At 59.6% G+C, this 115343-nt stretch carries 100 protein-coding genes and 3 tRNA genes (1 of these 103 running past the window's edge); 86 read left to right on the forward strand and 17 right to left on the reverse strand.

Annotated elements, in window-relative coordinates:
* The 3 genes from WC509_03605 to WC509_03615 form a co-directional block, all read right to left on the reverse strand.
* Positions 1-482, reverse strand: a 482-nt coding sequence (locus WC509_03605) for a glycosyltransferase family 2 protein (protein ID MFA5006537.1), incomplete at its 3' end; no start/stop codon positions are given.
* Positions 479-874, reverse strand: a complete 396-nt coding sequence (locus tag WC509_03610; GenBank protein ID MFA5006538.1) for a hypothetical protein — start codon at positions 872-874, stop codon at positions 479-481. The genes WC509_03610 and WC509_03605, both read right to left, overlap by 4 nt.
* Positions 855-1850 (reverse strand): phosphodiester glycosidase family protein, encoded by a 996-nt coding sequence (locus WC509_03615; GenBank protein MFA5006539.1) that lies wholly within the window; start codon positions 1848-1850, stop codon positions 855-857. The genes WC509_03610 and WC509_03615 overlap by 20 nt, the downstream gene beginning before the upstream one ends.
* A 260-nt stretch (positions 1851-2110) precedes the next feature.
* On the opposite strand from WC509_03615, the gene WC509_03620 reads away from it, so the two are divergent.
* The 6 genes from WC509_03620 (at position 2111) to WC509_03645 (ending at position 9619) form a co-directional block, all read left to right on the forward strand.
* On the forward strand, positions 2111-2359 hold the full coding sequence (locus tag WC509_03620; protein MFA5006540.1) for a type II toxin-antitoxin system Phd/YefM family antitoxin: 249 nt from the start codon (positions 2111-2113) through the stop codon (positions 2357-2359).
* A complete protein-coding gene (locus WC509_03625; GenBank protein ID MFA5006541.1) occupies positions 2356-2766 on the forward strand; it encodes a type II toxin-antitoxin system death-on-curing family toxin in 411 nt (136 codons plus the stop codon). Before WC509_03620 ends, WC509_03625 begins: the two co-directional genes overlap by 4 nt.
* Positions 2763-4211: a GH32 C-terminal domain-containing protein gene (locus WC509_03630; protein ID MFA5006542.1), complete on the forward strand. Its 1449-nt coding sequence runs from the start codon at positions 2763-2765 to the stop codon at positions 4209-4211. Before WC509_03625 ends, WC509_03630 begins: the two co-directional genes overlap by 4 nt.
* Before the next feature lie 1267 nt (positions 4212-5478).
* Positions 5479-6288 (forward strand): hypothetical protein, encoded by an 810-nt coding sequence (locus WC509_03635; GenBank protein ID MFA5006543.1) that lies wholly within the window; start codon positions 5479-5481, stop codon positions 6286-6288.
* 351 nt (positions 6289-6639) lie between these two features.
* Complete coding sequence (locus WC509_03640; GenBank protein MFA5006544.1) at positions 6640-8211, forward strand: restriction endonuclease; 1572 nt, start codon at positions 6640-6642, stop codon at positions 8209-8211.
* 1 nt (position 8212) lies between these two features.
* A complete protein-coding gene (locus WC509_03645) occupies positions 8213-9619 on the forward strand; it encodes a hypothetical protein (GenBank protein ID MFA5006545.1) in 1407 nt (468 codons plus the stop codon).
* Between the two features lie 109 nt (positions 9620-9728).
* Here the strand turns inward: WC509_03645 and WC509_03650 are convergent, their stop codons facing one another.
* Complete coding sequence (locus WC509_03650) at positions 9729-10787, reverse strand: LacI family DNA-binding transcriptional regulator (GenBank protein MFA5006546.1); 1059 nt, start codon at positions 10785-10787, stop codon at positions 9729-9731.
* A gap of 193 nt (positions 10788-10980) precedes the next feature.
* Here WC509_03650 and WC509_03655 point away from each other — a divergent pair, with 193 nt between their 5' ends.
* Genes WC509_03655 through WC509_03690 form a run of 8 tightly spaced genes read left to right on the forward strand, consistent with a single transcriptional unit; the run spans position 10981 to position 21426 of the window.
* Positions 10981-11916, forward strand: a complete 936-nt coding sequence (locus tag WC509_03655; protein MFA5006547.1) for an ABC transporter permease subunit — start codon at positions 10981-10983, stop codon at positions 11914-11916.
* Between the two features lie 5 nt (positions 11917-11921).
* Positions 11922-12854, forward strand: coding sequence for a carbohydrate ABC transporter permease (locus WC509_03660; GenBank protein MFA5006548.1), 933 nt, complete (start codon positions 11922-11924; stop codon positions 12852-12854).
* 14 nt (positions 12855-12868) lie between these two features.
* Complete coding sequence (locus WC509_03665; GenBank protein ID MFA5006549.1) at positions 12869-14539, forward strand: hypothetical protein; 1671 nt, start codon at positions 12869-12871, stop codon at positions 14537-14539.
* Positions 14536-15141 (forward strand): hypothetical protein, encoded by a 606-nt coding sequence (locus WC509_03670; protein MFA5006550.1) that lies wholly within the window; start codon positions 14536-14538, stop codon positions 15139-15141. The genes WC509_03665 and WC509_03670 overlap by 4 nt, the downstream gene beginning before the upstream one ends.
* Positions 15138-16892 (forward strand): hypothetical protein, encoded by a 1755-nt coding sequence (locus tag WC509_03675; protein MFA5006551.1) that lies wholly within the window; start codon positions 15138-15140, stop codon positions 16890-16892. The genes WC509_03670 and WC509_03675 overlap by 4 nt, the downstream gene beginning before the upstream one ends.
* Before the next feature lie 55 nt (positions 16893-16947).
* Positions 16948-18447 carry a hypothetical protein gene (locus WC509_03680; GenBank protein MFA5006552.1) on the forward strand — a complete coding sequence of 500 codons (1500 nt, stop codon included), beginning with the start codon at positions 16948-16950 and terminating at the stop codon, positions 18445-18447.
* Entirely contained in the window at positions 18440-19408 is a 969-nt protein-coding gene (locus WC509_03685; protein MFA5006553.1) for a carbohydrate kinase, read from the forward strand. Before WC509_03680 ends, WC509_03685 begins: the two co-directional genes overlap by 8 nt.
* Positions 19405-21426 carry a GH32 C-terminal domain-containing protein gene (locus WC509_03690; protein ID MFA5006554.1) on the forward strand — a complete coding sequence of 674 codons (2022 nt, stop codon included), beginning with the start codon at positions 19405-19407 and terminating at the stop codon, positions 21424-21426. The genes WC509_03685 and WC509_03690 overlap by 4 nt, the downstream gene beginning before the upstream one ends.
* A gap of 183 nt (positions 21427-21609) precedes the next feature.
* On the opposite strand, the gene WC509_03695 is transcribed toward WC509_03690, so the two are convergent.
* Positions 21610-22332, reverse strand: coding sequence for a 4Fe-4S binding protein (locus tag WC509_03695; protein ID MFA5006555.1), 723 nt, complete (start codon positions 22330-22332; stop codon positions 21610-21612).
* Positions 22333-22451: 119 nt separating this feature from the next.
* Here WC509_03695 and WC509_03700 point away from each other — a divergent pair, with 119 nt between their 5' ends.
* Positions 22452-23327 (forward strand): ABC transporter ATP-binding protein, encoded by an 876-nt coding sequence (locus WC509_03700; GenBank protein MFA5006556.1) that lies wholly within the window; start codon positions 22452-22454, stop codon positions 23325-23327.
* Positions 23324-24121, forward strand: a complete 798-nt coding sequence (locus WC509_03705) for an ABC transporter permease subunit (protein ID MFA5006557.1) — start codon at positions 23324-23326, stop codon at positions 24119-24121. The genes WC509_03700 and WC509_03705 overlap by 4 nt, the downstream gene beginning before the upstream one ends.
* A gap of 84 nt (positions 24122-24205) precedes the next feature.
* On the opposite strand, the gene WC509_03710 is transcribed toward WC509_03705, so the two are convergent.
* Entirely contained in the window at positions 24206-25315 is a 1110-nt protein-coding gene (locus tag WC509_03710) for a hypothetical protein (GenBank protein ID MFA5006558.1), read from the reverse strand.
* A 187-nt stretch (positions 25316-25502) separates the two neighbouring features.
* Here WC509_03710 and WC509_03715 point away from each other — a divergent pair, with 187 nt between their 5' ends.
* Positions 25503-25730, forward strand: a complete 228-nt coding sequence (locus WC509_03715) for a DUF1858 domain-containing protein (GenBank protein MFA5006559.1) — start codon at positions 25503-25505, stop codon at positions 25728-25730.
* 1 nt (position 25731) lies between these two features.
* Positions 25732-26940 (forward strand): DUF438 domain-containing protein, encoded by a 1209-nt coding sequence (locus tag WC509_03720; protein MFA5006560.1) that lies wholly within the window; start codon positions 25732-25734, stop codon positions 26938-26940.
* Between the two features lie 80 nt (positions 26941-27020).
* Here the strand turns inward: WC509_03720 and WC509_03725 are convergent, their stop codons facing one another.
* Positions 27021-28331: a hypothetical protein gene (locus WC509_03725; GenBank protein MFA5006561.1), complete on the reverse strand. Its 1311-nt coding sequence runs from the start codon at positions 28329-28331 to the stop codon at positions 27021-27023.
* Positions 28332-28641: 310 nt separating this feature from the next.
* Here WC509_03725 and WC509_03730 point away from each other — a divergent pair, with 310 nt between their 5' ends.
* From WC509_03730 to WC509_03745, 4 genes are all read left to right on the forward strand, one after another.
* Positions 28642-30645, forward strand: a complete 2004-nt coding sequence (locus WC509_03730) for an InlB B-repeat-containing protein (protein ID MFA5006562.1) — start codon at positions 28642-28644, stop codon at positions 30643-30645.
* A gap of 64 nt (positions 30646-30709) precedes the next feature.
* Positions 30710-31210 (forward strand): GNAT family N-acetyltransferase, encoded by a 501-nt coding sequence (locus tag WC509_03735; protein ID MFA5006563.1) that lies wholly within the window; start codon positions 30710-30712, stop codon positions 31208-31210.
* A gap of 145 nt (positions 31211-31355) precedes the next feature.
* Complete coding sequence (locus WC509_03740; GenBank protein ID MFA5006564.1) at positions 31356-34238, forward strand: PAS domain-containing protein; 2883 nt, start codon at positions 31356-31358, stop codon at positions 34236-34238.
* 8 nt (positions 34239-34246) lie between these two features.
* Complete coding sequence (locus tag WC509_03745; GenBank protein ID MFA5006565.1) at positions 34247-34954, forward strand: CBS domain-containing protein; 708 nt, start codon at positions 34247-34249, stop codon at positions 34952-34954.
* 85 nt (positions 34955-35039) lie between these two features.
* Here the strand turns inward: WC509_03745 and WC509_03750 are convergent, their stop codons facing one another.
* The 3 genes from WC509_03750 to WC509_03760 form a co-directional block, all read right to left on the reverse strand.
* Positions 35040-36182, reverse strand: coding sequence for a hypothetical protein (locus WC509_03750; GenBank protein ID MFA5006566.1), 1143 nt, complete (start codon positions 36180-36182; stop codon positions 35040-35042).
* Positions 36183-36450: 268 nt separating this feature from the next.
* Complete coding sequence (locus WC509_03755) at positions 36451-37638, reverse strand: DUF819 family protein (protein MFA5006567.1); 1188 nt, start codon at positions 37636-37638, stop codon at positions 36451-36453.
* Positions 37635-38732 carry a hypothetical protein gene (locus tag WC509_03760; protein MFA5006568.1) on the reverse strand — a complete coding sequence of 366 codons (1098 nt, stop codon included), beginning with the start codon at positions 38730-38732 and terminating at the stop codon, positions 37635-37637. Before WC509_03760 ends, WC509_03755 begins: the two co-directional genes overlap by 4 nt.
* A 195-nt stretch (positions 38733-38927) precedes the next feature.
* Here WC509_03760 and WC509_03765 point away from each other — a divergent pair, with 195 nt between their 5' ends.
* Complete coding sequence (locus WC509_03765; GenBank protein ID MFA5006569.1) at positions 38928-39731, forward strand: hypothetical protein; 804 nt, start codon at positions 38928-38930, stop codon at positions 39729-39731.
* On the opposite strand, the gene WC509_03770 is transcribed toward WC509_03765, so the two are convergent.
* The gene (locus WC509_03770) at positions 39717-40205 is read right to left on the reverse strand and encodes a DNA-deoxyinosine glycosylase (protein MFA5006570.1); all 489 of its coding nucleotides are present in this window, start codon (positions 40203-40205) and stop codon (positions 39717-39719) included. The two genes, WC509_03765 and WC509_03770, sit on opposite strands and share 15 nt — an antisense overlap.
* Positions 40206-40261: 56 nt before the next feature.
* On the opposite strand from WC509_03770, the gene WC509_03775 reads away from it, so the two are divergent.
* The 20 genes from WC509_03775 to WC509_03870 all read left to right on the forward strand — a co-directional run bounded on the left by WC509_03775 (position 40262) and on the right by WC509_03870 (position 60594).
* Complete coding sequence (locus tag WC509_03775; protein MFA5006571.1) at positions 40262-41086, forward strand: purine-nucleoside phosphorylase; 825 nt, start codon at positions 40262-40264, stop codon at positions 41084-41086.
* Positions 41087-41383: 297 nt separating this feature from the next.
* Entirely contained in the window at positions 41384-41836 is a 453-nt protein-coding gene (locus WC509_03780; GenBank protein MFA5006572.1) for an NAD(P)H-dependent oxidoreductase subunit E, read from the forward strand.
* Positions 41837-41840: 4 nt separating this feature from the next.
* Positions 41841-43097, forward strand: a complete 1257-nt coding sequence (locus WC509_03785; GenBank protein MFA5006573.1) for an NADH-ubiquinone oxidoreductase-F iron-sulfur binding region domain-containing protein — start codon at positions 41841-41843, stop codon at positions 43095-43097.
* A gap of 10 nt (positions 43098-43107) precedes the next feature.
* The gene (locus WC509_03790) at positions 43108-44841 is read left to right on the forward strand and encodes an NADH-dependent [FeFe] hydrogenase, group A6 (GenBank protein ID MFA5006574.1); all 1734 of its coding nucleotides are present in this window, start codon (positions 43108-43110) and stop codon (positions 44839-44841) included.
* A gap of 84 nt (positions 44842-44925) precedes the next feature.
* Positions 44926-45912, forward strand: a complete 987-nt coding sequence (locus WC509_03795) for a hypothetical protein (protein ID MFA5006575.1) — start codon at positions 44926-44928, stop codon at positions 45910-45912.
* A gap of 142 nt (positions 45913-46054) precedes the next feature.
* Entirely contained in the window at positions 46055-46522 is a 468-nt protein-coding gene (locus WC509_03800) for a GtrA family protein (protein MFA5006576.1), read from the forward strand.
* Entirely contained in the window at positions 46519-48075 is a 1557-nt protein-coding gene (locus WC509_03805) for an NAD(P)/FAD-dependent oxidoreductase (protein ID MFA5006577.1), read from the forward strand. Before WC509_03800 ends, WC509_03805 begins: the two co-directional genes overlap by 4 nt.
* Complete coding sequence (locus WC509_03810; GenBank protein MFA5006578.1) at positions 48065-49657, forward strand: hypothetical protein; 1593 nt, start codon at positions 48065-48067, stop codon at positions 49655-49657. Before WC509_03805 ends, WC509_03810 begins: the two co-directional genes overlap by 11 nt.
* Before the next feature lie 116 nt (positions 49658-49773).
* Positions 49774-49858: transfer RNA gene (locus WC509_03815), tRNA-Leu, on the forward strand.
* Positions 49859-50398: 540 nt separating this feature from the next.
* Positions 50399-51160 carry an AraC family transcriptional regulator gene (locus WC509_03820; GenBank protein ID MFA5006579.1) on the forward strand — a complete coding sequence of 254 codons (762 nt, stop codon included), beginning with the start codon at positions 50399-50401 and terminating at the stop codon, positions 51158-51160.
* Between the two features lies 1 nt (position 51161).
* Positions 51162-51578 carry a hypothetical protein gene (locus WC509_03825; protein MFA5006580.1) on the forward strand — a complete coding sequence of 139 codons (417 nt, stop codon included), beginning with the start codon at positions 51162-51164 and terminating at the stop codon, positions 51576-51578.
* Positions 51579-52017: 439 nt separating this feature from the next.
* Complete coding sequence (locus WC509_03830) at positions 52018-52548, forward strand: AraC family transcriptional regulator (GenBank protein MFA5006581.1); 531 nt, start codon at positions 52018-52020, stop codon at positions 52546-52548.
* A 442-nt stretch (positions 52549-52990) separates the two neighbouring features.
* Entirely contained in the window at positions 52991-53926 is a 936-nt protein-coding gene (locus tag WC509_03835; protein ID MFA5006582.1) for a BlaI/MecI/CopY family transcriptional regulator, read from the forward strand.
* Between the two features lie 61 nt (positions 53927-53987).
* Positions 53988-54230, forward strand: coding sequence for a hypothetical protein (locus tag WC509_03840; protein ID MFA5006583.1), 243 nt, complete (start codon positions 53988-53990; stop codon positions 54228-54230).
* 106 nt (positions 54231-54336) lie between these two features.
* Positions 54337-55422, forward strand: coding sequence for a S41 family peptidase (locus tag WC509_03845; protein ID MFA5006584.1), 1086 nt, complete (start codon positions 54337-54339; stop codon positions 55420-55422).
* A 38-nt stretch (positions 55423-55460) separates the two neighbouring features.
* Positions 55461-56228 (forward strand): GNAT family N-acetyltransferase, encoded by a 768-nt coding sequence (locus WC509_03850; GenBank protein ID MFA5006585.1) that lies wholly within the window; start codon positions 55461-55463, stop codon positions 56226-56228.
* A 50-nt stretch (positions 56229-56278) separates the two neighbouring features.
* Positions 56279-57217 carry a hypothetical protein gene (locus WC509_03855; GenBank protein ID MFA5006586.1) on the forward strand — a complete coding sequence of 313 codons (939 nt, stop codon included), beginning with the start codon at positions 56279-56281 and terminating at the stop codon, positions 57215-57217.
* A 319-nt stretch (positions 57218-57536) separates the two neighbouring features.
* Positions 57537-58841, forward strand: coding sequence for a helix-turn-helix transcriptional regulator (locus tag WC509_03860; GenBank protein ID MFA5006587.1), 1305 nt, complete (start codon positions 57537-57539; stop codon positions 58839-58841).
* A 79-nt stretch (positions 58842-58920) separates the two neighbouring features.
* Positions 58921-60216: a hypothetical protein gene (locus tag WC509_03865; protein MFA5006588.1), complete on the forward strand. Its 1296-nt coding sequence runs from the start codon at positions 58921-58923 to the stop codon at positions 60214-60216.
* Between the two features lie 228 nt (positions 60217-60444).
* A complete protein-coding gene (locus WC509_03870) occupies positions 60445-60594 on the forward strand; it encodes a hypothetical protein (protein MFA5006589.1) in 150 nt (49 codons plus the stop codon).
* 107 nt (positions 60595-60701) lie between these two features.
* Here the strand turns inward: WC509_03870 and WC509_03875 are convergent, their stop codons facing one another.
* Complete coding sequence (locus WC509_03875) at positions 60702-61574, reverse strand: sensor domain-containing diguanylate cyclase (protein ID MFA5006590.1); 873 nt, start codon at positions 61572-61574, stop codon at positions 60702-60704.
* A 283-nt stretch (positions 61575-61857) separates the two neighbouring features.
* On the opposite strand from WC509_03875, the gene WC509_03880 reads away from it, so the two are divergent.
* From WC509_03880 to WC509_03900, 5 genes are all read left to right on the forward strand, one after another.
* Positions 61858-63339 (forward strand): hypothetical protein, encoded by a 1482-nt coding sequence (locus WC509_03880; protein MFA5006591.1) that lies wholly within the window; start codon positions 61858-61860, stop codon positions 63337-63339.
* 134 nt (positions 63340-63473) lie between these two features.
* Positions 63474-63905 (forward strand): hypothetical protein, encoded by a 432-nt coding sequence (locus WC509_03885; protein ID MFA5006592.1) that lies wholly within the window; start codon positions 63474-63476, stop codon positions 63903-63905.
* A 1-nt stretch (position 63906) separates the two neighbouring features.
* Positions 63907-64671, forward strand: a complete 765-nt coding sequence (locus WC509_03890) for a hypothetical protein (protein MFA5006593.1) — start codon at positions 63907-63909, stop codon at positions 64669-64671.
* Positions 64672-64743: 72 nt separating this feature from the next.
* Complete coding sequence (locus tag WC509_03895) at positions 64744-65361, forward strand: hypothetical protein (protein MFA5006594.1); 618 nt, start codon at positions 64744-64746, stop codon at positions 65359-65361.
* A 54-nt stretch (positions 65362-65415) separates the two neighbouring features.
* Positions 65416-66816 carry an SPFH domain-containing protein gene (locus tag WC509_03900; GenBank protein ID MFA5006595.1) on the forward strand — a complete coding sequence of 467 codons (1401 nt, stop codon included), beginning with the start codon at positions 65416-65418 and terminating at the stop codon, positions 66814-66816.
* 56 nt (positions 66817-66872) lie between these two features.
* Here WC509_03900 and WC509_03905 read toward each other — a convergent pair whose 3' ends face one another.
* Both WC509_03905 and WC509_03910 read right to left on the reverse strand, forming a co-directional pair.
* Positions 66873-67709, reverse strand: a complete 837-nt coding sequence (locus tag WC509_03905) for an aldo/keto reductase (GenBank protein ID MFA5006596.1) — start codon at positions 67707-67709, stop codon at positions 66873-66875.
* 37 nt (positions 67710-67746) lie between these two features.
* Positions 67747-68349 carry an HD domain-containing protein gene (locus tag WC509_03910; protein MFA5006597.1) on the reverse strand — a complete coding sequence of 201 codons (603 nt, stop codon included), beginning with the start codon at positions 68347-68349 and terminating at the stop codon, positions 67747-67749.
* 177 nt (positions 68350-68526) lie between these two features.
* Here WC509_03910 and WC509_03915 point away from each other — a divergent pair.
* The 25 genes from WC509_03915 to WC509_04035 all read left to right on the forward strand — a co-directional run bounded on the left by WC509_03915 (position 68527) and on the right by WC509_04035 (position 95519).
* Positions 68527-68602: transfer RNA gene (locus WC509_03915), tRNA-Ala, on the forward strand.
* 124 nt (positions 68603-68726) lie between these two features.
* Complete coding sequence (locus WC509_03920) at positions 68727-69776, forward strand: ATP-binding protein (protein ID MFA5006598.1); 1050 nt, start codon at positions 68727-68729, stop codon at positions 69774-69776.
* The gene (locus WC509_03925) at positions 69769-72006 is read left to right on the forward strand and encodes a S8 family peptidase (GenBank protein ID MFA5006599.1); all 2238 of its coding nucleotides are present in this window, start codon (positions 69769-69771) and stop codon (positions 72004-72006) included. Before WC509_03920 ends, WC509_03925 begins: the two co-directional genes overlap by 8 nt.
* A 446-nt stretch (positions 72007-72452) precedes the next feature.
* Positions 72453-73856 (forward strand): MFS transporter, encoded by a 1404-nt coding sequence (locus WC509_03930; protein ID MFA5006600.1) that lies wholly within the window; start codon positions 72453-72455, stop codon positions 73854-73856.
* A gap of 2 nt (positions 73857-73858) precedes the next feature.
* Positions 73859-75019, forward strand: coding sequence for a 1-acyl-sn-glycerol-3-phosphate acyltransferase (locus tag WC509_03935; GenBank protein MFA5006601.1), 1161 nt, complete (start codon positions 73859-73861; stop codon positions 75017-75019).
* Positions 75020-75143: 124 nt separating this feature from the next.
* Positions 75144-75467: a DUF805 domain-containing protein gene (locus WC509_03940; protein MFA5006602.1), complete on the forward strand. Its 324-nt coding sequence runs from the start codon at positions 75144-75146 to the stop codon at positions 75465-75467.
* A 121-nt stretch (positions 75468-75588) separates the two neighbouring features.
* Positions 75589-76962 (forward strand): MATE family efflux transporter, encoded by a 1374-nt coding sequence (locus WC509_03945; protein ID MFA5006603.1) that lies wholly within the window; start codon positions 75589-75591, stop codon positions 76960-76962.
* A gap of 101 nt (positions 76963-77063) precedes the next feature.
* Complete coding sequence (locus tag WC509_03950; GenBank protein MFA5006604.1) at positions 77064-77924, forward strand: SDR family NAD(P)-dependent oxidoreductase; 861 nt, start codon at positions 77064-77066, stop codon at positions 77922-77924.
* Positions 77925-78046: 122 nt separating this feature from the next.
* Positions 78047-79003 (forward strand): DUF4234 domain-containing protein, encoded by a 957-nt coding sequence (locus tag WC509_03955; protein ID MFA5006605.1) that lies wholly within the window; start codon positions 78047-78049, stop codon positions 79001-79003.
* Between the two features lie 114 nt (positions 79004-79117).
* Positions 79118-81844, forward strand: a complete 2727-nt coding sequence (locus tag WC509_03960) for a chitobiase/beta-hexosaminidase C-terminal domain-containing protein (protein MFA5006606.1) — start codon at positions 79118-79120, stop codon at positions 81842-81844.
* Positions 81845-81849: 5 nt separating this feature from the next.
* Positions 81850-82383, forward strand: a complete 534-nt coding sequence (gene thpR / locus WC509_03965; protein MFA5006607.1) for an RNA 2',3'-cyclic phosphodiesterase — start codon at positions 81850-81852, stop codon at positions 82381-82383.
* A gap of 89 nt (positions 82384-82472) precedes the next feature.
* Positions 82473-82546, forward strand: a tRNA-Gln gene (locus tag WC509_03970).
* 91 nt (positions 82547-82637) lie between these two features.
* Positions 82638-83507: a radical SAM protein gene (locus WC509_03975; GenBank protein ID MFA5006608.1), complete on the forward strand. Its 870-nt coding sequence runs from the start codon at positions 82638-82640 to the stop codon at positions 83505-83507.
* Positions 83508-83550: 43 nt separating this feature from the next.
* On the forward strand, positions 83551-83895 hold the full coding sequence (locus tag WC509_03980) for a hypothetical protein (protein MFA5006609.1): 345 nt from the start codon (positions 83551-83553) through the stop codon (positions 83893-83895).
* A gap of 117 nt (positions 83896-84012) precedes the next feature.
* Entirely contained in the window at positions 84013-85401 is a 1389-nt protein-coding gene (locus tag WC509_03985) for a PLP-dependent aminotransferase family protein (GenBank protein MFA5006610.1), read from the forward strand.
* A gap of 96 nt (positions 85402-85497) precedes the next feature.
* Positions 85498-85806 carry a hypothetical protein gene (locus WC509_03990; protein ID MFA5006611.1) on the forward strand — a complete coding sequence of 103 codons (309 nt, stop codon included), beginning with the start codon at positions 85498-85500 and terminating at the stop codon, positions 85804-85806.
* Positions 85803-87713, forward strand: a complete 1911-nt coding sequence (locus WC509_03995) for a V-type ATP synthase subunit I (GenBank protein ID MFA5006612.1) — start codon at positions 85803-85805, stop codon at positions 87711-87713. The genes WC509_03990 and WC509_03995 overlap by 4 nt, the downstream gene beginning before the upstream one ends.
* Before the next feature lie 25 nt (positions 87714-87738).
* Positions 87739-88194, forward strand: a complete 456-nt coding sequence (locus WC509_04000) for a V-type ATP synthase subunit K (GenBank protein MFA5006613.1) — start codon at positions 87739-87741, stop codon at positions 88192-88194.
* Positions 88195-88224: 30 nt separating this feature from the next.
* Positions 88225-88851, forward strand: coding sequence for a V-type ATP synthase subunit E family protein (locus WC509_04005; GenBank protein MFA5006614.1), 627 nt, complete (start codon positions 88225-88227; stop codon positions 88849-88851).
* Between the two features lies 1 nt (position 88852).
* On the forward strand, positions 88853-89788 hold the full coding sequence (locus WC509_04010; protein MFA5006615.1) for a V-type ATPase subunit: 936 nt from the start codon (positions 88853-88855) through the stop codon (positions 89786-89788).
* Between the two features lie 14 nt (positions 89789-89802).
* Positions 89803-90123: a V-type ATP synthase subunit F gene (locus WC509_04015; GenBank protein ID MFA5006616.1), complete on the forward strand. Its 321-nt coding sequence runs from the start codon at positions 89803-89805 to the stop codon at positions 90121-90123.
* Between the two features lie 16 nt (positions 90124-90139).
* Positions 90140-91936, forward strand: a complete 1797-nt coding sequence (locus WC509_04020; GenBank protein ID MFA5006617.1) for a V-type ATP synthase subunit A — start codon at positions 90140-90142, stop codon at positions 91934-91936.
* Positions 91929-93305, forward strand: a complete 1377-nt coding sequence (locus WC509_04025) for a V-type ATP synthase subunit B (GenBank protein ID MFA5006618.1) — start codon at positions 91929-91931, stop codon at positions 93303-93305. Before WC509_04020 ends, WC509_04025 begins: the two co-directional genes overlap by 8 nt.
* An 8-nt stretch (positions 93306-93313) precedes the next feature.
* A complete protein-coding gene (locus tag WC509_04030) occupies positions 93314-93955 on the forward strand; it encodes a V-type ATP synthase subunit D (protein MFA5006619.1) in 642 nt (213 codons plus the stop codon).
* Positions 93956-94277: 322 nt separating this feature from the next.
* Positions 94278-95519, forward strand: coding sequence for a DUF4143 domain-containing protein (locus tag WC509_04035; GenBank protein MFA5006620.1), 1242 nt, complete (start codon positions 94278-94280; stop codon positions 95517-95519).
* A 53-nt stretch (positions 95520-95572) separates the two neighbouring features.
* On the opposite strand, the gene WC509_04040 is transcribed toward WC509_04035, so the two are convergent.
* From WC509_04040 to WC509_04050, 3 genes are read right to left on the reverse strand one after another with little or no spacing between them, the layout of a single operon-like run.
* Positions 95573-96406 (reverse strand): ABC-2 family transporter protein, encoded by an 834-nt coding sequence (locus WC509_04040; protein MFA5006621.1) that lies wholly within the window; start codon positions 96404-96406, stop codon positions 95573-95575.
* Position 96407: 1 nt separating this feature from the next.
* The gene (locus WC509_04045) at positions 96408-97268 is read right to left on the reverse strand and encodes an ABC-2 family transporter protein (protein MFA5006622.1); all 861 of its coding nucleotides are present in this window, start codon (positions 97266-97268) and stop codon (positions 96408-96410) included.
* Complete coding sequence (locus tag WC509_04050; protein MFA5006623.1) at positions 97265-98266, reverse strand: ATP-binding cassette domain-containing protein; 1002 nt, start codon at positions 98264-98266, stop codon at positions 97265-97267. The genes WC509_04045 and WC509_04050 overlap by 4 nt, the downstream gene beginning before the upstream one ends.
* Positions 98267-98669: 403 nt before the next feature.
* On the opposite strand from WC509_04050, the gene WC509_04055 reads away from it, so the two are divergent.
* The 13 genes from WC509_04055 to pruA form a co-directional block, all read left to right on the forward strand.
* Complete coding sequence (locus WC509_04055) at positions 98670-105599, forward strand: RHS repeat-associated core domain-containing protein (protein ID MFA5006624.1); 6930 nt, start codon at positions 98670-98672, stop codon at positions 105597-105599.
* 901 nt (positions 105600-106500) lie between these two features.
* On the forward strand, positions 106501-107727 hold the full coding sequence (locus WC509_04060) for a 6-phosphofructokinase (protein ID MFA5006625.1): 1227 nt from the start codon (positions 106501-106503) through the stop codon (positions 107725-107727).
* A 170-nt stretch (positions 107728-107897) separates the two neighbouring features.
* Complete coding sequence (locus tag WC509_04065; GenBank protein MFA5006626.1) at positions 107898-108281, forward strand: DUF134 domain-containing protein; 384 nt, start codon at positions 107898-107900, stop codon at positions 108279-108281.
* Between the two features lie 8 nt (positions 108282-108289).
* Positions 108290-109111, forward strand: coding sequence for an MBL fold metallo-hydrolase (locus WC509_04070; GenBank protein MFA5006627.1), 822 nt, complete (start codon positions 108290-108292; stop codon positions 109109-109111).
* 20 nt (positions 109112-109131) lie between these two features.
* A complete protein-coding gene (locus tag WC509_04075) occupies positions 109132-109965 on the forward strand; it encodes an Mrp/NBP35 family ATP-binding protein (GenBank protein MFA5006628.1) in 834 nt (277 codons plus the stop codon).
* 5 nt (positions 109966-109970) lie between these two features.
* The gene (locus tag WC509_04080) at positions 109971-110333 is read left to right on the forward strand and encodes a NifB/NifX family molybdenum-iron cluster-binding protein (protein MFA5006629.1); all 363 of its coding nucleotides are present in this window, start codon (positions 109971-109973) and stop codon (positions 110331-110333) included.
* 48 nt (positions 110334-110381) lie between these two features.
* Entirely contained in the window at positions 110382-111737 is a 1356-nt protein-coding gene (locus tag WC509_04085) for an FAD-dependent oxidoreductase (protein MFA5006630.1), read from the forward strand.
* A 139-nt stretch (positions 111738-111876) separates the two neighbouring features.
* Positions 111877-112182: a (2Fe-2S)-binding protein gene (locus tag WC509_04090; GenBank protein MFA5006631.1), complete on the forward strand. Its 306-nt coding sequence runs from the start codon at positions 111877-111879 to the stop codon at positions 112180-112182.
* A complete protein-coding gene (locus WC509_04095) occupies positions 112179-113273 on the forward strand; it encodes an NAD(P)/FAD-dependent oxidoreductase (GenBank protein ID MFA5006632.1) in 1095 nt (364 codons plus the stop codon). Before WC509_04090 ends, WC509_04095 begins: the two co-directional genes overlap by 4 nt.
* Complete coding sequence (locus WC509_04100) at positions 113266-113754, forward strand: 4Fe-4S dicluster domain-containing protein (protein ID MFA5006633.1); 489 nt, start codon at positions 113266-113268, stop codon at positions 113752-113754. The genes WC509_04095 and WC509_04100 overlap by 8 nt, the downstream gene beginning before the upstream one ends.
* Positions 113736-114017, forward strand: coding sequence for a (2Fe-2S)-binding protein (locus WC509_04105; GenBank protein ID MFA5006634.1), 282 nt, complete (start codon positions 113736-113738; stop codon positions 114015-114017). The genes WC509_04100 and WC509_04105 overlap by 19 nt, the downstream gene beginning before the upstream one ends.
* On the forward strand, positions 114007-115152 hold the full coding sequence (locus tag WC509_04110) for an FAD-binding oxidoreductase (GenBank protein ID MFA5006635.1): 1146 nt from the start codon (positions 114007-114009) through the stop codon (positions 115150-115152). The genes WC509_04105 and WC509_04110 overlap by 11 nt, the downstream gene beginning before the upstream one ends.
* A 14-nt stretch (positions 115153-115166) precedes the next feature.
* On the forward strand, positions 115167-115343 hold the beginning of the coding sequence (pruA, locus tag WC509_04115) for an L-glutamate gamma-semialdehyde dehydrogenase (GenBank protein ID MFA5006636.1). The gene runs 1380 nt beyond the window's last position; only the first 177 of its 1557 coding nucleotides appear in the window; its start codon is at positions 115167-115169; its stop codon lies beyond the right edge, outside the window.

Here is a 115343-nt window from a genome sequence, read left to right on the forward strand (position 1 = left end):
GCCTTCGGGATTCCCCGGAGGCCGGTCTGCGTGTCCTTGCAGGCGACGCCGGTGACGGCCTTGAAGTAGAAGCTCGAGAAGGCGTTGCCGAAGCGGCTCTGGCGGGGGACGTTCTCCGCCGTCAGGTCGCGCGACCCGAGGACGAGCGCCTCGGGATGCGCCGCGAGTTCCTCCGACACCTTCAGGATGTCCTTGGCGAGGTGCTGGCCGTCGGCGTCGCAGGTGACGTAGCCCGCGCACTCGGGCATCGTCTGCGAGGCGAAGGAGAGGGCGGTCTTGATCGCCGCGCCCTTGCCCTGGTTGACGGGATGGCGGACAAGTTTCGCACCTTCCTTCTCGACGGCTTCGAAGACGGGGGCGCAGGCGGCGCGCGACCCGTCGTCGACGACGACGATCCGGTCGAGGCCGAGGGCCTTCAGTTCCTTGACGAGGACGACGAGCTTGTCGTCCGGCTGGTAGGCCGGAATCAGGATCGCGTTCACGGACGGCGCCTCGATCTCACGAGCGTGATCGCGTAGAGCACGGAAGCGGCGAGGATCAGGAGCGCGCCCGCGGCGAAGAAGACGTTCACCAGGTCGGAGGATCCGCCGTAGATGTCGAAGACGCCGTGGAGGACGCTGCCCGTCGCGATCGTGGCGATTCCCATCGGCCAGACGGCGAGGCCGACCTCGCCCGGGGCGGGGAGGAAGAGGAAACCGAGTTCGACGGCGACGCCGCCTACAAGCGGGATCAGGAAGGCGAAGGTCATGTAGGGCGAATCGACGCCGTGGGCGAAGATCTGGTAGACGAGATGGAAGAGAAGCAGGAACGCGGACGCGAACCCGTAGTTCCGCGCCCGCTTCAGGAATCGGCGCTTAGCGTCGGATGTAGACACAGTCGCCCACCTTCCTTTCGGTGCCCTCGGAGGGATTGTTCACGACGGCGCCGTCGAACCACATCGTGGCCGAACCGCCGCCGTCGAAGTTGTACGCCTGCGTGCACCCGACGAGAAGCATGATGTCCGCGAACTCCTCGATGTCGGCGCCGTGCGAGGCGTCGGTGCGGCCGTCGACGGTGACGAACATGAAGTGGTTCGCAGACACCGCGCCGAAGCCGGAGCGGGGGTTGTTCACCGCGTCCCTGGCGAGGCCGTCGTTCACGCTCGCGACCGAGACGCCGTCTCTCACGATCACCGGACCGAAGGACCAGAGCTGCCAGGCGCCGTCGTCGACGATCGACTGGAGGGGGGTCTCCTCCTCCGTATGGAACGCGACCGTTCCGTCGGCGTTCAGGACGACGCAGTCGCGGTAGGAGGCGGAGGTGCGGAGGATCATGCCGTTCCTGATGACGTAGCCGTAGTCGTAGTGGGAGGCGTAGTCGGAGTTGATCGCGAAGATCGCGTCGTGGTCCTCCGCCATCGTCGAGACGGTCTGGACGATGTTGGTCCCGCCGAAGGTGTTGAAGGCGAGGGCGGCGAGGATCTGGGAACCGTCGGTCGTGACGACGTCGGCGACGTAGACGTCGGAGTTCGAGGCGCGGATCTGATACAGCGTGATGAGGACGTTTTCGTTTTCGTACGTCCCGAGGACGGTCCCCCCGAGGAGCGCGGCGGGGACCTCGCCGGGATAGACGAGCCCGGGATCGGTCGTCGTCACCACCGGTTCCGTCGTCGTTCCCGTTCCGATCGGGCCGGTGATCGGATCGGCCGTGGTGGTCGGGACGGTGATCGTGGTGGTGAAGACGGGATCGGTGATCACGATCCCGCCGTGCGGGATCACGAACTCGTAGAGGAGGGTGAAGGTGGTGAAGAGGAAGAGGAGGGCGTAGAAGCCCGCGATGTAGGGCAAGAGTCTTTTCGGTCCGACGGGCATGGCGCTTCGCCTCCTTCCATGGATATCATAACGCGCCATCATGAAGATACGATGAACGTCGCGTCGCGATTGCGTGAGGTCCGGTGTTCCGGACGCCCTTCCATTGTATCATAGATGGTCTATCTCGCGCCAACGAATGACATGCAACCAAATGAAGTCGCCCACGAACCTACGTTGGCTAGTTATTTGATGAGTATTGAAAAAATAAAATAGCTACAAAAATATCTATATATGATATGATAATCATAGAGGTGAATACGATGTTGATTGCGACCGAAAAAATCATCAGTGTCACGGAGGCGAACCAGAATTTCAGCAAACTCGCGAAGAAAGCCGATACCGACGGTTACGTCATGATCTTCAAGCGCAACAAACCGGCATATGTGATGTTCGATGTCGACAAGATGACTGCCGCGATGAAAGAGGAATTCGAAAAGATGCACATGCGTCTCATGTCCGAACAGCTGATCGCGGAATATGGCGAAGCCTACGGCAAACTGGCGAAATGATCTGGAGCAAAGAGTTCATCATCGAACTCCATGAACGGCTGATCGCCGCAACCGGTGGACGCCGCGGCATCCGCGAAATCGAACGTATCGACTCAGCACTTCAGTCGATCCAACAGACATTCGACGGCAACGATCTGCATCCTAGCCCCATCGAAAAGGCGGCGCGCCTGGCGTATGCGCTCTGTACGAGTCACCCTTTCATCGATGGCAACAAGAGGATCGCGATGCATGTGATGGCACTCATGCTACGATCGGAAGGACTCCCCTACGTACCTTCGAACAATGAGGTCGTCAGAATCGGATTCTCGCTGGCATCCGGCGGGTTGACGTATGAGGATCTCGTCCAATGGGTGAAGGACACGATCGCTGAAGCATCGAGAAGAGACCGGACGGGGAAAGCCGCATGAGCAATGCCGACCGCTTCATCGCGCGCCATGCGCGATCCATCCGGGAAGAAGACCGGTTCCGGTTCCACGTCGCCGCCCCCGTCGGTTGGATCAACGATCCGAACGGGTTCTCGTTCTTCGATGGGAAAATCCACCTGTTCTACCAGTCCAACCCCTACGCGACCCACTGGGGACCGATGCACTGGGGACACGTCGCAAGCGACGACTTCGTCAAGTGGACGAGGCTTCCCGTCGCGCTCACGCCCGGCGCCGGGAAGGGCGTCCTCGGATGCTTCTCGGGATCGGCGGTGACCCACGACGGAAAGCACGCACTCGTCTATACCCGCGCCGGCCTCTTCCGCCAGGTCCAGTGCCTCGCCACCTCGACGGACGGGATCGAGTATGTCGAATACGAACGCAATCCCGTCGTCGACGGGACGATGCTCCCGCGGGACTCCTCGAAGGCCGACTTCCGCGACCCGAAGGTCTGGTTCGAGGACGGAGCCTTCCACATGCTCGTCGCCAACCGGAACGCATCCGATCCCTACGCGAAGCTGCTCCTGTACCGCTCCTCCGACCTGATGAAGTGGACGTACGTCGGGATCGTCCTCAGGAACGGTGAAGCCCTGAGGCCGAAACTCGGGGTCATGCTCGAATGCCCGGACCTGGTCCGTTTCCCCGCAGGCGACGCGATCCTCGTCAGCCCGCAGGACATCCCCGGTCACCGGAACCGCCACGGCACCGCCTGCGTCGTCGGCCGGTTCGATCCGAAGACCGGCGTTTTTTCCGACTGGAATTTCGAAGCGATCGCCGAGATCGACCTCGGCCTCGACTTCTACGCGCCGCAGACGACGGTCATGCCCGACGGGCGCGTCGTCATGGTCGCATGGATGCAGAGCTGGAATCGCCGTCCGGCCTACGCCTCGACCGGATTCGCGGGAGCGCTCACGTTCCCGCGCGAACTCTCTCTGAAGGACGGAAGGCTTCATCAATGGCCCGTCCGCGAGCTCGAATGGTACCATCGCAACCCCCTCGACCTGACTGTCGACCTCCCCGCCGGGCGCGACTTCCAAGATCCGCGCCTCTCGGGCTTCGCCCAGGACATCGACATCTCGTTTACACCCGGCCCGGGCAGGACGGGGATTACCGTCTTCTGCGATGCGGAAGGAAACGGTCTGTCGATCGACTACGACGACGGAAGGGTCGTCCTCGACCGCCGCGCCGTCGCCGGACCGCTCCTGCCGACCGACGAAACCGCGAACTTCGTGACCGCCGACTGTCCGCTTTTGGATGGGAAGGTCCGGATCCGCCTGATCCTCGACCGTTACTCCTGCGAGGTCTTCCTCGCGGACGGCAGGACGACCCTGACGGCGACCGCGTTTCCGGCGCCGGAGCGCGAAAATGTTTGGTTTTCGTCCGACGTCCCGGTCGCGATCACAGTGCACAAGCGCGACGTCGTGCGATAATCGGATCCGTGGATGTTATCCATTATTTTCCCTCTCAAGTCTGCACTACCATCTATATGTTCAAAATGAGTCGGCATATTGAAAAACATCAACCAATCGCGATTGACGATTCATTCCTGTGATATAATGAATATGCTGCACTAGATGATTTTCATGATGGATGGTATGGCAGGCATAAAAAAAGAAGTTGAGTTATGATGAACAAATTGAACATATGAGAAGCAAAGGCGTTACGTTCAATCACGTCACGATGGATCAAGCGAAAACGTATCTGGAACGGAAGAATTCAGATTTCCGCATCAAGGCCTATTGCAAGAATTACGAGGTCAAGCCTTCGACAGGGGAGTATATCAACCTGGATTTTAATTATCTGACCGAAATGGCCGAGATTGATCACCAATTACGCCGTTTTATCACAAAGTTCATAGTCCACCTGGAACATATCCTCAAGCAGAACCTGCTTCGCGATTTGACTAACGAACCTACCGAAGACGGATTTACAATCATCTCCGATTTTCTTGTAGAAAATCCCGGGGTCCTTTCATCCATCGAGGAGAAACGCAGACAATCCGTGGTCGGGGAACTCATCGACAAATATCGTGACCGCTACTCCATGTGGAGCATACTCGAGGTTTTATCGTTCGGCGAATTCATTAAGTTGTACGGTTTCTATTATGAACGTCATCCTGCGAAAGGTAAACACGAGAACATCTTGCATCATATCAAGTTCCTCCGTAATGCTGTCGTTCATAACATTTGCCTACTCAATTCGCTGAAACGACCGTACCAGTTGTCATCATTTAGACGGTGCGAAGAAGTCGTATCATATCTATCCAGATCACCGATTTCATCGAAAGCAAGAAATAAGAATTTGGAGAATCCCGTCATCCATGATTTGATTACGGCGCTCTACGTATTTCAATCCGTATGTGCCGATCGAGACACAAAAAAGAAATATTGCGTCGAACTGAATCGTCTCTTCAAGGCGGACTTCGTGAAGAATGGCGCCTATTTCAATGGGAATTCCATAATACAATCGAGATATGAATTTTTCATCAAATTCATTGACTACTACTCGACAACATCGTATAATTAATGCGAAGATCAAAACCCGACAAGGGTTTATACGTCCCAGCGCGATCGCGCCGGGTCGTTTTTTGTTTAGCATGAGCCTCGCGTCGAACTTGTGAAATGACGATCGCCAGTTGCCAACTCGTCCGAAAAGGGTTACAATGGTGAAGATGACTTTTCACACGGGAGACATCCGATGTCCTCATCTCTCGACGGGCTCTTCTGGTCCGTGACCAACCTCAAGACGCTGATCCCCGCGACCATCCTGATGGCCGCGTTTGCCGTATTGCTCCGGAAGCTGATCGGCGCGAAGTCCGACCGCGTCAAAAACATCCCCTTCCAGGTCATGGCCGTCGCGCTCGTCGTCCTCGAAGCCGTCAAGCAATGGCGCGACCTCTCGCAGGGGGCCTACAGCCTCTGGTCGATCCCGCTCCACTTCTCGAGCGTCTACCTCTTCCTGTTCCCGCTCACCCACTTCTCCCGCGGCGCCTTCGCGATGGCGATGCGCCCGGCGACGGCGGTCGCCGCGGGGATGACGACGATCGGGATGCTGCTCTTCCCGATGACCGTCTTCGGGGACGCCGCGGGCGGGTACTTCAAGGACTTCGGGTCGTTCCACACGGTCACCTACCATTACGCCATCATACTCTATTTCTTCCTCTTCATCGCCCTCGGGATGCACGAACCGGACACGCGGAAGGACGCGGTCGCGACCTGGCGGCTCGTCACCGTCTACGCCCTCGTCGCCGCCCCGGTCGCGAACGCGATCGGCGTCAACTTCATGAGTTTCCTGTTCTCGAGCTTCCCGCCCCTCGAAGCGGCGCGGGTGATCCTCCGCGACGCGCTCGGGATCGTCCCCGGCCAACTGATCTACGTCGGGATCATGTACCTCGGGATGCTCGGGAGCGCGACGCTATCGACCATCCTCTACCGCGGCCTCAACCGTCTCGTCCGGCGGATCCCGCCGGGATCGGTCGCCGTTAGGGGCGCGCGCGTCGTCGCCTGACGACGTCGCTTCACGAAAGAGATCGGAGGCGGGCGCATGGCCGTCAGACGCTCCTCCGCGGACGGGCTTCCCGTCTACGGAGCGCATCGAAGAGACAACGAGGAACACGTCTTCCGTTACGTCCCGAACCCCTCGGGGCGGACCGCGGCGCCCGAGGATCCCCCCCGCGCCGGCGAAGCCCGATCCCGACCGCATCCTCGGCAGGGATATGAACGGCGACGAGGACGAATGACGAAACGGCACGGAAATTTCCGTGCCGTTTTCTTTTGAATGTCTGTCCATCCGCCCGCGGGCGTGATACAATGGGATGAGACGTCCGGAGGATCGCTTCGGACCATACGGGGGTGCACCATGGACGCGTTCAACCAGGAAACCAGGAAGAAGATCGAGGAAGCCGTGCTATCCTTCCTCCGCCGGAACGGACCCGCGGAGCGGAAGAAGCTGTTCTCCCCCGCCTACGTCGCCCTGCAGGTGACCGACGAGGACATCAAGGACAACGCCCCCTCGGGGAACTACTCGAAGGCGAAGAGCTACATCGGGATGATCGTGAGCGAACTCGTCGCCGAGGGAAAGGTCCTCGCTTCTCCCGAGGGCGCCCTCTCGGCGCCCGCGCCGAAGCCGGAGCCCGTCGTGGAGAAGAAACCGGTCAAGGTCGCCGAGAAGGCGATGCCGCTGTCGGATGCCGCCTACAAGGCGCTCGTGCTCCGCATCCTCGGGAAGTACCTCTCCGCCGAAGAGACCCTCGACAACGATCCCAACTCGCTCGCCGGCGTGCTCCGCTCCCAGACCGGGGCGATGCTCAGGAAGCATCCCGAACTCGCGGCTAAGGACGAGGAGACCATCTTCCGGACGGTCTCTTCCGAGATCGAGAAGACCAAGGGCTTCAGGGACCGCTTCCACAGGGAGAAGGAATCCGAACCCGAACCCGAGCCCGCCCCCAGGACGGAAGCGCCCAAGCCGGAACCGGCGAAATCCGCCAAGACCGTCAAGAAACCGACCTCCGAACCGGAGCCGACAAAGCCGAACGGCGCGAAGGCGCGCCAGACGCTCGTGCTCCGCATCCTCGACCATTACCTCTCGGGCGAGGAGACCCTCGACAACGACCCGAACTCGCTCGCGGGCGTCCTCAGGAGCCAGACGGGCGCGATCCTCAAGAACCACCCGGAACTCGCCGGCAAGGACGAGGACGAGGTCTTCGCGACCGTGACCGCCGAGATCGAGAAGACCAAGGGCTTCAAGGACCGCTTCGCCTCCCGGACGGCGCCCGAACCCGAGAAGGCTCCCGCCGTCAAGCCGGCGCGGAAGCGGGCGAAGAAAGCCGAGCCCGAACCCCAGGGCGAACCGGCCTTCCCGATCGAGTCGATCGACCGCCTGATCCGCGAGACGGCTGCGAAGCACGCCCTCTGCGTGTCCGGCAAGTTGTCGCGCGAAAGATACGAGAAGGTCCTCCTCCTCGCCGTCAGCCACCTTTTCGCCGATGCCGAGGAGTTCTTCGAGAACTTCTCGTTCCAGCTGATCAAGCGGCTCTACGGGACCGCCGTCATCGACCAGAAGTTCACCCCCGGTCCCGAGGACGAGGGCGTCGACGGCGAGATCGTCGTCGAGGATCCCGCCGGCTACCGCGAGACGATCATGATGCAGGCGAAGACGAAGAAGAACGACAAGGCCTCGATCTCGATGAAGGTCCTGCGCGAGTACGTCGGCGTGATGCACCTCCGCGGCGCCGACAAGGTACTCATCATCTCCAACTCGACGATCACGAAGGACGCCAAGGAGAAGTCGAAGCGGCTCAAGTACGTGAAGCTTGTCGACGTCAGGGAGCTCGTCGAGTGGATGAAGAAGACGAGGTTCGGCCTTGTCGTCGAGGACGGCGCCCCGAAGATCGACGCGGCCCTGCTCCGCGAGCTGATCGGGGTCAAGTGAGATGGATTCCGAACGCCTGTGCCTCGGAAGCCGCTGGAAGCGGGACGGATTTCGTCTCGTCTACTACGGCCTCCGAAACAAGCCCAACACGACCCGTAACGTCCTGAAGCTCACCCGCCGCGAAGCCATGGTCCTCGACGTCCTTCCGAAGGCATGCGGCGACGCCGAACGAAACGTCCTGAAGCGGCTGACGGCGGAAGGAGCCGTGGTCCGCGAACGCGACGTCAAGCCCCTGCCTTCCTCATATGAGGAGGCCCGCTTCTGCGTCTCCTGCGCCGCCAACGACTTCATGATCCCCGGCCTCGAGTTCGACGCCGAGGGCCGCTGCCCGATCTGCCAGAACGCCGACGTCCTGCCCTCGATCAAGAGCGTCCTCCCGCTCGTCGAGACCCTCCCGAAGGCGATGAAGGGACGCTTCGACGTCGCCCTCTTCTATACCGGCGGGAAGGATTCGAGCTACCTCCTCCACCATCTGGCGAACGACCTCAAGCTGCGCGTGCTCGCGCTCACCTGGGAGATCCCGTACATGTCGGATTCGGCCCGGGCTTCGATCGAAGCCGCCAAGAAGCGCGTGTCTTCCGCCGAATTCGTCGTCCGGAAGATCGCCGACGACGACCTCCGGCGCATGTACCGCGACCTCTACGATCGCGCCGGCAACACCTGCGCCTGCCCGTCGCTCGCGTACGTGACCTTCTATCCCGAACTCGTCGAGCTCGGCGTCCCCTTCCTCGTCCTCGGGAACGAGCCGGTCCAGATGAAGAACCTCTGGTTCCAGCACATCGCCCCGAAGTCGGCCTACGACCCGAAGATGCATGCGCTCCTTTCTTTCGCCCTGAACGCCCTGCGCGTCCTCACCTTCCGCCGGCCGCTCCGTCCGGGGCAGGCGGAGACGCTCCTGGCGATGCGGGCGCTCGCGTACGGCGAACCGAAGGTCAAACGGCTGTCCGGCTTCGTGAACCCTCTCCAGGACGACGTCCAGGAGGCGATGCGGAAGATCCCGGAATTGATGCGGCCGTTCAAACGGGCGATCCGCCGTTCCTCCTGGACCGGCCGGATCCCGGCGATGGTCCACATCGACATGGACGCCGCCGCCGGCGGCTACGACTGGGCGAAGATCAAGAAGCTCCTGACGGACAAGATCGGATGGGTCGGATCCGACAGCCTCGACAAGGGTCTCCACACCTCGTGCAGGATCGAGAAGTGCAAGGAATACACCCAGTTCGTCCGCTTCCGGGCGATGAAGTCGACGGTGATCCCGTTCTCCGCGATCGAACTCGCGATCGCCTCGCGCGAAGGCAACGTCGCGCGCGACGAGGCGATCCGGGAGATGAAGGGACAGCTCGGCTTCTCCCTGACGCAGCCGCCCGAGTGCGCGGTGATGGAAGCGTATCTGGAGCTCGGAAAATGAAAAGACAACGGCTAGCGCGTCACGACGACGGCGCCGGCCGTTGTTCTTTTCTATATAGATGACAACGCGAGTTCCAAGGGCGATGACGGACGGATCGGACGCGCTTTCGTCAATCGTTCCTGGAAGGCTGGCGGATCGGTTTCGTCGTATTGCGCCAGACGACGTTCGTCTGCGTATAGACGATCTTGTTCCGATCGTCCGGATGTTTGATCCGGTTGAGCAGGGTGATGAGGGCTTGACGGCCGAGATATTCCTTGTCCGTGTTCACCGTCGTGACCGACGGGACGGCGACGCGTCCTTCGGCGATGTTGTCGAAGCCGATCACGCCGATCTCCTCGGGGATCTTCTTCCCCATCTGCTTCAGCGCCTCGCAGGCGGAGATCGCGATCGAGTCGTTCGCGCAGACGAGGATTTCCGGCAGTTCCTTCATCGCGAGGAAGGTTTTCTTGAGTTCCTTCGGATTGCCGTAGGGAAAGGCGTCCGGTTCCAAGACGGAGAACGTCGGATCATACGGGATCTTCTGCTGGAACAGCGCCTCGCGCATCCCGAGGAACCGTTCGTAGAAACCGCGGCAGTGCATCGGATCGCCGACGAAGCCGAAACGTCTGGCGCGATGCTGGACGATGAGGTCGTTGCAGATGCGCGTGATCGGATCCGCATTCATCATGATCACGATGTCGTAGGCGCCGGGGATGTCGACCGAGAAGTGCGGGAAGTCGATGAACGTCGTCGGGATCTCGAGTCCGAGCAGCATCTTGATGAAGCGCTCCTCGAACGACTCGATGCAGATGATGCCGTCGACGTTGATCGCCTTCACGTAGTTGCCGAGGTCGCGGTAGGCGGAAGGGGTCTGGGCGTTGAAGGTGTACTGCAGGAGCTCGAAGTCGTACTTCTTGACGGTCGCCTCGATCCCGCGGACAATCGAAAGGAAGAAGTTCAGGTTCGAGAGCGTGCGCGACGTCAGAAGCATGATCTTCTGATTGCGAAGATACTCGCTTTTCCCCGAGGCGTAGTTGAGCCCCTTGTATCCGAGCTCGATCGCCTTGTCGAAGACGAGCTTCCGCGTCTTCTCGGGGACCGGACGATTGTTGAGGACCTTGGAGACGGTGTTGCGCGAAAGGCCGAGGTCGTCGGCGATGTCCTGGATGCTTACGGCGGTTTGCGGCATGGTTCCATCCCTCCTGAGAGCATCATAGCACACATTGCGAAGGAATCCAACGAATAATGTGCAAATAGATACAAATGACATAAATAATTGTGCAAATAGCTCAAATGTAAGGGTTTTTGCAAAATACTTTTGACATCGTTCGAGCCATCGGTGAAAATAGAATCAGCCGGTGATCGAGGAGGCGAAGCGATCCATGAATCCCACGACCACACCACGCAAGAGAAAGAGTCAGTCCAAGAAGGCGAGTCGGTTCACGCTCTTCCTTTTCGTCGTTCCCGCACTCTTGTTCGTCCTCGTCTTCAACTACCTGCCCATGTACGGCGTCGTTATCGCCTTCCAGGACTTCTCACCGGTCGACGACATCCTCTCGCCGAACGCCAACTGGATCGGTTTCGACAACTTCACACGCTTCTTCAACGACTTCAAGTTCTGGACCCTGATGGAAAACACCTTCCTGCTCTGCATCTACGGCTTCCTCATCGGCTTCCCGCTGCCGATCGTCGTCGCCCTCCTGCTGAACGCGCTCAAGGGGAAGAAGTTCTCGCGCCGGCTCCAGACGATCTTCTACGCGCCGCACTTCATCTCGGTCGTCGTCATGGTCGGCATGCTCTACCTGTTCTTCGGGGAGTACGGGCTTGTGAACAACATCGTCCGCTACCTCGGCGGAGATCCCTACAGTTACTTCCTCGAACATGAGGCGTTCCGTCCGCTCTACATCCTCTCCTCGAACTGGCAGGACTTCGGCTGGAGTTCGATCATCTACCTCGCCGCCCTGTCGGGCGTCGACCCGCAGCTGCACGAGGCGGCCGTCGTCGACGGCGCGTCGCGCTTCCAGCGGATCCTCCACATCGACTTCCCGGCGATCTTCCCGACCGTCTCGATGCTTCTAATCCTCTCGATCGGCAACCTCATGAGCGTCGGCTACGAGAAGGCGCTGCTCATGCAGACGGGAGCGAACCTCTCGACCTCGGAGATCATCGCCACCTACGTCTACCGCATCGGCTTCATCGGTTCCGGCGAATACGGCTATGCCACCGCCATCGGCCTCTTCAGCGCCGGCATCAACGTCGTTCTGCTCGTGATCGCGAACACCCTGTCGCGACGCTTCTCGCAGAACAGCCTGTGGTGATCGCGATGAGACTCCTATCGACGTCGCCGACCCTCCCCAAGAAGAAGAAATCCGGCCGCATGAAGGATCCGCTTTCCGACAAGATCTTCTATGCCTTCGACATCCTCCTCATGCTCCTGCTCGCCGCCATCATCGTCTATCCGCTCTATTTCATCGTCATCGCCTCGATCTCCGATCCCGACCAGGTGCTGAACGGCAACGTATACCTCTATCCGGTCCAGGTCACCCTTTCCGGATTCCGCCGTCTGCTCGATGAGGAACTGATCTGGACGGGCTATCGCAACACGATCATCTACACCGTCGTCGGCACCGCCCTCAACATCGCGATGACGATCCCGACCGGCTGGGCGCTCTCTCGGAAGAACCTGCCCGCCCGCAAGTTCGTCATGTGGTTCTTCATCATCACACTGTTCTTCGGAGGCGGGCTCGTCCCCTATTACCTCCTGATCTCGAAGCTCGGGATGGTCGAGAGTCCGCTCGTCCTCATCATCCCCTCGGCGATGTCGGTCTGGAACGTCTTCATGACGAAGGCCTATTACGAATCGAACATCCCCGAAGAACTGCTCGAGGCCGCCGAGATCGACGGCGCCGGCGAATTCCGCAAGTTCTTCTCGGTGGTCCTGCCGATCTCGAAGGCGATCATCGCCGTGATGGTGCTGTTCTACGCGGTCGGCCACTGGAACAGCTACTTCAACGCCCTGATCTTCATCTCCGACGAACGCTTCTATCCGCTCCAGCTCGTCCTCAAGGACATCCTCATCACCGCCGAGGTCACGAGCGGCGCCGGCGGCAGCGTCGATACGATCCTCGAACAGATGCGGATCGCCAACCAGATCAAGTACGCCTCCATCATCGTTTCCTCGCTTCCCATCATCCTGCTCTATCCCTTCATTCAGAAGTTCTTCGACAAGGGGTTCCTTGTCGGCACGTTCAAGTAAGCGGAGGTCCCCCCATGAAGAAAATCGCATGCTTTCTCACGATCCTGATCGCGTCCGCCCTCGCAGCCTGCTCGGCGGCGACCACGACGACCCGCGACGCCTCGGCGCTCGCCCTTCTCGGGTACCAGTACGAGGATCCCCAGGCGCCGATCGTCGCCGCCAAGGGAACCGTCCATTTCGACATCCTGTCCTCCAAGAACGCGCTCGCGGACGATTACAACGACATGGCCGTCTTCCAGGCGCTCTACGACATGACGAACGTGGACGTGAACTGGGTGAACCTTTCCGAGTCGTCCTACGTCGCGCGGAAGAACCTGATCATGGCGGACAAGGAGAACTATCCGGATGCGATCTACCATGCCGGCTTCTCCGACAAGGAGATCATCCAGTACTCGACCCGCGAGGTCATCCTGCCGATCGACGAATACCTCGACTACATGCCGAACTTCAAGTCGATCCTCGAAGCCCGGCCGGACATCCGCAGCATCCTCACCTCCCCCGACGGTCACATCTACTCGCTTCCGCGCGTCGAGGAGATGGGTCTGCTCGCGTATCCCAACCTGCTCTTCCTGAACAAGGTCTGGGTCGCGGAACTGATCGCTTCCGGCGACGTCGACTTCCTTTCCCAGGGCGACCTCGTCGACGGACTCGACCTGACGCTCGCGGAGTTCCAGGAGATCCTCACGCTGTTCAAGACGACCGACATGAACCACAACGCCAAGGCCGACGAGATCCCGCTCTCCTTCGTCTACCAGAACTGGCAGGGCAACCAGTCCGACCTGTTCGCCGCCTTCGGCGTCCCGGAGAACACCGACCACCGCACCGTCCTCGACGGCACCGTCACGATCACCGCGGTCATGGACCAGTTCTTCGAGGCGACCAACTTCCTCGCCGACTGGGTCACCGCCGGATTGATCGACAAGGAAGCCTTCAGCCAGTCGCAGGACGCGTTCCTCGCCAAGGGCAAGGCCGCGCAGCAGAAGCTCGGGGCGTTCTACTGGTGGGAATCCGAGACCGTCGTCACCAACCCCGGGGACTACATCTGCCTCGACCCGCTGATCGGGTCCGACGGGAACCAGTACGTCGGCGTCTCCAACAACCCCGAGATCTCGAAGGGGAACTTCGTGATCTTCTCGAAGTGCGCCTTCCCGGAGATCCTGCTCACCTACATGGACCGCTTCTACGACCCCGTCGTCTCCGCCCAGATCAACTACGGACCGATCGGCACCGTCTATGAGGAGGAACGCGACGAAAACGGCATGCTCGTGCAGAAGCCGATCCCCGAAGGAATGACCGCCGACGAGTTCCGCCTCAAGAACGCGCCGCTCGGATTGATCTACCTGTCCTACGAGCAGTGGGAGAACGTTGTGAACATGGAACCGCGCGCGAAACTCCGCCTCGAGCGCCTCGCCGCCCATGCGACGCCCTTCACCTATCCCGGCGCGACTCCCTTCCCGAACGTCTCCTACACGCTCGCCGAGATCAACAAGCTCGCGACGATCGAGATGAACCTCTACGACTACGTCTACCAGTCGCTCACCGACTGGCTCCTCAACGGCGGCGTCTCGCAGGCGCAGTGGGACGACTACAAGGCGATGCTTTCGAACATCGGCCTCGACGAAGCGCTCGACATCTACCAGGACGCCTACGACCGCTACCTCGCCACCCAGGCGACCTGGTCATGAAACGGCTTGACCGCATCGGCGCGGCGATCTTCGATTACCTCCTGGTCGCGGTCCTCATCGCCGTCTCGTTCTTCCTCGTCCTCCCCTTCCTCACGGTCCTTACGGGCGCCGTCGCCTGGTTCCAGGCATCCGGCGACGAGCGCGACCTCGCACTCCTGTTCCGCTCGATCCGCGCGCACTGGAAGAAGAGCCTGCCCTACGGCGTCGCGCTGTTCCTCATCACCGGCATCGCCGCCCTCGACATCGCCTTTTTCCGGCAGAACGCCTATCCCGGCTCCGACCTCGTCCTCGCACTCTCCTGGATCGCCGTCGTCCTCGCCTTCGTCACGATCGTCAACGGACCCACGATCCTGAACCGGATGGCGGTCACGCTTCCGCAGCTGGTCTACGACGCCTTCGTGCTCGCGATCGCATCCCCGCTCGATTTCCTCGCCGCCGCCGCCTTCCACGGCGTCATCGTCGCCGCGGCGATCCTCGCACCGGCACTGGCGATCCCGCTGTCGGCGCCGCTCCTCTGGATCGCCGCCCGCTTCTCGCTTCACGCCTTCCATCGACTGGAATCAAAGCAAAACCCACATAACTCAGGAGGAAAGAACGTATGAAAAAACTCTTCACGCTGCTGGTCTTCGGTTTCGTCGCGATCGCCATGATCGCCTGCGACGAGGCGACCACCACGGCCGCCGTCACCACCGCGAACACCGCCCCGACCATCGCCGGCGTCGCGTTCGACGCCACCATCGCCCGCGGCGAATCGTTCGACGCCCTCGAAGGCGTCAGCGCCGCCGACGCCCAGGACGGCGACCTCACAGCCGCCATCACCCTCACGAGCGTCCCCGCGCTCGTCTTCACGAACGGCGTCTGCGTTCCCGAGGAGCAGGGCGAATACTACATCACCTATTCCGTCATCGACGCCGGCGGACTCGAGACGAAGGAGTACACCACCCTCACCGTCACCCGTCCCGTCGCCACCGAGACGCTGTTCAAGGACTACGATTTCGCCGATGCGGACCCCGTCGACCTCGACGGCTGGACCGCCACCTTCTCCGACGGAGCGACCGGTCTCATGGAAGTCGCCGCCGGACGGCTCGTCTTCCAGGTCGTCGACCGCGGTACCGCCGACTATCATGCGAAACTGACGAAGGTCGGCGTCGAGGCCCTCGCCGCCGCCGAATACGAACTGAAGATCACGATGAGCGCCTCCGTCGCCGGCGCCAAACTGCACTGGATCGTCAACGACGCCTCCCAGGGCTGGTCGCCCGCCGGCGGCATCTGGAACCTCGAACTCACCACGACCCCGGCCGTCTACTCGATCAAGTACACCGTCGCCGCGGACACCACCCAGATCGAGTGGCTCCTGCAGATGGGCGGGGACCTCAACCCGGCCGGTTTCGACCTCTACGTCGACAAGGTCGAACTTCTGATCTCGACCGGCACCGAAACCGAATCGGTCCTGCTCGCGGACGACTTCGCGACGGACGCCCACGAGGCGGAATGGGGCATCACCCAGGACGCCGCCGCCTCCTCGACGCTCGACGTGACCGGCGGCGAGATGGTCTACACGATCGCCAACTACGCCCCCGAAGGCGCGCCGTGGAACATGAACCTGTGGCTCAATACCGGCATCGACCTCGTTTCCGGATCGAAGTACAAGCTTTCCTTCGACGTCACCGTCCAGAACGACCAGTTCTACGAACTCTGCTTCGAGGACCAGACCCTCGACTGGCAGGTCCGCGCCGGCTTCAAGAACGGAACCTTCTCGGGAACCCAGACCGTCGAACACACGTTCTACGCCGGCATGGCCATCACCGGCCTGTACATCAAGCTCGCGCTCGGCCAGGGAACCACCTCGAACGTCGTCGCGATCGACAACATCCGCTTCGTCGAACTCGTCGGCGACAAGACCACCGAGACCGTCACCAAGACCTTCTCGCCGATCACCGAGGATTCCGAGTGGGATACCTACAACGCCGCCGGCGGCGTCGGATCGCTCTATACCGAGAACGGCAACCTCGTCTACTCGATCCAGTCGTTCGGCGCGGTCGACTGGTACAACAAGATGTTCATCAAGGCCGTCACGCTCGAGGCCGGTGCGCTCTACAAGGTCTCCTTCACCGTCAAGGCCGACGTTCCCGTCAAGATGTTCTTCGCCCTCAACGTCCTCGGATCCTGGGATCCGCGCGTCACCGCCGAGGTGAACATCACGACCGAGTACCAGACCTTCACCTTCACGATGGATTCGGAGATCATCATCGACATGGACTTCGAAATGCTCTTCCAGTTCGGCGGTTACGCCGAGAACGTCGCGCCGGCGAAAGTCGAATTCTCCGCGATCGAAATCTACCAGCTGAAATAGTCCCCAAGCCCGGGGTCGGGTACGTCCCGACCCCCGTCTTCGGGCGGGAGGCATCATGAAAAAAGCGCTCGCACTCATCCTTTCCGTCCTCGCCCTCGGCGGTGTTCTTTCCTGCGGCCGGGTGACGACGCAGGGGACGCCGACGACGACCGCGGCGACCGACATCGACCAGGAGGGACTCGCCTTGTTTCCCATTCATTCCGACGGCTTCATCGGCGATCCGATTCCCTACTTCGACGGCGAGAAGCTCAACCTGTTCTATCTGCACGACGCGCGCGACGGCGCGCGCGGTTTCCATCCCTGGTATCTGATGCAGACGACCGATTTCGTCCATTGGACCGACCGCGGCGTCGCGATCCCCTACGTGAACGACTATGCCAGCCAGGACCTCGCCCTCGGCACCGGCTCCGTGATCCGCGACCCGAACGGGCTCTATCACGCGTTCTACACCGGGTTCAACGGCACCGGCAACGTCGACTACAAGGAAATGATCCAGCACGCCACCTCGACCGACCTCGTCCATTGGACGAAGATCCCCGAAGACGGCTTCTACGGCGGGATCGACGACTTCCGCGACCCTTACGTCCTGTACATGGAAAGCGAGAGCCGCTGGTGGATGCTCGTCACGACGCGGGTCAACAACTACGGCGTGATCAAGCTCTTCACCTCGACCGACCTGTCGTACTGGACCGACCGCGGCGTGTTCTTCCGCAACGACGCCGGTTCCTGGAACATGGAGTGCCCGAACCTCATCCGCTACGAGGGATACTGGTATTTGTCCTATTCCGAACAGGGCGTGAACCGGGTCGTGCACTACCGCTACAAGGCCGACCTCACCGATCCCTGGATCCGTCCGGACGTCGACACCTTCGACGGGATCGGCTTCTATGCCGGACGCATCGAAGCCGCATACGGACGGCTCTTCGCCTTCGGGTGGGTCGGAACCAAGACCTACGACTTCGACGGCGGCGAATTCGCCTGGGCTGGCAACCTCGTCACCCACGAGCTGATCCAGCGCGAAAACGGCGAACTCCGCCCCGCGCCGACGGCAGAAGCGATTTTGGCCCTTTCGCACGAGGTCGGCTATTCCGTCCTCCGCGCCAGCGCGGCCGGAACCGCGGACGCGATCGCCTTCGAGAGCGGCGCCGGGTATGACTACCTGATCTACCAGAGCCTGCGGGAACAGGCCACCCGCCTGACGTTCACCGCCACGATCGGGTCCGCATCCGGACGCTTCGGGCTCACGTTCGACGCCGAGGACGAAGCCTACGGTCCCGTCAACATCGTCTTCGACGTCGCCGGCGGCGCGATCGCCTTCTACAACGTCATCCCTTCGAAGATCGCCTCATCCACCCCTCAGATCTCGATCCCCTACGCGATGCGCGCCGGCCAGACGCTGTCGGTCACGGTCCTGATGCAGGATCAGTGCCTGACCCTCTACGTCGACGGAGAGCTTGCCCTCACCACCCGGATGTACTACCTCACCGGCAACCCCTTCGGATTCTTCGGAATGCGGAGCGACGCCGCGATCGCCGAGGTGCGTTTCCATGAATGAGCGTCGCGGACGCCGTCTTCTCGCGATCGGCGAACTCCTCATCGACTTCTCGGGAAACAGACCCGGCACGATCGAATCCGTCGACGCCTTCGTCCGCCACCCCGGCGGAGCTCCCGCCAACGTCGCGGTCCAGTACGCCCGCCTCGGCGGTCAGGCCAAGCTGATCACCAAACTCGGCGAGGACATGTTCGGCGACTTCCTCCGTTCGGTGATGGAGAAGAACGGGGTCGACTGCGGCGCGATCGTACGCACCGCCGAAGCGCACACCGGTCTCGCGTTCGTGACGCTCGCCGAAGACGGCGAGCGCGACTTCGTCTTCTACCGCCATCCCTCCGCGGACATGCTGCTCCGCCCGGAGGAGATCGACCCCGCCGATTTCCGCGAACGCGACATCCTCCATTTCTGTTCCGTCGACCTCGTCGACGCGCCGGTGCGCGCCGCCCACGACCGCGCGATCGGCCTCGCGATCCAACGAAGGATGCTGGTCTCGTTCGACCCGAACCTCCGTTTCGCGCTCTGGCCCGACCGTGAGGAACTGAAGCGGATCGTGTGGACGTACCTTCCTTACGCCGACGTCCTCAAGGTCGGCGCCGACGAGGCGACCTTCCTGACCGGCGGCGCAGACGAGTCGTCGTGGCAAACGCTGATCCGGGGAAACGTCCGCCTGCTCGTCGTCACGCGCGGTCCGGACGGCGCGACCCTCTTCACCCGGGCGTCGCGCTTCGACGTTCCCGGAATCCCGGTCGAGACGGTCGACACGACCGGTGCCGGCGATTCCTTCATCGCCGCCTTCCTGTATTCCCTCGTGCATAGCGACGTCGACCGCGATCGTCTGGAACGGGATCCGGAAGCCCTGCGGAAGGCGCTCCGCTTCGCCAACCGCGTCGCCAGCGTCGTCGTCACGCGCTACGGCGCGATTCCCGCCATGCCGTCGTTCTCCGAAGTCGGCGAACCGCGATGACTCGCCGACTGCTGTCCGTCGTCGCGATCCTGATCGCGGCGCTTCTGACCGGCTGTACCGTCGTCGAGACGATCGACGGCGGCTTCGAGACGGGCGCTTTTTCCGGCTGGACCGTCGTCGGCGACGCGTTCACCGTCGCCGACGAGGAACACTACGACGCGATCCGCTATTATCTCCCCGCTGGGACGTGGCACGTCCTCGGGTCCGATCCCGGGACGGGCTCGATCACGTCCACACCGTTCACCCTATCCGACCCATGGGTCTCCTTCCTGGTCTCCGGCGCCGCGGGAAGCGACGCCTACGTCGCGATCGTCGACGGCGAGTCCGGCGCGGAACTCCTCCGTACCGGCAACCCGTTCCACGACGAACCGGACGTGACCGAAACCTATCAGCGCATCAATCTCGACCTGTCCGAGCATCTCGGAAGGAAACTGGCGATCGTCGTTACCGACGCATCGCCGACGGATCACATCAATTTCGACGACTTCACGATCGACGATGAAGCCGCGCATCTGGAGCATGCGGTGGAAACCAACATCCGCATGGGATTGGACACATACGACGACATGATCAAAGCAGCCGACACCTACATCAAGCTGAATGCCTGGAAGACCCCTTCCTCGATCCGTTTCCGTTTCCACGTCACCGGCGAGACCGGCTGGATCAACGACCCGAACGGATTCACGTATTTCGGCGACAAGATCCACCTGTTCTACCAGCACAACCCCTACCAGACGGTCTGGGGTCCGATGCACTGGGGCCACGTGACGTCCGATGACTTCATCCGCTGGACATACCACGACGTCGCCCTCGCGCCGGAATACGACTACGAGACGGTCGGCGCCTTTTCGGGTTCGGCGATCACCTTCGGCGGCAAGCTGTACCTCGTCTACACCGGCGCTTCCGAAGGCCGTCAGGTCCAGGCGATCGCCTCGTCGACCGACGGCTATCGGTTCACGAAGTTTTCCGGCAACCCCGTCGTCGGCGAATCGCTTTTGCCGGCGAATGCGAACGTCGCCGACTTCCGCGACCCGAAGGTCTGGGAGAAGGACGGGACGGTCTACATGATCGTCTCCAACCGCAACGCGACCAACCAGTATTCGAAGCTGCTCTTGTACAAGACCACGAACATGACCGACTGGACCTACGCCGGACGGATCCTCGCCAACGGCGGCAACTACCAGTCGAAACTCGGGATCATGTTCGAATGCCCCGACCTCGTCACCCTCGGCGACAAGGACGTTATCATCGTCAGCCCGCAGGCCGTTCCGAACCATCGGAACGGCGACGGCAACGTCTACATCGTCGGAAACCTCAATTACGCGACCGGCGCCTTCGAGAACTGGAACTTCGAGGACGTCGCGACGATCGACCACGGGTTCGACTTCTATGCGCCGCAGACGATGAAGATGCCGGACGGCAGGACCGTTCTCGTCGCATGGATGCAGAGCTGGAACCGCCGGCCGATCTACGCCGGGACCGGCATCGCCGGCGCCCTGACGCTGCCGCGCGAGATCTGGCTTGAGGGCAACCGCCTCTACCAGGCGCCGATCCGCGAGATCGCGAACTACCATGCGAACGCCACGATCGACGCGTTTGCGATCCCCGCCGGCGCCAGCGTCCACGATGCACGGCTCGACGGCATCTTCCAGGATCTGACGATCTCCTTCACTCCGGGCGAAGGCAAGACCGGCGTGCGCGTCTTCGACGACGGCAACGGCAACGCGATGAAGATCTGGTACGAGGACGGGAAGGTCTGGCTCGATCGTCACGGCGTCACGGCATCCGCCTACGCCGCCACCGCGGTGAACAACCTGACGTCGGTCGACTGTCCGCTCGTCGACGGAAAGGTCGTCCTGCGTCTCATCCTCGACCGGTACTCCTGCGAACTCTTCGTCGCCGGCGGCGCCCATACGATCACCGCGACGGCGCTTCCGAACGCATTCCAGACGCAGGTCACGCTCTTCTCCGACGCCGCCGTTTCGATCGCCGTCGAGCAGTACGACATCGTCCTCTGAACCATCCCGATCCATCCGTTCCGCGGATGGATCTTTTCATCTCCTGCGCACGGTTTCCCGCGATGGAGTCGACGGGCCTCCCGTTCTCCGCGATCCGGGCGATGATGGCCGGCTGGGCTGCTCCCCGCCGCCCGAGTGCGCGGCCATGGAAGCCGATCTTGAACTCGATAGAAAAAACAACGGCTAGCGCGTCACGACGACGGCGCCGGCCGTTGTTCTGTTTTTGAGATAACTCTGAAGGATCGGCGAAAGTTTCATCTCGATCGCCCCGACGGGACAGACCTTCGCGCACAGACCGCAGCGGACGCATCCCTTCCCGATCGCGGGCTCGTCGGTCATCGCCCGGACCGGGCAGCGCTTCGCGCATTCGCCGCAACGGACGCACTGCTCGAGGTCGATTGCGATCTTCACGTTCGCCTTCGCGCGCCCCTCGGGGAAGAGGAAGGCGAACGGATTGAAGGGCAGACGCGGGATGGAACAGGGAGTCATGTCGCCGCCGTTCACCTTGGCGACGATCGGGTCGTATAGGGAGAAGTCGATCGGGACCTCGCCCTCGCAGTAGGCGTGCTTCACCGCGGTCACGCTCCAGGCGACGACCTTGTCGCGGCCGACGAGGTCGGCGGCGATCGCCGGCGCCCGTCCGTAGGCCTTTCCGCCGTAGGCGAGGTTGAGGACGTAGCGTTTCGCCTTGAAGCGCTTCAGCCACGGCTTCATCGCCGCCGGGACCGATTCCGACCAGACCGGCAGCGAGAGGACCATGAGCCCGTACTTGACGTCGACGTCGAACGCGTCGCGGACCGATGGATCCGTGAAGTCGTAGAAGATCCCGCCGCACTTTGCGTAGAAGTGCGCGGCGATCCTTTTCGTCTCGCCGCAGGGGGAGAAGCAGACGTGCGCGATCCACATCGGTACCACCGTCCTTCCTCCCCCCGATTATAGCAGAATCGCGGCGAAATCACAACCGGACCTCGCGTCCGCATCCGTTCCGTAGTACAATGTGATGTAGGCACAGTTCGGAGGTCACCATGGGCGACGTCATCATCGCGAGGAATCTGAAGAAGTACTACGGGACCGCGCGCGGTCTCGAGGACGCGACCCTCTCGGTCCGCGAAGGCGAGGTCTACGGCTTCGTCGGGCCGAACGGATCGGGCAAGACCACCTTCATCCGGATCCTCGCCGGGTTGATCCGGGCGACGTCCGGATCCGTCTCGGCGTTCGGTCTGACCCCCGGACCCGACTCGGAGAAGATCAACGCCGCCGTCGGCTACATGCCCGGCGAATCGTTCTACTATCCGGAGCGGAAGGTCCGCGAGGTCCTCGGCTTCTTCGCCAGGGAGCGGGGCGTCTCCGAGGTCCGCATGCGCGAGCTCGCGGAACGGCTCGACCTCGACCTCGGGAAGCGGATCGACGCCCTCTCCTTCGGGAACCGCAAGAAGGTCGGGATCGTCGCGGCCATGCTCCATCAGCCGAAGCTTTTGATCCTCGACGAGCCGACGACCGGCCTCGACCCGCTCGTCCAGAGGACCTTCCTCGACCTGCTCCGCGAGGAACAGGCCCGCGGCACCACCGTCTTCCTCTCCTCGCACAACCTCACCGAGGTCGAGAAGGCGTGCGACCGCGTCGCCCTCGTGAAGGAGGGCGGGATCCTCTTCACGACGACGATCGCCGACCTCGTCAAGCGCAAGCACAAGCGCCTCGTCGTCGCCCCCGCCGTCGAGCTGTCCATCGCCGGACTCGAGCGCACGGGCGGAAACGAGCGCGAGTCCTACTACGAGTACCGCGGCGAGACCGCGCCGCTCCTTTCCCTGCTCGCGGACGCGGGGCTCACCGACGTCGTGATCCGCGACGCGACCCTCGAGGAGATCGTGATCGGCCACTACGAGAGGGGGAACGGACGATGAGGATCTTCGATTCCACGCTGTTCACGATGGAACTGAAGCGCGGCTTCAGGGGCGTCCTGATCTGGACCTTCGCGCTCTCCGCGAGCATGGTCCTCGTGATCGCCCTCTATCCGATGGTGATCGACATGTACGCCGCGATCCCGCCGGAGTTCGCGGACCTGATGGAGGCGTTCGGCGGGATCCCCGACTCGATCGTCGAATACTACGCGACCGAGGGGGCGATGATGCTCCAGCTGTTCGGGTCGATCTTCGCCGCCCTGCAGGGCTTCGGCGCCATCAACCGGGACGAACGCGAGAAGACCGCCGAGTCGCTCTACGTCCTGCCGATCGCGCGGCGGACCTTCTTCGCGACGAAGCTCCTGCGCGCGAGCCTCGAGGTCCTGATCCTCTCGGCCGTCGCCGCAGCGTCGAGCTACGTAGCCTTCCTCGCCGTCGGCGAGCCGATCGACATGGCGCCCTTCCTCCGGTTCACGGCGCTGAACGCGCTCGTGTTCCTCGTCTTCGTCTGGCTCGCCTTCGCGATGGCGGCGCTGTTGAAACCCAACCAGAAGCCGTTTGTGGCGATCGCCGTGCCCTTCGTCCTGTACGTCCTCTACACCGTCTCGCTGATGGCCGACGACGCCGTCCTCGAGTTCCTCCGGAACCTGACGCCCTTCACCTTCGCCGATCCGCTCGAGATCCTGAAGGCCGACTTCGAGGTCGCCTGGATCCCGATGACCGTCTTCCTCGGCCTTTCGGCCGCCGGACTCCTCGCCGGCTGGCGCGCGTTCCGCGTCCGCGAGATCATCGTCTGAAACGAGGAGCATCGCCCCGATCGGGACGATGCTCCTATGGATTCCTCATGTGTTTTCGATGCCTTCTACACCGTCGACCACGAATCAGGAGAACTGGTCGTCCGGAGCCCATGCGATCCGGATCGTGAGGTTCGGATCCTCGCAACTGACGATCCGGAACACGTGCAGGCCTTCGTGGACGACCGTGAAGGCGCCGTCCGTGACCGGGATCACCGTTCCCTCCGCGTCGGTGAACTCGCCGACGAAGGCGGGAGCTCCCGCTTTCACGGTGGCGTAATGGGTTGTGCCGGCGGAGAAATAGAAGAGGATGTGGTTGGCGGACAGGACGGAGGCGTCGAGTTCGATGCGGGCGCCTTCCTCCGTCCGCCAAAGCAGATAGGCCGGGTCGGAAGCGACGAGCGGGTGGTACGCCATACGGCCGCGGAGGTACTCGAGAGGGTCGCAGTCGAGGACGAAGTCGGATCGGAAGGAGGCTCTGAGGCGGGTCGTCTCGCCGTCATAGGAGGGATCGAGGTCGAACAGGAAATCGATGTCGATCCGAATGACGTCGGGTCCTTGCCACTCCTCCCGGTAGAAGGAGAAGTCGAGGTCGATCCCGGACGAACCGGAAGCCGACAGATGCGCGAGTTCGTCGGCGAAGGCCGCCGCGTAGCCGGCGAACGCGGATTCGTCCGAAAGCGCCTCGATCGGCAGCGACGAGGTCATGGCGGTCGTCCCGGAGCCGATGAACGCGACGTCGCCGTAGTCGTGCCAGGCGGCGGGCGGAAGGAAGTTCCAGGCGTCTTCCGCGAGCGCCTCCTGCGGCGTGGTCTCGGAAGCGTCCGCATAGACGGTCGACCCGACCAAACGGTAGAACACCGGCACGCCTTCGTGCAGGCGCCACATCGAAAACGTCTCCGCCGTCACCGCATCGCCTCGCGTCATGCGCACGAATGCGGAGGCCGCCTGTCCCGCGCCCTCGGACCGAAGACCGAATTCCGTCGATTCGACGGGAAGTTCTCCGTCCGCGGTGAAGCGTTCGATCGTGCGGGTCACGACGACGTCGTAGCCGTCCGTCGCTCCAATGGCGAAATCCGCCATCCGCGCCGCGAGCGCTTCGCCGGGCAGCATGTGCGCATAGGGGTCGGTCGTCAGCCGGCAACCGATGAAGGCGATCGAAAGGACCAGGAGGAGACAGGAAAGTACGCGCCGCATGGCGAACCTCCGGAACGCGGCGTCCGCTTGCTCGTCGCGTTCACATCTGCATCATAACACTAAGCTAGAACGAATGCAAGACGACACCGAAAAAGAACAGCGATTCGACGCGTGCATACGTTTCGGTGATATCGTTAGGCGCGGGGGTGCGGTCTTGGTATAATGGAAGGTGGAAGGGAGGCGTCCCATGAAGACCATTGACCTGTCCCAAAGCGTCCAATCGCTCGTCAAGAACGATCCGGCGGTCGCCGAGATCCTCGCCGGACTCGGGTTTACAGAGATCCTGAAGCCGGGCATGCTCCAGACGGTCGGCCGGATCATGACCGTGAAGAAAGGCGCCGCCCTCCGCGGCATCGACTATCAGAAGGTCGTCGCCGCGTTTTCCGAACGCGGCTACGACGTGAAGGAGGAATAGCGTGTCCGAATACATCGACAACGCCGCCAGGCGCCAGGAACTGCTCAAGAAGATCATCAGGGGCCTGCACGAGGGAAAGAGCCTCGAGGAGGCCAAGGCCGAGTTCAAGGCCCATTTCGAGGACGTCTCCACCCAGGAGATCACGCAGATGGAGAACGCCCTGATCAAGGAGGGGATGGCGATCGAGGAGGTCCAGCGCCTCTGCGACGTCCACGCCGCCGTCTTCGACGGGTCGATCTCCGACATCCACCGCACCCTCGACCGCACCGCGATCCCGGGCCATCCGGTCCAGGTCTTCCGGGAGGAGAACGAACGCATCGAGCGCCTCATCCGAGAGGAGATCGAGCCGTTCGTCGAGCGCCGGGACGCGAACGAGCTCCTCAAGCTCCGGATCGGCTTCGACCGCCTCGCCGAGATCCACAGGCACTACGCCCGGAAGGAGTACCTCTTCTTCCCCGACCTCGAGAAGAAGGGGATCACCGCCCCGCCCAAGGTGATGTGGGCGAAGGACGACGAGATCCGCGGAATGATCAAAAAGGTCCAGGAGATCCTCGCCGACCCGAAGGCGCCCTACGGCGCCGCGGAGGAGGCGATCCCGCCGGCCATCGCCGCCGTCCGCGACATGATCAAGAAGGAAAACGACATCCTGTTGCCGCTGCTTGTCGAGACGCTCTCGTTCTTCGACTGGATCCTGATCGACGGCGCCTCGCCGGAGATCGGCTGGTTCCTCGAGAAGCCGGCGCAGAGCTGGAAGAAGGAGGCTCCCGAGGCCGGCACCGCCCCACAAGCCGCGCCCGCCATCGCCGGTTCGATCCCGTTCGACGCCGGCAGCCTCACCGCCGAGGAGGCGAACGCCGTGTTCAACGCGCTCCCGTTCGACCTCACCTTCGTCGACGCCGACGACCGCGTCAAGTATTTCACGCAGGGCGCCGACCGCGTCTTCGAACGCCCGAAGACGATCGTCGGCCGCGCCGTCTCGATGTGCCATCCGCCGCAGTCGGTGCACGTCGTGATGGGCATCATCGAGAGCTTCCGCAGGGGCGAGAAGGACCACGAAGACTTCTGGATCCGGATGAAGGAGCGCTTCGTCCACATCCGCTACTACGCCGTGCGGAACAAGGAAGGCAAGTACCTCGGCACCCTCGAGGTCACCCAGGACATCCAGCCGATCGTCGAACTCCAGGGCGAGAAGCGGCTCGTGTCGAAATGAGACGATGAAGAAAGCGGAGATCCGCCGCCCGATGGCGAGGATCTCCGCTATTCTTGTCATTGGAGCGCTTGCTTAGGCGGTCACTTCGGAAACACGCTGGTCATCAGCTTGTTTTGAAACCGCGCGTAGTTCTCTTCGTACGCCACGTCGAACCCAAGTACCGTGAAGGCCTGCGCGTACAGTTCTGCCCCGGCGGCGAAACGTTCGTCGAAGTAAGCCCGGGAATACGGAGAGGACAGGCCGATGACGCCGAGAGTGGGGATGTCGTCGGGAATCGAGGTCGCGTGATCGAAGTGAACGTATTCGAAATAGGGATATTCGCCGACCAGGTATTCGAGTCGGATCCGTTCGTCGCCGGAGAGCAGGACGTCGCCGTCGTAAAGGCGATAGGACCCGATCTCGTCCTCGACCTTCCGGATGTTGTCCCAGCCGGGGACCTCCGCGAGGTTGACCTGGAAACCACTGTGTTCAGTGTAACTGACCACATTCGTGTTCCGGATGTATCGCTCGTACGTCCATGGCTCTAGTCCCGTTTCGGTTCCTCGGAAGCGGTAGTATTCGCCGGTATCGTCGTCGTAGATCCTGCCGTTCATGAAATCGGGTCCGATCGCGATCTCGAGATAGCGGCCGATCGTGCCGTCGTCGAAGTCGCGCTCATCGAGGTCGTTGAACTCGCTTCTGAAATATTGGAGATATCCCTCCTCGGGATCGTCGGGATCGCAGGAAACGCATTGATAGGACTCCTCGCTTTCGCCCCGGATGAGTTTGGTGTACGACATCGTCTCGTAGCCGGGGGCGCCGACCTTGGAGACCAGGATCGTCATCTCCATGACGTTGGGAATCGACGACGGAAACAGCGCGTAGAACGAAAAGATCGTCCGATTCCGCCAGATCCCGTTGACCGTACGGAGAGTATCGACAAAGAGCGAATCGCCGTCCATGTAGAACAGGAGGCCGCTGTACGCACCCTCGACGTTATCCAGATATCGGTAGCACGGGACGCCCTCTTCGGGATCCTCGCAATCCCCGCCCTCGACCCAGCCCAGCTGGAACTCATACATGCCGAGCGCCGTGGTGAGGAAGTCGCGGTCGTCGGTCAGATGGTAGTTGTAGAACTCGTGGCGCCAGACGACGTCGCGGTCCCAGATCTGCGCGTGAATGTAGGAATCGTCGTCGTAAATCCAATTGTATCGATCGACGAAGTCGAGCGGAAAGTACGTCTTCAGGTGATCCTTGACCCATCTGATGTTGTCACTGAACGCAACGCGCGCGTCTTCCCAGGAGTCCTCCGTGGGGTTGGGAAAATAATCGTTCGAAAGTTGCGTCTTCGCGCACGCGTTCGATGCCAGGAGCATAAGTATGAGCATCGCGATCGTCAGAAGTCTTCTCATCGGTTCCTCCTGGGGGGGGGGATGCCCTCCGTAACGTTCATCTGTCTTGAACCCATTCACCGTTGCATTCATCATATCACCATCCCATCAGGATGGGAAGAGGTTTCCTCGAATCTTTGTCGGAACGTTTGCTTATTTTCAATGGAAAAGGCGGCTTCCGGCGCGAAAGTCGGGTTCCCCCCGTTGACGGAGAAGGAGTTTCCGCATATAATCGAATCATCATCCGATTCACGGATCGATAGCCGTCGCAACGCGACGCGACGGCCGGCTTTTTTTTACTGCGCGCGACTGAACTTGGAGGACTCCACGAATGCCCAGACGCTTCCCCCCGATGATCCTGATCCTGCTTTCCGCCCTGGTCCTGACCGCCTGCGGCGGAACCACCACCCTGCCCGACCTGACGAACCTCTCGATCGAGGCAATCGACGAAGCCGACATCCCGGCCGGCGTCTACGAGATCCCCTTCAACCGCGCCGAGATCGAGGCCTACGCCGCCTATTACGAAGTATCGATCGAACTGACCGCGATCGATTCCGACGGGACGCCCGTCGACCTCGACGGCGACTCGATCACGATCGTCGAAGGGGAAGTCTACACCGTCACGATCCGCGCGACCGTCGGTTCGGCCTTCGACGAAAGCCGAACCATCACCCTGACCGCGGTCGGCGCGTCCGTCTCCCATACCGTCACCTTCGATCTGAACGGCGCGCCGATGACGGCCCCGATCACCCGTTCCGTCGCCCACGGCGAACCGATCGCCGACTTCCCGGCGGAACCGCTCCTCGACGACTACGCGTTCGGCGGCTGGTGCCGCGACGCCGCCTGCACGACCCCCTGGAGCGAAGAGGACGACGTCGTCACGGCCGACCTCACGCTCTATGTGAAGTGGAATCCGGTCGTCGTCGAACACGACGGCTCCGACCTGTTCATCAACTGCGCCCCGGGTGACGCGTCGCGGATCGAAGGAGACCTTCCCGTCCAGATCTACTCGCTCTGGATGGGGTTCGCGTATTCCCTGACGGACGAGGAGTCGCGGCCGCTCGAGTTCGGCCTCGTCTACTCGACGACCGACGGGACGCCCGGCTATTTCGAGGATGGGGTGATCGTCCATCCGATCGCGGAGTTCGACGAGAACGACCTCGCGATCATCTGGTTCGCCGCCGACACGCTGCCGCTGGCGGACGAGACGCATTACACGATGCGCGCCTACGCCCTTTACGAGCATGACCTCTATTACGGCGAGATCGTCTCCTACGACACGGCCCGGCTCGTCGGTTCGGCGCAGTCGGTCGGACTGCAAGGGATCGTCTCAGGCGGCCGCTACTACATCGACAACGGCACCGCCGCCTACCGCCCGGCGATGTTCGACGTCGCCGTCGCCGAGGGCTACGAAGCCTTCCTCGGGACCAATCCCTACCACAGCTACGAACAGATCCGGCAGAGCGGCATGCGGTCGATGTTCGTCGTCGACACCGCGACCGGCGTCCGGTATCTGCACGTCTTCGAGCTGACCCTCCGCAACAGCCCCGCCGTCGTCGCCTACGAAGGCTTCGCAACCTCGGTGCAGCTCGGGGAATGGCACGTCACCGCGAGTTACGGGATCACCCTGCCGTTCGCCGAGGAGTACGACTATCACATCGAGGAGTACGGCGTGCTGTTCTCGACCGCGACGCCGTACCTCGAGCTCGGACGCGAGGGTGTCCATCGCCGCGCGGGCGGCGACCTCGATGAGACGAACGGCTTTGCGAACGAGGACGATTACACCCTCCCCACCGTCGAACGGACCCTCTACGTCCGCGGCTACGCGATCGTCGACGGCCGGACCTGCTACTCCGCGACGATCTCCTCGATCCTCTTCGAAGAGGACCTCTCCGGCGCATCCTACGAGACCGGACCGTCCTACACCGAATACGAGGACTTCACGTCGAGCCGATCCGGCTATTCCGTCTACACGAGTCCGAACGTCGTGCACGTCGTGACGACCTTCGGTGAGACGCCGTCGGCGGTCGAGTACGTCGGCAACTTCAGTCTGACCGCCCCCGGCGTCTACTACGTCCGGCAGGCGGGCATCGCCTTCTGGCAGAAGGTCGTCATCCTCGAACCGCAGGGCGTGATCGAGGGCGTCGCCGACGGCGCGACCTATCAGGACAAGGCCGTCGTCGTCTCGACGACGTGGAACGCGACCCTCTGGCTCTCCAAGGACGGCGGCCCCGAGGTCGCGATCGGAAGCGGCGTCACCCTGACCGAACCGGGCGTCTACGTCGTCTCGATCTACCTCTACGGCACGACGACGTCGACCTTCACGATCGAATGATCCCATGGCCGGGCGGCGCGAAACCGCCCGGCCGTGCTATAATGGTCGTGAACGGAGGGATCCCATGGACTTCGAGACGAAACGACTGACCCTGCATCCGATGACGGTCGAGGAACTGAGATGGTACGCCGACGACCCGGAGCGCCTCGCGGCGCGCTTTTCCAGCCCGACGTGGGAGGAACAGCCCGACTTCTTCAAAGCCATCGTCCGCAAGCAGGCGGAGCGCGTTCTGGCCGATCCGGAGAACGCCGCATGGCACACGTTCTACCTGATCGTCGAGAAGGCGACCGGATGCCTCGCCGGCTCGATCGACTTCAAGCGGCCGCCGGCGGACCGGACGGTCGAGATCGGCTACGGGATCGACGAACGCTTCCGCGGCCGCGGCTACGCGACCGAGGCGGCCGACGGGATGTGCCGGCGGGCCTTTTCAAGCGGCCTCGTCGACAAGATCGTCGCCGCGACCGAGGAGGACAATCCCGCCTCCGACCGCGTCCTCGCGAAGGCCGGATTCCGGTTCGTCCGTAAGGACGGCATCTCCAACTGGTACGAACGCCTGAAACCGTGATTCCGGGCGAAACCCTCCTGAACAAGGGGGGTTTCTTCGTTTTTCGGCGAATATTCGGGAAACGGTATCGCAAGCGCCGCGTCTTTGATATAATGATGGAAAAGGCGGTCCTTCCGCCGCGTCCGAAAGGAGTCGTGCTCGGAGCATGCTGAAACGGTACTGGAAGCCGGCGCTCGTCGTCCTGTTCCTCGGGGCCATGACGGCGGTGCTCTATTTCGAGGACTACTACCACGACTACCACACCGTCGTGATGCAGGCGTTCACCTTCATCCTGATCGTCGTCGCGTTCTGGCTCAGGCGTTACCTGATCCCGGTCGCGGTCTATTTCGCGTTCGTCCACGTGCTCTTCGACGGTCTCCTGATCGGCGAGTTCCCGGCGGCGGCGGTGCGCGAGTCGCTCCTCCAGTTCGTCTTCGTCGGCGTCCTCTACGTCGTCCTCGACCAGCGCGACAAGAGCCGCGTCCGCCTGAAGCGCTACATCGACGCCTCCCGAATCGCCACCTGGGAGTGGGACCTGCGCACGAACGTCAAGACCTACAACGAGCGCTGGGCGGCGATGCTCGGATATCGCCTCGACGAACTCCGGCCGATCACGAACGAGACCTGGCTCCGCCTCGCCCATCCCGACGACGCCGTCTCCTCGCAGAAGGCGGTGGACGCCGTGCTCGCCGGTGAGACCGAATTCTTCGAACACAAATCGCGGCTGCGCCACAAGGACGGCCACTGGGTCTGGATCCTCGACCGCGGGAACGTCGTCCAGCGGACCCGCAGGGGAAAGCCGACGGTGATGAGCGGGACCCACACCGACATCACGCTCGAGATGACCCTCGCCGAACGGCTCCACCAGCAGAACGCGAAGTTCGTGCGGCTGGTCGCGTCGGCTCCGGACATCATCTACGAACTCGACCTCGAGCAGCGCCACACCGCGATCTACGGCAAATGGATGAAGGACGAGGGCGTGACGCCGAGCCAGTTCCTCGGGAAGACGGCCCGCGACGTGTTCGGCGAAACCGCCGCGAAGCCCCACGAGGAGGCGTTCGCCCGCGTGCTTGCGGGGGAAGGCGTCGTCTACGACTGGCACATCGCCGGAACCGCGGGCGAACGGTTCTTCCAGACGTCGCTCTCGCCGATCCTCGGGACGGACGGCGAAGTCGCGGGCGCCGTAGGCGTCGGCCGCGACGTCACCGCGCTCAAGCTCGCCGAACGGCGGCTGCTCCATTCCCACGACCTGATGAAGTACGTGATCGAGCATTCCAACTCGGCGATCGCGGTCCACGACCGCGACCTCCGCTACCTCTTCGTGAGCGACAACTACAAGAAGCAGTACCACGTCCTCGACCGCGACCTGATCGGGAAGCACCACTACGACGTCTTCCCCGACCTGCCGGAGAAGTGGCGCGCCGTCCACCGGCGCTGCCTCGGGGGCGAGGTCCTTTCCGCCGACCGCGACCGCTACGATCGCGCCGACGGCACCGTCGACTACACCCGCTGGGAATGCCGCCCGTGGTTCGAGGACGACGGCACGGTCGGCGGGATCGTGATCTACACCGAAGTGATCACCGAGCAGGTGAAGATGGAACAGGAACTGGTCCGCCGCGCCGACGAGCTCACGCTCCAGAAGCGGCGCGCCGAGGCGACCCTGCTCTCGATCGGCGACGGCGTCGTCTCGACCGGGCACGACGGCCGCATCGCGGCCTTCAACGTGGTCGCCGAGAAACTCACCGGCTGGACCGCCGCCGAGGCGATCGGCAGGCGCTTCGACGAGGTCTTCGCGCTCGTCAAGGAAGCCAGCGGCGAACCGGCCGTCGATCCGGTGCGGAGGGTCGTCGAGAGCGGCCGCCGCTTCGAACTCGAGAACCACACGATCCTCGTCGCGAAGGACGGGTCGCGCTACTACGTCGAGGATTCCGCGGCGCCGATCATCGACGTCGACGGCTCGCTCTCCGGCGTCGTCCTCGTCTTCCGCGACGTCACCGAGAAGAACTTCAAGCAGCGCGAGATCGAATACCTGTCGATCCACGACTTCATGACCGGACTGTACAACCGCCGCCACTTCGTCGAACGGCTCGCGGCGATGGACAACGAGAACCACTATCCGCTCGGCGTCGTCATGTCCGACTTCAACGGCCTCAAGATCCTGAACGACGCCTTCGGCCACGACCTCGGCGACGAGGCCCTGAAGAAGATCGCCCACATCCTCGAGCGCGTCGCCCCGACGTCCGCCGTGATCGCGCGGATCGGCGGCGACGAATTCGCCGCGATCCTCCCGAATGCCAGCGAGGTCGAGATCGCCGCCTTCTCCGATGCGCTCCGCACGGCCGTCGCCGGCGAGCACGTGAACAACGTGCCGCTCTCGCTCGCGGTCGGCTACGCGATCAAGGACGCGACCTCGGCGTCGATCGACGAGGTCCTCAAGCTCGCCGAGAACGACATGTACGCCCACAAGATCTCCGAGGGCTCGAGCGTCCGGAACCGCGCCATCCAGGCGATCCTGAAGACGCTCACCGACAAGTACGCCAAGGAGAAGGTCCACTCCGAACGCGTGAGCCGCCTCTGCGGCGCGATCGGCCGGGCGCTCTCGCTCCGCTCCGAGGAACAGCGCGAACTCGAGATGGCGGGCCTCTACCACGACATCGGGAAGATCGCGATCCCCGACGAGATCCTGAACAAGCCCGGCCGGCTCGAACCGGCCGAGTTCGACGTGATGAAGAAGCATACCGAGATCGGCTACCAGATCCTCCGCGCCGCCGACGAGTATTCCGACCTCGCCGAATACGCGCTCTCGCACCAGGAGCGCTGGGACGGCAAGGGCTATCCGCGCGGGATCGCCGGCACCGCGATCCCGCTCTTCAGCCGGATCATCTCGATCGCCGACGCCTACGAGGCGATGACCGCAGACCGGCCCTACCGCATGTCGCTTTCGAAGGCGGAGGCCGTCGAACGCATGCGCGAAGGCCGCGGCACGCAGTTCGATCCCGAACTCGACGACCTCTTCCTGAATGTCGTCCTGCCGGGCGGCGACTTCTAGGAGGGGCCATGGAAAACAACGAATTCTTCGAACGCCTGTACAACGAACTGGAGGACCTCCTCCGCATCCGCTACCGCCTCGAACCGAACGCGAGCGCGGTCTACTTCCACGAGAACCGCGTCGGCGGCCAGACGGCGAAGAACCTGCGGGCGATCCGCGAGCTGCGCAACTACATCGTCCACGACAAGCGCACCGACACGATCACCACCTGCATCGTGAGCGACGAGGCGATCCGCTTCCTCGAACGCGCGATCGAGGGCCTGAAGCGCCCGCGCCGCGCGATCGACGTCTGCGTGCTGAAGGAACGGATCCTCTTCGCCTGGATCACCTCGCCGGTGAAGCCGCTGCTTGCGGCGATGCTCGAGCGCAACATCTCGCACGTCCCCGTCCTCGACGATTCCGGGCGCATCCTCGGCGTCTTCAGCGGCACGACCCTGTTCGCCCAGGCGGCGGGGACGGAGGTCCTGGCGGTCGGTCCGAAGACGACGATGCGCGACTTCGAACGGTACCTGCCGCTCGCGGCCCACGTCGAGAACTACCTCTTCGTCGACCGCACGACGCCGCTCGAGGAACTCATCGAACTCTTCGGCGCGACGCCGAAGGGCGGACGCAAGACGAAGATGATCTTCGTCACCGAGCACGGGGTGCCCGAGGAGCGGATCCTCGGTCTGATCACGCCGTGGGACATCCTCGACGGCGACGTCGTCGCCGCCTAGAAACCGAAAATCAAAAGGGGCTGCATCGAAACGGATCCGAGATGGTCCGAATCGATGCAGCCCCTTTGCGAATGGGCCGGGCGGGTCACTCGGCGACGTCAGCCTCGACCAGCAGGAACACGACCCAGGGATCCTCGTAGGCGGTGACGCAGAAATCGTAAGCCTGTTCGACTGCGATCGCGAACCTGGCGTCCGCCATCGCGATGGCCGTCCCGTCGGCTCCGACGATGGAGACGGGGATATCGCCGTTCGGCTCGTCGGCCGTGAGTCCGTAGGCCCCCGCTTCGAGGAAGGAGCGGAAGCACCCGCCGCCGAGGAGCGACGCGTCGAAGAAGACCCAGGAGTTCACGACGACGACCCCCTGGTTCTCCGGGAAGAACGCGGGATCGCTCGCGACGAAGGGCTCGTCGAACACGCGGTACCGTTCGGCGTAGGAAGTCTCCTCGCCGTCAAGCTGACAGGTGATCTCGAGCGTCACGACGATCTCGTCGCGTGCCGGATCATAGGCCGGATCGAGGTCGAGGGTGAGCGTGAACGTCAGCCCGACGCAAGCGGATTGACTTGACCAGCCTGCCGTGGAGAACAGGAAGGTCGCGGCAATGCCCGAGGATCCCGCCGGATCCAGGTGCGCGAGTTCCTCGGCATACTCCGCTTCCATCGCGGCGAACACCGGATCCGCAAGGATCGAGCCGACGCCCGCTTCCACCTCGAACTCCCAGTCGGAATCGTCTTTCCGGGTCACCTCGCCGAAATCGTCCCAGACGGCGAAGCGGAGGAAGTTCCATCCGTGTTCGCCCATCAGCGCATCCATGGACGTTTCGGCCGGACCGATGTACGTCACGGGGTCGACATGCCGCTGCCAGGCGAGGACGCCGTCGACCGTACGCCACCGGTTCGGTCGGGTGAGCGCGACCTCTCCGGAGTCGCCGACGTCACGGGCGCCGTCGGCGATGAAGAGTTCGTCCGGCAGGGACGACGCGTCGGAAAAAACCGCCAGAAACGTCCGCCGTTCCGCCGTCACGGCCGCTTCCGCGTCGGTGACGCGGATCTCGCGGCGAACGATCGCGGCGTACCCGTCGGAAAACTCGTCCTGCAGGCCGTTCAGCCGGTCGACGAGGACGTCTTCCGCAAGCCATCCGTCGTACGGAGATCGCGTCGTCAGGGGCGGGCATCCGGCAAGCGTCGAGACCAGAATCAGGAGAAGCGACGTCAGAAGCAGTCTTCGCATGGCCATCCGCCCTTCCGTGAACGGGTCGGATCGGCCGACGAACGTGCGTTCTTCCGTCTAGAACCATTCCGATGCGGGTCCACTGGATTCATCGTACCACCGATCGGCCGTCCATGCAACGGCTTCCGTGAAAATCGAAGGAAGAATCCTCTTTTTTAGATTTCGATCGGCGAGGCGTCGAAGCCGATGCCGGAAGAAGCCGTCGACATCAGGCACCGATATCAAAACGAGCGCCGCGGACGGATCCGCGGCGCTCCCTTGTGCTTGTTCAGACCATGAAGAGGAGCCCCATCAGGACTCCGAGAAACGTGCCGGCGGCATAGCCGATCGACCCGCAGACGAGTCCGGGGACGGTGAGGGCGTCGTTTTGGAGTTGCTTCGTCACCGCCGGGATGAAGGCGGGACCGTAGAGTCCGGCGGTCGCGGTCACGATCGCGCAGTCGGCGTCGATTCCGAGCAGCTTCGAGAAGAGGACGTGGACGGCGAAGATCCCGACGGTGATCACGCCGTAGAAGAGGATGTTCATCCCGAACCCGGTCGAGACCTTCGTGAGGTCGAGCGAGGAGGCGAGGGCGAAGGAGAAGACGAGGATCAGGTAGTGGCCGACGACGTTCGTTCCTTCGGTCCTCCGGATCTTGCGGTTGAACGAGCCGAGGATCCCGAGGACGGTGACCCCGAGCATCATCGCCGGCACGACGTAGTCCGTCATCCGACCCTGCACGGCGCCGAGAAGCACCCAGACGAGGATCCCGGCGCCGGCCGAGACGGCCGTCATTGAAAACGCGACCAGGATCACGAGGAACAGCCGCCGGGTCGGCCGGAAGCGCTTCAGATCGATCTCCTCGGTGTTCTTCATCGCCGCCGGCGAGTTCATGTACGACGCCAGACGGGACGGCTTCAGGATCTTCGCCACGAGCGGCTTGGCCGCGACCAGGAGGAAGACGTAGAAGACGGCGCCGACGATCATGTCGGAGAGGTTGGCGAGGCCGAGGGCGGTGGCGTCGAGCCCGAAGATGTTCGCGATCGCGTTCAGGTTGGGGGTCCCGCCCGTATAGACTCCGACCGACATCGCGGCGAGGACCGCGCCGTTCGCCATCGTCCTTCCGATCGCATAGAACGCGACGGTGGCGACGAGGAGCGCGGAGACGAGGAGCGAGGCGAAGGAAAGCAGGACGGTCTTCGAGAGCTTGCGCGCCTCGAGCAGGTTCGACGAGAAGAGCAATAGCGGGATTCCGACGCCGATCGCGGCGTGGCTCCCGATCTCGCCGATCGCGGCGTCCACGACGATGTCGACGCCGAGCTTGCGGAGGGCGAAGACGACGAGGGCGACGGCGATGCCGGCGAGGTAGGCGGTGCCGATCGTGCCGAAGATCCGCGTCAGCCGGAACTTCGATCCGCGGATGATGAGGATCGGGACGAGGAAGATGAAAACGAGCTGGACGAGGCTGTAGATCATGGGGTCAGGTCCTTTCCGTAGAGCCGGAAGGTCTTGGCGATCCGGCCGCCGAGCTTGAGGAAGGTGGCATACGACTTGAAGTTCCCGAGGACGATCGTGCCCCCCTCGAGGCGCGTCATCCCGCGCTCGCGCATCCGTTCGAAGACCGCGAAGTACATGCGGAAGACGAGCCCCGTGTTCTGCATCTCGGGGACGACGTACTGGAGCGTGCCGCGCACCCGCCGGATCCGGTTTCGGAGGATCAGGAAGGCAAGCGGCCGGATCCGGCCGCGGGTCCGCTTCAGGACCTCGTTGAAGTCGGGCATCACGAAGACGAAGCCGACGGCCTCGCCGGAATCCTCCCGGCGCGCGATCAGGACGAGCTTCGGGTCGAGGAAGAGGCGGAGGCTTTCCGCGACCGACCGGATCATGTCGAGCGACGGGGCGCGCTGGTAGTTCATCTCGGTGGTGGCGCGCGCAAGGATCGCGTGGACGTCGTCGAGGTCGCGCTCGAGGTTCCGCCAGGAGAGCGCGTCGATCCGCACGTCGTGCTTCCGGTCGAAGCGTTCGGCGATCGCGGAAAGCGTCCGGTAATTCGCCGCGGTGCCCTCGGCGGCGACGGCGACGGTGTCGACGGTCTTCGCATATCCGGCGTTTTCGAGGAGACGGGCGTAATAGGGCTTGTTGTAGGAGGTCAGGAAGGCGGGGTCGTCGTCGAACCCGTCGACGAGGATCCCGCGGCGGGTGTCGGGATCGTGGGGGGCGTAGGTGCCCTCGGCGTGGAGTACGCCGCGGGTCCGCATGTCGGCCTCCATCTCCCCGAAGAGCGCGTCGGCGACCGCCTGGTCGTCGACGCATTCGAAGTTCGAGAACCAGCAGACTTCGCGGCCGTGCTTCTCGTCGTGCGCGAACGCGTAGAAGAGGCGTCCCTCGACGCGCCCCTCCGCGGTCCATAGCAGACCGACGGCGCGGCGCGCCTTCAGGATCTCGCGATCCATCTCCTTCGTGAAGACGGAAAGGATCGGCGGAACGAAATGGGGATCGAAGCGGTACAGGTCGATCTGGAACCGGACGAAGCGGCGGATGTCGCCGGGGGTCCGGACGCGTTCGATCATGGGTTTACCTCCGGAAGCGTCGTTACCGTCCCATTATAGCAAAACCTTCGGACCATCACAAGGCTTTGCGGGATCGCGGTTGCGGCGATTTCGTGAAAAAGGAACGTCCGCGGGAATGCGCAGGCGTGAAAAACGGGGATGGACGGAGGCCGGATCGATGGTATAATACTTGATGGATGAAAGGCGGGATCGGACATGATCGAGATCGACAGGAAGGCCATCCGCGAGGAACTGGACCGGAAGAACATGCTGGGGCTGCAATGCGAACTGACGCGTCAGCGCCGGCTCCGCACGGCGGTGATGGGAGGGCTCTTGCTCGCGCTCCTCACGACCGTCGTCTTCGGCACTCTCGAGGATCCGTTCCTCTACACCTTCTCCAACATCGGGAACTTCTTCGATTACCGGCTCTTCTTCATCGTCTGGTCGATCCTCGCCGGAACCGCGATCCAGGCGGCGATCCTCGCCCTCTTCCGCCTCGAGGACTATCTCCCCGGGAAGAAGTGGAAGAACGTGCTCCTCTTCCTCGCGGTCGTCCTGCTCGTCGCGACGGCGCTGATCCCGGCGCTCAGGGACGTCTACCCGACGTGGCACGTGCTGCACTTCGTCACCGCGATCCTGCACGCGATCTGCGTCTGCGGCGCGTTCGTGCCGTTCTCCCTCTGGGTCAGCCGCGAGAACCCGCGCCTGCGCCGCGTCATCTACGCGATGATCGCCGCGACCTGGGGCGGATCGCTCCTCGCGCTCGTCTTCTTCGGGAAGAGCGGTCTCTTCGAGATGTGGTTCTACGTCGGGATGATCGTCTTCCTGCTCTACCTGTCGCTCGTCCTCTTCGAGGAGAAGATCGTCAAGCTGTCGGTCGCCTTCCTGCAGGGCGAGGACAACCTGAACCTCGCGATCGAGAAGTACTTCATCGACCTCGAGAAGCTTCCTTCGGAAAAGAAAAGACCCGCGGAAACCGCCAGGGCGGCCGCGGGAAGGGACGATTCACTCGTCCAGTAGAGCCTTTCTCCAGATCGATAGGAGCTTTTCGTAGGACGTTCCCGCATTCGCGGGGGAGGTCGACGGGAGCGCCACGGACATCGTCGTACGTTCGGGATGGCCGCGTCGGAACCATTTCGCGGCGGTCCCGCCGTTCAGCAGGATCCGGCCGATCCCCGTACCCGCGAGGATCGCGTCGAGGTCGGCGTAGACGACGTCTTTGATCGAGGCGTCCGCCGAACCTTCGACGACGCACTCCTCGACGACGTCGTAGAGCGCGATCCCGTGCACCGCCAGAAGCCTGCGTTTCCCCTCGTTGTCGGCGTTCACGAAATCGTCGCCGTAGACGTCCGAGAGGATCCGCCAGAAGCGGTTCCGCGGATGCATGTAGAAGAAGCCTTCCGCCCGCGAGCTGACGGATGGGAAACTGCCGAGCACGAGGACGACGCTGTCTTCGTTTGCGACCGGCGGAAAACCGTGCGCGATCCGTTCCATCGTATCACCCGACACCCATTATACCATGATCCGTCCCCGAGATCGAAAGGAGTCCCATGACCGAGATCGAACGCATCCGCGAAGCCGCATCCTTCCTCGACGGACGCCTGCGCACGAAGGCGAAGGTGGCCGTCGTCCTCGGCTCCGGGCTCGGCGCCTTCGCCGACCGCCTCGCCGACGTCCGCGCCGTCTCCTTCGCCGACATCCCCCACTTCCCCGAGATGCGCGTCGCCGGCCACGCCGGCCGGATCGTCGCCGGCCGTTTCGGAACGGTCGAGGCGATCGTCGTCCAGGGCCGGTTCCATCTCTACGACGGCTATCCGCTCGCCGACGTCGTCCTGCCGGTCCGGGCGCTCCGCCTGCTCGGCGTCGAGACCCTCGTCCTCACGAACGCCTGCGGCGCCGTCAACCCGGCGTTCGCCCCGGGGGAACTGATGGTCCTTTCCGACCATCTGAACCTCACCGGCGGAAATCCGCTCGTCGGGAAGAACGTCGAAGAACTCGGCACGCGCTTCCCAGACGCCTCGGAGATCTACGACGCCGGCCTGCGCGAGCTCGCGAGGGCGGCCGCCGCCCGCCTCGGGATCGTCCTGCGCGAGGGCGTCTACGCCTGGTGGACCGGACCATCGTACGAGACCCCCGCGGAGATCCGGATGATCCGCATGCTCGGCGCCGACGCCGTCGGGATGTCGACGGTGCCGGAGGCGCTCGCCGCCTCGCACATGCGCATGAAGGTGCTCGCGATCGCCTGCCTCACGAACATGGCCACGGGCATCCGCCCCGGCCGGCTCACCCACGAGGAGGTCCTCGAGGTCGCCGGGACGGCCGCCGGCCGTCTCACCGCGATCCTTTCCGACGTCGTTTCGCGCCTGCATCCATGACCCGCCTTTCACGGTGGGTCTTTTTTTTCGACAGAGGTACGGTTTTTACGGAAAATCGATGAATATTCCCTGGGAAAGGTTGACAATTTTCGATATTCAACGTATAATGCGCGCCAAAGCAAGGCGAACAACCTCGAACATCGCACAACCGCATGACATCCCGCATCCGCCCCGGAGAAGCTTTCCTTCGGTGATCGCTCCGGACGCGGACCGGGATCCGAACATCCGTCGGGATCCCCGCTTTTTTGCGTGCGGAAGGATCCCCCGGAGGCCGCATCGCGGCCGGAAGGGAGCGACATGCCGCTACGCGAGATCCTCGCGAGGACGCCGAAGGAGCCCGACCGCCTGATCGGGATCCTGCTCGAACTGCAGGCGGAAAACGACCGGACCTTCGTGTCCGAAGAAGAGGCGCGCGAGATCGCGCGCCATCTCGGCGTTACCGAAAGCCGCGTCTGCGCGGTCCTTTCGTTCTATTCGTTCTTTTCGCAGGCGCCGCGCGGGAAGCACGTGATCCGCGTCTGCAAGGACGTGCCGTGCCACGTCCGCGACGATTTCGACGTGCTCCGCACGATCGAGGAACTGCTCGGCGTCAAGGCCGGGCAGACGACAGCGAACGGGAAGTTCACGGTCGAGACCTCCTCGTGCCTGGGCTGTTGCGACCGCGGTCCGGCGATGCGGATCGACGGCGAACTCCATGCCGGCCTGACGGCCGAGAAGGTCCGCGCGATCCTCGCGGACATCCGGGGGTGAGACCGTGGACGAACTGAAGATCGTATCGAAACGCTGCGGCGTCATCAATCCGCTCTCGATCGACGACTATCTCGCCCACGAGGGCTACCAGGCGCTCGAACGGGCGCTTTCGCTCACGCCCGAGGCGATCGTCGCCGAGGTCAAGAAGGCGTATCTCCGCGGTCGCGGCGGCGCCGGATTCCCGACGGCGACGAAGATGGCCGCGCTCGCGGCCGAACCGGATCCGGAGAAGTACGTCGTCGTCAACGCCGACGAGGGCGAGCCGGGCAACTTCAAGGACCGCTACCTGATGGAGAACGATCCCCATTCGATCCTCGAGGGGATGGCGATCGTCGCCTATGCGACGGGCGCGAAGAAAGGATACATCTACGTCCGCGGCGAATACGACCTGCCGATCAAGACGCTTCGCTGGAGCGTCGAGCAGGCGCTGGCGCGCGGCTATCTCGGCCGCATGGTCATGGGGGCGGGATTCGACTTCACGGTCGAGGTCCGCTCCGGCGCCGGATCGTACGTCTGCGGCGAGGAGTTCGCCCTGATCGAATCGATCGAGGGCAAGCCGGGCAGAACCCGCGTGAAGCCGCCGTTCCCGACCCAGAAGGGCATCTTCGGGCATCCGACGCTGATCTCGAACGTCGAGACCTTCGCGAACGTGCCGGCGATCCTCGCGATGGGCGGCGCGGCCTTCGCCAAGATCGGCACGCCGTCGTCCACCGGGACGAAGCTGATCTGCCTTTCGGGCAACGTCAAGCGCCGCGGCGTGTTCGAAATCCCGTTCGGCGTCTCGATCCGAAGCGTGATCGACGAACTCGGCGGCGGCGTCGAGGGCGGACGGAAGATCCGCATGGTCCAGCTCGGCGGCGCCTGCGGACCGATCATCCCGCCGCTCATGCTCGACATGCGGATCGACTACGAGCGCTTCGAGGAGTTCGAGTCGAAGACCGGCGCGGGCGCGATCATCGTGATCGACGACCGCTTCGACCTGTTCCGGATCCTGCTTCGGATCATCACCTTCTTCGCCCACGAGTCGTGCGGGAAGTGCGTCCCGTGCCGCGAGGGCAACGCCCAGCTGATGGTCATGCTCGAGAAGTTCATCGATCGGCGCGCGACCACGGCCGACCTCGTCAGCCTCGAGTCGCTCGCCCGGGTCATGCACCAGACGTCGCTCTGCGGCCTCGGGCAGACCTGCCCGACCTCGATCATCGCCGCCCTCAGGTATTTCCGCGAGGACTTCCTCGAGCGGATCGAATACCCGGGCATCTAGGAGGAACCCCATGATATCCTTCAAGATCAACGACGTTTCCGTCCAGTGCGAACCGAACACCACGATCCTCGCCGCCGCCAAGGCGTACCACGTCGACATCCCGACGCTCTGCTACTACCCCGACCTCGACATCAAGTCCGACTGCCGCGTCTGCTCGGTCGAGATCGTCGGTCAGAAGGGGCTCTCGACCGCCTGCTCGACGATCGCGCGGCAGGACATGCACGTGCTTACCAATTCGCCGCGCGTCCTGAACGCCCGGCGGACGATCGTCGAGCTCATCCTCGCCGACCACGACGCCAACTGCACCGCCTGCGCGAAGAACCTGAAGTGCGAACTGCAGGACCTCGCGCGCAAGCTCGGCATCGACTCCAACCGCTTCCCGCCGATCCTCCGCCACCGTCCCGTGGACGACCGGAACCCGGCGCTCCTGCGCATCCCCGACCGCTGCATCAAGTGCGGCCGCTGCGTCGACGTCTGCAAGAACGTCCAGGGCATCGGCGTCCTCGAGGGGATGGGCCGCGGCCGCGACGTCGTCATCGGTCCCGCCTTCGGCCGGCCGCTCGGCGACGCCTTCTGCACCTACTGCGGCCAGTGTTCGAGCGTCTGCCCCGTCGGCGCGATCCTCGAACACGACGACACCGAACTCGTCTGGCGGGCGCTCCACGACCCGCGCAAGCACGTCGTCGTCCAGACCGCCCCGGCGGTCCGCGTCACCCTCGGCGAGGAGTCGGGCGACAAGCCCGGCGGGATCGTCACCGGCAAGCTCGTCGCCGCCCTCCGCCTGCTCGGCTTCGAAAAGGTCTTCGACACCGACTTCACCGCCGACCTGACGATCATCGAGGAGGGCAACGAACTGCTCGAGCGCATCTCGAAGAAGGGCGTGCTCCCGATGATGACGTCCTGCTGCCCCGGATGGGTCAACTTCGCCGAGCAGCAGTACCCCGAGATCCTGCCCCACGTCTCGACCTGCAAGTCGCCCCAGCAGATGTTCGGCGCGCTCGTGAAGACCTACTACGCCGAACGCGAGCATCTGAATCCCGAGGACATCTTCGTCGTCTCGGTGATGCCGTGCACGGCGAAGAAGTACGAGGCCAAGCGTCCCGAGATGTCCGCCGACGGGATCCATCCCGACGTCGACGTCGTGCTCACGACGCGCGAACTCGGGAAGATGATGAAGCAGATGGGGATCGATTTCGACGAACTGTCCGATTCCGACTACGACAAGCCGTTCGGCGAGACCACCGGCGCGGCCGTCATCTTCGGCGCCACCGGCGGCGTGATGGAGGCGGCGCTCCGCACCGTCTCGGTCCTGCGCGGCGAGGACAAGGACATCGACGTCGACTTCGATGCCGTCCGCGGCCTCTCCGGCATCAAGGAAGCCGTCGTCGAACTCGGCGGGATCCCCGTCCGGGTCGCCGTCGCGCACTCGCTCAAGAACGCCCGCATCCTCGCCGAGCAGGTGAAGGACGGGACCTCCCCCTACGACTTCATCGAGGTCATGTGCTGTCCCGGCGGCTGCATCGGCGGCGGCGGCCAGCCGTACGGCACGATCGCCAAGACGCGCGCCGACCGGCTCGACGCGGCCTATCGCGTCGACCGCTCGATGGCCGTCCGCAAGTCGCACGAGAACCCGGCGATCACCGCGATCTACGGCGAGTACCTCGTCAACCCGCTCGGTGAACGCGCCCACAGGCTCCTGCATACCCATTACCACAAGCGCTCGGAGACGGGCGTCCGGCCCTGATACAGACTTCGTTTCCGCGAACCCGTTGAAATTCCGACGGGTTTTGCATATAATGGGGCCGAGACGACACCTTGGGAGGATCATATGAGACTCGAAGAACTGAAACATCGTTACGAACTCAGGAATCTTCCGGTCGCGGATTACGAGATCGCCGCGGCGACCCTAACCGCCTTCGACGCCTTCGCCCGCGGGGAAGGAACCGACGCCGACGGGGCATCCGTCCCGGCGCTCGACCGCTTCCTCTCGACGCTGGTCGCCTCGGGCGAAAACTCCGCGGCGGCGGTCTACGGCCTGGCGCGCTACTATTACGTCATCGGCCGTTCCGACCTCTACATCCGCCTGACCCAGTACACCGGCGGCGTCGGCGTGATCGAGACGATCATCGACCGCCTCGAGCGCGTCTCCGGCCACGAGGCGAAAAAGCGCGTCGAGGCCGGCCTGACGATTCCGCCGCTCGGCACGCCGCCCGAGGCGATGCCCGTCTTCACCGCGGCGTTCATGGCGGCGCTCCGCCGCGAACTCTCCGGCGCCAAGCTCGAACGCGTCCTCTCCGGCAACAACCACGGCATCCCCGACCTCGCCTTCGACAGGGAGAAGGAGGCGTACGCCGCCGCGCCGACCTTCGAAGACTATCTGCGCGATTACCACGTTCGCCAGGTCGAGGAACTCCGCGGCCATGCGAAATCCGGAATCCCCTGGTTCGAGCAGCACATCACCGACGAGGTCGTCGACTTCGTCGCCTCGCAGCCCGAGATCCAGGGCGGCGTGCTACGGGACGGCAAGGTCTACGAGACCAAGATCCCCTACGACATCGAACGCTGGCTCCATGCGGAAACGCCTGAGGAGAAGCGCTACTACGCCTGCCACTGTCCGTTCGCGCGGGAAAGCGTGAAGGCGGGCGAACGCGTCGTCGACCCGCTCTGGTGCCACTGCAGCGGCGGCTTCGTGAAGCGCCGCTACGAGGTCCTCTTCGGCCGCGAGCTGAGGGCGAGATGCCTCCGCAACGCGCTCGCCGGCGACACGCTCTGCCGCTTCGAGATCGACCTTTCCGACGTCCCCTACAAGCGCTGAAGCCTCCGCCTCCCACGACCGGGAGGCGGTTTTTCCGTCGCCGATGCGGCGTTTTCATCGGCCGTGCCTTCGGTTGGGTGTGGCGGAATCCGGCCGAAGTGGTATAATAGTCTATACGCAACCGTGAATCCGGAGGACGACGATGAAGGAACTTTGGGGTTTGCTGATCCGCTTCAGACTCAGGGAACTGTTCCTCGCACCGACCCGAAACGAGTGGGTCCGGATGTTCCGCTACCTCTTCGTGGGCGGCGTCGCCTTCCTCTTCGACTATGGAACGTTCGTCCTGACGGGACTCTGGCTCGGGGACGGATCGTGGGCGATCGCGCTCGAGACGGCGGCCGGGTTCATGGTCGGGCTTTCCGTCAACTTCCTGCTTTCGAAGCGCTTCGTCTTCGTCGAGAAGCCGAAGGGCGTCGGCGCCGGCGGCGAATTCCTCGTCTACGGCGCGATCGGCGCCGTCGGACTCGCCTTGTCGACGGGACTGACCGTCCTCGGGGCGCTGGTGATGGTCAAATACCTCGCCCGGGCGATCGTCGCCGTCCTCGTCCTCTTCTACAACTATTTCGCGCGGAAGTTCCTGCTCTACCGCACAAAGGAGAAGCACGCATGAACAAGAAGATCGTCGTCATCGGCGCCGGCCCAGCGGGCCTGACCGCCGCCTACGAACTGCTCAAGCTCGGACACGGCTACGAGGTCGTCGTCCTCGAGGCGACCGGCCGCATCGGCGGGATCGCCCAGACGATCGAACATCACGGCAACCGCATCGACATCGGCGGCCATCGCTTCTTCTCTAAGGATCCCGCGGTGAACGCCTGGTGGGAGGCGGCGATGCCCAGACAGGGCGCGCCCGCACTCGACGACCGGATCCTCGGCCGTCAGGTCGAGACCGTCGCCGGCGGTCCCGACCCGGAGAAGGAAGATCGGGTCATGCTCAAGCGGCGGCGCGTGTCGCGCATCTACTACCTGAAGAAGTTCTTCGACTATCCGGTGACGATGTCGGGGAAGACGATCAGAAACCTCGGACTGTTCCGCACCTTCCGGGCCGGCATGAGCTATCTGTGGGCGAGCGTCTTCAAGAAGAAGGAGGACTCGCTTGAGAACTTCTACGTCAACCGCTTCGGCCGCGTCCTCTACGGGATGTTCTTCGAGGACTACACGACCAAGGTCTGGGGACGCGCGCCGAAGGACATCTCCGCCGACTGGGGCGCCCAGCGGGTCAAGGGGCTCTCGATCCTCGCGCTCCTCAGAAACATCTTCGGGAAGAAGAAGGGCAAGGTCGAGACCTCGCTCATCACCGAGTTCCTCTATCCGAAGCTCGGTCCCGGCCAGCTCTGGGAATGCGTCGCCGCCGACGTCGCGGCGATGGGCGGGACGATCGTGATGGACGCCCGCGTCGAGAAGATCGAAGTGAAGGACGGCCGGATCGCGTCCGTGACCTATGCGAAGGACGGGGCGGAGATCGTCGTCGAAGCCGACGAGTTCATCTCCTCGATGCCCCTCAAGGACCTCGTCGCCGCGATCGGGGAGGCCGCTCCCGCGGCCGTCCGCGAGATCGCGGGCGGACTGCCGTACCGCGACTTCGTCACCGTCGGCCTCCTGCTTCCGAAACTCAACCTGAAGAACGAGACCGACCTCGCCACCCTCGGCGACATCGTCCCCGACTGCTGGATCTACGTCCAGGAGACCGAGGTCCGGCTCGGACGCATCCAGGTCTTCAACAACTGGTCTCCCTACATGGTGAAGGATCCGCTCCATACCGTCTGGGTCGGCCTCGAGTACTTCTGCCAGGAAGGCGACGACTTCTGGAACCTTTCCGAGGCCGAGACGATCGAACTCGCGCGGAAGGAACTCGCGAAGATGGGCGTGATCGACGAGACCGCGCCAGTCCTCGACGCCGTCCGCGCCCGCATCCCGAAGGCCTATCCCGCCTATTTCGATTCCTACGCGCGGATCGGCGAGATCGTCCCCTTCCTCGATTCCTTCGACAACCTCTGGTGCGTCGGCCGCAACGGCCAGCACCGCTACAACAACATGGACCACTCGATGGTGACGGCGTTCCGCGCCGTCGAGGCGATCGACTGCGGCTCGACCGACAAGCGTCCCGTCTGGGAAGTCAACACCGAGGTCGAATACCACGAGGAGAAGCAGAACGATGGCAGATAGGGTTCGTCGGATCGTCCGCTTCGCGGCCGCGGCGCTTGTGTTCGCGCTCTCGCTTGCGGTCGTCGTCTACTACGTCCTCGGTCCGGCGGAGGGCTACTTCCACTCCGATTCGACCGACACGATCTTCTGGGCGGAGGCGTCCTACGTCTCCGGCATGGCCGTCAACCCCGACTTCAACTACGCCGCCATCCTCCCGATCGGCGGCAACCTCCTGATGGGGATCTGGATGCCGTTCTTCGGCACCTCGATGACGACCCAGGCGCTCGGGATGCTCTCGTTCCTCGTCGTCCTGGCCGCGGCGCTGCTTTTCTTCTTCCGGAGCATGCGCTTCGGCTGGACCGGAACGCTCTTCTACGCCGGCCTGGTCCTGCTCGCGCTGTCCGCCACCGACAAGCTGCGCGAGATGTTCTGGGGGCACGTGATCTACTACTCCATCTACGTCGTCTTCCTGCTCGTCGGCTTCGGTCTCCTCGCCCGCCTCGAGCGGACCGGGGCGGTCCGATCGTGGAAGACGTGGGTCCTGCTCGGCGCGCTCTTCGCCTATGCGGCACTGGTCGCGATCGACGGCCTGCAGCTCGTCTTCATCGTCCTCGTCCCGATCGGCGGCGCGATCGCCGCGGAACGGTATTTCGATTACCGCCGGCCTTTGGCCGCGAAGGCGAACCTGCCCGTCTGGATCGTCCTCGCGACGATCGCCGTCGGCGCCCTGACCGGACTCCGGATCCTCGCCGCGCTCAAGCACGGCCAGGTCGCCGGCTACGCCGACGCCTGGTACGCCATCACCCCGATCTCCACCTGGCGGGAACACCTCGAAAAGATCCCCGAGCACTGGATCACGCTCCTGGGGGGCGGCGTCCCGACCGATCCGGCGGCGACCTTCATCGTCGCCGAGAACTTCGCGAGCCTCGGCTTCTCGCTCTTCCTCGCCGTCTTCCCGCTTCTCTCGCTGGTCGTCTTCCGCAAGGCCGGAACGCTCTTCAAGGTGTTCGCCGTGCAGCATTTCGCGCTTTCGGTCCTGATCTTCCTCGCCTGCGTCTTCGGGTCGCTCGGCGCCGCCAACTGGCGCTGGATCCCGGTCGTGGCGAGCGCCCTGATCCTCACGGTTCTGACGATCCGCGAACTGTCCGCGCAGTTCTCCGCACCCCGTTTCGCCGTGCCGTTCGCGCTCGTCCTCTTGGCGTTCGCGGCGCTGAACGCGATCGAGATCGCGAGGATGGACGCCGACTACGGGCGCGACAACCGCTACCACGTCCTCGCCGCGGAACTCGCGGAGCGGGGACTCACGTACGGTTACGCCGACTTCTGGATCGCCCAGGCGGTGACGGTCGTCTCCGACGGCGAGGTCCGGGTCCGCTCCGTCAACGTCGACGCGACGAACGGGCTCACCCCGTACTACTACCAGAGCGCCTTCTCGTGGTACGAAGCGCAGGAAGGCGTCGACCGCTACTTCGTCGTGATGACGACCGCCGGCTACAACCAGTTGCGCGCGAGCGACATGTACGACGAGATCGTCCCCCACTGGGTCGAGACCTTCTCGGTCGAGGGCTATTCGATCCTCGTCTTCAACGAGAACGTGTTCTGATCGATGCCGATTCCGCCGGCGGCAGCGCCGGCGGGACTGCCGCGTTCGCGAAAATGCATTTTCCGATCATTTTCCCTTTGCAAAATCGAAGTCTTGTATTATAATATTGTTTGCTTGCGGTTGTGGCGAAACTGGCAGACGCGCTACTTTGAGGGGGTAGTGCCTAACGGCGTGTGGGTTCAAATCCCATCAACCGCACCATATTTCAATCATAGGTTTGATACAATCGTATCGAACCTTTTTTTGTCGGCAGAAAGGGGGGATTTTCCCCCAACTCCAAAATTCCATTTTTCCGGAGGAGAAAGAAGAATCGTCTTTCCTTCTTGTTTATCGGAGTGATCGTTCAACCTTAATACGATTACCTGACGATTTACACGATTACCTGACGTTTACCGATTACACCTGATGATATAGATGAATATGAATGCATTCTCAACAATAGAGACCGATGATTGTAATAATGTCAATATCGATGCCATATGGAACGAAGATTTGGTGACGGATGGTGTGACGAATAATGACAGAAAAACACAACAATGATATGGGGTTCGCATGAGTTATGTTCAATGCAATGCGATACTGTTTTCAGTAATTCAAGCATATGCTGCAGGCGAAAGATATGACCCAATATCATTCGCCTTTCGCATGATTATTATCGAGAAATGAACACTTCAGCAATACAGTGCAATTAATTTGCTTTTGTATATGTTAAAATATCATTGCGATGAGTGAGGTGACATTATGTCTGAGATGATTCAACGAATAATCGAATACGTTGAAGACAGACTGTCAAGCAACTTGGACTTTGACGAATTGTACAGAGACATCGGATATTCAAAGTTCCATCTATCAAGAGCATTTAAAACGAAAACCGGTTTTACCATCAGCGAGTATTATTTGAAAAGAAGATTATCGGAAGCGGCCTTGGAAATATTGAATTCAAAGAATCGAATCATGGATATTTCATATAAATATGGCTTTAATTCGGATTCGTATTTTTGTAGGAAGTTCAAACACGAATTTGACACAAATCCCTATAAGTATCGAAAAAGAAGTAGATATATTGTACTTACGAACAAAATAGTCATTAAGGAAGGGGAAACGATGAGATACACCCATGAAGAAGATCTGATTCATGATCTGCTTTTGTGTTCCTCTTCTGAGGAACTGAAAGGTTTCTTTGCAAAAACCGAAAACTGCGTCTTGACGAAACAAAACAATAGCCAGCTCGAAATCGTGTACGTCCAGTACTCCGAAACTGGTTTAGGGAAGCAACTGTTGACCGTACACCTCAACATGATTACGGGACATGTAAGTGTCGTCCCCATCTACAAAATCACGGATCAAGATGGGCCTTTGGTTGAGATGCAGGATCTATCTTTTGAAAATGATACTTTGTATGTTTCCTTTATCGATCACGAGTCAAACAAAACATCTCGGGCAAGACTAGAAAGGATTCCCGAGAAAAGAATTTATTGTAGCTATTCATGGAGGAGCAGATGATATGAAAAACCAACTTGAAAAATACGCTACGAAACTGTTGCAATGTGTCAACTCGAAAGAAGTAATGGATTCGGTTGGAAATGACCATACGGCGGTGATTATGAAACAATTCGGATGCGAATATGTCGTCCTTAAGTATGTGGAAGATGATGAATACCGAATGATATCGCCGATATATATCAATTTTGAAGACTCATCATATCATATCGATGATTTCATCAAACAAAACAAATATAACACCTTCCAGAGACTTGTCAATCTGGGTAACGGAAAAGCATTGGTCCAATACGACGATTTGCAGGCTGAGATCAGTGTGATTTATAACTATCCAAAAGGATTATCATATCAACTTGTTTTGGATACCGGTACTTCTGGAGGAGGGGCAGGCTGGGGCAAAGTCGCGTTGGGTCTCGACTGATTGCGGTTGAAATCCGATTTTCTAGAATTTCATAGGATAGAGCCCATAGCTTATTGTCTTTTTGATTGGTATGATTTCCGGGCAGAAGTCAGTAGTCCCATGCATATGGAACGGGATGGATTCGCAACTTTTTTTGTGGGGATGCAAAAAATGCTCCGCGGGGTGCGATTATGTATCTACACCATTTTCAGCCCTACATATCTGACAATCATCGGTTTGATACGTCCGTATCAAGCCTTTTTTTCACCAACGGGGTGTTCTTGATCATAACCCCTTCAGGAAATTGCCATCAACGGGAGTCAAGAATCGATGTGACAACAGGAAGAAAAGACGCCACCAAAAAAAAGAATGTGAGAAATCCACATCACAATTATTTAAACCCGCAAACAGATTGCGATGATAGAATATAGGTGTGGATCAATCTGGCGGGAGAGACAAGATGCTGGAAGTCGTGAATGCAATTCTTGATTATATTGAAAATCACCTATTTGAGGAAATCACGCTTGAAGACCTGTCGGCATATTCCCATTACTCAAAGTTTCATCTGAGTCGGGAGTTCAATAAAATGGTCGGGACCTCCATACCGGAATACATCACAAGGCGACGACTTTCGAATGCCGCCATCATGATTTTTGAAACGGACAAAACCATAAGCTATATTGCAAATACTCATGGCTATAACTCGGACAAGTATTTTAGCACCGTATTCAAGAAGAATTTCGGAGTATCTCCAAGTGCCTATCGAAACAACCCGGGAATGATCTATCTGTACCCAAAAAGAATGATGAAAGGAGGAGAACAAAAAACCATGAGGAGACTGGATGATATCGTTTGTGAAGTCAATGTTTCGTCCAAAGACGACAATGAAGTTCGAGTGACCCTAAGCAACATTGAAGTCAATGGAAAAGACGTTACTTCATCCATCGAACTTCAAGATAACGGGAACGTGAAAGTCACTTTCTTGGAATGAATCCATATCCGATCAAGTAGTCAAAGACGTTTGGCTACTTTTTCTTTTTATATATCCCAACCAGTATATGTGCATCGAGAGAAACACGGATAAGGGCGAGGTGCGGCCGACAAAGGTCGTTTGAATTGATTGCGGCACGCCGACCGAATGACTCAATGGTTCAACGGCTCCTCCTCACGAATCGATGCATCGATGATATCCACGCACGTCAGGAATGTCGAACAGCCCGCTCCTCCTCGAAACCAAGCATGGTTGCCTCATAGGCCAAATCTTGATGATCCAACCAAGAGACGTTCATGAAGCCGTTTGACCAATTCGAAGTGTGTCGAATGGCGTTTGATGTTTCTCTTTTTCCATGTTATCGGCTTTACATTTTTGATGAGACATAGTACAATATGAACATCGACTACATTTGTAGTCAGAAATAGAGAGGCTATCAAACATGATCAAGCTTACCGACGCCGAATGGCAGGTCATGCGTATTGTTTGGGAAAGACAACCGGTAACGGCAAATGAAGCGACCCAGGATTTGTATGAATCCCAGGCCTGGACCATCAGCACCGTCAAGACGCTGTTGTCAAGACTCGTGGATAAAGGATTGATCCAGGCTGAACCTCAAGGAAAGAAGTACCTCTACCAAGCGATTTGGACCGAACGCGAATGCGTCATATCGGAAATGAAACAGGCGTTGCATCGAATCTATGGCGGACATCTGCGATATCAATCCAACCGATTTGCTTTCTTTGGTGCGCAATTGAACACGGATTTGAAGGATTTCGCTTCGTTTCTGGAAGACAGGACGGATCGAATCGAAAATCGATACGCGTTCAAGATGGATGAGAGACAAGAAATCATCATGTATCGGACGAAAGCACGAATGCATTCGGCATTGGGTCTGGCAGACGCACCGGAATGGCTCCGTGCCGCCTGGGTATGGGACATCATCCATTTGGCTCCCGAAGACAGCTTTGACGACATCCAATTCAAGGCCGCCGCATTGTTCGTGTGGATGCAAAGAGTCATTTTCAGTGTGAACTCATCCGCACCCTACTGGTTATCTCAAGGAATTGCGGCATTTGAGAGCGACCTTATCAATCCTTCTCGCCTTGCGAAGACGATGGAATCGCTGCTGCCAACTCTCCGTCAAGATGCCGTGCTGAATCTTGGCAATCATTATGAACTGTTCCGTCTTCAGGGGGGTTATGAGTTGACGACGACGGCTGTTCAATTCATCGTCAGGACATTTGGATGGGACAGACTCGTAGAATTCGTGAAACATCCGGATGCATATGAGGAATTGTTCCATCTTTCTCAGGACGATTTCTGGCATGAATGGTTCAAGCAAGTCGACACAGAGTATTCAGGGAAGGAATCCTAACCATGATCACAAGAACGCTCAGAATGATCGTGATTTATGCGATTTGTATCTTTGCGATGGGTTGTACGGCCATTTCTACGACATCCACTGCCTCGATGACGAATTCCACCACCTCGACCACGACATCGTCAACCACCACCTCAACCACGACAGCGCCGACCACGGCGACGACTACGACAACGCCGACCACCACCTCATCCACGACAACGTCATCCATCACGACGACCGGAACGACTACGGTTGCGACGACTTCGGTTGTGACATTGGAGCCTGGTCATTTCCCGCTATCGAAACTACAAACTGATTACGATCAATTTGTTCGATATTTGTCATACAATCCGCAGATTTTCACCAATCGGGTCGAACTGGAGGAGGTCATCGAAAGCCAGCGGGAGTTGCTTGCGGATGGAATGACCAGCCTGGAATTCTTCCGAGTGATTACCGTGGTGATGTCAGCGATTCGGTGCGGTCATTCTTTCGTCATCATCCCGTCTGCCATTATCGGAGAAGTGTTTGACGCCGAGTCGGCGTATCCGATTGATGTACGCCTGATCGAAGGGAAACTATATGTTGTCGGGATTGATGGAGATACTCAATTGGAATTCGGGGATGAAATTGTGTCCATTGACGGTATCAGCACACAAGATGTTACGGCGGACATGATGCGATATTTGAGTGCTGACGGCGAAGGAACTGCGTACAAGACGATTGTTTTTAGCCAATACTACCTCTATTATTATCAGCTTTATCTCGCAACCGAAGAAGCTATCGATGTGGAATACATCGATGACAGTACAGGTGCCAGCCAATCGGAGACACTCACGAGAAATTGTCCGAACGTGCACGGTTGGGTTCAAGAGGAACCGTTTGAAGCAACGTACGAAGATGATGTCGCGATCATGACCTTACGGACCTTTTATCCAGAATATCCGTACACCTTGACGGATTTCTACCTGTTCTTTGAGGAATTCTTTCAAACGGTTGCGTCTCAGGGCATTCATAAAATGATTCTGGACATCCGTGGAAACGGAGGCGGAGATCCGCGAGTTGCCAGTCGGCTGCTTTCGTATCTGCTGCCTGAACCGGCACCCTACTTCGCACCGGAAAGCCCGAATTACTATACTGGGCTCAAAGACCGCGTTCCCCTTTCTGAACCACATTATGATGGAAGACTCGCCACGCTTGCAGACGCGTTTTGTTTTTCTACCTGTGGACATTTCGCCTCGTTATTACAATTTCACCAGGTGGGAGTCATCATCGGCGAGGAAACCGGCGGTGGATACACCTGTTCCGATACCTCAAGGAATTTTACCCTGTCGAACACGATGATGCAAATACGAACGTCGACAACTCAATGGACCGTCGCCGTGGAAGACATGACGAAGGGAAGGGGAGCCCTTCCAAGCATCCATGCCTATATGAGCCTTGAAGATTACCGAGATGAAGTCGATCGTGTTTACCTTACGGGAATCGAGTGGCTGAACGAGCAGGAATGATTACGAAATTCACGACAATATTACAAAAGGAGAATGAAATGAATGAAGTAACGAATAACATTGAAAAGTACTACCACATTTTCAATACATTTGAACCGTTCAACAATTTCGTCAAGTATGCGATTAGGGATCATCGACCACAAATATTCGTTGACGATGAAGAACATTGCAAATGCGCAATCCTATATTTGAAGCCCGCCTATTTCATAATTGGAGAGCCGCGCGTTGAATATGCTGAAGGTGTCTTCAACCTGTTTCATAAAGACTCGTGGATCATTGCACAGTCGGAGCTTTGGAAGCAGGCCATAGAAGCATATTTCAAAGATCATGTCGCGACACACCCTAGAGTGCTTTTCAACTCCAGTTCACTGAACGTGGACCATATCATCAAGCAAAGAAAAGAAATGCCATCGGGGCTTTCGATCGTTCCGATTGAAAAGAAACACATCGAATCAGGCATGATTAATCATGATGTAATTCAAAGATTCTTTACAAAGAGCGATTTTTTGGAAAACGGTTTTGGCTTTGCCCTCGTGGGTGAAGATGGGAAATGTGAAGGATTCTCTTTGACGAATTATCCGGTGATTGGAAAGGATATCGAACTGTATTTCAGAGTCGGGTATGATACATATCCCGACTATCGCTCGAAAGGGATGGGAACCAACCTGTGTACCTATTTCATCGAAGAAGCATTCAGGCGTGGGTATAATCCGGTCTGGGATTCCGCAAACGATATATCATCCCACATCGCCAAAAAACTCGGGTACATCGCGGAAAAGGAATGGTATATGTATCATATTCTATAACCGGTTGAGAAAAAGCGGATTGCTGCCGAAAATCCAAGGGAGTAAGTGGAATGAAGAAATTGATTCTGTTCGTTTGTATGATCTGCTTATCATTTCTACATGGATGTTTTGAAATCTCCACACACATGGATACTCTAGACACAAGCACTACCGTAATCAGCACATCATCAATGACGACAAGTTTTGCGACTACTCAGAGTTCCGAAATCACGACTACGTTCATGAAAGCTGCTCTATTTGGCGAACCAGGCGTGACTCCGGAAATCTTCGCGCCCGGGTTCATCAGCACCGAAACGAACTTCGAATTTGCTGGTACATTTTCACCAGATTATCGATATTACTTCTTTACGCGAAGAGCTCCCGAAGGTGCAAATCGGATTTTTTACTCAGAGTATATTGACGGACAGTGGTCACATGCGGAGCTATCACCGATCAGCGAAGATGTCGATGAATTTGAACCATTCATCACCCCCGACGGGAAAATGGTGTATTTCGGATCAATGCGTGATAATCGAAGCGATTATGCCATCTATCAAAGCGAATTTGCTAATGGCGCTTGGCAAACCCCTACATATTGTGATAATGGATTGAATTCTGGATTCTCCATGTATGTTACTGTCTCAACATATGGGAATATCTATTTCACCGGTTTGAATGGCATTTACGTCATCAAGAATATGGAAGGGGAATTTCAATCAAGAGTATCTACGGGGATCGCAGGGGCGCATCCCTACATTTCACCAGATGAATCGTATATGTTGTTTGATAGGGAATCCGGATCAAGCAGATACATATACATTACCATTCAGAATAATGGTCATTGGAGCACTCCCGTAAAACTGGGATCCGACATCAATCAATCCGGAGCTGAACAATTATGCCCATCGGTAACCACAGATGGAAAGTACTTTTTCTTCAGTCGTTTTATTGAAGGTGTCAGCAATATTTACTGGGTTGATGCATCGTGTCTGGATCAGTATCTCGATTGATTGTCGTAACGCACCCAATCGCGCGTGATGAACCCCTGCAGAGCGGTTTTTTTTTGATTGTTCGAAGGGAGCTTCCCCTGATCCGCAATCTCGCATGTCCAGACGGCGGTAGCGCCCCGACGCAATCGTGACGAAGGGACCAAACCAAAACGAATCATAAATGATGATTGTTTTGTGAAACCTGAAATGCTATGATGGAAGTGGTTTTCATTCATCATTGGGTCGGATTCGTCAGGATGGGTCATTCAACGATTCGTTGATGTCTTGTTGATAGGAACTTCGTCGCTTTGGCGGTATTGTATGACTGGGAGGGTTGCCAATGGAAATCGGACTGATGATCTCGAAACGAAGAAAAGAACTCGGCATGACCCAGCAGCAGCTTTCGGACCGACTCTACGTGACGGTCCAGGCGGTCAGCAAGTGGGAGACGGGAGCGGGGAATCCGGACATCCACATGATTCCGCAGATCGCGAGCGTCCTGAATCTCGAGATCGCCCGCCTGTTCGAGAACGGTGATGGAAAGGCGGATCGCGATCAAGCCGATATCGTCGAGAAGGATCCGATCGCGGAGAGGTATGTCGCATATCGGAAATACATCATCCTGTCCGGATTGTTCCTCATGATCGCGTTTCTGTTCTTCGGACTGTTGTATGCGGACAAACTGGACCATCACGCCTACTTGTACGATTGGGTGATCTACGGCGGCTTCATCGTCTGCGGAATCGTCTGCTTCGGGCTGTTCTTCCTTCTGACGGCGCCCTCTCCCAGGACCGACCGGGAAGACGATCCGAAAAGGATTCAGGAAAGGCGGAACACCAGAATCCTGGCGACCTTTCCCATCGTTCTCGTCCTCGGGGAGTACTTGTTCTTCCTGATCATGAACGACGATTTCTATTCCCCCGTGATCGCGACGGACTTCTTCAGCTTCTTCGTGTTCACATGCGCCCTGGTTTATTATCTTCTGCCGGCGGCGATCCCGATCTTCCTCGTGTATCGCCATCCCGCGAATCGGCAGCTGCTCGTGCCGTTCTCGGTCGTCGCGCTGTTCATCCTGTGCCAGTTGGTCGACCTGAAGGTCTTCCAGAATGTCGCCGTCGTCTCCGGCACCATCCTCACGTTCGTCTGGGGCCTCCAGCTGGTGTCGCGAATGATCTTCCAGTCGATGAAGCATGCGGAACGGCGACGGATCCGGCGGCTCCCGTTCGACCTTTTCCTGACGGTCGTCGCATTTCTTCTGGTCGTCCTGCTGTTTGCCGGAATGTTCATGAACCTTTCCGCGAGGACCGACACGATGCTGGACGAAGTGTTGTCCGCATACACCCTGTTCAGCGTCTTCTATGTCGCCCTGTACGTCGTCACGCTTCTGTTCCATTCTTCCGATTCGCTGTTCGGACGGCTTTTCAAGAAGTCGCTCCCCGCTTCACTCCCAGAAGGAAAGGCCGTGGAATGGTTTTCGCGCCATCGAAGCATCCTGGGCTTCGCCTTCCTGACCCTCGTCGTCGTCGTCTACGTCATCCTGAGGATGCAGATCGACTTGACGAGAGCCGACGGCATCATCTGGATCGGGATCGCCTCGCTGATGGCGACGATCCTGATCGACGCCCGGCTCGGTCCGACACGGTGAACGCACAAACGAAGACCGACACATCGCTCGAAGGAGGAGTCAAATGGGAAATCATTCGTTAAGAAGATTCGCATGGGCCGTGGCAATCGTCTCCTTGGGATTCCTGATGTCGTCGTGCGACCTGATGCTGCTGGATCCGGTCGCCACCGCCACGACGCTGTTCCCCATCGATGAACTCGAAGCGCCTCAAATGACCTACAACACGATCGACCAGACATTCCGTTGGGAAGCCGTCGAGAATGCGTCCGAGTATCAGATCTATGTCGACAACGTCCTGCGGATGACGACCACGGAACTGACGTGTTCGATCGACTTCAACGACTATCTGGTTTCGCATCTGGTCGGCATTCGTGCGATACCGACGGATTTCGACCTTCATGCGCCTTCGATCGTCCGAACCATCTCGTTTTCATCTCCGTTATCCTCCTACGACCACATATGGGTGAGCACCGACCCCTGGACGACCAATACGATTCCGGCGGACGCGTATGGCAATTGCGTCTACCTGTTCACGCCGGAATACGAATCCGATTACCACCTTACGCTACGGTTCGTCTCGGCTCCGGAGGGATGGACCGGGTTGCCGCTTCATTGGAACAATCCGGAAACCCAGCGACCGGAACAACTCGACGCGAACGACGACGGCACCTACGATGTCCACCTCTATCCGGACACGACGTACCTGTTCGTCCTCTACGACGTGCCGTCTCCGATGACGGCGAAACTCGAAGTGGATTATCGTTTCGCGTATTCGGAGAATGAATCGGAGATCTTTTCGCTCGCTCCCGAAGAGCGGCAGGTGCTCAAACTGGATGCCCGTGACGTCGGGTTCTATGCGTATGTGAGCGAAGACAATGTCCAGGTGATCATGCAGGCTTATGATCCCGCCGGAAACCAACTCGGCGGGTGGTACGGGTATGCATTCTTCGAGATCAGGGAGCATGATGTGCTGCCCGACGCTCCGTATGAACTTCATCTCTGGAATCCCGCAGATGTCGCCGTCGAATTCCGCATCCTGAAGTTGGACATGTCGCATCGGACTTTGGAACCGAACCGGGAATTCGAGTTTCAAACGTCGAATCACGTGGAGGTTTTGGCGATTCCGACCGGTTTTGCCGGTTATTCGGCTTCCATCAAATACATTTATTTCAGATTCTCGGATCTCCATCAAAGCATCGAATTCGTCAATTGGCAGAATCACTACACATATCCGGAAGGGAACCAACGGTCGCCGAATGACGGCGAACGGCTTTACGAACTGATGATCAACTGCGGGTACACGACATATATCATCATTCAACCTTGGAACAATTACCTTCCGGAATACAACGGTACGGTTTTTGTGACCATCACACTGACCGACCCGATTGGATAGGCCGTTTCATCGGGTCAACCGGCGAAGCAGGTCAAAGGGCGCGAAAATCGGACCCGGCCGCTTCCTCGCGTTCGATCCGGATCGCGGTTGAATCGTCACCCTTGCTGAGCGACCATTCCACTTGTTTTCCATCCCCGGGCATTCCCTTTTCCGCCGAAACGCGGTATAATATCCTTGAACCGCGGCCGTGACGGCCGTCGGCATCGCAGGACAAAGGAAGTGACGATCGTGGACAAGAACGACAAGGCGAAAAACGACAAGCTGACGATGAAGAAGAAGGCCGACAAGAACAACCCCAAGCTGAAGAAGCCCTTCATCGCCGGCGTTTCCGAGCCTGAACAGTCGCACAGCAAGAAGCCGAAGAAGACCTATGAATGAACCCGATCGAACAAGCGTCCCTTCCCATCGAGGAAAGGACGCTTTCTATTTGATGGAAAAGCCGTCCGGTCGAGTCGACCGGACGGCTGATGGAAGGAAGGTTCGTCTCAGGAACCCCGGACGAGGTTCTTGCCTTCCTTCTTGGCGAGATAGAGGTTGTTATCGGCGGTGCAGACGAGTTCTTCGAGCGAGGTTTCCTCGGCGCGCGTCCGGATTCCGACGCTCACCGTGAGATGGAGCGGCCCCTCGTCGGAAAGCGGGAGCGACTTTCCGGCGACGGCGGCTTGGATCCGTCGCGCGACGAAGGCGGCGGCCTCGAAGCCGGAACCGACGAGACCGATGACGAATTCGTCGCCGCCGTAGCGGCCGATCACGTCGCGCGCGCCGAGCTGGTCGCGGATCGTCCCGGCGACACTCTTCAGGACGGCGTCGCCCGCGGCGTGGCCGAAGCGGTCGTTGATCGCCTTGAAGTCGTCAACGTCGATCATCAGGATCGAGAGCGCGTCGCCGTGCTCGTTCGCCTGGCGAAGCAGCTCGTCGAGCAGCTGGAAGGCGTACTGGCGGTTGTAGGTGTTGCAGAGGAAGTCGTTCTGCGCCATGTTCATGAGCAGCCTGCCTTCGACCTTCTCGGATACATCCATGCAGCTGCCGATGAAACCGACGAAGGCCCCCTTGCGGTCGAAGACAGGAACGCCGCGGTCGTTGATCCAGCGGTATTCGCCGTCATGACGGCGGAGCCGGTAGTCCATCTCGAACGGCTGGTGCGCGTGGAAATGGTCGAGGTAGATCTTGACGCAGCGGTCGAAGTCGTCGGGATGGACGCCGGATGCCCAGCCGAAGCCGCGCTCCTCTTCGGCGCTCCTTCCCGTGAAGGCGAGCCAGGTGCGGTTGAAGTAATCGCACTCGGTCGACAGGTTCGAACGCCAGATCATGTTCGGCGACGATTCGACGATCAGCCGGTATTCCTCTTTCTTCAGCATTCCATGCCTCCCCCGCCCGAAATCCGGCGTGCCTGAATCCCATTTTACTATGATGTTCAAAATAAATCAAGAAAGATGGGAATCTTGACCGACGAACCGGCCGCGGAACCGGCGGGAGATCGGGATGGTCGGGAGCGTGGACGACGTTCTCGGCCTTTCTGCATCCCATCCTCATCGAATTTCATTTTTTTGCATCACGGGTCGCTTCCCGCGGTATAATGGATATGAAGTGCGCCGAGTCCGCTGATTCGCCGCACCGTGTCGTCCCAGCCCGGAGGAGCCTATGAGAAGAGCCTGCCTGTTCTGTCTGTCCGCCCTCGCCGCCTTGACGGCGATCGCTTGCGGAAAATCCGCCACGACGGTCGCGACCACGTCCGTTCCGCTCCCGTTCGACGCCGGCACGCTCCTGACGCCGATCGATCCGCCGGATTCGTTCCGCGACATTCTGGCGAACGGGGACCGGATCCTGCACCTCGACGAGAGCATGGTCGTCTTTCGGGAGGACGGCGGGACGACCGTCATCGCCGACGGCGAGACCTACCGCTTCCCTTCCGTCGCCTTCGTCGCCGACGATCAAAGCCGGTGGTTCCTCGGTTTCGATTCCGTCACGCGGACGTTGTATTATTACGAAGACGTCAATACCAGGTACACCAGCCTCGAATTCGTCTCGCTTTCCGGCATCGACGACGAGGATCCCGCGTTCATCGGTTATTCCGAAACGCTCAAGTTCCGTTCCCCGTCCTTCACCGTGACCGGCAACACGATCCGCGACTTCCGCGGCGCGACGCTTTTCCAGAACGGCGAGACGATCGCGTTCCCCGGGTCGATCCCCGGTGATCCACTCCGGTTCTACACCTACCATCGCGCCTACGATGCGGCCGATCGGGGCTGCACGATCGAGACTTACGACGGTTTCGACGCCGAGCCGTCCGCCGTCCAGCCGGTGCATGACACCTACACCTGCGGCGATGTCGCCGCGCGGACGCGGACCCAGGTCGCGATCGAGATCCTGCGATATTCGACGGTGAAGGGTTATGCCCTGATCGACGCCGCCGGAACGGTCCACACCTTCCTGTTCGAGGACTACCTTCCGGCCGGCGCGACCGTCGCGTTCGATTCGGTCAACATCGATGCATCGATTCCCGGCTTCGAATCGCCACGCTTCAAGTACGAGGATGCGGAGGACGAAATGCATACGGTCTTCACCGACATGGACTTCTCGTTCGTCGCGGACGTCGTCGGCGGCAACCGGTACCTGTTTGCGGACGACCGCATCCGCGTCTTCCGCGATTACGGCATCTTCGATCCGGATCTGGTCAGGATCGCGACCTATGCGGCGCACTTCGAACACCCCATGGGGACGTATCTCGAGGCGATCGACGATTTCCTGCTTATCATCGAAACGAACCTCGTCGACGAGGAGTTCTACGCCTACACCACGGTGCTGAATCGCTCGACCGCGTCGACCGCCGGATTCGACGGGATGGTCTATGAGATCGAAGGTGACCTCGCCGTCGTCGACACCGGGGACGACCTCGTCGTCTACGACAAGACGACCTGGACCGTGCTTCGGACCATCTCCGACGCCGACTACGAACTGCTTCAGGACGGGTTTCTGGTCTATCGAGGCGCATCCGGGATGACGATCCTCGACGTCGCGACAGGAGTGGACGCGACGTTCGCGATCGTCTGCGAGTTCCCCTACGCCTGGACCGTCTACGGGTATCTGCTCGAGCGTGAGGGCGCATACTTCGTGTTTGGCTGACGTGCCGGCGATTTTTACGGTTTCACAAGATTCCCCCTTGGAACGCATTTACTTTTCGCGCGTTTGTGCTATAATACGACTTGAAATGGGCGTCGCCCGCCCCCAAGTCGCCCCGCGATTGAAAGGAATCCACCATGCAGATCGAACTCGTGAACCTCGACCCGAAATCCATCGCCTTCGCCAACGACCGCGACGAAACGCTCGCGAACGCGAAGCTCGAAGCGTTCCTCGCCAATGCCGGGATCGTCCCCGAACACCGTTTCCAGAACGAACTCGTGATCAAGAAGGACGGCAAGCGCCTCGCCGTCTACATCAAGTACGCCTCGGTCCCCCGCGGCACGCCGAAGACGAAGGACGTGAACGTCGCCGACATGGCCGGCGGACCCGCGCTCAAGATCCGGATCTCGCCGGAGGAATACGTGCCCTTCACCGACGGCGACCTGATGCCCCGGATCCGCGAATATCTCGATGAGAACCGTCTCGGCATCGACAACCGGCAGGCGAACGCGCTCGCCGAACCGCACGGCGACGGCTACGATGTCTATCTCCCCGTCAAGGGGAAATGAGATGGACGGAATCCCCGAACTGCGCAAGTTCCTCGAGCCGCGGCTGCGCGCCTGCCCGGGCGTGCTTGCGGCCCATGAGGGCGGATCCGCCGCGACCGGCTTCTCCGACCGGTATTCCGACCTCGACCTCGAGGTCGTCTGCGAGGACGACGCCGTCGAGACGGTGATCGCGCTCGTCCGCGCGGCGCTCGACGAACGTTACGGCATCGAACGCGAGTATCGCGTCCCCGAACCCGCCTGGCACGGCTTCTCGCAGGCATTCTACAAGCTGAAGGGGCTCGCTCCCTTCGTCTACGTCGACCTCGCCGTGATCAAGGTCTCGATCCCCGACAAGTTCGAGGAAACCGACCGCCATGGCCGCGCCGTCGTGTGGTTCGAGAAGGAATCCGTGCTTTCCGAACGGATCTCGTCCGCGGAAGCGATCGACGCGCGCGGAAGACGGCTCTTCCGCCAGGCGACCGCGACCGACTTCCTGATGCTTCTCGAAGCCCGCAAGAACATTGCGCGCGGCCGCTTCGTCGAAGCGTTTCCCAACTTCTTCCGATATCTTGTCGCCCACGTGGGCGTCCTCCTCAATCTGAAGCATCGTCCCGCCAAGGCCGACTTCGGCGTCCGGTACGCCTACCGCGACTATCCCGAAGCGGACCGCCTCCTCGTCGAAGACGCGATGAAGGTCTCGAGCCTCGCCGAACTGTCGGCGATGCTCGACCGCCTCGAAGCGCGCTTCGAAGAGCTGAAGGCCGAGCTCTCCGGCCGCTGGAGCTGATGCCCGAAAAGCCGCACGGAACGTCCTGAACCGTTTCAGCCATCCAGAATCCATACTCCAGGAGGTCCATCCATGTCCCAGTGGTGGGAAGCATTGTCCGGTTTCCAGCAGGCCATGTTCGTCGTCGCGGCAATCGCGACCGCGATCATGGCGATCTTCCTGATCCTCATGCTCTTCGGCATCGAAGGCGGCGAAGCCTCCGCCTATGGCGGCGACGTCGACGTGCCCGATGTCGACGCCGACGTTGACGTCGACGAGATCAACGACGAACCGCTCTCCGCAATCGGCGGCCTCAAGATCATCACGATCCGCGGCGTCCTCGCGTTCCTCGCGATCGGCGGCTGGACCGCCTTCTCGCTCGGCGACTTGATCCATCCGCTTCTCGCTTCGCTCTGCGGCCTCGCGTCCGGTTCGCTTGCGGCGATTCTGCTCGCGATCGGTCTCCGTGCGGCGATGAAACTCGAGTCCGAGGGCAACCTCGACCTCAAGAACGCCGTCGGCAAGATCGCGACCGTCTACCTCCGCGTCCCGAAGGACCGCACCGCCAAGGGCAAGGTCACGCTCACCGTCCAGGAACGCTACGTCGAAGCCGACGCCGTCACCGACGAGCATGAGGACCTGCCCACGGGCGTCGAGGTCGAGATCGTCGACGAAGCCGACGAGAACACGCTCGTCGTCCGCCGCAAATAGCGCCATCGTCCCCCTAGTCCTTCAAAAATCCACAGATAGAAAAGGAGATTTCCCATGACACCCCTGTTCCTCGAATTTCCCATCGGTCTCGTCGTCACGATCATCCTGCTCTTCTTCACCGGCATCATCTTCATCGTCTCGCGCTACAAGAAGTGCCCGGCGGACAAGATCATGGTCGTCTACGGCAAGGTCGGACGCAACAACGACGGTTCCAACAAATCCGCCCACTGCATCCACGGCGGCGCCAAGTTCATCTGGCCGATCTTCCAGGCATACCAGTTCCTCGACCTCACGCCGATGTCGATCCAGGTCGACCTCAAGAACGCCCTCTCCCGCCAGAACATCCGCATCGACGTCCCTTCGCGCTTCACCGTCGGCATCTCGACGGAGGTCGGGATCATGCAGAACGCGGCCGAGCGCATCCTCGGGCTCGGCCTCTCCGAGATCCAGGAACTCGCCAAGGACATCATCTTCGGACAGCTCCGTCTCGTCATCGCGACGATGGACATCGAGGAGATCAACACCGACCGCGACAAGTTCCTCGAAGCCGTCTCCCGCAACGTCGAGACCGAGCTGAAGAAGATCGGCCTCCGCCTCATCAACGTCAACGTCACCGACATCAACGACGAATCCGGCTACATCCAGGCCCTCGGCAAGGAAGCCGCCGCGAAGGCGATCAACGACGCCAAGAAGTCCGTCGCCGAGAAGAACCGCGACGGTTCGATCGGCGAGGCGAACGCCGTCAAGGACCAGCGCATCCAGGTCGCCTCGGCGAACTCGACCGCGATCAAGGGCGAGAACGAATCGCTCGGACTCATCTCCCAGTCCAACGCCAGCCGCCGCGAGATCGAGGCAGAGGCGCTCCGCCGCGCCATCGCCGCCGAGAAGATCGCCGCCGCCAAGGCCCTCGAGGAATCCTACGTCGCCGAACAGAACGCCGAGACGGCCCGCGCCGCCCGCGAGAAGGCGACGCTCGAGGCCGACGTCATCGTCAAGACCGAGATCGAGAAGCAGAAGCGCGTCCTCGAGGCCGAGGCCGAAGCCGAACAGATCCGCCGCCGCGCGAAGGGCGAGGCGGACGGCATCTACTCGAAGATGGAAGCCCAGGCGCGAGGCAACCAGGAACTTCTGACGAAACAGGCCGAAGGCTTCGCCGAGATCGTCAGAGCCGCCGGCGGAAGCCCCGACGCCGCCATCAAGATGCTCATCACCGACAAGCTCGAAACGCTCGTCAAGACCCAGGTCGAGGCGATCAAGAACCTCAAGTTCGACAGGATCACCGTCTGGGACGGCGGCGCGAAGGACGGCTCGTCGACGACGGCGAACTTCGCCTCGTCGCTCATGAAGTCGATCCCGCCGATGAACGACCTGTTCAAGATGGCGGGCATGGATCTGCCCAAGTATCTCGGCGAGGAGACGCCCGCCCCCGAGGCGAAGCCCGAACCGAAGAAGTAATCCGAATGAAAACGACGCGCGGTCCCTCGCAGGACCGCGCGTCTCGTATTTTCGATTCAGTATTTCGCCAGGTCCGGATGGCTGCCGAAGCGGCCGATTCCGGAAAGCGTCGCGATCTTCGCCTCGTCCTCGTCGTCGAGCGTGAAGGAGAAGACGTCGAGGTTCTCTTTGATCCTTGCCGGCGTGACCGATTTGGTAAGCGGATGGATCCCGCGATCGAGGATCCAGCGCAAGACGACCTGGGGGACGGTGCGGGCGTGCTTCGAAGCGATCTCTGCGAGGACCGGGTAGTCGAAGACGTGGCCGCGCATCATCGGACTCCATGCCTGGACGAGGATTCCCCGGGCGCGGCACCAGGCGACGACGTCGTCGGCGGGATTTCCGGGATGGAGTTCGACCTGGTCGACCATGGGCTTGACCTCGGCGGCGTTCCAGAGCGGTTCGAGGTGGTGGGGAAGGAAGTTCGAGACGCCGATCGCGCGGACCTTGCCCTCGCGGTAGAGGCGTTCCATCGCCCGCCAGGTCTCGAGGTTCGTCGCCCTGTGGTCCGGGAAGCGGTTGACCGCCGGCCAGTGGATCAGGTAGAGGTCGACATACTCCACGCCGAGCTTGGCGCGGCTCGCCCCGAAGGCGCGCAGGGTCGATTCGTAGCCCTGGTCGTCGTTCCACACCTTGGTGGTGAGGAAGACCTCGGAGCGGGGGATGCCCGCATCGCGGATCGCGGCGCCGACGCCGGTCTCGTTTCCGTAGACCGCGGCGGTGTCGATCGCGCGGTATCCGGCCGACAGGGCGGCGCGGACGGCGTTGTAGACGACGTCGCCGTCGGGGATCTGCCAGGTTCCGAAGCCGATCGGGGGGATCGCGACGCCGTTGGATAGGGTGAATGGTTTCATGGGATGCTCCTTCGAAGGATGTCTTGGGGCAAGCGGGTCATTCGCCGTTCCATTCGGCGAGGAAACGGCCGAGATAGGCCGAGAGGAAGCGGTGGCGTCGAATCGCGATCCGTTTCGCCGTCTTCGTGTTCATCAGGTTCCGGAGATTAAGGAGCTTCTGCCCGAAGTGGGCGAGCGAGGAGTCGTCGTCCATCGAACCGGCGTAGATCGGCCGGCCCTTGCGCCCCCCGTATGCGAAGGCGCGCGCGATCCCGATCGCACCGATCGCGTCGAGCCGGTCGGCGTCCTGGACGATCATGCCCTCGATCGAAGAGACCGCCTTGCCTTCCATATGGGCGGTGTACGACATTGACGCGATGATCTCGAGAACCGCCTCGCGGGTCGCGGCCGGAACGTCCTGTTCGCGCAGGAAGCGTTCGGCGCGGTCGCCGGGACCGCCGAGCTTCTTGTCGTCGACGTCGTGGAGGATCGCCGCGAGGACGACGACGAAGCCGTCGGCCCGTTCGTGCGCGAGGATCCGCTCCGCCATCCGGCGGACCCGCTTCACATGCTCGTAGTCGTGTCCGGAGGCGTCGTCCTTCATCACCGTGTGGGCGAAGGCCTCGGCCTTCGCGACCACATGTCTTTCGAATCCGTCCATCGTGCGCCTCCCGAATGATTCCTCACGACCATTATACCATGAGCGGGTGCACGATGCGAATCGGACGCGTTTTCCGGAAGATGTCCGGAAACCGTCTCCGAGGAAGCGAAAGCAAGCATATTTCGCTTGCCAAATCGGACGATTTCGTGTAAAATCTTTCTTGGCGGCAAAATCAGTGGGACTGTAGCTCAATTGGGAGAGCACCAGCATGGCATGTTGGGGGTCGCGAGTTCGAGCCTCGTCAGTTCCACCACCTGATACATCAGGCATCCAAGTTTGGATGCCTTTTTGTTTAATGCTTCAATGAGAATATTTGACCCAAAATGGTTGAATATGTCCCAGAACGTGCTATAATATAAATATAAAGGGTGGGCGCGATGAAAAAAAAGAATATTCTTAACTTAATAAAATACTATAGTGAGAAGAATGATATCCAGTTTCGCAACGAAGCATATGATATTGCACGGGACTTTGATTCGGCCGGTGACTATCAATTGGCTGAATACATTATGTCGCTTTTGTCAAAAAATAACGTGTTCTATCCTCAAGTTAATGATGATAAGGAGTCATTCTTCAAAAAAGTGGATGTAGGAAATGAGTCTTTACCACTACCGAAGGCGATCAGCGATGACATCGTGGGTATGATCAACGCCATTAATCACAATGCTGGGATTAATAAGTTTATGTTTATTGGCGCACCGGGTACAGGTAAAACCGAAACTGTAAAGCAAGTCGCAAGATTACTTGAAAGACAACTTTTTATGATTGACACTAGCGAACTCATTGATAGTAAACTTGGTCAGACAGCCAAAAATATCAGTGATGCATTTGCCGAGATAAACACTTTACCCTATCCCGCTAAGGTGCTCATCTTAATTGACGAACTAGATTCTATTGCTTTGGATCGAATCAACAACAATGATTTACGAGAAATGGGTAGAGTAACTTCAGCCTTCTTTAAGGAGTTGGACAATTTGAACGAAAATATAGTATTGGTTGCAACAACCAATCTTTTTGAGCGTTTTGATAAAGCCTTAACAAGGAGATTCGATTCCATCATTGATTTTAATAGATATACAAAAGAAGATTTAGTTGAGGTTGCAGAGAGCATCCTAAACACTCAACTTAAACGTTTCAAGACGGCTGGACATGACATGAAATTGTTCAAAAAAATTATCAATTGCATGACGATAATTCCTTACCCTGGTGAATTAAAAAATTTAATACGCTCTTCGATAGCTTTTAGCAATCCGAATAACGAATTTGATTATCTTCGTAGAATGATAAGGAACGTTATACCGAATATTGGCGAAATATCTCCTAATAATTTGCAAAAAAGAGGATTCACAATACGAGAAATCGAAGTGTTGACTGGCGTTTCAAAAAGCTCCGTACAACGTGAACTGAAAGGTGAAAACCATGAATGATATTCTGCAGTTAAAAGGCCCGTTCGAAAGTAGAAAAAACCCAAATAGACCCGCAGCTCCTACATTGCCAAGCAATCAATCTGTATGTAGCAATCATATTCGCAAACTAGGTCAAGACCTTCTGGATATTGCTGCTTTTTGGCGCGCTGAGAATTTTCTTCCTGATGTGTTGCTGAGCGCCCATTATCGAAAAGTTGCTGCCAAAAGCAATCGAATAGATAGTTTCCTTTCATATAAAGATGTTACTGCCGAACAAACAATAGTAGGAGCGAAGTATGGTGGTACTCCATCTGACCCATATCATATCATCACGCATTATGTTTCAATCGACGCCATTGTATCATCCGTTGAAAAAGCAAATGAAACCGCTAAAATTCTTGACGAATATTTCACTGGAGTTGCCACTACATCTAGTTTTAATAGTGCCGAACGTATTTCATTGATTGATTTCTCTCGCTATTCAATATCAAAGACAACGTTTCAACGAATGGTTGTTGATGCGTCATTTATTACTAAATTCGCAATCGATAAGTCAGAATTCCTCACCAATGAAACAGCGATCATTTCATTTTTTGATGTAAAGATGAAGATTGATGATCTCCTTCGGAAATTTGGCATTAACCCGACTGTGATTCGCGCACTTGATAATACATCAGTTTTATTAGGCCGAGAAGAAATCGAACTGATCCTGCGGAAGGCGCCATATTTAGTTGCTATGGCAACGGTAGATTTTTCGCGATTGTTACCAACCGATTTCGCTCCCTCAAGCGAGTCAACTCCAGGCGTTATTCCTTCCCCAAAAAACGAGCCAATTATTGGAGTGATTGACACTCTATTTGATTCATCGGTTTACTTCTCTGATTGGGTCGAACACCATAACGACATCTCATCAGAGATTCCTGCGCAATCATCAGATTATCAACATGGCACTTCGGTGTGCTCGCTCCTTGTTGATGGGCCTTCACTCAATCCTGAATTGAATGATGGGTGTGGTCGTTTTCGTGTTCGACACTTTGGGATCGCGCTGCATGCAGGTTTTAGTTCTTTCACAATAATAAATCAAATTAAGACGATAATTTCAAAGAACACGGAAATACATGTATGGAACATCTCGTTGGGATCAGATCAAGAAGTGAATAGGAACTTTATATCCGCTGAAGCATCCGTGCTTGATCAAATTCAATATGAAAACGACATAACATTCATAATTTCAGGAACCAATAAACGGGCAGATGAACCCAAAAAACGTATTGGCGCCCCTGCTGATTCCGTGAATGCGATTGTAGTGAACTCTGTGGACTCTCAGAATAATCCTGTGAATTACTCGCGTTCCGGTCCGGTATTATCATTCTTTACAAAACCTGATGTCAGTTACTATGGCGGTGATTCACACAAACGAATACGTGTTTGCGATCATCTCGGATTGTCATATGTCTGTGGCACATCCTATGCCGCTCCATGGATATCTAGGAAGATGGCATTTCTTGTGGATGTTCTCGGTTTCCCACGTGAAATTGCTAAAGCATTATTAATTGATGCCGCGATAGGGTGGAACGAAACGCACTCATTTGAGGAACGTTCTTTGAAAGGTCATGGTGTCGTACCCGTTCGTATCGATGACATTGTCAAATCAGAAGATGATGAAATCAAGTTTGTCGTTTCGGGCGTATCTGAACAATATGAGACCTATAGTTATCAATTTGCGGTGCCAAAGTATAAAAACGAATACCCCTTTCTTACCAAAGCGACGTTATGTTATTTTCCACGGTGTTCTAGAAATCAAGGCGTAGATTACACTAACACTGAACTTGACTTATACTTTGGCAGAATCGATGAAGATAACCATATCAAATCAATTAACAATAACAAACAGTGTATAGAAGACAATGATATTCATCCAGTATATGAGGCTGATGCAAGAAAATATTATCGGAAATGGGACAACATCAAGCATATCACAGACGAAATAAAGGAACGTCTTATCCCTAGGAAAGCATATCAGGGTAAACTTTGGGGGATGAAGGTTGTCACGAAGGAACGACTGAAATCTCGAGATGGAATTGGTATTCGATTCGGCGTAGTTGTCACACTAAAAGAAATTCATGGAGTGAATCGAATTCAAGATTTCATCTCTGAATGCTCACTTAGAGGTTGGCTTGTTAACCGAATCAATGTTGAAAGCAGAATACAAGTCTATAATAAAGCTAGCGAAGAAATCAAATTCGATTAATCATCTCCAACTCTCGATGATGGTAGGTTGATTTATTAATATTGGTTGAGTTGAGTATATCCTATTACTCCTAGGGACCTTGACGAAGTGTACAATTGAAGCTCATGCATAATCGTCGAGTGAATTTTCAAGCGTTCTTAGGCCTATAGGTGAAACGAACGTACAGTGAAGTAATCATTTACAATAAATTCAGCTACAAAAAAATAGTCATAGTGCTGTCACATTAAAAAAACATAATGGGAGAGATGACAAAGTAGTTTTAGAGCGGCCTTGATAATCCAATTTCTATACTATTTACGATAAGTGTGAATATGCTTTTTGTCTTCAACAACATGTGGCATCCACATCCTGGGTGCCTTAATCATCATTCCTACAGGCGAGATGGTAAAATTTCAGCGATTCCCTTATAATGGAAACAGACTGCATCAATGACTAGGAGACACGATATGACCCGATCCGCACTTGGCAAGAAACTCGCGTTCGCTTCCGCCGACATCTTCGGCGGCGGCTCCTTCAACATCATCAACTTCCTGCTTCCCGGCTTTCTCGCGCTCACGGTCGGGATCAGCCCCTACTGGATCAGCTTCATCATGCTGATCGCGCGCTTCTGGGACGCGATCACCGACCCGCTCATGGGATACCTTTCCGACCACACGAAGTCGCGGCTCGGGAAGCGCCGGATCTATCTCGTGATCTCGGCGCCGCTCGTCCTCGCCGGGATGTACTTCCTGTTCTTCCCGTTCGCCTTCCCGAGCCATACCCTCCGCGTCATCGCGGCGCTCACCGCGTACCTCGTCTTCACGATGATCCAGACCTCGGTGATGATCCCCTACTATTCGCTCTCGAGCGAGATCTCGAGCGACTACCAGGAACGGGCCTCGTACAATTCCTATCGTCTCGGCTTCAGCATCTTTTCCTCGATCCTCTGCGTCGCCGTCCCCGGCATCATCGTCTCGCTCTTCCCCGACGACCGCGTCGGCTACCAGGTGATGAGCCTGATCTTCGGCACCTTCTTCGGCCTCAGCGTGCTCTTCACCGGCCTCTTCGCGAAGGAGGAGATCACGACGCCGGCGGTCACCTCGAAGCTCTCCCTCAGGGAGCTCGTCAAGCCGCTCGGCCTCCGACCCTTCCGCCAGTACCTCGGGATGTTCCTGTTCCTGCAGATGTCGATGGCGGTCATGAGCGGACTGTTCTTCTTCTACGTCGACTTCTACATCGTCAAGGACGTCACCGCCGCCGGGGAATCCTCGATGGTCGGCATGATCGCCGCGGCGTTGATGTTCGCGATGCAGATCGTCGCCCTGCCCGTCTACATCCGGATGATCGGGAAGAAGGGGAAGACCTACGCCTACCGCTTCGGCGCGATCGTCTGGATCGTCACCGCGCTCACGCTCCTCGTGATCCCCGCGAACGTGAACCCGGTCGTGATCTACGTCGTCGGCGCGCTGATGGGCTTCGGGATCAGCGGTCCCGGCCTCGTCCCGCACACGATGTACGGCGACGTCGTCGACGCCGGCCAGCTCAGGTTCAGGGACCGCCTCGACGGACAGATGAGCGGCTTCACCAACTTCATCAACAAGGTCGCGCAGGCCGTCGGCCTCGCCGCCGTGATGGCCCTGATCGGCCTCGCCGGCTTTCAGTCGCAGGATCTGACGCAGCCGCCGCTCACCGAACAGCCGCCGGAAGCGATGCTCGCGATCCGGCTCATCATGGCCCTCGTCCCGCTCGTCTTCATGGGCGTCGGGATTCTCATCTCGACCCGCTACCGGATCGATGCGGCGACCCAGAAGAAGATCGCCGAGACCATCCGCGACGGCGCGGACGCCGAAGAATTGATCCGGAACCTCTGAAGATGAAGCGTCCGAATCCGCTCCTGTACGCGACGCTCGGCTTCCTGCTTCGGATCTACGCCTTCTTCAAGGGGCAGCGGATCCGCCGCCACGCGAAGATCAAGGGGCCGGCGATCGTCCTCTCCAACCACACGTCCTTCTACGACTTCATCTACACCACCGCGGCGGTCTATCCGAAGCGCGTCAGCTACATGGCCGCCGGGAAGATGTTCTACGACCCCCTCCTCGGCTTCTTCCTCCGGATGGCGCGGGCGTTCCCCAAATGCCTCTTCCAGGCCGACCCGGTCGCGACCATGAACGTCTTCCGGATCCTCCGGCGGAAGGGGATCGTCTCGATCTTCCCCGAGGGGCAGATCTCGCCGATCGGCGTCACCCAGCCGATCGCGCCGTCGATCGCCAAGCTGCTCAAGAAGGCCAAGGTCGACGTCTTCGCCGTCCGCCACCAGGGCGCCTACCTCGTCAACCCGCCGTGGTCGAAGAAGAACTTCCCCGGACGGATCCAGACCGACGTCGAACTCGTCCTGACGAAGGAACGGCTGGCTTCGCTTACGGAAGAAGAGGTCCTCGCGGCCGTCGTCGAGGCGCTCCGCTTCAACGTCTCCTCCTTCGATCCCGAAGGCAGGTACCGTTACCGCATCAACGACATCGAGAACCTCGAAAGCGTCCTCTACCGCTGCCCGCGATGCGGCGGCGAGACGCTTCATGCGGACGGACGCGACCTCGTCTGCCCGGCGTGCGGGAACCGCCTTTCCTACGATCCCCACGGAAAAGTCGGCGGACTCCGGATCGACGACCTCTATCACGTGCAGGAGGCGGAGATGCGCATGCGGATCGAATCCGACCCGGCGTTCCGCCTCGAAGCCGACGTCCGGCTCGAGAGTTTCCGGGACGAGCGGCTCGTCGAGGTCGGCCGCGGCCGACTCTCCCTGACCCATGACGGATACCGCTACGAGGGCACCGTCGACGGCAGGGAAACCGTCCTCGCGTTCGATCCCAAGAACGTCCCGACGCTGCCGAGCGACCTCGGCAGAAACGTCCAGATCTACGAAGGCTACCTGATCTACCAGTTCGCGATGGACGTCCCGACGATCCCGACGAAGTTCGTCATCGCCGCCGAAATCCTGCACGCGCGCAGCCTTTCCGGCGCGGCCGACGCGGCCTAGACGACCGATCGACCGCGCATGATTTCGCAAATTCGACCGAAATATGACGGAAAATCGCCCGATTGCCATATACAAGGGCATGAAATGGTGTTATAATCGACATCAAAAAGGGGGCATTGAAAAGATGGATAAGTACGTCAAGCTCTACAAGCAGATGTGGATCGACTGGAAGAACTACGAAGGCAAGATCAACCTGAACGACTTCTGGACCAACATCGTCGTCCATATCATCGTCCAGTTCCTGATCGGCCTCATCATCGGCCTCATCAACATCCCGGTCCTCACCTCGCTCGTCAGCCTCGTCCTGCTCGTGCCGGTGATCGCCATGGGCGTCCGCCGTCTGCACGACGTCGGCGAGAAGGGTACCTACATGCTGTGGTGGCTCCTCCCGCTCGTCGGCTGGATCTTCGTGATCCTGAAGTGGGTCAAGCCGAGCGTCGCCGCCTGAGCCCAAGCGCAACGAACAAGACACGGTCCGTCCGTGTCTTTTTCTTTACCGGAATACCGCTTGACGGAAGCGGCGTGCGATTGTACAATGAATGAGCGAATCATGAAGGACGGGGAACACCATGGACAAGAAAACGCTGATCTTCGAGAAACTGCCGATCTGGAAGGCCGTCGCGACGCTCGCGATTCCTTCCATTCTCTCGCAGTTCGTGACGATGATCTACAACCTCGCCGACACCTTCTACATCGGTCAGACGAACGACCCCTACATGGTCGCCGCGATCTCCTATTCGTTCGGCGCCTTCGCGCTCCTCGCCGCCTTCGGGAACCTCTTCGGGATCGGCGGCGGCAGCCTGATGGCGCGGATGATGGGCGCCAAGCGCCCCGAGGACGCGAAGAAGGTCGCCACCTTCAGCGTCTACGGCGCGAACGTCTTCTCGCTCCTCTATTCCGTCCTCCTCTGGATCTTCATGACGCCGATCCTCGAACTGCTCGGCGCCAGCGCGATGACGATCGGCTACGGCAGAGACTACCTGTTCTGGACCACCGTCGTCGGCGGTCTTCCGACGACCCTCGGGATCGTCCTCGGCCATCTCCTCCGCTCCGAGGGCGAGGCGAAGCTGGGCGCCGCCGGAATCGCCTTCGGCGGCATCCTCAACATCATCCTCGACCCGATCTTCATCTTCGTGCTCGACCTCGACGTCGCCGGCGCGGCGATGGCGACGATGATCGCCAACGTCGCCGTGGTCGGATTCTACCTGATGACCGTCTTCTCCATCGGTCACCGTTCGAACGTCGGTTTCTCACCGTCCCGGCTCTCCGGGGCGAAGCAGGTCGCCGGTCCGGTCTTCGCGGTCGGTCTGCCCGCGGCGGCCGCCGTCGTCTTCAACGTCCTCGTCAACGCCGCCGTCTTCAAGGTGCTCTCGGGTTACGGCGACCTCGCCGTCGCCGCGATGGGGATCGTCAAGAAGATCGACTCGATCCCGCTCAACATCGCCCTCGGTCTCGGCCAGGGCGTCCTCCCGCTCGTCGCCTACAACTACGCCGCCAAGGACTTCGACCGCATGAAGGGTTCCTCGCGGTTCGCCCGATTCGCGGCGGTCGGGATCGCGAGCCTCTGCATCGTCTTCTTCGAGGTCTTCTCCGAACCGATCGTGACCTTCTTCATCCGGGAACCGGAGACCGTCGCGCTCGGCGCGCGGTTCCTCCGGATCGCCTGCCTCGGTACGATCCCGATGGCGCTTTTCTTCCTCTACAACACGACCTTCCAGGCGATGGGACACGGGAAGCAGTCGTTCTTCCTGGTGTTCATGCGCCAGGTGGTGATCAACCTCGGGATCCTCTTCCTGTTCGAAACGCTCTTCGGGATCGACGGCGTCGTCTGGACCCAACCCGTCGGCGACCTGCTCTCCGCGCTGATCGCATGGGTGCTCTTCGAACGCGTCGTCGTCTCGCTCAAGAAGGAACAATCGGGACTCGACCGGCGCTCCGCATGATGGAGCGCTTTTCCTTTTTGATAGAAATGAACAAACGTTCATTGATACACTGTTCAAAGGGGATCCGCAGTGGTAGAATGGATACGAAGGAAGGTGTTCGGATGAAGACGATCGTGGTCACCGGCGCGACCGACGGGATCGGCCGTGCCGCGGCAGAAGGATTCCTGAAGGCGGGCTGCCGCGTCGTCGGCGTCGCCCGCAACCGGAAGAAGGCGGCGGCCATGGAAGCGGATTTGCGCGAAGCGCGGCTCTCCTTCCAATTCGCCGACCTGTCGAGCGTGCGCGAGGTCGACGCGCTCGCCACCCGCCTGGCGGAGAGCTGCCCTGACGGCATCGACGCGCTCGTCCACGTCGCCGGGACGGTCTCGACGCATCGCGAACTCACCGTCGACGGCTACGAGAAGACGTTCGCGGTGAACCACCTCGCCGTCCACCACCTGACGATTCGGTGCCTCCCGCTGCTGGAGCGCCGTCCCGGCGCCCGCGTTCTCGTCGTCAGTTCGCGCGCCCACCGCTGGGGGCGGATTTTCTTCCGGGACGTTTCGCTGCGCGGCTTCTACTGGCTTCTGACGGCCTACGCCCAATCGAAGCTGATGAACGTCCTCTTCGTCCGCGACATGGCGCGGCGGATCGATCCCAAACTGGTTTCGTTCTACGCGATCGATCCGGGTCTCGTCGACACCGGCATCGTCGCGAAGACGACGAAGGGACTCGAACGGTGGATCTGGAGCTGGCGGCGGAAGGCCGGCACTCCGCCATCGGTCCCGGCCGCGGCGATGGTCCGGATCGCGCTCGAGGACGCCTATGCGGGACGATCCGGTCTGTTCTGGATGGAAGGCGTCGAGAAGGCGCCCGCGCGCCGGTCCGGAACCGTCCGCACGATGGATCGGCTCCATGCGCTCTCGGACGCGATGGTCGACGTCGCGCTCGGCGGATCTTCGCGTTTTTCCGCGAAGAAGTGAAATCGCGGGAATCGCCACCTCCGGCGATCGCTTTCTTCCGCGATATGCTCGCACCGTCTTGAAATAATGCGGCGATGGTGCTATCATCAAGGAAAAGAAGCATCCGTCATAGGGGGATTTCCATGGCACAGATCCGTCGTTTCCTCGGCAAAGTCCGGATCGAGTTCATCGCGATCGGGCTGTTTTTCCTGACTCTCGTCGTCTTCTCCGCGCGCCTCTACGTCTGTCGCTTCGACGGCATCGTCGTCGCGCAGCTGTTCCTGTTCGCGTTTCCGCCGTTCTTCGGGCCCTTCGCGCGGGCGGTCGTTCTCGACGCCTGCTTCGCGACGATCGGCTTCATGGCGTTCGAGGGCGGTTTCACGAAACGTGCCAGACTCGCGTTCCGCGTCGGCTTCTACGTCGCCGCGGCGCTGTTTCTCGTCAACCTCGCGCTCGTCCTCCTCGGCGCCGGATCGGATCCGGCGACCGCGAACCTGTTCTTCGGGAGAGAGGAGTTCTCCGGCGGGGAATCCGTCCTCGTCGGCGGCTTCGGACTCGGGTTCTATCTCTACATCCTCTTTCTCGCCGTTTACGGCGTCGCCGTCTTCCTCCATCCCGGATACGCCGGGACGGATGAGCCGACGCTGTGGCGCTGGATCCTGCGCAAGCTGAACCGGAAGGACCCGCTCGTCGCGCTCGATCCCGTCGGCGACGCACAGATCGTCCGGAGCGTCCCGCTTCACGTCTTCTACACCGTCATCACCTTCGGCGTCTGGTACTACATCTGGATGTACCGGATGATCCGCGGGATCCACAAGCTGGTCGGCGGACCCGCCGACCTCACGAAGGATTTCCTCCTCTCCGCGCTCGTCCTCCCGGGGATTCAGGTGATGTACGGCCTCAACCTGAAGAAGTGGGAGACCTTCCTCTTCCAGAACCGCGACCGGTTCGGCGTCAAGAAGCCCGACTTTTCGATCGCTTACCTCGTCCTTTCGATCCTCGGTCTCGGCGTCGTCGCCACGGCGATGATGCAGCTCGACCTGAACAAGGCCGCCACCGTCGCCAACGCCACGCTCCAGAACGAAGAAGCGCGTGCCTGACCGAAACGATTTCGACAACGCGTCCGATCGGACGCGTTTTGTCGTTTCAAGGACGATTTCCGATCCTCTTCTTCGCCGCTCGTGCTATGATGGTACCATAGCGAGGTGCCTGCCATGACGAAACGCCTGACCACGATCCTGATGATCTTCCTATTCCTGTGCACGGCGGTCGCCGCGGGCGCCGCGCCGGTCGTGACGGCCGAGACCCCGGAGGCGAATCCGCGCTTATCTGCTTCCATGCTCGCCGCCTACGGGTGGCTGTCCGCCCAGCAGGACTCCGCCGTCCTCGACGGCAGCGACGAAATATCCGGTCTCGTCGACAGTTTCGAGGACTATTCCGGTCCCGACCAGCCGATCACCGAGGCGTTCACGTACGACCAGGCGGTCGCGGCGATCGCCTTCCTCGTGGCCGGCGACGTCGAACGGGCGACGACCGTGCTCACGACCCTGCAGAACCTGCAGGCGGAGGACGGTTCCTGGTGCAACTCCTACTGGTACGGCGGCTACTGGGGCGCCGAGCTTAGGAAGCACGTCGGTCCCGCCGTCTGGGTCTCGCTCGCGGTGATGAACTACGAACGGATCACCGGCGATGCGGAGACCTTCCACGCGATGGCCGTCGCCGCTCTCGACTGGGCCCTCGGATACCAGCGGCCCAACGGCGGGATCGCCGGCGGCGAGACCACCTGGGACGTGCCCGGCGTCTGGACCGAGGAGGTCTGGACCGGCACCGAACACAACATCGACGCCTATCCCGCGCTCCTCTATTTCGCCGACACCACGCCCGCAAGACGCGACGAATACAACGCCGCCGTGGCGGACGTGCTCGCGTTCCTCACCGATGTCGTCTGGGACGACGCCGAGGGCCGCTTCTTCGGCGGCTTCAAGAACGACACGCAGCTCGTCGACCCGTGGGTCCCGCTCGACGTCAACCCGTGGGCGGTGCTCGCCCTCGGTACGGACTACGCCGAGGTCCTCGATTACGTCGAGGACGCCGTCGGCGACCCCGTCACCGGCGTCGGCACGCTCGCGCATCCGAAATACGTTCAGACCCTGACCTACGACGACGAGGGAAGCCTCATGACCGGCTACGACTTCGACTGGCAGGACGACGGCGCCGCCGCCGACCCGGCCAAGGGCGGCGGGACCTACGCCGCCGACATCTGGATCGAAGGCACGGTCTTCATGGCGTGCGCCTACTACGCCGTCGGCGACGAAGCGAAGGGCGACGCGATCCTGTCCGAGGTCGAGAAGAAGATGGGTGCCGGCGGGTCGATGGCCGGCGGCCTGCCCTATTCGCTCAAGGCCTCCAACAACCACTACTGGCGCATGCTGCAGCAGAACTGCGTCTCCTCGACCGGCTGGTTCGTGATCGCCGCCGCCGGCTGGAATCCGTTCCAGGGCGAGGAACTCGACCCGCTCGAACGGGTCCAGGCACCGACGGTCGACGTCCCGGCCGGCCAGTACGCCGACGCCGTGACGGTCGCGCTTGCCTCCGCGACCCCGGGCGCGACGATCCGCTTCACCCTCGACGGTTCGGTTCCCGACGAGACATCGCCTTCCTATGCCGATCCGATCCGGATCGATTCCTCGACCGTCCTCACCGTCCGCGCCTTCGCGGAAGGATTGCGTCCCTCCGAGACGGCGGTCTTCGACTACGTCGTCGACGACCGGGCGCAAATGCCCGTCTTCAGCCTCGATTCCGGAACCTACGCCGGTCCTCAGACCGTCTCGATCGCCACCGCGACCGACGGCGGCGAGATCCGCTATACCCTCGACGGCACGGTCCCGACGGCGGATTCCCCCCTATATGGGGGACCGCTCGAGATCAATTCAGACGCCGTCGTCACCGCGGTCGTCTTCCGAAGCGGCCTCGAGCCCTCGCCCGTGATCCGCGTCCGTTACGTCATCCTCGCCGTGACCGCGTCGCCGACGCTCTCCGTCCCTTCCGGGACGTACGACGAACCGGTCGAGGTGTCGATCACCCATCCGGATGCGGACGCGGTGATCCGGTACACCCTCGACGGAAGCGCCCCGACCGCGCATTCGCCGGCCTACGACGGACCGATCACGATCGTCGCCGACGTGACCGTCCGCGCCGTCGCGATCGTCGCGGGTGGCGCTCCCTCCGCCGTGGTCGAAGCGACCTACGAGGTCGCCTTCTCGGAAACCCCCTACTCCCTGACGGAAGGTTCCTCGTCTGCGACGATCACCTGGCTCACGGACTGCGTCTACGTCGACATCCATTACGTCAAGAACGGCGGCGGGCAGCAGAACGTCCGCATGGTCGAAAACGGAGCGACCGGACATCCGGAGATCACGATCAACGGGCTTGCGGCCGACGACGAACTCGTCTTCTGGTTCACGGTGATGGTCGCCGTCCAGAACGACACGGAACATTTCACCCACGTCTTCGGGACGTCCGAACCTGAGATCGGAACGGTCTCTACCCCGACCGCGGAGGTCGCCGGTGGCGACGTCGGTCCGCGGACGGTGACGCTGTCCTGCGTTACCGCGGGCGCCGAGATCCGCTATGCGCTCGGCGTCGGGGCCGATGTCGCCTTCGTCGTGTACCAAGGACCGATCACCATCGAGGAGGATGCCGTCCTCTCGTTCTACGCCGTCAAGGACGGGATGGCCGATTCGGCCGCCGTGACCGAGACCGTCGAAGTCGATCTCGCCGATGAACCCGGTCCCGATCCGTTCGAGGTGATCGAACCCGAACCGACCGCTTCCGGCCTTTCGACCCTCGCGACGATCCTGATCGCGACCGGCGGCACGATCGCCGCCGGCGGCACCGTCGTCCTTATCCTCCTGATCCGCCGCCGCCGGATCCTCGGCTGACCGCCGTGCGCCTGTTCGTCGGGATCCCGTTTTCCGCCGCGGCGATCGCCGCGGCGGAGGAACGCGCGGACTACGTGCGGAAGAACAGCCGGCGCGGGAACTTCACCGCCTGCGGAAACCTGCATCTGACCCTCGCCTTCCTCGGCGAAATCGAAGACGCGGACGTGGTCGCCCGCGTCCTGAACCAGGTCCGATGGACCGCCTTTTCGATCCGGATCGGCGGTCTCGGATCGTTTCCGTCGCGTGGCTCCTCCACCGTGTTCGCCGTCTGTGACGGCGGCACGGCGCTGTCCATGCTCGCGGATGCCGCGAGGACCGCGCTTCGGACGGCGGGCGTCGCCTACGACCCGAAGCCGTTTGCGCCCCATCTCACGCTCGTCCGCGAATCGGACCTCTCCGCGGCGGCGATCGAACGGGGGTCGTTTCCGCCCGCCGTCGTGTCCGTCGACCGCTTCGTCCTCTTCGAATCGCTCCGGTCGGACGGCCGTCTCGTCTACCGGCCGCTCGCGACCTTCCCCGCCGAAGGCGTTCCGCGATGAAAAAATCGCTTCATCCGATTGATTCCACTCGACAAATCCGAAAAAAATGATATCATATCATATGGACACGCACGAGTGCGGGTCCCGATTGGGCTATGGCCAAGCGGTAAGGCATTGGACTCTGACTCCAAGATCGCTAGTTCGATCCTAGCTAGCCCAGCCAATGAAAACATGCGAGCCGCGGATGCGAATCCGCGGCTCTTGCTTTTTTTCCGCAGCCGCGATGGTATAATGGAGTCGAAGGGGTGAGAGCCGTGCGCGAAGTGAAGGCGAAGACGCTGATCCTCGGACCCTATCACAACTACAACGTCTACCGCGGCTGCACCCACGGGTGCATCTACTGCGACTCGCGCAGCGCCTGCTACGAGATCGAGCCGCCGTTCGAGGACATCGTCGTCAAGACGAACGCACCCGAACTCGCCGCGTCCGAACTCGTGAAGAAGCGGACCAAGATCGTCTGCCGCTCGGGATCGATGTGCGACCCGTACATGCCGATCGAGGAACGCCTCGGTCTCTCGCGGAAGGTCCTCGAGGTGATCCTCACCCACGGACACGGCGCGGCGTTCCTCACCAAGAACGCGCTCGCCCTCCGCGACCTCGACCTGATGGAAGAACTCTCCCGCCGGACGGCGGGCATCGCCTGCTTCACCCTCACGACCGTCGACGACGCGCTCGCGAAGCGGATCGAACCGCAGGCGAGTCCGCCTTCGGAACGGCTACGGGCGCTTGCGGCGTTTTCCGCCCGCGGCGTCGTCGCCGGCGTGTGGATGACGCCGGTTCTGCCGTGGATCACCGATACCGAGGAAAACGTCCTCAAAGTCGTCCGGGCATGTTCGGACGCCGGGGTGCGGTATGTCGTCGGTTGCACCGGAACGACGATGCGCGACGGCTCGCGGGAGCATTTCTACGCCCGCCTCGACGAGGAGTTCCCCGGACTGCGGCGGAAGTACGAAGCCCGTTACGGATCCTCCTACGTCTGCAAGTCGCCGATCGCCGACCGCCTCTGGAACGCCTTCACCGACGCCTGCGACGCCGCCTCGATCAAGTGGCGCGACGAGGACATCGCACCGTTCTTCCGCGTCCGCGACCATGACGTCCAGATCTCGCTGTTCGACGGATCGTGAACGCGACCGTCATGCAAGGGAATCGAAGAAGGAAGGGGTCTCCATGAAACCGAAACTGATGCTTTCGAGCGCGATCTACCTCACGCTCTACCTGATCGGGGGAACGCTCTACTACGTGCTCGCCGCCGGCGACATGGGCGAGCGTTTCCCGATCTTCGCCGCGCTCTACGCGCTCTTCGTCGCGATCCACGCCGGAATCGTGCTCGTCGCCGTCCTCTGCCAGTGGTGGGGATACTTCGGGAACCGCCGCGGTCCCGTCTTCGTTTCCGTGCTGCTCTGCATCGTCGCCGGGATCGAACTCGCGCTCCTGGTCTACCCGATGGTGGGGATGCTCGTCGCCGTCGTCCTCGGTCTGATCGCGACGCGCCAGCCGAAGACCGCCCGCTGACGGTCGGATCGCCGACGGTTGACAGCCGACACGGCGCGATGTTATGATGGATCCAAGCTGGCTCCATCCCATCGCGCCTTTTTTCGATCGAGTCTCATGCCAGAAGGAGATGGTCCGATGCTTGTCAGGATGCTCGACCGCAAGTCCGGCGTTCCCCTCTACGAACAGATCTACCGTCATGTCCTGGACGAGATCGGGCGCGGCGCGCTTCCCGCCGGCGCACGGATGCCGTCGCGCCGCGAACTCTCCGCCCGGCTCGGATGCAGTCCCGTGACCGTCGATGCCGCCTACGCGCAGCTCGTCGCCGAGGGCTATCTGCAGGCGCGCGAACGCAGCGGCCATTTCGTCCTGTCGACCGGCTTTCCGGCGCCGGCGCGCCGATCCGCGACCGTCGTCGCGGAAGTCCCCTTCGCCGTTCCGCGCTACGATCTCGGGACCGCCGCCTTCGACGCCGACCTGTTCCCCTATGCCGTCTGGACCCGGATCGTGCGCGAGACGCTCCGTGAACCGAAGAGCGAACTGCTCAACGCCGGCCATCCGCAGGGATCGCGCGCCCTTCGGGAGGCGATCGCGGAACATCTAGCCGCCCAGCGCGGCTTCTCGCCCGACCCGGCGGACATCGTCGTCGGCGCCGGTTCCGAATACCTGATCGGGCAGCTCGTCGAGCTGATCGGCCGCGAACCGCTCTACGCGGTCGAGGACCCCGGATATCCGAAGATCGCGAGGATCGTCGCCTCTCACGGCGCGCGACCGGTCGGAATCCCGCTCGACGGGGCCGGCCTCGATGTCACGGCCCTCCGAACAAGCGGCGCCGACATCGTCCATGTCACGCCTTCGCACCAGTTTCCGACCGGTGTCGTGATGCCCGTCGGCCGTCGCCGCGAGCTCCTCGCATGGGCGCAGGACGGCGATAGGCTGATCCTCGAGGACGACTACGACAGCGAGTTCCGCTTCGCCGGGCAGCCGATCCCGGCGCTCGCCGGCCTCGACGGCGGCGACCGCGTCGTCTACCTGAACTCCTTCACCAAGAGTCTCGCACCCGCCCTCCGGATCGCCTACATGGTCCTGCCTCCGAGGCTCCTCTCGACCTACCGCGAACGTCTCGGTCATTATTCCTGCACGGTATCCAACATCGAACAGGAGACGCTCTCCCGCTTCATGGCCGAAGGACATTTCGAACGTCATCTGGCGCGCGTCCGGAAGACGTGCCGCGACCGTCGCGACCGCTTCCTCGACCGCCTGCTCGCCTCTCCGATCGGAAACCGACTTTCGGTCCGGTCGGAGGACGCGGGCCTGCACTTCGTGCTTTCCGTCGATCTCGGCAGGAGCGAGGCGGATCTCGTCGCCGCCGCGGAGCGCCATGGCGTTCGCCTCGCGGGACTCTCGCGATTCGGCCCGCCCCCCTCTTTCGAACCGGTTCCACGGGTCGTCGTCGGCTATGCCGGGCTCGCCGGCGCGGACGTCGAGGGTGCCGTCGACGCCCTTGTCCGCTCCTGGTCGGAATGAACGCGAATCTCTCGTGCGCGCACGCATTTTTAAGTGACAAGCGCGGCTCGCGCGTGATATAATGTTAAGGTCGGAAACGAAACGGAGGTGACTGGCATGCCGATATTCGAATCCATCCGGACTGCGGAGGAGAAGGCCGAGGCGCTCCGGGCGAAAGCCCAGGAAGAAGCGAAGACGCTTCTGGAACGCGCCCGCATGACCGCGGCCGAAGAAACCGCCCGCATCCAGGCCGAAACCGACGCGAAGGTCGCCGCCGTCGAAGCGGAAGCCGCCGCCCGCGCAGAACGCGAGAGCCGGCGGATCGCCGCCGAGGCCGAAGCGTCCGCGGACGCCGACGCCGCCCGCGCCAAAAACGCGCGGGAACGCGCGCTCGCAGCCGTCATGAAGAAGGTGACGGGCGTATGATCGTCGCCATGAAGAAGGCGAGCGTCGCCGTGCTCGCGGAGGACCGCGAACGGCTGCTCGAAAGCCTTCAGCGCTCCGGTACGCTGATGCCGGTCAAACCCGGCGAGAATATTGCCGCTGCCGACTCTTCGGATGCGGACGCGCTCGCGATCCGCACCGAGAAATCGCTCAAGCTGCTCGAACGATACAAGAACCGCAAGTTGGTCTCTGACCAGGAACCCGCGACCGTCGACTACGACTCCTTCGCGATCGACGATCCCGTCCGGATCGAACTGCTCCGGGAGGTCGAGACGCTCGACGAGACCGTCCAGCGCCTGAAGGGCGAAGCGGCCACGCTCCAGTCCGAACGCGCCGCGCTCCTTCCCTGGATCGACCTCGAGATCCCGCTTTCCGAGCTCGGACGCCGGGGATCCACCGTCGTCCACGCCGGCATCGTTCCGCCCTCGCGGCTCGCCGCGGTGGAATCGGAAGCCGCATCCGTTTCATCCGAGACCTCAAGTTACGGCTCTTCACCCGAAGGGGTCGCGCTCGTCGTCGCCGCCTTCGCCGAGGATGACGCCGCGGCGATCGAACGGATCCGCGCCGCCGGCTTCGTCGAGGCCGCCCTGCCGCGCATTCGCACGACCGCCCGGGAGGCTCTCGCCGAGAAGGACGAACGGCTCGCCGGAAACGCCGCCGCGCTGGCGGCCGCGGAATCAAGGCTGTCCGAACTCTCCGGCCGTAGGACGCCCCTCGAGGTCCTGAACGACCGCACGCTGAGCGCCTCCGAACGGCTTCGGACGCCCGTCGCCGAGACGACCTCGGCCGCCTTCCTGGAAGGCTGGGTGCGCGTCGACCAGATCGACCGGCTCCGCGCCGCCCTCGATCGCGCGACGGATGTCTACGACCTCGAGCTGACCGATCCGGCTCCGGACGAAACGCCGCCGACCGCGGTCAAAAACAACCGCTTCGTGACCGCCTTCGAGACGATCACCGACATGTTCGCGAAACCGTCGTACGGCGAGATCGACCCGAATCCGGTGATGTCGATCTGGTACTGGATGCTGTTCGGGATGATGATGGCCGACGTCGGCTACGGCGTTGTGATGGCCGTGCTCTTCAGCTTCCTGATCAAGAAGATGCGGGCGAAGGGCGAGACCCTGAAGCTCCTCAAGCTTCTGCTCTACACGAGCGTCACCACGATCTTCTGGGGACTGCTCTTCAACAGCTACTTCGGCGCGAGCATCGGCTTCATGTCATTCCTCCAGATCCTGAATCCGGTCGAGGACACGATGGTGCTGCTCGGCATCTCGCTCTTCGTGGGCGTGCTGCACATCTTCACCGGTCTGATCATGAAGGCCGCGAACAACCTCCGGAAGAAGGACCTGATGGCGGTGTTCGCCGACTCGTTCGCCTGGATCCTGCTGATCACCGGCCTCGGGATGCTGCTCGTGCCGTCGCTCATCACCCTGCCCGACGGTGCGAAGATCGCAGCTGCCGGCAAGTGGGTCGCGATCGCCGGCGCCGCCGTGATCGTCCTGTTCGCCGGACGGTCGGTGAAGAATCCGATCGGTCGGATCGGTTCGGGGCTCTACGCCCTGTACGGCGTAACCGGATACCTCGGCGACATCATGTCCTATTCCCGCGTCCTCGCGCTCGCGCTCACCTCGGCGATCATCGGCCAGGTCATGAACCAGCTCGCCGGGATGGTCCAGGGAGTCCACTGGTACGGCATCCTCTTCGCGATTCCGATCTACGTGGTCGGACACGTCTTCAACCTCGTGATGGGACTGCTCTCGGCGTACGTGCATACGAGCCGCCTGCAGTTCATCGAGTTCTACGCCAAGTTCTACGAAGGCGCGGGCTACGAGTTCCGCCCGCTTTCGATCCAAAGCAAATACGTCGACGTCCGCGCCGACGGCGAATGACGATTCAACTACGGAGGAAACCAACATGAACATCACTGCACAAGCATTGGCAATCATCGGCGCGGCGATGGCCGCCGCCCTCGCCGGCCTCGGCTCCGCCATGGGTGTCCAGATGGCCGGCAAGGCCGCCGCCGGCGTCCTTTCGGAAAAGCCGGAACTCTTCGGCAAGCTCATCATCCTGCAGGCCCTTCCCGGCACGCAGGGCATGTACGGCTTCATCGTCGCGATCCTGGTCCTCGGCAAGGCCGGCGCGCTCGCCGTCGACGCCCCCGTCGCCGAAGGCTGGCAGCTCTTCTTCGCCTGCATCCCGATCGCCCTCGTCGGCCTCATGTCGGCCGTCTTCCAGGCCAAGATGGCCGTCTCCGCGATCCACATGACCGCGAAGCAGCCCGCCGCCTCCGGCCGCGGCATCACCATGACCGTCCTCGTCGAGACCTACGCGATTCTCGCGCTTCTCGCGAGCATCCTCCTGATCGGTTGATCCACGCATCGCCGCAATCCGCGGAAGGGAATGATTCCTGTGCCAGCCACCCTCTATGACAAAATCGAACTGAAGGGCGCGGAGGACGCGGCGAAGATCCTCGCCGCGGCCGAAGAGAAGGCCGCCATGCTCGTCGACGGCGTCATCAAAACCGCCCAAGGCGAGAGCGCGGAGCGCCTCAAGATCGCCGAGCGGGCCGCCGCCGCCGTCGTGCGCAACGCCGTCACCCAGGCGCGGCAGGCCGCCAAGCGCGTCACCCTCGAACGCCGCAAGGCGGCGATGGACGACGTCTTCGACACCGCCGTCGGCGCCCTCGCCGGCCTTTCCGACGATGCCTACGCCGCCCTCGTCGCGCGTTTCCTCAAGGACGAAGGCCTGACCGGATCGGAAACGATCCGCGTCTCCGCCCGCGAGCACGCCCGTTTCGCCCGCCTCTTCTCGAGCAAGGGCGACCTCACCCTCGACCTGCTTTCCCGCCGTCTCGGCCTCAAGGCCGGAACGCTCGCGCTCGATTCCGAGCCCGCCGCGATCGACGGCGGCCTCTTGGTCGTCGGCCGCGACTTCGACGTCGACCGCTCCTACCGCACCGTGCTTTCCGACCTCCGCGACGGCCTCGAGCCGGAACTCGCGGAGATCCTCTTCGGCGCGGGTGAGTGACATGAGCTATCCCTACGCGAACGGCGTCGTCAAGGCGCTCGAACCCCGCCTCCTCGACCGGACGAAGACCGCCAAGCTGGCGCGCGCCGACAAGGGCGCGTTCCTCAAGGGGCTTTCCGACGTCGGCTACGGACGGATCGTTCCCGGGGATACGGTCGAAACCGCGATCGCGCGCGAACTGCGCGACTACCACGCCCTGCTCGACGGGACCACTCCCGACAAGCGTGCGACCGACCTGTTCTTCCTCGCCGAGGACGCGATGAACCTGAAGCTGCTCCTGAAGCGGCGGCTGTTCGGCGCGCCCGCGTTCGACGCGGCCGAGGCCGACGGCGCATTCTTGTTCCCCGGTCTCTCGCGGGCGATCCTCGACGACGATTTCGAGGAACTCGACCCAAGCGTCGCGGCGTTTCTGCACGGCGTCGTCGAAGCCGTCGCCGGAACCGACGCCGGGTCGCTTTCCGCGGCCGTCGACAGGGCGATCTACGCCCAGGCGTTCAGATCCCTCGGACTTCTGCCCGACCGGGCGCTCAGAACCTACCTGCAGGCGAAGGTCGACTTCGCCAACGTGACCGCGATCTTCCGCATGCGCCGGCTCGGCTGGAAGGCGGAGCGCCTCGCGGCGGTCTTCGTCCCCGGCGGGCGCTACGCCCTCGAGACCCTCGCGCAGGCGTTCGACGCCGCGCCGGTCGACGCCGCGCGCCTCCTTCAGGACCATTACGACGAGAAGGTGTCGCGGATCGTCCGCGACCAGACCGAGAAGCGCTCGCTCTCGATCCTCGAATCGCTGTTTTCGGAGCTGCTGCTCGAGACCGCCGGCGAATTCCGAGACGACGGCTTCGGGATCGGACCGATCATCTACTACCACCTTGAGAAACGGCGGGAGGCGGACCTGGTCCGCAGCCTTTACGCGCGGGCCGAAGACCGGCCCGCCGTCTGAAGGGAGGCACGAACATGGACAAACAGCCCATCGAAGTCGCCGCGATCGGTCCGACCGACGCGGTCCTCCTCTACAACGCGGCGGGTTTCATGACCTTCGTCGCGCCGACCCCGGCGGAAGCCGACAGGATCGTGTTCAAACTCTACGGCGACGGATGCAAGGTGATCCTCGTCGACGAGGATCTCTACGTTGCGATGTCGGAAACGATCCGCAAATACCAGCAGAAGCCCTTTCCGATCCTGATGCCGGTCCCGATGTCGAAGCCCTCCCTTGGCCTCGGACTGAAGAAAATCCAGGAAAACGTCGAAAAGGCGATCGGCATCAACATCTTCTAGAAGGAGTCCTGAAACGATGGATAACACGACAATCAAGGAAAACAAGGGCGTCATCGTCAAGGTCTCCGGACCGCTGATCGTCGCCGACAACCTGCCCGACGTCCAGATGTACGACGTCGTCCGCGTCAGCGAGAAGAAGCTGATCGGCGAGGTCATCGAACTGCGCGGCGGGCGTGCCTCGATCCAGGTGTACGAGGAGACCGCCGGCATCGGTCCGGGCGAACCGGTCTATCCCACCGGCGAACCGCTTTCCGTCGAACTGGCCCCCGGTCTCATCGAGGGCATCTTCGACGGGATCCAGCGTCCGCTCGACGACATCTACGACATCGCCGGCGACCGCATCCCGCTCGGCATCGACGTCCCGAAACTCGACCGCAAGAAGCTCTGGGAATTCGTCCCCGTCGCCAAGAAGGGCGATTCCCTGACTCCGGGCGACGTCCTCGGAACGGTTCGCGAGACCGCCGCCGTCAGCCACAAGGTCATGGTCCCGCCGGGCGTCTCCGGCGTCCTCAGGTCGATCCACGCCGGACCCGCGACGATCGTCGATCCGATCGCCGTCCTTGCGCATCCGGACGGAACGGAGAAACAGGTGACGATGCTGCAGAAGTGGCCCGTGCGCCGTTCCCGTCCCTATCGGACGAAGTTCGCGCCGAGCGCGCCGATGGTCACCGGCCAGCGCGTCATCGACACCCTCTTCCCGATTGCCATCGGCGGCATCGCCGCGATCCCGGGACCGTTCGGTTCCGGCAAGACGGTGGTCCAGCACCAGCTCGCCAAGTGGGCGGATGCGGACATCATCGTCTACGTCGGCTGCGGCGAGCGCGGCAACGAGATGACGGACGTCCTCCTCGAATTCCCCGAACTGCACGACCCGAAGACGGGCGAGTCGCTGATGAAGCGCACCGTCCTGATCGCGAACACCTCGAACATGCCGGTCGCCGCCCGCGAAGCCTCGATCTACACCGGCATCACGATCGCCGAATACTTCCGCGACATGGGCTACCGCGTCGCGATCATGGCCGACTCGACCTCGCGCTGGGCGGAAGCGCTCCGCGAGATGTCGGGACGTCTCGAGGAGATGCCCGGCGAGGAAGGCTATCCCGCCTACCTCTCGAGCCGCATCGCCGAGTTCTACGAGCGCGCCGGCATCGTCCAGTGCCTCGGAAGCGAGGGCCGCGTCGGCGCGATCACCGCGATCGGCGCCGTCTCGCCGCCCGGCGGCGACACCTCCGAGCCGGTCTCGCAGGGCACCCTCCGCATCGTCAAGGTCTTCTGGGGGCTTTCCGCCCAGCTCGCCTACCGCCGTCACTTCCCGGCGATCGACTGGCTCAAGTCGTACTCGCTCTATTCCGACACGCTCGACGCCCATTTCGATTCGAAGGTGAAGAAGGGCTGGAGCGCGCAGGTGCACGAGGTGCGCCGCATCCTCCAGGACGAGGCCAAGCTCTCCGAGATCGTCCGCCTCGTCGGCGTCGACTCGCTCGAGTTCGCCGACCGGCTGACGCTCGAGTGCGCCCGATCGATCCGCGAGGACTACCTCCACCAGATCGCCTTCCACGAAGTCGACACCTACACCTCCCTGAACAAACAGTACGGGATGCTCAAGGCGATCCTCGGCTGGTACCATCTGGCCCAAGAGGGAATCCGTTCGAACGTCGCCTACGCGAAGCTCACGTCGATGGACGTCCTGAACCGCATCGGTCGCATGAAGTACCTCACCGAGGACCACTTCGAAGCGGAATCCGCCTCGATCATGGCCGCGCTCGAGGCCGAATACCAGAACCTTCTGAAGGGGGACGACGCCGATGCCTAAGGAATACAAGACCATCCGCGAGGTCGTCGGCCCGCTGATGCTCGTCGACAAGGTCGAGGGCGTCAAGTACGACGAACTCGTCCGCATCCGCCAGGCTTCCGGCGAGGAGCGCGTCGGCAAGGTCCTCGAGGTCGACGGCGACCGCGCCCTCGTGCAGCTCTTCGATTCCTCCCAGGGACTGCGCATCTCCGACGCCAAGGCCTCGTTCCTCGGCCACGGGATCGAGATCAAGCTCTCCCCCGAGATCCTCGGCCGCGTCTTCGACGGCATGGGCCGCCCGCAGGACGGCGCCGGCGAGATCATCCCGACCAAGGTGATGGACATCAACGGCACGCCGCTCAACCCCGTCGCCCGCGACTATCCGCTCGAGTTCATCCAGACCGGCGTGTCCGCGATCGACGGCCTCAACACCCTCGTCCGCGGCCAGAAGCTGCCGATCTTCTCCGGCAACGGCCTGCCGCATGCGAAGCTCGCCGCCCAGATCGCCCGCCAGGCGAAGGTCCGGAACAGCGACGAGAAGTTCGCCGTCGTCTTCGCCGCCGTCGGGATCACCTTCGAGGAGGCCGACTACTTCGTCACCGACTTCAAGCGTTCCGGCGCGATCGAGCGCTCGGTGCTGTTCACGAACCTCGCGAACGACCCGGCGATCGAGCGCATCGCGACCCCGCGCATGGCGATCACGGCCGCCGAATACCTCGCCTATGAACTCGGCATGCACGTCCTCGTCATCATCACCGACATCACCAACTACGCCGAGGCGCTCCGCGAAGTCTCCGCCGCCCGCAAGGAAGTTCCCGGCCGCCGCGGCTATCCCGGCTACATGTACACCGACCTCGCCTCGCTCTATGAGCGTGCCGGCCGCATCAAGGGCAAGAAGGGCTCGATCACCCAGATCCCGATCCTGACGATGCCCGAGGACGACAAGACCCACCCGATCCCGGACCTCACCGGCTACATCACCGAGGGCCAGATCATCCTCTCTCGCGAACTCAACTTCAAGGGCGTCACCCCGCCCGTCGACGTCCTCCCGTCGCTCTCGCGACTGAAGGACAAGGGCATCGGGAAGGGCCGCACCCGCGAGGACCACTCGGCGACGATGAACCAGCTGTTCGCCGCCTACGCTCGCGGCAAGGAAGCCAAGGAGCTCTCCACGATCCTCGGCGAGGCCGCCCTCTCCGACGTCGACAAGCTCTACTCGCGCTTCGCCACCGAATTCGAGAACCGCTACATCTCCCAGGGCTTCGAAACCGACCGCACGATCGAGGAGACGCTCGACCTCGGCTGGCAGCTGCTCACGATCCTCCCCAAGACCGAACTGAAGCGCATCTCGCTCGAGATGATCGAGAAGTACTGGCCGAAGGCGAGGTGACCGCGATGATGAACGTGAATCCGACCCGGATGGAGCTCACGCGGCTGAAGAGGCTGCTTTCGACCGCCCGGAGGGGACACAAGCTCCTCAAGGACAAGCAGGACGAGATGATCCGTCGGTTCATGGACATGATCCGAAGGAACCGCGCCCTCCGCATCGAGGCCGAGGAGGCGCTCGCGCTCCTCTCCCGCGGGTTCGACGAAGCGAAGATCAAGATGAGCCGGCAGGGCGTCCTCGAGGCGCTGATGGTGCCGGCGCAGGCCGCGCTCGTCGAAGTCGGCGAGAAGAACGTGATGAACGTCCGGATCCCCGTCGTCCACGCCGTCGACCAGGGTCCCGTCGATCTCACCTACGGCTTCGCCTTCACCCCCGCCCTGCTCGACAAGACGGTCCTCGACCTCGCGGCGCTCGCGCCGAAGCTCGTCGAGCTCGCCGGCCTCGAGAAGGCCTGCGACATGCTCTCGGACGAGATCGAGAAGACGCGCCGACGCGTCAACGCGATCGAGTTCATCATGATTCCGGATTACGTGGAGACGATCCACTACATCCAGATGAAGCTCGACGACTACGAGCGCTCGAACATCGTGCGGATCATGAAGTCGAAGGAGATCATCCTGAACAAGGCCCAGAACAAGACCCAGTATCAATGAAAAATCGCTTTTCCGGACACCCGGAAAAGCGATTTTTTTACGATGGTTCGTTGTCCATTCATCCTTCGATGGAGGAAGCTGCAAGGCGAACACGTCTTGTTTGATGATCCATGGGAAGTCATACAATCTATCGAAGTCAATTTCAAAGCATGAAACGAAGATGTCTCAAAATATAAAACAAAAATGTCTCAAAATACAAAACGAAAGCGTCACAATATATAAAACAAAATGGTCATATTTTATAAAACGAAGTGGACGTGGGAATCCTCGCGTGTTATAATCTTGAATGAAGGTGATCAGGATGAGATATCGGAAAAGGGTGATGGACGCTCAGCTGGAATTCATGCTGTCGTCGTCGGGGGCGGTCCTGATCGAAGGACCGAAATGGTGCGGCAAGTCGACGACGGCAAGAATGCGGGCCGCAAGCGTCATCGAGATGGATGAACCGGGTAACATGGAGAATCTGGCGAACCTGGCCCGCGTCGCTCCGGCGTTGATCCTCGAAGGAGCGACGCCCAGACTGATCGACGAATGGCAAGCCGCACCCGTCCTTTGGGATGCGGTACGTCACGAGGTCGACCGACGTGGGGTCATGGCACAGTTCATCCTGACCGGATCCTCGACGCCGATGGACAAGAGCGCCATTTTTCATAGCGGGACGGGGCGGATCACGAAACTGAAGATGCGGACCATGAGTCTGTATGAATCGGAGGATTCCGACGGCTTCGTGTCGCTTACCGCGATGTTCGGCGGCGAGGCCCCGAAATCGCATGTCGTACCCATGAATATTCACCGACTCGCATACCTCATCTGTCGCGGTGGCTGGCCGATGTCGCTCGATCTGGAACCCCGTGCCTCGCTCCAGCAGGCGAAGAATTATCTCAAGGCCGTCGTCGAATCGGACATGTCGGCAGCCGACGGCGTGCGAAAAGATCCCGTCAAGACGTATTCGCTGATTCGATCCCTCGCTCGCAACGTATCGACGCGAACACCGCTTTCGACGCTGCTCGACGATCTTCAGGCCGGTGACGGTTCGATGTCGGCTCCGACAGCGACCAGTTATCTGAACGCGCTCAAAGCAATCCATCTTCTTGACGACCTCGATGCATGGAACCCGAATCTCCGCAGCAAGGCGGCCATTCGGACGAGTCCGACGCGTCATTTCGTCGATCCTTCGATCGCCGTCGCCGCCCTCGGCATCGCGCCCGAGGAACTCGTCCGCGACCTGAAAACGATGGGGTTGGTCTTCGAATCGTTGGCGATTCGCGACCTGCGTGTCTACGCCGACGCGATCGGCGGGCAGGTTTTCCACTATCGGGATTCGAGTGATCTGGAATGCGATGCGATCGTCCGTCTCGACAATGGGTCCTGGGGCGCATTCGAAATCAAACTTTCGGAGCATTTCGTCGAGGACGGGGCGAGGACGTTGCGCTCGCTCGCGGAACGGGTCGACACGGAACGCATGGGTAACCCATCCTTCCTTGCCGTGTTGACCGGGGACGCATACAGTTATGTAAGGGATGACGGCATCTTCGTCGTCGGCATCGGTTCGCTGAAACCATAAGGATCGATAAAAAATCCATGCGGCGTCCTTTCATCGGACGGGCATGGATTTTTTCAACTGCCGGCGCTCTCGTAGCGCGAGAGGCCCCGGTTCCAGAGGGCGAGGCCGGCGAGGATGAAGAGGATCGCGGTCACTGCCGCCTGCAGAAGCATCCCGCCCGGCGTCTTCCATAGGATCCAGTCGAGGCCGCCGGAAAGGACGCCGGCGTCTGCCATCTTCGAGAGCAGGAAGACCGAGGGGAAGTACGAGGTGAAGCCGAACGGAAGCAGGTAGACGAGGACGAAGCGGATTCCCTTCGGATAGATCTCGATCGGGTTCTTCGTGAAGATCGCGACCTCGTAGGCGGCCGACTGGACGGCCTGCGAGTCCATCGTCCAGAAGGCGACGGAAGCGGTCAAAAGCTTGATCCCGGTGTAAGTTGCGGCGCCGGCGGCGACGAAGCCGATCAGGAGGACGACGTCGACGAAGGAGAGGACGACCCCGAGCTTCGGGAGCGCGTAGCCGAGGAGCAGGAAGCCGACGATCAGCTCGCCGAGCGCCTCGAGCTGGAAGCGCTCGATGATCAGGTGGCGGAGGACCGACATCGGCCGGACGAGGTACTTGTCGAAGAGGCCCTGGCGGATGTAGAAGCCGACGAGCCAGAGGTTGTCGGTGAGGAGGTGGTCGAAGCCGCGCGGGATCTGGAACATGGCGTAGATCACGAGCAGCTCGTAGTAGGTCCAGGAGGCGATCCCGGTCGCCTTCACGAGGACGTCGAGGAAGATGATCCCGGCGGCCTGCTGGACGGCGAAGGAGAGGATCCCGATGGCGAAGTCGGCGCGGTACGCGAGCATCATCTTGAGATGCTGCGCGACGAACTTGAAGTACAGGCGGATTCTACGCTTCATGTCAGCCACCCTGCACGACGACGCGGCGGACCGCGCCCTTCCAGGCGAGCGTCGTCGCCAGAAACATCACGAGCACCCAGATTCCCTGCACGGCGAGGGTCCATAGCGCCGCCGGGAGGTCGCCGTTGTACTGGCCGAGGAAGAAGGTGACGGGGACGTAGCGCGTCTGCGCGAACGGCATGAAGTCGGAGATCCCGCGGAGCCACGCGGGGAAGAGGGAGATGGGGATCAGGCTGCCGGCGAGCAGGCGCTCGACGGCGCCCTTGAGCTGCCACATCCCGAACGAGTTCAGGGTGAAGAAGATGAGCATTCCGAAGAGGAAGCTCGTGAGGAAGTAGATGACCCCGCCCATCAGGATCGAGACGATCCCGAGCAGGATCGAGGGCACATCGGCGACGAAGGGGAGGTCGACGAAGCCACTCGTGACGATCATCCCGATGGCGAACGCGGAGGAAAAGATGATCGCCGAGACGGCCGCGTAGCCGAGCGACTGGGCGAAGAGCTGGGCGCGGTAGTCGATCGGCTTGATCAGCCTTAGGGCGATGTTTCCGCCGTGGATGTCGTCGTCGATGAAGTTCTCGGCGGCGAGGGCGGTGAGCGAGCCGACGATCTTCTCGAGGAAGACGTAGAGGATCATCATCGTGAAGCCGAAGCCGCCGATCATGACGGTCTCGAAGGCGGTCCCCTCGGCGGCGGCGCGGGCCTCGTAGACGCCCTTCCAGAGGAAGTAGGCGATGACGATGTAGAGGAATTCGAAGAGCAGCCAGAAGACGAAGCGGAAGCGGTACTGGACGGCCCCGAGCATCACGCTCCGCGTGAACGGAAGATACCTCCGGAGGAGGGAGCCGAAACGCCTTCTCATGCGACCACTTCGCCCTTCTCGTAGATGTTGGCGACGAGCGTCTCGATCGGCGGTTCGGAGACCGACATGTCGAGGACCTTGTATCTTTGCATCACGAAGCCGGTGATCTCGGAGACGTTCAGGAGGTGCTTGTTGAAGCGGATCTTGAGGGTCTTGAAGTCGGCCTCGGCGGAGAGGTTCTCGGCGGAAAGGCCGAACGGCGCGAGGTCGGGGAGCTCGACCGCCTCGGCGCATTCGAATTTGACCGTCTTCATATAGCCGTAGATGTCCTTGATCTCGTCGAGCGAACCCTCGTACATGATCTTGCCCTTGTCGATCATGATGATCCGGCTGCAGAGTTCCTCGATGTCGTCGAGGTCGTGCGTCGTCAGGATGACCGTGGTATGGAAGGTCCTGTTCATGTGTCGGATGGCGTCGCGCATCTTCTGCTTGGCGACGACGTCGAGGCCGATCGTCGGTTCGTCGAGGAAGAGGATCTTGGGGTGGTGGAGGAGCGCGGCGGCGATGTCGGCGCGCATCCGCTGTCCGAGCGAGAGCGTGCGGACCGGCGACTTGATGAAGGCGTTGATCTCGAGGATGTCGTTGAAGAACGCCATCCGCTCCTTGAAGTCGGCGTCGGAGACGTTGTAGATCTCCTTCAGGATCGTGAAGCTTTCGTTGAGCGGGAGGTCCCACCAGAGCTGGGTGCGCTGACCGAAGACGACGCCGATGTTGAAGGCGTTCCTGATCCGTTCCTTGTAGGGGACGACGCCGTCGACGACGACCGACCCGGAGGTCGGCGTGAGGATCCCGGCGAGCATCTTGATGGTCGTCGACTTGCCGGCGCCGTTCGGGCCGATGTAGCCGACGATCTCGCCTTCCCTGATCGTGAAGGAGACGCCGTCGACGGCCTTCGTGATCACTTTCTTCGCATTGAAAAAGGATTTGATCGAACCGATCAGACTCGGCTTGCGTTCGTATTTGACGAAATCCTTGTGAAGTTCCCTGACTTCGATCATGATGTCACCTTTCCTTTCGATGCCTTGCCGATATCATTTTATCATCAATCGCGACATTTCTATGATCCATGTCGATTCTGAACACAAATATCGTATGCGATGACCGCGGGGCGATCGTTTCATCGTATTTTAGAGATGATCGAATGACAATGTATAGTGCGATTAGTATAATTCATATATGCTATTGACATTCATCGATGCCAGAGCATATAATACGTTTAGTGTGTTGTGTTTACTGTATGTATAATGTGATACTTGCTATCTAGAACGCAAATCCATCATTATCGACAAGAAGAAGATTCAGCGGACAAGAGACCAATGCGATTCGTGGTATTGTCCGTTTTTATTTTTTACTATATAGATTTTTTGCGATGGAAGATAATTAGAAGCGGAGGTAACAATAATGAAAAAGATGTTCAACAGAACCATCAGCAACGAATATTATCTCTTGATGTCTGCGATTCAAAAACGAATTGCGAAAATCGTGGGGATTCTGCTCGTGATCTTTACCATCGGAAGCGTCTGCGTACCTCCTCAACGTGTCTACGGATATGTCTATGATTTCACCGATCAAATCCAGGATGTGTCTGGCGAAGAGGAAGAAAAAGTCGTATACAAGACAACCGAGGATGGAGACTTTGATGCTTCGGCGGTTGACATCAATGCAGAAGTCGTTGGTCTTCGCACGCCGAACACGAAGACTTTCATCAAGAAGGATGGTACTTATGTCGTCGCTATCTATGATGAGGTCATTCATTATCAGAGCGATGGAATTTATAAAGATATCGACAACACGCTCGTGTATGATGCTGAAGACGATTCATTCGCAAACACTGCCAACGAGATAGGAGTAAAATTCCCAAACAAACTTGATTCGAATAAACCGATCAAGCTCTCATTTGCCGACTATGATATCGAGTGGAGACTTACCGGAGTAAACCGAGCTACGTCGGTCACTGCATCTGAGTCGGGGTCGTCTGATGATGTTAAACAACTCACGAAAATATCGAGAAGCGCTCTTTATGAAAATGTCTTTCTTGGTGTTGATGTCCAATATATCATTGGTGGCGACTCCGTTAAGGAGAACATCATTATTGATCACTATATTCAGAATTTTTCGATGTCATTCACCTATTCGACCGGAAGACTATCGTTGGTCAAAACGAATGAGTCAAATTATGTTTTGGTTAATTCGGATGACACCGAAGTACTTCGTTTCGATCCATTGGTGATGTATGATAGTGCATCTAGTTCATCTGACAAGATTGCGTTGGTTGTCGAAGAAGTCAAGAAGGGTGAATATACCATCACGATCGTTCCGGACGATGAGTGGATGAAGTCGGCGACTTATCCCATCACGATCGATCCAACCATCAGTAGCGCCGTTCAATCAATGACGATTTATGATACATATGTATCTGAAGCCGATCCGACAGAAAATTTTTCATCAAGCGACTATATTTGGATTTCGGGTACGACATCGAGCGCTGAGTATAGGGGGTTGTTATATTTTATTCTCCCAACGACAGTCATGGATAAAGTGATAACATACTCGTATCTGACTTTATCGTCAGATGCAAGCAACTTTTCAGCCGGGCGAGTCATTGGTTTGTATGCCAACAACACAACGTTCACTTCATCGACGGTCAGATGGGACAACAAACCCAGCTATTCGACGAGTATGACAGATTTTCATGTCACAGATTCCCGTAGCACTAAGTTCATTTTCGACATCACATCGGCAGTGGTCGCGTGGCAGGCGACGGGCTCGACGATCACGAAAGGATTCACAATCAAGGATAAATACGATTATGGCGCGAATAACCGAGTGTACTCACTTGGTTACGATGATGTCGCCGGATTGAAGCCTGTTGTTGAAATTGGATATATTGATCCGGCGGGGTTGAAAGACTTCTGGACCTATAGTTCGCAAGATGTCGGAGTCGCTGGGATCGGCTATGTTTCAGACAGAACCGGATATTTGTCTTTTGTACGTAACGACATCTCGTTCGATACTGACAAGCAGTCATTATCCTTGTCCTTCGCATATAACGTTCTTGCAAGAACGGTCGATGTGGGATATGGCAAAGGATGGAACATCAACTACAACAACAAACTCGGGTACGATAGCACGCTTGCCTTATATTACCTGACCGACTTCACGGGTAACAAAGTCTATTACCACTATCAATCATACTGTGATGAACGAATCAACCCGACTCTGCCTGAAGTGGATGTATGTTATCTAGCAGAAGACGGTTCGGGAAGCGTTCTGGTTCGTCAGTACGCATATGGATATTTTGGTAGTCAATACATATTGACGGATGACCAAGTCAAGTATGCATTTGGCACAGACTATTACCTTGATTCGATTGTGGACACTGTGAAAGGTATCTCGCTAACGATTGAACGAAACAGTTCGGCCCTTGACAAAGTAACGCGAATTACTGATTTATCGAACAACGAGATTGTAATCTCATATTCAATCACGACCGGGGCACTCGAGAGCGCCACCCTAAAAGTGAAACAGACGAATGGGACGCTAAGGGATCTAGAAACCGTGGTGTATACCGATAACGATTCCATTTCGGGATTCACCCCCAACGTTGTGCAATACAAAAAGAATTATCTGTCTTCCGAAAGCATGACGTTGTACGACGAAGCGAATTACGTCTACGACACCTCGTTTCGGCTGACGGAGGCATTGATTCCATCTGAACAGCGAGTCATTTATACGTTCAATGCCACGAATAAAGTCGCAACGATTTCCTCGTCGTACAATTCCAGTACATTTGGACTTGTCACCTACACATATTCTTTGAAAGTTACGACAATAACTAGCGATTCTGGGAGTGAAGAACCCGACGAATATATCATCTACAAATTCGATGATTATGGACATACAGTAAATATCATTGACAGTTTCAGTAATACGCAATTTTTCCACTACATAAATCTATTCAGCGATATCACAGCTTATAATGGCATATACACGCAATCGGATGGTACGCCGAATTACCAAAACAATCATAAACTCGTCTCGAAATCCGCTCCTCAAATCACGAGTTACAATCCGATCATAAACTCCGGTTTTGAATACAACACAGTATCAACTGGCTGCGATTGGGAACTTGTGATTGATGCACTTGGAGGAACTTCACTTGAAGCTGAATATGTGCGCAATGAAGAGGAAGCTCTTGTAGGGGGATATGCGGGCGAAATCAATGTCGGTGATACAACCGATGATGTTCATCTTGAGCAAACTGTAACGTTGGATGCCGGCGCATATTCACTCGTCGGATTCATTAGGAATGATACAGATTCCGATGTTGACATCTATGCATCTGTTATTTGGCAATCTATCGAAGAAGAAAGCGATCTTGTCATTAGTGATGGAGAATGGACCAAAGTTACAATCACGTTTTATGTTACTGTCGACGACACTCCAGTAACCATTTCAATGTTCAATCACGGATTTGGAAGTGCCTATTTTGATAATTTCCAGATTGTGGACGGATTTATCGATACGCGAGCCAACATGCTGGACAATCCATCGTTCGAAGTTGGTGACACCAACGGTGACTTTGCAGGATGGCAAACAAATTATGTACAGGTTGATCGCGTGCCGATTAGCTCATTTACCGATGGAATCTACGAGGATATTCTCGGTGATTATGGCGCAATCATAGACGGTAGCGCTACAGAAGCGAGATGGGCAGCTGCTGTCTTGCAACAAGAAGCAGATACGACCTACATCCACCAACGCGGAGAATTGATTGTCGGTGGTTGGGCATATTCGAACGGGACCCCGACTACTCTCTCGTCAGGTGCATATCTAGATCAAAACTACCGCTATTTCCGCATTCGCGTCGATTTCATGTCCGATGATGGAGTATATGGACCAGATACAGCAGGAGAATTGCTTGTTGATCGATCATATGTGAATTTTGATCCATCCGTTATTGGGTGGCAATATACATATGCAACCATTCCGGTTCCCAAAGAGAATTTTTTGTACGTTAATCTTTTTATTGAGTATCAAGGAGAAGGCCAAGTTTACTTCGATGGTGCACAAATATTCCTTGAAAATGATGCAACAAACTACGAATACAATAGCCAAGGTCAAATTGAACGAATCATAACATCGACCGGCGACGTCACAAAATATACTTATGATGAAACGCTACATTTTCGAAAGAACCCGGAAACGATCATTTTGCCGGATGGAACGACTGTAGAAGTTACCTCTGATAACGATAACATCGTGGATCAAGTACAATACAACAACGTTGCTTCTACACCCACATACAACAGCCTTGGACAAGTAACATCAATGCGAGTGGGAGATGAGGACGATTACTTCACGACATCGACGGCATTTGTCCATCTTTCTCAATACGTCGGATCGACGACCGATGAGTTTGGTGAAACGACAGAGTATACAAATGATTATTTAACAGGGCTACTTATAGCGATCGAAAATTCAAAAGGACAGGACACGCACTACATATACAATAACGACGGTACGCTAAGCGAAGTGCGTTCTGTTGGCGAGTATACCGATCCAGAATCGTCAACCGATGCCAAGGTTGAGTATATTTACGATACATCAGATCGTTTATCCTATATCATCCTGGATACCAACTTTTCTTATCACATCACTTACGACGCACAAGGGCGTATGGAGAATGTATACGTTAATACCCAGCCTTTGATGACATATACCTATGAAATGGAAGGATCCTATTATACTGGGTTGATGTCCACCCAAACGTACGGAAATGGCGACGTCATCAAATTCGTGTATAACGATCTCGACCAGATCGAATTGATTCAGTTTGCCAACTCGACAACACCATCCAACTTCGTTACTCGATTCGGTTACGAGTACGACCAGTTCGGTCGGATTGCAATCTATTCAACGTATAAAAATGGTGTTATTGTCGGCAGTGAGTACTATACATACAATTCGTCCAATCAACTCGTCCATGTCACCGACGAATCTAGTAATGTGACTGAATATACATATGACGATCAAGGGAATCTCACTTCCCTTCGTTTTGGTATCGACGATACAGAGAGCACGACGAATTATTACTATGACGAGTGTTTCCTGTATGATGAACTGGATGTCTGCACTCAGATTTCGTCTCTATATGATTATACCGAATATGACACGATATCCGGAAACGACGTCAAAAAGGATTACCATTACGAAATTGAGGGATTATATCGTCTCAGTTACATCTCGCTGTTGATTGACAGCGTTGAGATTCAACAGAAGTTCTCATTCTCCAGAAACACGACTCGGATATCCAAAATCGAGTACGACATCATTGGTGTAACCGGGACTGAATATACATATTCATACATATATGACGAACTCGGAAACATCGTCCAGGTTTCCTACAGCGAAGGAACGACGCTGAAAACAACGAACTATTATCAGTACGACGATCTCAATCAACTAGTTGTGGAAGACTACTATATCGTCGGCACAGGTACGTATTCAACAGTGTATAATTACGATGACAGGGGCAACCGGACCTCGGTTTACCAGTATTCTACGACCTCAAATCTTGCATACAGAACCACTGCGCCGACGGTCCCTGGATCCACCTTGGTGAATAGTGGATCCCGTACAGTGATTCCATACTACAATACCAGTTATGTTTATACGACCGTCAAGTCCGCCGAAATCGGAGCCGGTGCTCCGACGTTAAATTTCCGATACCGAGACGCTGCGACCGGCGTCTATTATTATGCGGAAACGGATCCGCAATCGACCAACTTCGACACGCTTCGCAAAGGATTTTACACGGCATCGTATACGGCGTATTCGTCAACCTACGGAATCGACGTCACCTTCAACATCCGCTTCAATGTCGGCCATTTGGCGACGGGGACGATAGCCGCATCCGCATCATCGACCTATCAATATTCAACCGGGTGGTTGGATCAGCTCGCGAGTTATGTTACAATGGTTGGCGGGAATTCAGTATCACATGTCATGTCCTATGACAATCAAGGGAGTCCGACCCAGATCACCAACTTCAAGTACAACACGACCACATACAACTATGCATCCCTCGTGTGGGACGGAAGACAGCTCGCTTCCCTCGTTCTCGTCGGTTCCTATGGGCCGGTATACAAAATTGACTTCGAGTACAACGATCAAGGATACCGGACAGCAAAAATCAAATCCGCTTGGATCAATTATGCCTGGTCGCAAACGGAACGGATCGATTATGAACTGATTGACGACAAAGTAATCTACGAGAGCAACGGGACGTACGGCTTGCTGTTCTCGTACGACTACGACGGCAAGATCATTAGTTTCAACGGCGATTTGAATGTCAACGATACCACACCTGGTCAGGAATACTTCTATCTTCGAAATCAACAGGGCGATATCACGACGATCGTCGATGAGGACGGACTAGCAATCGTCAAATATCGGTACGATGCCTATGGTAATACAACGGTTGTATCCGATTTGTCGGAAGGGATTGTGTCATTCTATAACCCATATACGTATCGAGGATATCGTTTTGACTCCGAAATCGGCATGTATTACCTCAACAGCCGCTACTACAATCCCCAAATCGGGAGATTCATTAATGCTGACGGGATTACCGGAGGTCTTCGAGGCGTTTCATCTACAAATTCATTTGCTTATTGCGGAAATAACCCCATCTCGAGAATAGATCCGAACGGAAATGAATGGTGGAATCCTTTCAGTTGGAGCGAAGAAACACAACTCAAAGTAATGTCAGGATGCATAATTGCGCTTGGCGTAATTGCTGCATGCATTCCTGGTGGACAGATGGTTGGCGCAATCTTGATTGGTGCAGGTGCTGGGTCTCTCGTAGGCGGGGAAATTGCAAAATCCAACGGCGGGGATTATCGTGCTGGGTGGCTTGGCGGGCTTATTGCAGGTGCAATAATCGGTGCCGGAATGCCAATTGCAGCTCAACTCTTCACCGTGGCTGCGACAACAACATATAGCGCTTTTGGTGCATGGGTGAATGCATTTGCGTTCTCTGCTCTTATTGGAGGTACTGGTGGTTTTATTGGATCATTGGTTAAGCAAGGAGTAAATGGTACTAAGGATATTGATATGGCTGTGGTGGAAGGGCTTATTTCTGCGGGGTTGACATGTGTGTTTGCACCATTTTCCCTGGTTGGTGTAGCAATGATTACTGATGGTTATGTTGTTAGCAGTGTGATTTATGGATTGTTAGTGGAGTTAGTTAATGACGTATCTAGTTATATTTCTTCCACTATTCATGGCGGTTCAGACAAGGAGGAAGCAGATTACTGTGAGGAATAAGTCAGGGATTTTCGAGCGAGAGAACACATATTGTAGAGCGAAATATAGTCGTAGGTCTCTTGTTAGTGGCGGGATTCTCTTAATGATTCTTTTGATAGTCGCGAACGTCATTGCATTTTCTGTCCCATTATTGTTAGCGACTATATGCCTTATCATATACCTGCCAGCATTTGTGCTTGGGAATTTTTCCAAAAACATTTTCTCCACTATCACATTCAATGCGAAAGGAATAGAGTGGTATTACAAAGGACGTTTATATGAAACATTTCTGTGGTCTGACTTTCGAGAAGTACATCAAGGTTACTTCTTGCTATGTCCGACATTTGATTTGACCTTGTCAAATGAGCTCAGTCAGAAACACAACACACGTATATTTGGATTTGAATCGGATCGTAATATATTGAATGTAATGCTTCGGTTATGCACCAACGAAACTATTGTAAGAAGTCTGAAATGCTTTAGTGTTCGCTATTAGTGCAAGACGAACAAATGAATGGTATGGATTGGATTGGTGTAAATGGTACGATGGAATCGTCTGAAACCGACATTTTTCACCGCCGTTTTCCGACTATTCCATCGCACATATACACCTATTATCAACACCTGATTTGAATACAACACAGTATTGGAAAGGTATGGTTTTTACTCAGCGGGCAGCTCATGACATCATAAGGCTAGTAATTCGGGAGATGAGAAGCCATGCCAAGCAACAACTCGAAATACTCAGAAGAAGTGCGAGGTCGCTCGATTCGCATTTTTTTCTTGACAGTACCTGTGTCTCTGCTGTATCTTTTCGTGCATAACAAACCCCGGCTCGGCAATAATGTTGCGCATTCATCAAATGCGTATTCATTTTCCGATGACGATGTGATATGATGGGAAACAGCGGAGGATAATCGACATGGACAAACTGAGAGGAAACCTGCTTTACGGCCAGTCCGGAGGACCCACGAGCGTCATCAACGCGTCGGCCTACGGCGTCATCAAGGAAGCGCTCCAGAACAAGGATTTCATCGGCGAGATCTACTGCATGCGCCACGGCATCCAGGGCATCCTCAAGGACGACCTGATCAAGGTGTCCGACCTGTCGTTCGAGGACGTCGAGTTGCTCGTCAACACCCCGGGCGCGGCCTTCGGCACGATCCGTTACAAGATGAAGGAATGGGAAGAGGACGAGCGCGAGTACAAGAAGATCCTCGACATCCTGAAGAAATACAACATCCGGTATTTCCTTTACAACGGCGGGAACGATTCGATGGAGACCTGCCGCGAAGTCGACGAATACCTGAAGAAGGTCGGCTACGACTGCCGCGTCGTCGGGATCCCGAAGACGATCGACAACGACCTCCCGATCACCGACCACTGCCCCGGCTACGGCTCGGCGGCCAAATACATCGCCAACGCCTGCATGGAGATCGCCTGCGACTCCTCCGGCTATCCCAAGGGCAAGGTCACGATCGCCGAGATCATGGGCCGCCACACCGGCTGGCTCACCGCCGCCTCGTACGTGGCGAGCGCCTCGAGCTTCGGTCCCGACCTGATCTACGTCCCCGAAGTCCCGTTCTCGATCGACAAGTTCAAGGAAGACATCAAGAAGGTCATGACCCGCAAGGAGCACTGCCTCGTCGCCGTCTCCGAAGGCATCAACGACGGTCAGGGCAACTTCATCGCCGCCGCCTCCGGCACGAAGGACCCGTTCGGCCACACCCAGCTCGGCGGCGTCTGCCACAAGCTCGCCGCGATCGTCACCGAGGAGCTCGGCTACTCGACCCGTCCGTGCGAACTGTCCCTGCTCCAGCGCGCCGCCGTCCACCTGCAGTCGAAGACGGACGTCGACGAGGCGATCAACGTCGGCCGCTACGCCGTCCGCTACGCCCTCGCCGGCAAGACCTCGATCATGGTCGCGATGCGCCGCGCCAACATCGACGCCTACAAGATCGTCTACTTCACCGTCCCGCTCAAGGACGTCGCCGCCGTCGAGAAGACGCTGCCGCGGACGATGATCAACGTCGAGGGCAACGGCATCATGCCGGAATTCCTCGCCTACGTCCTGCCGCTGATCGAAGGCCACCACAAGCCGCAGTTCCGAAACGGCGTCATGCGCTTCACCACGATCATCAAACCCTGACCCATGCCATCCCGAACCGTCCCGAAAGGGGCGGTTTTTTCTCGATTCCCGAGAGCGAATCGATCGTTTGCCGTCGAATCATTATTGACATATGTCGAAAACAAAGTATAATGAAGGCGACCGATCCGCATCTAGACAAGATCATTCCGATCTGTCAAAGGAGAGCAGCGATGGCAAGACCGACGAAATCGCGGAACATCTGCGAGATGCCGCGCTTCACCCGCTTCGGCGCCTGCGGAGCATGCCATGATGACGATCGTGCGCCGATCAACATGACCCTCGACGAATACGAGACGATCCGCCTCATCGACCATGAGAGCCTGACCCAGGAGGAGTGCGCCGACCGCATGGAGATCGCCCGGACCACCGTGACCGCGATCTACGCCGAGGCGAGGCGGAAGATCGCAGAGGCGATCGTCGCAGGCCATGCGATCGAGATCGCCGGCGGGAACGTCCGCGTCTGCGACGGATCGATGCGGCAATGCGGGCAGTCCGGATGCGGCCGCCGCGACGGATGCCGTTTCCGCGGATTTTCTGATCCGTCCAAAACCTGAGGGAACCGATGATCCTCCAGATGCTCGTCGATAACGAGACCGACCACCCAGTTTGCCGCGCCGCCCACGGACTGTCGCTCTGGATTGAAATCGGGGGACGCTTCATCCTCTTCGACTTCGGACCGAAGGGCGTGCTTCGTGAAAACGCCGCCGCGCTCGGCGTCGATCTGTCGAAGGCCGACCTTGCGGTCCTGTCCCACGGTCATGCGGACCATGGGGGAGGGTTAGGGGGTTTTCTCGAGGCGAACCCGACGGTGTCGATCTACGTGCGTCCTGCGGCGTTCCTTCGCCACCTGTCGCGCCGTGATGATGGGATTCACGACATCGGCCTCGACTCCGGTCTTGCGGGTCATCCGCGCTTCGTCGAAACCGCGGACGTTCATCGGATTGATTCACAACTGCTCCTGTTCGCGACGCCGAGTCGCGTTCACCCTGAACCTGCGGGAAATGCTACGTTGATGTCCGACGGACCGTCCGGACCGTATCGGGACGCCTTCGCGCATGAGCAGAGTCTTCTGATCTCCGCAGAAGGAATGACGGTCCTCGTCGCCGGGTGCGCCCATGCCGGCATTCTCAACATCCTCGACCGCGCCGCCGGACTCGGGTTTCCCCGCATCGACCACGTCGTCGGCGGATTCCATCTCTTCAGCCACGGCACCGGCGCCGTGGAACCCGAAGCGGCGATCCGTTCGCTTGCAGAGGATTTGCGGAAGGCGCAGGCCGTCTTCCATACATGCCACTGCACCGGAACGGGACCATTCGCGGTCCTGAAGTCCGTCCTTGGCGACAACATCGATTATTTGAAGGCCGGCATGGCGATCACGCTGTGATGGCCGGATCGGAGCGGAATATGAACGAAGAATGTAACGGCGACTGCGCCTCCTGCGCGGAAGAATGCGAAGACCGGAAGGAACCCGTCAATCTCAAGGCGGAACCGAATCCGACGAGCCGCGTCAAGCGGATGATTGCGATCGTGAGCGGCAAGGGGGGCGTCGGCAAGTCCTACGTGACCTCCCTGCTCGCGGTCGCCGCGAAAAGAAGCGGCCGGAAGGTCGGAATCCTGGACGCCGACGTCACCGGTCCCTCGATCCCGCGCATGTTCGGCATCCGCGAGCGGGCGACGGACAACGAATTCGGACTCGTGCCCGTCCCGACGAAGACGGGAATCGCGACGATGTCCGTCAACCTGCTGCTCGAACGCGAGACCGACCCCGTCGTCTGGCGCGGACCGCTGATCGCGAAGATGGTCACGCAGTTCTGGACGGACGTCGCCTGGGGCGATCTCGACCTGCTGTTCGTCGACATGCCCCCAGGGACGGGGGATGTCGCCCTCACCGTCTTCCAGTCGCTTCCCGTCGACGGAATCGTGGTCGTCACCTCGCCGCAGGAGTTGGTCTCGATGATCGTCGCCAAGGCGGTCAAGATGGCCGACTTGCTGCATGTGCCGGTGCTGGCGGTCGTCGAGAACATGTCGTACTTCAAGTGCCCCGAATGCGGGGCGGAACACGCCGTCTTCGGCAGGAGCGCCGTCGAGAAGGTCGCACGCGAATACGGAGTGCGTCACGCGGTCAGACTTCCCATTGAACCGACGGTGGCTCGCCTCTGCGACGCCGGGCGCATCGAATTCGCGGATATCTCCGTGATCAAACCATTGGTCGATGTGATCGACCCCAAGGAGGAATGAAAATCATGAGAATCGCCGTCGCGCAACAAGCAGGAAACGTCTCCGAGCATTTCGGCCATTGCGAGTCGTTCATCCTTTTCGACCAGGTCGGATCCGAGTTGGTCGAGCGTGAAACCATCCCCAATCCGGCGCACCAGCCGGGGCAGCTTCAAACGCTCCTTTCGGGTCGGCACGTCGACGTCGTGATCACCGGCGGGATCGGCGCCGGCGCCGTCGAACGCTTCGAGGCCATGGGCGTCAAGATCGTGAGCGGAATCACCGGCCCGGTCCGGAAGGCGTGTCTCGACTATCTTGCAGGCGTTCTGACAAGCGCCGGATCGACGTGTGGATCGCACCGCCATCATGTCGAAGGCTGCGGACACGACTGATTTTGCCCACAGGTATTCACAAATTCCACATAGAGAAGAGGAGAATGCATGAAGAACTACGATGTCATCGTCATCGGCGGCAGCGCGGCGGGAGCGACCGCGGCGCTGACGACCAGGAAACACTACCCCGGGAAGTCGGTCCTGATGATCAAGAACGTGAAGAACGTACCGATTCCCTGCGGCATCCCCTACATCTTCGGAACCGTCGGCGACCCGCTGAAGAACCTGCTTCCGACGGATACGATGATGGCGAGCAACGGCGTCGACGTCGTCCAGGACGAAGCGACGAAGATCAACCGCGAATTCAAACTCGTCATGACCGCATCGGGCGAGGGGTACACTTACGCGAAGCTCATCGTCGCAACCGGTTCGAATCCAATCGTCCCGCCGATCGTCGGCCACGATCTGGCGAACGTCTTCCCGATCGTCAAGGACGCGGAGTATCTCAAGAACATGCTCGAAACGTGCCGCAAGGCGGATGACTTTGTCATCGTCGGCGGCGGCTTCATCGGCGTCGAGATGGCGGAAGAGCTGAAGAAGTTGCGCCCGACGGCCAACGTGACCGTGGTCGAGATGCAGGCGCACTGCCTGCAGGTGGTCTATGATCAGGATTTCTGCGCCATCGCCGAAAAGGCGCTGACCGATCAGGGTATCCTGCTCCTGACGAACGAAACGGTCGCCGCGATTCGTGGGGAAGGCAAGGCCGAGACCGTCGTCCTCGCCAGCGGCAAGTCCGTCAAGGCGGACGTCGTCGTCCTCGGCATCGGCTGCACTCCCAACGTGCGTTTGGCCGAAGAGGCCGGCTTGAAGATCGGTCCCGCCCGCGGCATCCTCGTCAACCGTCAGATGATGACCTCCGACGACGCCATCTACGCCTGCGGCGACTGCGCCGACAAGGTCTCGTTCTTCGACAAGAAGCCTTCCGGGATGCGGCTCGCGTCGATCGCGACCGCGGAAGCCCGCATCGCGGGCGCCAACCTGTTCACCGCGCGTCGTGTGAACGACGGCGTCGTCGGCGTCTTCTCGACCGCGATCGGCAAGAAGACCTTCGCGGCGGCGGGACTCACCGAACGGGAAGCGGTCCAGAAGGGTTACCGCGTCGTCGCCGCCGAATCCGAAGCGGTCAACCGCCATCCGGGTTCCCTCCCCGGCGCCGAGCCGCTCAAGGTTCGTCTGCTGTTCGAAACCGGAAGCGGATTGCTGCTGGGTGGCGAAGTGTTCGGTGCGGTGAGCGGCGGCGAATTGATTAACGTCGTCGGCGCCCTTATCGCCAAGCGGACCACCGCGGATGAGATCGTGCTTTTCCAGGCAGGAACCCATCCCTTGCTCACCGCCTCCCCGATCGCTTACCAGCTCGTGAACGCGGCCGAAAGCGCCATCGTCAAGATGAACCGATACGTCTGAACCGACGCCGATCCTTCCGTTTCACGCCGACTTATGTCGGCGTTTTTTCTTGATCGCATTTTCATTCCGCGGAGCGATTTCTCTTCCACAATGAAAGCGTTTTATGCTATCATAGAAAAGGACGAAAGTGGTGAGCAGAATGCGAATCGAACGACATCCGATCCTGGATTTTCCCAAGAAGAACGACATCCCCTTCACCTTCGACGGTTCCCCGATGACCGGCAGGGAAGGCGATACGATCGCCGCCGCACTGCATGCGGCCGGCGTCATGAAACTCTCCGAAAGCATCAAGCATCATCGACCGCGCGGATTCTACTGCGCCATCGGCAACTGTTCCTCCTGCCACATGGTCGTCGACGGCGTCGCCAACGTCAAGACCTGCGTGACCCCATTGAAGCCGGGCATGGACGTCCGGACCCAGTCCGGCAAGGGGGTCGTGCGATGATCGAGAGAGAACTCGTCGTCGTCGGCGGAGGACCCGCCGGCCTCTCGTCCGCGATCGCCGCGGCGGAATCCGGGGCGCACGTCCTCGTCATCGACCGCGCGCCGATCCTCGGCGGTCAGCTCGTGAAGCAGACCCACAAGTTCTTCGGGTCGGAACAGCAGTACGCCAAGACCCGCGGCTTCGACATCGCGAAGATCCTCATCGAGAAGGCCGCCGCGTTCGGCGATCGGATCGAGACGTGGACCGAAGCCACCGTCGTCGCCCTCTATCCCGACCGCGTCCTCACCGTGACGCGCGGCGGAAAATACCTGAAGATCCATGCCGGGGCGATCGTCGTCGCCTCCGGCGCCTCGGAGCGGTTCCTCTCCTTCGAGAACAACGACCTCCCCGGCGTCTACGGCGCCGGTGCGGTCCAGACGCTCATGAACGTCTACGGCGTCAAGCCGGCCGACCGCGTCCTGATGGTCGGATCCGGCAACATCGGCCTGATCGTCTCCTACCAGCTGATGCAGGCGGGCGTCGAGATCGCCGCGATCGTCGAAGCCTCGCCGAAGATCGGCGGGTACAAGGTCCATGCCTCCAAGGTCGCGCGCCTCGGCGTGCCGATCCTGACGTCGACCTCGATCCTGCGCGCGGAAGGCGACGGACGCGTGAAACGGGCCGTCACGGTTTCGCTCGACGGCGCCTGGAATCCGATCCCGGGGACGGAGAAGACGTATGAAGTCGACGCCGTCTGCGTCGCCGTCGGGCTCTCGCCGCTCGCGACGCTCCTCTCGATGGCGGGCGCGATGACCCACTACATTCCCGAATTCGGCGGTCATGCGCCGATCCTCACCGACGAGCACGAGTCGACGATCGATTCCGTCTTCGTCGCCGGCGACGCCGCCGGCGTCGAGGAGGCCTCCTCGGCGATGGTGGCCGGCCGGCTCGCCGGCCTCTGCGCGGCGAAGCGCCTCGGTCACTCCTCGCCCGACCATGACGCGAAGGTCGCGGACTGCCACGCGCAGCTTCAGTCGCTCCGCAACGGTCCCTTCGGCTGCAAGACCTGCGCCGGACTCGCGAAGATGAGGGAGGTGCGCGACCATGCTTGACAAGAACGGTAGCGCCGAACGTTCCCAGGTCCTTTCTCGTTTCTTCCCCGAGACGACCCTCGCGAAGCCCAAGGCGATCCTCGAGTGCTACGAGGACATCCCATGCAATCCCTGCGTCACCAGCTGCCCGACGGGCGCGATCACGATCGGTCCCGACATCAACAAGCAGCCCGTCCTCGATCCCGACAAATGCACCGGCTGCGCCATGTGCGTCTCCGCCTGCCCCGGCCTCGCGATCATGGTCGCGCAGTTGAAGGACGGCCGCGCCTGGTTCAAGATCCCCTACGAATTCCTGCCGCGTCCTCAGAAGGGCGAACTCTGGGACGCCGCCGGCCGCGACGGCGCGATCCTCGGGACCGCGCGAATCGAGGCCGTCGTCCTCTCGCCGAAGACCAGGACCCCCGTGGTCACGGTCTCGACGGAGAAGGAACTGCTCCATTTGTTCGCGACGGTGGTGAGACCATGCACGACGACCAAGTGATCCTGTGCCGCTGCGAGGACGTCACCCTCGGCGACGTCAGAAGACTATTGCGCGAAGGCTACGTCACCGTCGAGGATCTGAAGCGCCAGCTTCGGATCGGGATGGGTCCCTGCCAGGGAACCACCTGCGGATCCCTGCTCCAGCGCGAGATCGCGACGTTCCTCAAGAAGAAGCCCGAAGACGTGCCGACCGCCAGGGTCCGGCCGTTCACGACCGGCGTGACCCTGAAGGCGATCGCGGAGGCGGCCAAGGATGAAGAGTAACGCCGTCATCGTCGGTGCCGGCATCTCCGGCGTCGCCATCGCCTACAACCTCGCCCTCCGCGGCATGACCGACGTCGTCGTCGTCGAGAAGGGCTACCTCACGGCCGGGTCCACCGGCCGCTGCGGCGCCGGCGTCCGCCAGCAGTGGCAGACCCGCGCCAACTGCGTCATGGCCAGGAAGTCGATCGAATTCTTCGAGCGCGCCGCCGAAACCCTCGGTTACGAGGGCGACGTCGAGTTCAAGCAGGAAGGCTACCTGATCCTCGCCTGCACCGACGCCGAGGTCGAGCAATTTCGGAAGAACGTCGTTCTCCAGAACGAACTCGGAATCCCCGCCCGCGTCGTCTCGAGGGAAGAGGCGCTCCGGATCGTCCCGCACCTCAATCCGGAATCGTTCCTGTCGGCGACCTTCTGTCCGACCGACGGACATCTGAATCCGTTCAAGATGACCGACGCCTATTATGTGGCCGGGAAGAAACTCGGCGTCACCTACCTGTTCGGCGAAACGGTCGAACGAATCGTCGTCGAGGACGGCAAAATCCGCGCCGTCATCACCGACAAGCGCACCATCGAGACCGACACGGTCGTCGATGCCGCGGGCGGCTTCGCCCGCGAGGTCGGCACACTCGCCGGCGTCAGGATCCCGGTCCACGCGGAACGTCACGAGATCCTCGTGACCGAACCGGTCGAACGGATGCAGGGACCGATGGTGATGTCGTTCTCGCAGAACCTCTATTGCCAGCAGGTGCCGCACGGCGCCTTCCTCATGGGACGGACCACCCCGGACGAACCGGAAGGCCACGATGACACGTCGTCCTGGAAATTCCTCGACGAGATGGCGAAGACCGTCTGCCGGTTCCTTCCGAAGGTCGGCGAACTGCGGGCGATCCGCCAGTGGGCGGGGTCCTACTGCATGAGTCCCGACCGCCAGCCGATCCTCGGACCGACTGACCAGCTTGCGGGCTTTTTCCTCGCCTGCGGCTTCTCCGGCCACGGCTTCATGTTCGCGCCGATGACCGGCGTGGTCGTTGCCGAGATGATCCTCGGCCTGCCGACGACGCTTCCCGTCGATGATCTGCTCATCGACCGTTTCAAGAAAGAGACCGCGACCGCCTACGAGAAGTCGGTCGTCTGATTAGGAGGAAGAAGATGGCAACGTATCCGTACCAGACCGAACCGCTCATCGATTTCACGCAACCCGGGAACCGCAACCTCTACCAGGCCGCGCTTACACAGGTGCAGGCGAAACTCGGCACCGAGTATCCGCTCGTGATCGGCGGGAAAAGGATCAAGACCGGTCGGCTCCATGTCCAGACCAACCCCGCG

The sequence above is a fragment of the Candidatus Izemoplasmatales bacterium genome (assembly GCA_041649275.1).
Lineage (GTDB): Bacteria > Bacillota_I > Bacilli_A > Izemoplasmatales > Hujiaoplasmataceae > UBA12489.

What these genes read in the sequence shown, in the direction of transcription:
- WC509_03615 (MFA5006539.1), bottom strand. Translation starts at nt 1,850, where the DNA reads ATGCCCGTCGGACCGAAAAGACTCTTGCCCTACATCGCGGGCTTCTAC.
- WC509_03620 (MFA5006540.1), top strand. Translation starts at nt 2,111, where the DNA reads ATGTTGATTGCGACCGAAAAAATCATCAGTGTCACGGAGGCGAACCAG.
- WC509_03625 (MFA5006541.1), top strand. Translation starts at nt 2,356, where the DNA reads ATGATCTGGAGCAAAGAGTTCATCATCGAACTCCATGAACGGCTGATC.
- WC509_03630 (MFA5006542.1), top strand. Translation starts at nt 2,763, where the DNA reads ATGAGCAATGCCGACCGCTTCATCGCGCGCCATGCGCGATCCATCCGG.
- WC509_03635 (MFA5006543.1), top strand. Translation starts at nt 5,479, where the DNA reads ATGTCCTCATCTCTCGACGGGCTCTTCTGGTCCGTGACCAACCTCAAG.
- WC509_03640 (MFA5006544.1), top strand. Translation starts at nt 6,640, where the DNA reads ATGGACGCGTTCAACCAGGAAACCAGGAAGAAGATCGAGGAAGCCGTG.
- WC509_03645 (MFA5006545.1), top strand. Translation starts at nt 8,213, where the DNA reads ATGGATTCCGAACGCCTGTGCCTCGGAAGCCGCTGGAAGCGGGACGGA.
- WC509_03650 (MFA5006546.1), bottom strand. Translation starts at nt 10,787, where the DNA reads ATGCCGCAAACCGCCGTAAGCATCCAGGACATCGCCGACGACCTCGGC.
- WC509_03655 (MFA5006547.1), top strand. Translation starts at nt 10,981, where the DNA reads ATGAATCCCACGACCACACCACGCAAGAGAAAGAGTCAGTCCAAGAAG.
- WC509_03660 (MFA5006548.1), top strand. Translation starts at nt 11,922, where the DNA reads ATGAGACTCCTATCGACGTCGCCGACCCTCCCCAAGAAGAAGAAATCC.
- WC509_03665 (MFA5006549.1), top strand. Translation starts at nt 12,869, where the DNA reads ATGAAGAAAATCGCATGCTTTCTCACGATCCTGATCGCGTCCGCCCTC.
- WC509_03670 (MFA5006550.1), top strand. Translation starts at nt 14,536, where the DNA reads ATGAAACGGCTTGACCGCATCGGCGCGGCGATCTTCGATTACCTCCTG.
- WC509_03675 (MFA5006551.1), top strand. Translation starts at nt 15,138, where the DNA reads ATGAAAAAACTCTTCACGCTGCTGGTCTTCGGTTTCGTCGCGATCGCC.
- WC509_03680 (MFA5006552.1), top strand. Translation starts at nt 16,948, where the DNA reads ATGAAAAAAGCGCTCGCACTCATCCTTTCCGTCCTCGCCCTCGGCGGT.
- WC509_03685 (MFA5006553.1), top strand. Translation starts at nt 18,440, where the DNA reads ATGAATGAGCGTCGCGGACGCCGTCTTCTCGCGATCGGCGAACTCCTC.
- WC509_03690 (MFA5006554.1), top strand. Translation starts at nt 19,405, where the DNA reads ATGACTCGCCGACTGCTGTCCGTCGTCGCGATCCTGATCGCGGCGCTT.
- WC509_03695 (MFA5006555.1), bottom strand. Translation starts at nt 22,332, where the DNA reads ATGTGGATCGCGCACGTCTGCTTCTCCCCCTGCGGCGAGACGAAAAGG.
- WC509_03700 (MFA5006556.1), top strand. Translation starts at nt 22,452, where the DNA reads ATGGGCGACGTCATCATCGCGAGGAATCTGAAGAAGTACTACGGGACC.
- WC509_03705 (MFA5006557.1), top strand. Translation starts at nt 23,324, where the DNA reads ATGAGGATCTTCGATTCCACGCTGTTCACGATGGAACTGAAGCGCGGC.
- WC509_03710 (MFA5006558.1), bottom strand. Translation starts at nt 25,315, where the DNA reads ATGCGGCGCGTACTTTCCTGTCTCCTCCTGGTCCTTTCGATCGCCTTC.
- WC509_03715 (MFA5006559.1), top strand. Translation starts at nt 25,503, where the DNA reads ATGAAGACCATTGACCTGTCCCAAAGCGTCCAATCGCTCGTCAAGAAC.
- WC509_03725 (MFA5006561.1), bottom strand. Translation starts at nt 28,331, where the DNA reads ATGAGAAGACTTCTGACGATCGCGATGCTCATACTTATGCTCCTGGCA.
- WC509_03730 (MFA5006562.1), top strand. Translation starts at nt 28,642, where the DNA reads ATGCCCAGACGCTTCCCCCCGATGATCCTGATCCTGCTTTCCGCCCTG.
- WC509_03735 (MFA5006563.1), top strand. Translation starts at nt 30,710, where the DNA reads ATGGACTTCGAGACGAAACGACTGACCCTGCATCCGATGACGGTCGAG.
- WC509_03740 (MFA5006564.1), top strand. Translation starts at nt 31,356, where the DNA reads ATGCTGAAACGGTACTGGAAGCCGGCGCTCGTCGTCCTGTTCCTCGGG.
- WC509_03745 (MFA5006565.1), top strand. Translation starts at nt 34,247, where the DNA reads ATGGAAAACAACGAATTCTTCGAACGCCTGTACAACGAACTGGAGGAC.
- WC509_03750 (MFA5006566.1), bottom strand. Translation starts at nt 36,182, where the DNA reads ATGCGAAGACTGCTTCTGACGTCGCTTCTCCTGATTCTGGTCTCGACG.
- WC509_03755 (MFA5006567.1), bottom strand. Translation starts at nt 37,638, where the DNA reads ATGATCTACAGCCTCGTCCAGCTCGTTTTCATCTTCCTCGTCCCGATC.
- WC509_03760 (MFA5006568.1), bottom strand. Translation starts at nt 38,732, where the DNA reads ATGATCGAACGCGTCCGGACCCCCGGCGACATCCGCCGCTTCGTCCGG.
- WC509_03765 (MFA5006569.1), top strand. Translation starts at nt 38,928, where the DNA reads ATGATCGAGATCGACAGGAAGGCCATCCGCGAGGAACTGGACCGGAAG.
- WC509_03770 (MFA5006570.1), bottom strand. Translation starts at nt 40,205, where the DNA reads ATGGAACGGATCGCGCACGGTTTTCCGCCGGTCGCAAACGAAGACAGC.
- WC509_03775 (MFA5006571.1), top strand. Translation starts at nt 40,262, where the DNA reads ATGACCGAGATCGAACGCATCCGCGAAGCCGCATCCTTCCTCGACGGA.
- WC509_03780 (MFA5006572.1), top strand. Translation starts at nt 41,384, where the DNA reads ATGCCGCTACGCGAGATCCTCGCGAGGACGCCGAAGGAGCCCGACCGC.
- WC509_03790 (MFA5006574.1), top strand. Translation starts at nt 43,108, where the DNA reads ATGATATCCTTCAAGATCAACGACGTTTCCGTCCAGTGCGAACCGAAC.
- WC509_03795 (MFA5006575.1), top strand. Translation starts at nt 44,926, where the DNA reads ATGAGACTCGAAGAACTGAAACATCGTTACGAACTCAGGAATCTTCCG.
- WC509_03800 (MFA5006576.1), top strand. Translation starts at nt 46,055, where the DNA reads ATGAAGGAACTTTGGGGTTTGCTGATCCGCTTCAGACTCAGGGAACTG.
- WC509_03805 (MFA5006577.1), top strand. Translation starts at nt 46,519, where the DNA reads ATGAACAAGAAGATCGTCGTCATCGGCGCCGGCCCAGCGGGCCTGACC.
- WC509_03810 (MFA5006578.1), top strand. Translation starts at nt 48,065, where the DNA reads ATGGCAGATAGGGTTCGTCGGATCGTCCGCTTCGCGGCCGCGGCGCTT.
- WC509_03820 (MFA5006579.1), top strand. Translation starts at nt 50,399, where the DNA reads ATGTCTGAGATGATTCAACGAATAATCGAATACGTTGAAGACAGACTG.
- WC509_03825 (MFA5006580.1), top strand. Translation starts at nt 51,162, where the DNA reads ATGAAAAACCAACTTGAAAAATACGCTACGAAACTGTTGCAATGTGTC.
- WC509_03830 (MFA5006581.1), top strand. Translation starts at nt 52,018, where the DNA reads ATGCTGGAAGTCGTGAATGCAATTCTTGATTATATTGAAAATCACCTA.
- WC509_03835 (MFA5006582.1), top strand. Translation starts at nt 52,991, where the DNA reads ATGATCAAGCTTACCGACGCCGAATGGCAGGTCATGCGTATTGTTTGG.
- WC509_03845 (MFA5006584.1), top strand. Translation starts at nt 54,337, where the DNA reads ATGACCAGCCTGGAATTCTTCCGAGTGATTACCGTGGTGATGTCAGCG.
- WC509_03850 (MFA5006585.1), top strand. Translation starts at nt 55,461, where the DNA reads ATGAATGAAGTAACGAATAACATTGAAAAGTACTACCACATTTTCAAT.
- WC509_03855 (MFA5006586.1), top strand. Translation starts at nt 56,279, where the DNA reads ATGAAGAAATTGATTCTGTTCGTTTGTATGATCTGCTTATCATTTCTA.
- WC509_03860 (MFA5006587.1), top strand. Translation starts at nt 57,537, where the DNA reads ATGGAAATCGGACTGATGATCTCGAAACGAAGAAAAGAACTCGGCATG.
- WC509_03875 (MFA5006590.1), bottom strand. Translation starts at nt 61,574, where the DNA reads ATGCTGAAGAAAGAGGAATACCGGCTGATCGTCGAATCGTCGCCGAAC.
- WC509_03880 (MFA5006591.1), top strand. Translation starts at nt 61,858, where the DNA reads ATGAGAAGAGCCTGCCTGTTCTGTCTGTCCGCCCTCGCCGCCTTGACG.
- WC509_03885 (MFA5006592.1), top strand. Translation starts at nt 63,474, where the DNA reads ATGCAGATCGAACTCGTGAACCTCGACCCGAAATCCATCGCCTTCGCC.
- WC509_03890 (MFA5006593.1), top strand. Translation starts at nt 63,907, where the DNA reads ATGGACGGAATCCCCGAACTGCGCAAGTTCCTCGAGCCGCGGCTGCGC.
- WC509_03895 (MFA5006594.1), top strand. Translation starts at nt 64,744, where the DNA reads ATGTCCCAGTGGTGGGAAGCATTGTCCGGTTTCCAGCAGGCCATGTTC.
- WC509_03900 (MFA5006595.1), top strand. Translation starts at nt 65,416, where the DNA reads ATGACACCCCTGTTCCTCGAATTTCCCATCGGTCTCGTCGTCACGATC.
- WC509_03905 (MFA5006596.1), bottom strand. Translation starts at nt 67,709, where the DNA reads ATGAAACCATTCACCCTATCCAACGGCGTCGCGATCCCCCCGATCGGC.
- WC509_03910 (MFA5006597.1), bottom strand. Translation starts at nt 68,349, where the DNA reads ATGGACGGATTCGAAAGACATGTGGTCGCGAAGGCCGAGGCCTTCGCC.
- WC509_03920 (MFA5006598.1), top strand. Translation starts at nt 68,727, where the DNA reads ATGAAAAAAAAGAATATTCTTAACTTAATAAAATACTATAGTGAGAAG.
- WC509_03925 (MFA5006599.1), top strand. Translation starts at nt 69,769, where the DNA reads ATGAATGATATTCTGCAGTTAAAAGGCCCGTTCGAAAGTAGAAAAAAC.
- WC509_03930 (MFA5006600.1), top strand. Translation starts at nt 72,453, where the DNA reads ATGACCCGATCCGCACTTGGCAAGAAACTCGCGTTCGCTTCCGCCGAC.
- WC509_03935 (MFA5006601.1), top strand. Translation starts at nt 73,859, where the DNA reads ATGAAGCGTCCGAATCCGCTCCTGTACGCGACGCTCGGCTTCCTGCTT.
- WC509_03940 (MFA5006602.1), top strand. Translation starts at nt 75,144, where the DNA reads ATGGATAAGTACGTCAAGCTCTACAAGCAGATGTGGATCGACTGGAAG.
- WC509_03945 (MFA5006603.1), top strand. Translation starts at nt 75,589, where the DNA reads ATGGACAAGAAAACGCTGATCTTCGAGAAACTGCCGATCTGGAAGGCC.
- WC509_03950 (MFA5006604.1), top strand. Translation starts at nt 77,064, where the DNA reads ATGAAGACGATCGTGGTCACCGGCGCGACCGACGGGATCGGCCGTGCC.
- WC509_03955 (MFA5006605.1), top strand. Translation starts at nt 78,047, where the DNA reads ATGGCACAGATCCGTCGTTTCCTCGGCAAAGTCCGGATCGAGTTCATC.
- WC509_03960 (MFA5006606.1), top strand. Translation starts at nt 79,118, where the DNA reads ATGACGAAACGCCTGACCACGATCCTGATGATCTTCCTATTCCTGTGC.
- WC509_03980 (MFA5006609.1), top strand. Translation starts at nt 83,551, where the DNA reads ATGAAACCGAAACTGATGCTTTCGAGCGCGATCTACCTCACGCTCTAC.
- WC509_03985 (MFA5006610.1), top strand. Translation starts at nt 84,013, where the DNA reads ATGCTTGTCAGGATGCTCGACCGCAAGTCCGGCGTTCCCCTCTACGAA.
- WC509_03990 (MFA5006611.1), top strand. Translation starts at nt 85,498, where the DNA reads ATGCCGATATTCGAATCCATCCGGACTGCGGAGGAGAAGGCCGAGGCG.
- WC509_03995 (MFA5006612.1), top strand. Translation starts at nt 85,803, where the DNA reads ATGATCGTCGCCATGAAGAAGGCGAGCGTCGCCGTGCTCGCGGAGGAC.
- WC509_04000 (MFA5006613.1), top strand. Translation starts at nt 87,739, where the DNA reads ATGAACATCACTGCACAAGCATTGGCAATCATCGGCGCGGCGATGGCC.
- WC509_04005 (MFA5006614.1), top strand. Translation starts at nt 88,225, where the DNA reads ATGATTCCTGTGCCAGCCACCCTCTATGACAAAATCGAACTGAAGGGC.
- WC509_04010 (MFA5006615.1), top strand. Translation starts at nt 88,853, where the DNA reads ATGAGCTATCCCTACGCGAACGGCGTCGTCAAGGCGCTCGAACCCCGC.
- WC509_04015 (MFA5006616.1), top strand. Translation starts at nt 89,803, where the DNA reads ATGGACAAACAGCCCATCGAAGTCGCCGCGATCGGTCCGACCGACGCG.
- WC509_04020 (MFA5006617.1), top strand. Translation starts at nt 90,140, where the DNA reads ATGGATAACACGACAATCAAGGAAAACAAGGGCGTCATCGTCAAGGTC.
- WC509_04025 (MFA5006618.1), top strand. Translation starts at nt 91,929, where the DNA reads ATGCCTAAGGAATACAAGACCATCCGCGAGGTCGTCGGCCCGCTGATG.
- WC509_04030 (MFA5006619.1), top strand. Translation starts at nt 93,314, where the DNA reads ATGAACGTGAATCCGACCCGGATGGAGCTCACGCGGCTGAAGAGGCTG.
- WC509_04035 (MFA5006620.1), top strand. Translation starts at nt 94,278, where the DNA reads ATGGACGCTCAGCTGGAATTCATGCTGTCGTCGTCGGGGGCGGTCCTG.
- WC509_04040 (MFA5006621.1), bottom strand. Translation starts at nt 96,406, where the DNA reads ATGAAGCGTAGAATCCGCCTGTACTTCAAGTTCGTCGCGCAGCATCTC.
- WC509_04045 (MFA5006622.1), bottom strand. Translation starts at nt 97,268, where the DNA reads ATGAGAAGGCGTTTCGGCTCCCTCCTCCGGAGGTATCTTCCGTTCACG.
- WC509_04050 (MFA5006623.1), bottom strand. Translation starts at nt 98,266, where the DNA reads ATGATCGAAGTCAGGGAACTTCACAAGGATTTCGTCAAATACGAACGC.
- WC509_04055 (MFA5006624.1), top strand. Translation starts at nt 98,670, where the DNA reads ATGAAAAAGATGTTCAACAGAACCATCAGCAACGAATATTATCTCTTG.
- WC509_04060 (MFA5006625.1), top strand. Translation starts at nt 106,501, where the DNA reads ATGGACAAACTGAGAGGAAACCTGCTTTACGGCCAGTCCGGAGGACCC.
- WC509_04065 (MFA5006626.1), top strand. Translation starts at nt 107,898, where the DNA reads ATGGCAAGACCGACGAAATCGCGGAACATCTGCGAGATGCCGCGCTTC.
- WC509_04070 (MFA5006627.1), top strand. Translation starts at nt 108,290, where the DNA reads ATGATCCTCCAGATGCTCGTCGATAACGAGACCGACCACCCAGTTTGC.
- WC509_04075 (MFA5006628.1), top strand. Translation starts at nt 109,132, where the DNA reads ATGAACGAAGAATGTAACGGCGACTGCGCCTCCTGCGCGGAAGAATGC.
- WC509_04080 (MFA5006629.1), top strand. Translation starts at nt 109,971, where the DNA reads ATGAGAATCGCCGTCGCGCAACAAGCAGGAAACGTCTCCGAGCATTTC.
- WC509_04085 (MFA5006630.1), top strand. Translation starts at nt 110,382, where the DNA reads ATGAAGAACTACGATGTCATCGTCATCGGCGGCAGCGCGGCGGGAGCG.
- WC509_04090 (MFA5006631.1), top strand. Translation starts at nt 111,877, where the DNA reads ATGCGAATCGAACGACATCCGATCCTGGATTTTCCCAAGAAGAACGAC.
- WC509_04095 (MFA5006632.1), top strand. Translation starts at nt 112,179, where the DNA reads ATGATCGAGAGAGAACTCGTCGTCGTCGGCGGAGGACCCGCCGGCCTC.
- WC509_04100 (MFA5006633.1), top strand. Translation starts at nt 113,266, where the DNA reads ATGCTTGACAAGAACGGTAGCGCCGAACGTTCCCAGGTCCTTTCTCGT.
- WC509_04105 (MFA5006634.1), top strand. Translation starts at nt 113,736, where the DNA reads ATGCACGACGACCAAGTGATCCTGTGCCGCTGCGAGGACGTCACCCTC.
- WC509_04110 (MFA5006635.1), top strand. Translation starts at nt 114,007, where the DNA reads ATGAAGAGTAACGCCGTCATCGTCGGTGCCGGCATCTCCGGCGTCGCC.